The sequence below is a fragment of the Aquitalea aquatilis genome, from assembly GCF_005155025.1.
GTDB classification, from domain to species: Bacteria; Pseudomonadota; Gammaproteobacteria; order Burkholderiales; family Chromobacteriaceae; genus Aquitalea; species Aquitalea aquatilis.
Window position 1 is genome coordinate 4,053,790 of record NZ_CP039731.1, and the last position, 115,343, is coordinate 4,169,132.

At 61.0% G+C, this 115,343-nt stretch carries 98 protein-coding genes, 4 tRNA genes and 1 pseudogene (2 of these 103 only partly in view); 54 read left to right on the plus strand and 49 right to left on the minus strand.

Annotation, left to right across the window (positions count from 1 at the left end):
* Together FAZ30_RS18860 and FAZ30_RS18865 are read right to left on the minus strand one after the other, a co-directional pair.
* Nucleotides 1-472, minus strand: partial view of a class I SAM-dependent methyltransferase gene (locus FAZ30_RS18860; protein ID WP_124643662.1) — the 5' portion only. It extends 194 nt beyond the left edge of the window; the window shows 472 of its 666 coding nt (coding positions 1-472); it begins with the start codon at nt 470-472; its stop codon lies off the left edge, out of view.
* 224 nt (nt 473-696) lie between these two features.
* Nucleotides 697-1,494 (minus strand): alpha/beta fold hydrolase, encoded by a 798-nt coding sequence (locus tag FAZ30_RS18865; RefSeq protein WP_124643661.1) that lies wholly within the window; start codon nt 1,492-1,494, stop codon nt 697-699.
* A gap of 151 nt (nt 1,495-1,645) precedes the next feature.
* Here FAZ30_RS18865 and dsbD point away from each other — a divergent pair, with 151 nt between their 5' ends.
* A complete protein-coding gene (gene dsbD, locus FAZ30_RS18870) occupies nt 1,646-3,421 on the plus strand; it encodes a protein-disulfide reductase DsbD (protein ID WP_124643660.1) in 1,776 nt (591 codons plus the stop codon).
* Nucleotides 3,422-3,547: 126 nt separating this feature from the next.
* A complete protein-coding gene (locus tag FAZ30_RS18875) occupies nt 3,548-4,660 on the plus strand; it encodes an AI-2E family transporter (protein ID WP_124643659.1) in 1,113 nt (370 codons plus the stop codon).
* A gap of 74 nt (nt 4,661-4,734) precedes the next feature.
* Here the strand turns inward: FAZ30_RS18875 and FAZ30_RS18880 are convergent, their stop codons facing one another.
* Complete coding sequence (locus tag FAZ30_RS18880; protein WP_124643658.1) at nt 4,735-5,922, minus strand: acetyl-CoA C-acyltransferase; 1,188 nt, start codon at nt 5,920-5,922, stop codon at nt 4,735-4,737.
* Nucleotides 5,923-5,957: 35 nt separating this feature from the next.
* The gene (locus FAZ30_RS18885; RefSeq protein ID WP_124643657.1) at nt 5,958-6,350 is read right to left on the minus strand and encodes a MerR family transcriptional regulator; all 393 of its coding nucleotides are present in this window, start codon (nt 6,348-6,350) and stop codon (nt 5,958-5,960) included.
* 157 nt (nt 6,351-6,507) lie between these two features.
* Here FAZ30_RS18885 and FAZ30_RS18890 point away from each other — a divergent pair, with 157 nt between their 5' ends.
* The 7 genes from FAZ30_RS18890 (at nt 6,508) to FAZ30_RS18920 (ending at nt 14,750) form a co-directional block, all read left to right on the plus strand.
* Complete coding sequence (locus tag FAZ30_RS18890; RefSeq protein ID WP_124643656.1) at nt 6,508-7,359, plus strand: 3-hydroxybutyryl-CoA dehydrogenase; 852 nt, start codon at nt 6,508-6,510, stop codon at nt 7,357-7,359.
* A 45-nt stretch (nt 7,360-7,404) separates the two neighbouring features.
* A complete protein-coding gene (locus FAZ30_RS18895; RefSeq protein ID WP_137010024.1) occupies nt 7,405-8,907 on the plus strand; it encodes a CoA-acylating methylmalonate-semialdehyde dehydrogenase in 1,503 nt (500 codons plus the stop codon).
* A gap of 101 nt (nt 8,908-9,008) precedes the next feature.
* Complete coding sequence (locus FAZ30_RS18900) at nt 9,009-10,169, plus strand: acyl-CoA dehydrogenase family protein (protein WP_124643654.1); 1,161 nt, start codon at nt 9,009-9,011, stop codon at nt 10,167-10,169.
* A 486-nt stretch (nt 10,170-10,655) separates the two neighbouring features.
* The gene (locus FAZ30_RS18905) at nt 10,656-11,438 is read left to right on the plus strand and encodes an enoyl-CoA hydratase (RefSeq protein ID WP_124643653.1); all 783 of its coding nucleotides are present in this window, start codon (nt 10,656-10,658) and stop codon (nt 11,436-11,438) included.
* 11 nt (nt 11,439-11,449) lie between these two features.
* Entirely contained in the window at nt 11,450-12,568 is a 1,119-nt protein-coding gene (locus FAZ30_RS18910; RefSeq protein ID WP_124643652.1) for an enoyl-CoA hydratase/isomerase family protein, read from the plus strand.
* Between the two features lie 31 nt (nt 12,569-12,599).
* Nucleotides 12,600-13,490, plus strand: coding sequence for a 3-hydroxyisobutyrate dehydrogenase (gene mmsB, locus FAZ30_RS18915; RefSeq protein ID WP_124643651.1), 891 nt, complete (start codon nt 12,600-12,602; stop codon nt 13,488-13,490).
* Nucleotides 13,491-13,658: 168 nt separating this feature from the next.
* Complete coding sequence (locus tag FAZ30_RS18920; protein ID WP_124643650.1) at nt 13,659-14,750, plus strand: polyamine ABC transporter substrate-binding protein; 1,092 nt, start codon at nt 13,659-13,661, stop codon at nt 14,748-14,750.
* 65 nt (nt 14,751-14,815) lie between these two features.
* On the opposite strand, the gene FAZ30_RS18925 is transcribed toward FAZ30_RS18920, so the two are convergent.
* From FAZ30_RS18925 to rimP, 18 genes are all read right to left on the minus strand, one after another.
* Nucleotides 14,816-15,568, minus strand: coding sequence for a competence/damage-inducible protein A (locus FAZ30_RS18925; RefSeq protein WP_124643649.1), 753 nt, complete (start codon nt 15,566-15,568; stop codon nt 14,816-14,818).
* Between the two features lie 17 nt (nt 15,569-15,585).
* Entirely contained in the window at nt 15,586-16,386 is an 801-nt protein-coding gene (locus FAZ30_RS18930) for a YdcF family protein (protein WP_137010025.1), read from the minus strand.
* A gap of 15 nt (nt 16,387-16,401) precedes the next feature.
* Nucleotides 16,402-17,112: an ABC transporter ATP-binding protein gene (locus FAZ30_RS18935; protein WP_124643647.1), complete on the minus strand. Its 711-nt coding sequence runs from the start codon at nt 17,110-17,112 to the stop codon at nt 16,402-16,404.
* Nucleotides 17,109-17,879, minus strand: a complete 771-nt coding sequence (locus FAZ30_RS18940) for an ABC transporter ATP-binding protein (RefSeq protein ID WP_124643646.1) — start codon at nt 17,877-17,879, stop codon at nt 17,109-17,111. The genes FAZ30_RS18935 and FAZ30_RS18940 overlap by 4 nt, the downstream gene beginning before the upstream one ends.
* A gap of 3 nt (nt 17,880-17,882) precedes the next feature.
* A complete protein-coding gene (locus tag FAZ30_RS18945) occupies nt 17,883-18,965 on the minus strand; it encodes an ABC transporter permease subunit (RefSeq protein ID WP_124643645.1) in 1,083 nt (360 codons plus the stop codon).
* Between the two features lie 17 nt (nt 18,966-18,982).
* Nucleotides 18,983-19,912: a branched-chain amino acid ABC transporter permease gene (locus FAZ30_RS18950; RefSeq protein WP_124643644.1), complete on the minus strand. Its 930-nt coding sequence runs from the start codon at nt 19,910-19,912 to the stop codon at nt 18,983-18,985.
* 751 nt (nt 19,913-20,663) lie between these two features.
* On the minus strand, nt 20,664-22,010 hold the full coding sequence (gene astB, locus FAZ30_RS18955; RefSeq protein ID WP_124643643.1) for an N-succinylarginine dihydrolase: 1,347 nt from the start codon (nt 22,008-22,010) through the stop codon (nt 20,664-20,666).
* Nucleotides 22,007-23,467: a succinylglutamate-semialdehyde dehydrogenase gene (astD, locus tag FAZ30_RS18960; protein ID WP_124643642.1), complete on the minus strand. Its 1,461-nt coding sequence runs from the start codon at nt 23,465-23,467 to the stop codon at nt 22,007-22,009. The genes astB and astD overlap by 4 nt, the downstream gene beginning before the upstream one ends.
* Complete coding sequence (gene astA / locus FAZ30_RS18965; protein ID WP_124643641.1) at nt 23,464-24,498, minus strand: arginine N-succinyltransferase; 1,035 nt, start codon at nt 24,496-24,498, stop codon at nt 23,464-23,466. Before astA ends, astD begins: the two co-directional genes overlap by 4 nt.
* A gap of 11 nt (nt 24,499-24,509) precedes the next feature.
* On the minus strand, nt 24,510-25,529 hold the full coding sequence (gene aruF, locus FAZ30_RS18970; protein WP_124643640.1) for an arginine/ornithine succinyltransferase subunit alpha: 1,020 nt from the start codon (nt 25,527-25,529) through the stop codon (nt 24,510-24,512).
* Between the two features lie 107 nt (nt 25,530-25,636).
* Nucleotides 25,637-26,851 (minus strand): aspartate aminotransferase family protein, encoded by a 1,215-nt coding sequence (locus FAZ30_RS18975; protein ID WP_137010026.1) that lies wholly within the window; start codon nt 26,849-26,851, stop codon nt 25,637-25,639.
* A gap of 424 nt (nt 26,852-27,275) precedes the next feature.
* A complete protein-coding gene (pnp, locus tag FAZ30_RS18980) occupies nt 27,276-29,423 on the minus strand; it encodes a polyribonucleotide nucleotidyltransferase (RefSeq protein WP_124643638.1) in 2,148 nt (715 codons plus the stop codon).
* Nucleotides 29,424-29,606: 183 nt separating this feature from the next.
* Nucleotides 29,607-29,876 carry a 30S ribosomal protein S15 gene (gene rpsO, locus FAZ30_RS18985; RefSeq protein WP_103523461.1) on the minus strand — a complete coding sequence of 90 codons (270 nt, stop codon included), beginning with the start codon at nt 29,874-29,876 and terminating at the stop codon, nt 29,607-29,609.
* A gap of 80 nt (nt 29,877-29,956) precedes the next feature.
* Nucleotides 29,957-30,880 carry a tRNA pseudouridine(55) synthase TruB gene (gene truB, locus FAZ30_RS18990; protein WP_137010027.1) on the minus strand — a complete coding sequence of 308 codons (924 nt, stop codon included), beginning with the start codon at nt 30,878-30,880 and terminating at the stop codon, nt 29,957-29,959.
* Nucleotides 30,877-31,305, minus strand: coding sequence for a 30S ribosome-binding factor RbfA (rbfA, locus tag FAZ30_RS18995; RefSeq protein WP_137010028.1), 429 nt, complete (start codon nt 31,303-31,305; stop codon nt 30,877-30,879). Before rbfA ends, truB begins: the two co-directional genes overlap by 4 nt.
* A 135-nt stretch (nt 31,306-31,440) precedes the next feature.
* Nucleotides 31,441-34,383, minus strand: coding sequence for a translation initiation factor IF-2 (gene infB, locus FAZ30_RS19000; RefSeq protein WP_137010029.1), 2,943 nt, complete (start codon nt 34,381-34,383; stop codon nt 31,441-31,443).
* 39 nt (nt 34,384-34,422) lie between these two features.
* Nucleotides 34,423-35,901, minus strand: a complete 1,479-nt coding sequence (gene nusA / locus FAZ30_RS19005; RefSeq protein WP_103523458.1) for a transcription termination factor NusA — start codon at nt 35,899-35,901, stop codon at nt 34,423-34,425.
* A gap of 51 nt (nt 35,902-35,952) precedes the next feature.
* Nucleotides 35,953-36,381: a ribosome maturation factor RimP gene (gene rimP, locus FAZ30_RS19010; RefSeq protein ID WP_059286748.1), complete on the minus strand. Its 429-nt coding sequence runs from the start codon at nt 36,379-36,381 to the stop codon at nt 35,953-35,955.
* 308 nt (nt 36,382-36,689) lie between these two features.
* Here rimP and FAZ30_RS19015 point away from each other — a divergent pair, with 308 nt between their 5' ends.
* From FAZ30_RS19015 to FAZ30_RS19065, 11 genes are all read left to right on the plus strand, one after another.
* Nucleotides 36,690-38,369 (plus strand): long-chain-fatty-acid--CoA ligase, encoded by a 1,680-nt coding sequence (locus FAZ30_RS19015; RefSeq protein ID WP_137010030.1) that lies wholly within the window; start codon nt 36,690-36,692, stop codon nt 38,367-38,369.
* 131 nt (nt 38,370-38,500) lie between these two features.
* Nucleotides 38,501-39,658, plus strand: coding sequence for a PilT/PilU family type 4a pilus ATPase (locus FAZ30_RS19020; RefSeq protein ID WP_124643633.1), 1,158 nt, complete (start codon nt 38,501-38,503; stop codon nt 39,656-39,658).
* Between the two features lie 15 nt (nt 39,659-39,673).
* Nucleotides 39,674-40,024 carry an ArsC family reductase gene (locus FAZ30_RS19025; RefSeq protein WP_124643632.1) on the plus strand — a complete coding sequence of 117 codons (351 nt, stop codon included), beginning with the start codon at nt 39,674-39,676 and terminating at the stop codon, nt 40,022-40,024.
* Complete coding sequence (gene dapE / locus FAZ30_RS19030; protein WP_124643631.1) at nt 40,021-41,151, plus strand: succinyl-diaminopimelate desuccinylase; 1,131 nt, start codon at nt 40,021-40,023, stop codon at nt 41,149-41,151. Before FAZ30_RS19025 ends, dapE begins: the two co-directional genes overlap by 4 nt.
* Nucleotides 41,152-41,495: 344 nt before the next feature.
* Nucleotides 41,496-43,475, plus strand: a complete 1,980-nt coding sequence (locus FAZ30_RS19035) for an SPFH domain-containing protein (RefSeq protein WP_137010031.1) — start codon at nt 41,496-41,498, stop codon at nt 43,473-43,475.
* A 10-nt stretch (nt 43,476-43,485) separates the two neighbouring features.
* Nucleotides 43,486-44,466: an SPFH domain-containing protein gene (locus tag FAZ30_RS19040; RefSeq protein ID WP_205676623.1), complete on the plus strand. Its 981-nt coding sequence runs from the start codon at nt 43,486-43,488 to the stop codon at nt 44,464-44,466.
* Nucleotides 44,466-45,506, plus strand: coding sequence for an SPFH domain-containing protein (locus tag FAZ30_RS19045; protein WP_137010033.1), 1,041 nt, complete (start codon nt 44,466-44,468; stop codon nt 45,504-45,506). Before FAZ30_RS19040 ends, FAZ30_RS19045 begins: the two co-directional genes overlap by 1 nt.
* A complete protein-coding gene (locus FAZ30_RS19050; RefSeq protein WP_137010034.1) occupies nt 45,503-47,428 on the plus strand; it encodes a heavy metal translocating P-type ATPase in 1,926 nt (641 codons plus the stop codon). Before FAZ30_RS19045 ends, FAZ30_RS19050 begins: the two co-directional genes overlap by 4 nt.
* Nucleotides 47,429-47,527: 99 nt before the next feature.
* Entirely contained in the window at nt 47,528-48,157 is a 630-nt protein-coding gene (locus tag FAZ30_RS19055; RefSeq protein WP_124643626.1) for a MarC family protein, read from the plus strand.
* 338 nt (nt 48,158-48,495) lie between these two features.
* On the plus strand, nt 48,496-49,836 hold the full coding sequence (ccoG, locus tag FAZ30_RS19060; protein WP_124643625.1) for a cytochrome c oxidase accessory protein CcoG: 1,341 nt from the start codon (nt 48,496-48,498) through the stop codon (nt 49,834-49,836).
* 27 nt (nt 49,837-49,863) lie between these two features.
* The gene (locus FAZ30_RS19065) at nt 49,864-51,240 is read left to right on the plus strand and encodes an aminotransferase-like domain-containing protein (protein WP_137010035.1); all 1,377 of its coding nucleotides are present in this window, start codon (nt 49,864-49,866) and stop codon (nt 51,238-51,240) included.
* Between the two features lie 9 nt (nt 51,241-51,249).
* Here FAZ30_RS19065 and recR read toward each other — a convergent pair whose 3' ends face one another.
* The 6 genes from recR to hrcA all read right to left on the minus strand — a co-directional run bounded on the left by recR (nt 51,250) and on the right by hrcA (nt 56,849).
* The gene (gene recR, locus FAZ30_RS19070) at nt 51,250-51,852 is read right to left on the minus strand and encodes a recombination mediator RecR (RefSeq protein ID WP_137010036.1); all 603 of its coding nucleotides are present in this window, start codon (nt 51,850-51,852) and stop codon (nt 51,250-51,252) included.
* 41 nt (nt 51,853-51,893) lie between these two features.
* Nucleotides 51,894-52,295: a GFA family protein gene (locus tag FAZ30_RS19075; RefSeq protein WP_137010037.1), complete on the minus strand. Its 402-nt coding sequence runs from the start codon at nt 52,293-52,295 to the stop codon at nt 51,894-51,896.
* Nucleotides 52,296-52,379: 84 nt separating this feature from the next.
* The gene (locus tag FAZ30_RS19080; protein ID WP_103523444.1) at nt 52,380-52,718 is read right to left on the minus strand and encodes a YbaB/EbfC family nucleoid-associated protein; all 339 of its coding nucleotides are present in this window, start codon (nt 52,716-52,718) and stop codon (nt 52,380-52,382) included.
* Nucleotide 52,719: 1 nt separating this feature from the next.
* Nucleotides 52,720-54,675: a DNA polymerase III subunit gamma/tau gene (dnaX, locus tag FAZ30_RS19085; RefSeq protein ID WP_137010038.1), complete on the minus strand. Its 1,956-nt coding sequence runs from the start codon at nt 54,673-54,675 to the stop codon at nt 52,720-52,722.
* Nucleotides 54,676-54,750: 75 nt separating this feature from the next.
* On the minus strand, nt 54,751-55,800 hold the full coding sequence (mltB, locus tag FAZ30_RS19090) for a lytic murein transglycosylase B (protein WP_137010039.1): 1,050 nt from the start codon (nt 55,798-55,800) through the stop codon (nt 54,751-54,753).
* A gap of 32 nt (nt 55,801-55,832) precedes the next feature.
* Nucleotides 55,833-56,849: a heat-inducible transcriptional repressor HrcA gene (hrcA, locus tag FAZ30_RS19095; RefSeq protein ID WP_124643619.1), complete on the minus strand. Its 1,017-nt coding sequence runs from the start codon at nt 56,847-56,849 to the stop codon at nt 55,833-55,835.
* A gap of 160 nt (nt 56,850-57,009) precedes the next feature.
* Here hrcA and recA point away from each other — a divergent pair, with 160 nt between their 5' ends.
* The 18 genes from recA to FAZ30_RS19185 all read left to right on the plus strand — a co-directional run bounded on the left by recA (nt 57,010) and on the right by FAZ30_RS19185 (nt 75,378).
* Nucleotides 57,010-58,056, plus strand: coding sequence for a recombinase RecA (recA, locus tag FAZ30_RS19100; RefSeq protein ID WP_124643618.1), 1,047 nt, complete (start codon nt 57,010-57,012; stop codon nt 58,054-58,056).
* 17 nt (nt 58,057-58,073) lie between these two features.
* Complete coding sequence (recX, locus tag FAZ30_RS19105) at nt 58,074-58,535, plus strand: recombination regulator RecX (RefSeq protein WP_124643617.1); 462 nt, start codon at nt 58,074-58,076, stop codon at nt 58,533-58,535.
* A gap of 112 nt (nt 58,536-58,647) precedes the next feature.
* Entirely contained in the window at nt 58,648-61,281 is a 2,634-nt protein-coding gene (alaS, locus tag FAZ30_RS19110; RefSeq protein ID WP_137010260.1) for an alanine--tRNA ligase, read from the plus strand.
* A 188-nt stretch (nt 61,282-61,469) separates the two neighbouring features.
* Nucleotides 61,470-62,207 (plus strand): substrate-binding periplasmic protein, encoded by a 738-nt coding sequence (locus FAZ30_RS19115; RefSeq protein WP_137010040.1) that lies wholly within the window; start codon nt 61,470-61,472, stop codon nt 62,205-62,207.
* Nucleotides 62,208-62,542: 335 nt separating this feature from the next.
* Nucleotides 62,543-63,310, plus strand: a complete 768-nt coding sequence (locus tag FAZ30_RS19120; RefSeq protein WP_137010041.1) for an oxygen-binding di-iron domain-containing protein — start codon at nt 62,543-62,545, stop codon at nt 63,308-63,310.
* Between the two features lie 12 nt (nt 63,311-63,322).
* Nucleotides 63,323-64,798: a hypothetical protein gene (locus FAZ30_RS19125; protein ID WP_137010042.1), complete on the plus strand. Its 1,476-nt coding sequence runs from the start codon at nt 63,323-63,325 to the stop codon at nt 64,796-64,798.
* Nucleotides 64,799-64,809: 11 nt separating this feature from the next.
* On the plus strand, nt 64,810-66,246 hold the full coding sequence (locus tag FAZ30_RS19130) for a hypothetical protein (RefSeq protein ID WP_137010043.1): 1,437 nt from the start codon (nt 64,810-64,812) through the stop codon (nt 66,244-66,246).
* An 18-nt stretch (nt 66,247-66,264) separates the two neighbouring features.
* A complete protein-coding gene (locus FAZ30_RS19135; RefSeq protein WP_124643613.1) occupies nt 66,265-66,807 on the plus strand; it encodes a GTP-binding protein in 543 nt (180 codons plus the stop codon).
* 2 nt (nt 66,808-66,809) lie between these two features.
* Nucleotides 66,810-67,442 carry a roadblock/LC7 domain-containing protein gene (locus FAZ30_RS19140; RefSeq protein ID WP_124643612.1) on the plus strand — a complete coding sequence of 211 codons (633 nt, stop codon included), beginning with the start codon at nt 66,810-66,812 and terminating at the stop codon, nt 67,440-67,442.
* A 49-nt stretch (nt 67,443-67,491) separates the two neighbouring features.
* A complete protein-coding gene (locus FAZ30_RS19145) occupies nt 67,492-67,854 on the plus strand; it encodes a roadblock/LC7 domain-containing protein (protein ID WP_059284502.1) in 363 nt (120 codons plus the stop codon).
* A gap of 367 nt (nt 67,855-68,221) precedes the next feature.
* Complete coding sequence (locus FAZ30_RS19150) at nt 68,222-69,667, plus strand: circularly permuted type 2 ATP-grasp protein (protein WP_124643611.1); 1,446 nt, start codon at nt 68,222-68,224, stop codon at nt 69,665-69,667.
* The gene (locus tag FAZ30_RS19155) at nt 69,661-70,593 is read left to right on the plus strand and encodes an alpha-E domain-containing protein (RefSeq protein WP_124643610.1); all 933 of its coding nucleotides are present in this window, start codon (nt 69,661-69,663) and stop codon (nt 70,591-70,593) included. The genes FAZ30_RS19150 and FAZ30_RS19155 overlap by 7 nt, the downstream gene beginning before the upstream one ends.
* A 27-nt stretch (nt 70,594-70,620) precedes the next feature.
* Nucleotides 70,621-71,409 (plus strand): transglutaminase family protein, encoded by a 789-nt coding sequence (locus FAZ30_RS19160; RefSeq protein ID WP_137010044.1) that lies wholly within the window; start codon nt 70,621-70,623, stop codon nt 71,407-71,409.
* 47 nt (nt 71,410-71,456) lie between these two features.
* A complete protein-coding gene (locus tag FAZ30_RS19165; RefSeq protein WP_103523430.1) occupies nt 71,457-72,191 on the plus strand; it encodes a proteasome-type protease in 735 nt (244 codons plus the stop codon).
* A 77-nt stretch (nt 72,192-72,268) separates the two neighbouring features.
* Nucleotides 72,269-72,892: a YecA/YgfB family protein gene (locus FAZ30_RS19170; protein ID WP_137010045.1), complete on the plus strand. Its 624-nt coding sequence runs from the start codon at nt 72,269-72,271 to the stop codon at nt 72,890-72,892.
* Nucleotides 72,893-73,053: 161 nt separating this feature from the next.
* Nucleotides 73,054-74,109 (plus strand): alginate lyase family protein, encoded by a 1,056-nt coding sequence (locus tag FAZ30_RS19175; RefSeq protein WP_124643607.1) that lies wholly within the window; start codon nt 73,054-73,056, stop codon nt 74,107-74,109.
* Nucleotides 74,110-74,542: 433 nt separating this feature from the next.
* Nucleotides 74,543-75,016, plus strand: a complete 474-nt coding sequence (locus tag FAZ30_RS19180; protein ID WP_059284509.1) for an NUDIX hydrolase — start codon at nt 74,543-74,545, stop codon at nt 75,014-75,016.
* Nucleotides 75,017-75,024: 8 nt separating this feature from the next.
* Nucleotides 75,025-75,378: a thioredoxin family protein gene (locus tag FAZ30_RS19185; RefSeq protein WP_137010046.1), complete on the plus strand. Its 354-nt coding sequence runs from the start codon at nt 75,025-75,027 to the stop codon at nt 75,376-75,378.
* Nucleotides 75,379-75,394: 16 nt separating this feature from the next.
* Here the strand turns inward: FAZ30_RS19185 and FAZ30_RS19190 are convergent, their stop codons facing one another.
* Nucleotides 75,395-76,183 carry a helix-turn-helix transcriptional regulator gene (locus FAZ30_RS19190; protein ID WP_168190883.1) on the minus strand — a complete coding sequence of 263 codons (789 nt, stop codon included), beginning with the start codon at nt 76,181-76,183 and terminating at the stop codon, nt 75,395-75,397.
* Nucleotides 76,184-76,290: 107 nt separating this feature from the next.
* Between FAZ30_RS19190 and FAZ30_RS19195 the strand changes: the two genes are divergently transcribed.
* Genes FAZ30_RS19195 through FAZ30_RS19205 form a run of 3 tightly spaced genes read left to right on the plus strand, consistent with a single transcriptional unit; the run spans nt 76,291 to nt 80,262 of the window.
* A complete protein-coding gene (locus FAZ30_RS19195) occupies nt 76,291-77,385 on the plus strand; it encodes a polyamine ABC transporter substrate-binding protein (protein ID WP_137010048.1) in 1,095 nt (364 codons plus the stop codon).
* A gap of 22 nt (nt 77,386-77,407) precedes the next feature.
* The gene (locus tag FAZ30_RS19200) at nt 77,408-78,811 is read left to right on the plus strand and encodes a DUF3138 family protein (RefSeq protein ID WP_137010049.1); all 1,404 of its coding nucleotides are present in this window, start codon (nt 77,408-77,410) and stop codon (nt 78,809-78,811) included.
* A 17-nt stretch (nt 78,812-78,828) separates the two neighbouring features.
* Nucleotides 78,829-80,262: an amidase gene (locus FAZ30_RS19205; protein ID WP_137010050.1), complete on the plus strand. Its 1,434-nt coding sequence runs from the start codon at nt 78,829-78,831 to the stop codon at nt 80,260-80,262.
* A 69-nt stretch (nt 80,263-80,331) separates the two neighbouring features.
* Here FAZ30_RS19205 and FAZ30_RS19210 read toward each other — a convergent pair whose 3' ends face one another.
* The 3 genes from FAZ30_RS19210 to folD all read right to left on the minus strand — a co-directional run bounded on the left by FAZ30_RS19210 (nt 80,332) and on the right by folD (nt 82,811).
* Nucleotides 80,332-80,934, minus strand: a complete 603-nt coding sequence (locus tag FAZ30_RS19210) for a hypothetical protein (RefSeq protein ID WP_199731000.1) — start codon at nt 80,932-80,934, stop codon at nt 80,332-80,334.
* A 9-nt stretch (nt 80,935-80,943) separates the two neighbouring features.
* Complete coding sequence (gene purU, locus FAZ30_RS19215) at nt 80,944-81,807, minus strand: formyltetrahydrofolate deformylase (protein ID WP_124643601.1); 864 nt, start codon at nt 81,805-81,807, stop codon at nt 80,944-80,946.
* 152 nt (nt 81,808-81,959) lie between these two features.
* On the minus strand, nt 81,960-82,811 hold the full coding sequence (gene folD, locus FAZ30_RS19220) for a bifunctional methylenetetrahydrofolate dehydrogenase/methenyltetrahydrofolate cyclohydrolase FolD (protein ID WP_124643600.1): 852 nt from the start codon (nt 82,809-82,811) through the stop codon (nt 81,960-81,962).
* Nucleotides 82,812-83,072: 261 nt separating this feature from the next.
* On the opposite strand from folD, the gene FAZ30_RS19225 reads away from it, so the two are divergent.
* The 5 genes from FAZ30_RS19225 (at nt 83,073) to FAZ30_RS19245 (ending at nt 84,319) form a co-directional block, all read left to right on the plus strand.
* A tRNA-Pro gene (locus FAZ30_RS19225) sits at nt 83,073-83,149 on the plus strand.
* Nucleotides 83,150-83,168: 19 nt separating this feature from the next.
* A tRNA-Arg gene (locus tag FAZ30_RS19230) sits at nt 83,169-83,245 on the plus strand.
* A 35-nt stretch (nt 83,246-83,280) separates the two neighbouring features.
* Nucleotides 83,281-83,356, plus strand: a tRNA-His gene (locus tag FAZ30_RS19235).
* Between the two features lie 49 nt (nt 83,357-83,405).
* Nucleotides 83,406-83,481 (plus strand) — tRNA-His (locus FAZ30_RS19240).
* Nucleotides 83,482-83,647: 166 nt separating this feature from the next.
* On the plus strand, nt 83,648-84,319 hold the full coding sequence (locus FAZ30_RS19245; RefSeq protein WP_124643599.1) for a GntR family transcriptional regulator: 672 nt from the start codon (nt 83,648-83,650) through the stop codon (nt 84,317-84,319).
* Between the two features lie 45 nt (nt 84,320-84,364).
* Here the strand turns inward: FAZ30_RS19245 and FAZ30_RS19250 are convergent, their stop codons facing one another.
* Nucleotides 84,365-85,297 carry a LysR family transcriptional regulator gene (locus FAZ30_RS19250; RefSeq protein WP_124643598.1) on the minus strand — a complete coding sequence of 311 codons (933 nt, stop codon included), beginning with the start codon at nt 85,295-85,297 and terminating at the stop codon, nt 84,365-84,367.
* A 124-nt stretch (nt 85,298-85,421) separates the two neighbouring features.
* Between FAZ30_RS19250 and FAZ30_RS19255 the strand changes: the two genes are divergently transcribed.
* The 3 genes from FAZ30_RS19255 (at nt 85,422) to FAZ30_RS19265 (ending at nt 88,764) form a co-directional block, all read left to right on the plus strand.
* On the plus strand, nt 85,422-86,276 hold the full coding sequence (locus tag FAZ30_RS19255) for a pirin family protein (RefSeq protein ID WP_137010051.1): 855 nt from the start codon (nt 85,422-85,424) through the stop codon (nt 86,274-86,276).
* A gap of 64 nt (nt 86,277-86,340) precedes the next feature.
* Nucleotides 86,341-87,216 carry a pirin family protein gene (locus tag FAZ30_RS19260; protein WP_137010052.1) on the plus strand — a complete coding sequence of 292 codons (876 nt, stop codon included), beginning with the start codon at nt 86,341-86,343 and terminating at the stop codon, nt 87,214-87,216.
* 222 nt (nt 87,217-87,438) lie between these two features.
* Nucleotides 87,439-88,764, plus strand: a complete 1,326-nt coding sequence (locus FAZ30_RS19265) for a methyl-accepting chemotaxis protein (protein WP_124643595.1) — start codon at nt 87,439-87,441, stop codon at nt 88,762-88,764.
* Between the two features lie 70 nt (nt 88,765-88,834).
* Here the strand turns inward: FAZ30_RS19265 and FAZ30_RS19270 are convergent, their stop codons facing one another.
* Entirely contained in the window at nt 88,835-90,016 is a 1,182-nt protein-coding gene (locus FAZ30_RS19270; protein WP_137010053.1) for an ABC transporter substrate-binding protein, read from the minus strand.
* A gap of 209 nt (nt 90,017-90,225) precedes the next feature.
* Here FAZ30_RS19270 and FAZ30_RS19275 point away from each other — a divergent pair, with 209 nt between their 5' ends.
* Nucleotides 90,226-92,871 (plus strand): PAS domain S-box protein, encoded by a 2,646-nt coding sequence (locus tag FAZ30_RS19275; protein ID WP_124643593.1) that lies wholly within the window; start codon nt 90,226-90,228, stop codon nt 92,869-92,871.
* Complete coding sequence (locus FAZ30_RS19280) at nt 92,868-93,476, plus strand: response regulator transcription factor (RefSeq protein ID WP_124643592.1); 609 nt, start codon at nt 92,868-92,870, stop codon at nt 93,474-93,476. Before FAZ30_RS19275 ends, FAZ30_RS19280 begins: the two co-directional genes overlap by 4 nt.
* A gap of 347 nt (nt 93,477-93,823) precedes the next feature.
* On the opposite strand, the gene FAZ30_RS19285 is transcribed toward FAZ30_RS19280, so the two are convergent.
* From FAZ30_RS19285 to FAZ30_RS19335, 11 genes and pseudogenes are all read right to left on the minus strand, one after another.
* Nucleotides 93,824-95,146 carry a WD40/YVTN/BNR-like repeat-containing protein gene (locus FAZ30_RS19285; protein ID WP_124643591.1) on the minus strand — a complete coding sequence of 441 codons (1,323 nt, stop codon included), beginning with the start codon at nt 95,144-95,146 and terminating at the stop codon, nt 93,824-93,826.
* 106 nt (nt 95,147-95,252) lie between these two features.
* A pseudogene (locus FAZ30_RS19290) lies at nt 95,253-95,852 on the minus strand (hypothetical protein); the annotation flags it as partial.
* Nucleotides 95,853-95,956: 104 nt separating this feature from the next.
* Nucleotides 95,957-96,256 carry a hypothetical protein gene (locus FAZ30_RS19295; RefSeq protein WP_137010054.1) on the minus strand — a complete coding sequence of 100 codons (300 nt, stop codon included), beginning with the start codon at nt 96,254-96,256 and terminating at the stop codon, nt 95,957-95,959.
* A 14-nt stretch (nt 96,257-96,270) separates the two neighbouring features.
* Complete coding sequence (locus tag FAZ30_RS19300) at nt 96,271-96,471, minus strand: hypothetical protein (protein WP_137010055.1); 201 nt, start codon at nt 96,469-96,471, stop codon at nt 96,271-96,273.
* Nucleotides 96,472-96,474: 3 nt separating this feature from the next.
* Complete coding sequence (locus tag FAZ30_RS19305; protein ID WP_205676624.1) at nt 96,475-97,326, minus strand: RHS repeat domain-containing protein; 852 nt, start codon at nt 97,324-97,326, stop codon at nt 96,475-96,477.
* A 27-nt stretch (nt 97,327-97,353) separates the two neighbouring features.
* Complete coding sequence (locus tag FAZ30_RS19310; protein ID WP_137010057.1) at nt 97,354-98,037, minus strand: RHS repeat protein; 684 nt, start codon at nt 98,035-98,037, stop codon at nt 97,354-97,356.
* Between the two features lie 125 nt (nt 98,038-98,162).
* Complete coding sequence (locus FAZ30_RS19315) at nt 98,163-98,573, minus strand: hypothetical protein (RefSeq protein WP_124643589.1); 411 nt, start codon at nt 98,571-98,573, stop codon at nt 98,163-98,165.
* A 2-nt stretch (nt 98,574-98,575) separates the two neighbouring features.
* Nucleotides 98,576-103,108, minus strand: a complete 4,533-nt coding sequence (locus FAZ30_RS19320; protein WP_124643588.1) for an RHS repeat-associated core domain-containing protein — start codon at nt 103,106-103,108, stop codon at nt 98,576-98,578.
* Between the two features lie 34 nt (nt 103,109-103,142).
* Nucleotides 103,143-106,196, minus strand: coding sequence for a type VI secretion system Vgr family protein (locus FAZ30_RS19325; protein ID WP_137010058.1), 3,054 nt, complete (start codon nt 106,194-106,196; stop codon nt 103,143-103,145).
* Between the two features lie 262 nt (nt 106,197-106,458).
* Nucleotides 106,459-107,526 carry an alanine racemase gene (gene alr, locus FAZ30_RS19330; RefSeq protein WP_124642117.1) on the minus strand — a complete coding sequence of 356 codons (1,068 nt, stop codon included), beginning with the start codon at nt 107,524-107,526 and terminating at the stop codon, nt 106,459-106,461.
* Between the two features lie 4 nt (nt 107,527-107,530).
* On the minus strand, nt 107,531-108,841 hold the full coding sequence (locus FAZ30_RS19335; protein ID WP_158613550.1) for a D-amino acid dehydrogenase: 1,311 nt from the start codon (nt 108,839-108,841) through the stop codon (nt 107,531-107,533).
* Nucleotides 108,842-108,977: 136 nt separating this feature from the next.
* Between FAZ30_RS19335 and FAZ30_RS19340 the strand changes: the two genes are divergently transcribed.
* From FAZ30_RS19340 to FAZ30_RS19350, 3 genes are all read left to right on the plus strand, one after another.
* A complete protein-coding gene (locus tag FAZ30_RS19340) occupies nt 108,978-109,466 on the plus strand; it encodes an Lrp/AsnC ligand binding domain-containing protein (RefSeq protein ID WP_059284521.1) in 489 nt (162 codons plus the stop codon).
* 885 nt (nt 109,467-110,351) lie between these two features.
* Entirely contained in the window at nt 110,352-110,837 is a 486-nt protein-coding gene (locus FAZ30_RS21040) for a methyl-accepting chemotaxis protein (RefSeq protein ID WP_425456404.1), read from the plus strand.
* 90 nt (nt 110,838-110,927) lie between these two features.
* Complete coding sequence (locus FAZ30_RS19350; RefSeq protein ID WP_137010060.1) at nt 110,928-111,407, plus strand: YbaK/EbsC family protein; 480 nt, start codon at nt 110,928-110,930, stop codon at nt 111,405-111,407.
* 115 nt (nt 111,408-111,522) lie between these two features.
* On the opposite strand, the gene FAZ30_RS19355 is transcribed toward FAZ30_RS19350, so the two are convergent.
* The 4 genes in view from FAZ30_RS19355 to FAZ30_RS19370 are tightly spaced (at most 1 nt apart) and all read right to left on the minus strand, a layout consistent with a single transcriptional unit that may run on beyond the window.
* The gene (locus FAZ30_RS19355; protein WP_124642111.1) at nt 111,523-112,479 is read right to left on the minus strand and encodes an ABC transporter ATP-binding protein; all 957 of its coding nucleotides are present in this window, start codon (nt 112,477-112,479) and stop codon (nt 111,523-111,525) included.
* A gap of 1 nt (nt 112,480) precedes the next feature.
* A complete protein-coding gene (locus tag FAZ30_RS19360; protein ID WP_124642109.1) occupies nt 112,481-114,028 on the minus strand; it encodes an ABC transporter permease in 1,548 nt (515 codons plus the stop codon).
* Nucleotides 114,021-114,593 carry a GNAT family N-acetyltransferase gene (locus FAZ30_RS19365; RefSeq protein ID WP_124642107.1) on the minus strand — a complete coding sequence of 191 codons (573 nt, stop codon included), beginning with the start codon at nt 114,591-114,593 and terminating at the stop codon, nt 114,021-114,023. Before FAZ30_RS19365 ends, FAZ30_RS19360 begins: the two co-directional genes overlap by 8 nt.
* Nucleotides 114,593-115,343 carry the 3' portion of a thiamine ABC transporter substrate-binding protein gene (locus FAZ30_RS19370; RefSeq protein WP_124642105.1) on the minus strand. The gene runs 263 nt beyond the window's last position, so 751 of the gene's 1,014 nt are visible here — the last part of the coding sequence; its start codon lies beyond the right edge, outside the window; its stop codon occupies nt 114,593-114,595. The genes FAZ30_RS19365 and FAZ30_RS19370 overlap by 1 nt, the downstream gene beginning before the upstream one ends.

The window sequence follows — 115,343 nt, forward strand, 5'->3', positions numbered from 1 at the left end:
TGAAGTGTGCCAGCTGGCCCGGCTGCTGGCGTTCGTACAGCACATCGCTGCCAATGATCAGGTCAAAACGCCCCAGCTCCGGATTGCTGCCACTCCAGTCGCCCGCCTGGTATTCCAGCGGTGACAAATGGTTGAGCAACAGGTTTTCCCGCAGGAAGTCCGGGCTCCGCGGATGCCAGTCGGTAACGGTGACATCGCCGTCGCGGCGGTGTACCACCATGCTGGCCAGCGCCAGCCCGGCACCGATTTCCAGCACGCGCAAGCCGGCCAGCGGCTCGCTGCTCATCAGCAGGGCCAGTACGCGGGCCGACGGCCACAACAGGCCGAACAAGGACCAGCTGGCCGGCGAAATGCCGCGTTGTTCGGCCTCGCCCAGCGGGTCGGCATATTGCTGGGAGTCCAGCAGGGAACGAATGTGATAATCGGTGCCGCCAACGGACACCGTTTGCTGCTTGGTCTGATAGCCGGGCATGCCGGGTAGCCTTTACAGGAAGGAAACTGGATTGCACTGCAGGAAACGTTCTGATCGAACGGGCAGTCGCTTCCAGAATCACTCAGGCAAGGGGCATGCGGGGACGAAAAGGCAGTCGGACACCGCGAACCCGTCGTGGCTGCGCGGCTGAAACCGTGTTCAGGGTAACATCTGCCCTGCCCGCCTGCTCATTTTTGTGTGCTGCAACAATGCGGCAGCCAGGCTTAGCCCGCCGGCAACAGCTGCATCAGTGCGCGGCGGATGGTGGCGGCGGTTTGCAGTGGGTATTCCAGCGGAAACAGGTGGCTGCCTTGCTGCTGGTGCATCTGCATGGCGAAATGCTGCTGCATGAAGCGGATGTCCGCCGCCCGCACCACATCGGACTGTGTGCCGGCGATAAAGGCCGTCGGCACGGTGAGCTGACCACGATGGCGCGGAAAATCATGCGGCAGGCCGCAGTAGATCTGATGCTCGATCTGTGGGCGAAACTTCAGCTGGCGGCCACCCTGGCCATTGTCCACCGTGCCATGCCGGGCATAATCGGCCAGGCAGTCCGGGTCGAAACGGGCAAAAGCCGGCTTGCGGGCAAAGTAGTCCTGCACCATCTCCACGCTGGCCCAGTTATCGCGCCGGCGCAGGGTATTGCCACCTGGCGTGACGCGGTCGATGAAGCCCAGCTTCTTGGCCAGCCAGATACCCAGCGAACGGCGCGGCCCCATCAGCGGCGAATCCAGAATCACGATGGCCTTGAACAGTTCCGGCCGTCTGAGCGCCGCGTAAAACAGCAAAAAGCCGCCCAGCGAATGGCCGACACCGAGAATCGGCGTGGCATAATGCTGCCCGACATACTGGATGAGTTCCTCCACCAGCTGCGGCCAGCAGTCGCTTACCGGAAAGCGCGGATCATGGCCGATGGTATCCTGCCAGCCCAGTTCGTAGTCGGTGGCCAGCGCGCCCAGCAGCTTGCCGTATACCGTGGCCGGAAAACTGTTGGCATGTGCAAAATGAATGATGTCCCGCATGATGTGATGTTTCGCCCATATTGTGTTGTTGTGGGTCGATACTACCGTAAAATGGCGGCTGTCCCGCCCGCGTGCGCATCTTGCCGCAGGGCGGCAGGAACCCGGCAGCTGCCTGCTGGTCAACCCTTGCTCTACCAAACTGAACTACGCCATGCCCCAGCCTCTGCTCCGCCTGTTTTCTCCCCTGTTGCGCCTGCTGGCCCTGCTAAGCCTGCTTGGCACCAGCCTCCCGGCGCTGGCAGTCAACCAGGAAGACCTGCTGCCACCGGAAAAGGCCTTCGCCGTCAGTGTGGAGCGCCAGGCCGACCACTTGCTGCTGCAACTGACCGTGGCCGACAACTATTATGTCTACCGTGACCGGCTCTCCTTCAGCACGGAGCCCGCCGGCCTTACCGGCCAGCCGCAACTGCCGGCCGGCAAGGAAAAGCACGATCCCTTTTTTGGCAAGCAGGTGATCTACCTGGGCAAGCAGTTGATCAAGCTGCCGCTGACTGCCGGCGCCCCGGCGCGCTTTCAGCTGAATGTCAAACTGCAAGGCTGCTCCACCGCCGGCGTGTGCTACCCGCCCTATACCCATCACCTGAATATCGACAGCTATGGCAGCGCCCAGAACGGTGGCAACTGGCTGACGGATGCCACGCCGGGAAAGCCGGCGGGTAGTAGCGGCAATCTGGCAGCCAAAGGTTGGCTGGCCACGCTGGGCAGTTTTCTGCTGGCCGGGCTGGGCATGGCTTTCACCGCCTGCATGTATCCGCTGCTACCCATTGTGTCCTCGCTGATTGCCGGCGAAGGCCAGCACATCACCCGCCGGCGCGGCTTCTGGCTATCGCTGACCTATGTGCAGGGCCTGGCGCTCAGCTATACCGTCATCGGCGTGATTGCCGGGCTCACCGGCTCGCTGCTCACCGTCTGGCTGCAACAGCCGGCGGTCATCCTGTCGGCCAGCGTGCTGATGGTGGTGTTTGCGCTATCGATGTTTGATCTCTACACCATCCAGTTGCCGTCGGCACTGCAGTCGCGGCTGGCGGATGCCTCCAACCGTCTGTCCGGTGGCAAGCTGGCCACGGTCTTCGGCATGGGTGTGCTGTCCGCGCTGATCATCGGCCCCTGTGTCGCCCCGCCGCTGGCGCTGGCGCTGGGCTATATCGGCAGCACCGGCGACGCCGTGCTGGGCGGCGCGGCGCTGTACGCCATGGCACTGGGGCTGGGCCTGCCCTTGCTGCTGATCGGCACCTTCGGCGGCCATGTGCTGCCGCGCGCCGGCGGCTGGATGAAGGCGGTCAAGGCCAGTTTCGGCGTGCTGATGCTGGGCCTCGCCATCTGGATGGCCACCCCCTTCCTGCCGGCCAGCCTGGCACTGCTGCTGTGGGCCGCGCTGTGCGTGGGCTGCGCGGTATTTCTCAAGGCCTTCGAAACCCTGCCCGGCAATGCCCATATCAGCCACAAGCTGGGCAAGGGGCTGGGGCTGCTGCTGTTTCTGGTGGGAGCCGCCCAGCTGGCCGGTGCGCTGGCAGGTGAATCCGACCCGCGCTATCCGCTGAAATGGCTGGCCGGCAACAAGGCCCAGGCCGGCGTCAGCCAGTCCATGCATTTTGGCCCGGTCAACGACAACGCCGGGCTGGATGCCGCCCTGGCCGAGGCCCGCGCCCAGGGCAAGCCGCTCTTGCTGGACTTCTACGCCGACTGGTGTGTGTCGTGCAAGGAAATGGAAAGCGACACCTTCCCGGCCCCTGCCGTGGTAGCCAAACTGCAAGGCTATGTGCTGTTGCGCGCCGACGTCACCGCCAACCTGCCGGCGCATCAGGCCCTGCTCAAACGCTTTGGCCTGTATGGCCCGCCCGGCATCATCCTGTTTGACAGCAAGGGCCAGGAGCGCAGCCGGGTAATCGGCTTTACCCCGGCCGCGGACTTCGCCGCCCGCCTGTAATCCCTGTCACCGCGGCTGCCTGCTGACTGACAGCGGGCGGCCTGTCATACCGGCTGCATGATTTTCCCGCTACAATCTGGCTCGCGCAGCCAAAGACGCTGCACTCATTGTCAAACGGACACTTCCATGACCCAAAAGCCCTTCCCCAGCATCAGTGTGATGGCAGTATTGCGCATCGCCGTGATGGGCCTGCTCATCCTGTCCTGCATCAAGGTGATCCAGCCTTTTCTGGGTGCGCTGACCTGGGCCGCCATCATCGCCATCTCGGCCTGGCCGCTGTTTACCCGCCTGCGTCTGCGCCTGAATGGTCGTGCCAAACTGGCCGCCATGTTGATTGTCGGCGGACTGTCACTGACCCTGGCCATTCCCATCGGGCTGATGGCACTGACGCTGGCCGATACCATACCGCAGCTCACCAATATGTCGCGCGACCTCACCAGCTTTCATCTGCCGGATGCACCGAACTGGGTAAGCACCCTGCCGCTGGCCGGGGATTCACTGCACAAGTTCTGGGTAAGTGTGCAGCTTGACCTGCCCGGTTTCATCGAAAAAATCCGCCCGGCCATCAACAAGGCTGCATTATGGGCGCTGGAAAGTGGAGCTTCGGCCAGCCTCAGCATGCTGGAAATCGTGCTGGCCATCGTCATCGCCGGCCTGCTGCTGATCAATGGCGACAAGCTGTGGGACGGGGCCGAGCTGGCTATCAGCAAACTGGGAGGAGCCACCGCCGACGAACTGCCGGAAGTCATCGCCCGCACCATCCGCAGCGTCACCACCGGCGTGGTGGGCACGGCCCTGGCGCAGACCGTGCTGTGTGTGATCGGCCTGTTGATTGCCGGGGTGCCCGGCGCGCTGGTACTGGGCTTTCTCTGCTTCATCGTGGCCGTGGCCCAGCTGCCCACGCTGCTGATCTGGCTGCCGGCGGCGCTGTGGGTGTTCTACACCGGCCAGACCGGGCTGGGTATTTTCCTGCTGGTATGGGGCTTTTTGCTGGTCAACACCATCGACAACGTGCTCAAGCCGTTGCTGATCAGCCAGGGTGCGCAAATGCCGCTGTCCATCATTTTCATGGGGGTGATCGGCGGTTTGCTGGCCTGGGGTTTGCTGGGCTTGTTCATCGGCCCCACCCTGCTGGCGGTGGGCTTTACCCTGTTCCAGCACTGGCTGAAGCCGGAAAACTATCCGGTGGACGATGAAACCGATAGCCAGCCTTGCGTTGAGCCAGAACGGCAGGCCTGATCTACCCGGCCCACTCTGCCTGCAATGAAAAAGCGCCTTGACGGCGCTTTTTCATTTTCTCCAGCACCGATGGTTTACAGCAACTCCAGCGCCACCGCCGTGGCCTCGCCACCACCTATGCACAGACTGGCCACACCGCGCTTGCCACCATGCTGGCGCAGGGCCGATAGCAGCGTCACCATCACCCGTGCGCCGGAAGCGCCGATGGGGTGACCCAGCGCACAGGCACCACCATGCACATTCACCTTGTCGTGCGGCAAGGCCAGATCATGCATGGCCGCCATGGTGACCACGGCAAAGGCTTCGTTGATTTCGAACAGGTCGACATCACCCACCGTCCAGCCGGTCTTGGCCAGCAGTTTGCGAATGGCCCCCACCGGCGCGGTAGTAAACAGCCCCGGCTCCTGCGCATGGGTGGCGTGGGCCAGCAGCCGTGCCAGCGGTTTGAGCCCACGGCGCGCCGCTTCGCTGGCCGTCATCAACACCAGCGCGGCTGCACCATCGGAAATGGAGCTGGAATTGGCAGCGGTCACCGTGCCATCCTCGCGAAACGCCGGCTTGAGGCTGGCAATCTTGTCCAGCCTGGCCTTGAGCGGCTGCTCGTCGATATCCAGTGCCTGTTCGCCATTCTTGCCCGCTACCAGCACCGGGGTGATTTCCTCGCGGAAGCGCCCGGCGGCAATGGCCTCCTGTGCGCGGGTGAGCGAGGCGATGGCAAACGCATCCTGCGCCTCGCGGCTGAAACCGTACTCACCGGCACAGTTTTCGGCGAAGACCCCCATCAGCTTGCCCTTGTCGTAGGCATCTTCCAGCCCGTCCAGAAACATGTGGTCCTTGATCTCGCCATGCCCCAGCCGCAGGCCGCCACGCGCCTTGGGAATCAGATAGGGCGAATTGCTCATGCTTTCCATGCCACCGGCCACCATCACGCTGGCCGAACCCGCCAGCAGCAGGTCGTGTGCCAGCATGGCTGCCTTCATGCCGGAGCCGCACATCTTGTTGATGGTGGTGCAGCCAGCCGCCAGCGGCAGCCCGGCGCCCAGCGCTGCCTGGCGGGCCGGAGCCTGCCCCTGGCCAGCGGGCAGCACGCAGCCCATGATCACCTCATCGACCTCGGTGGCAGGAACGCCTGAGCGCTCCACTGCCGCGCGGATGGCAGCAGCGCCCAACTGGCTGGCGCTCTGACCGGCAAACATGCCCTGAAAGCCGCCCATGGCGGTACGGGCCATGCCCACGATGACAATCGATTCTTGCTGTTGCATCTGTCTGTTCCTTCCTGAATGGCTTGCTTGCCCTGCTATGGTGTTGATGTTGTCTGTTTGCCCAGTGCCTTCTCGCACTGGCTGCGGATCTGGCTGATCTCGCCCATCACCACGCGGATATCGTCCATTTGCTCCTGCAATTGCTGTTCCTTGCGGCTGAGAATGCGGATGAACTCGCGCAATTGCGGTTCGTCGTTGCTGGCGGCGTCGTACAGCTCGAACAGTTCGCGGATCTCCAGCAGGGACAAGCCGATGCGCTTGCCTCGCAGGATCAGCATCAGCCTTACCCGGTCGCGCCGGCTGTAGATGCGGCGCTGCCCCGCCCGCTGCGGCTCCAGCAAACCCTGGTCTTCGTAAAAGCGGATGGTGCGCGTGGTGACATCGAATTCGCGCGCCAGCTCGCTGATGGTAAAAGTCTGTTCGGCCATCGGCCGGCTCCCTGTTGTTGTTTTGGCCCTGCATAAAGCCGCTGGCAAGGGCGGATTGCACCCCTGCCCTGCTTTCTCTTCCCTGATGACTGATTGTTGATTGACGTTGACGTAAACGTCAAGTTATTGTGATAAAAACAACGCAGGAGAACAGCAGATGAGCCTTCGCAACATCGCAGTCGTCGGCGCCGGCACCATGGGCAACGGCATTGCCCAGGTTTTCGCCATGCACGGCTTTGACGTGAAACTGGCGGATGTCAGTGAACCTGCCCTGCACAAGGGGCTGGCCGCCATTCGCAACAGCCTGGCGCGCATGGCGAAGAAAGGCAGCATTGCCGAAGCCGACATCGCCACGGTGCTGTCACACATTCACCCCACTACCCTGCTTGCCGATCTGGCCGACCGCGACCTGGTGGTAGAAGCCGCGACGGAAAATCCGGCCATCAAGGAATCCATCTTCCGCGAGCTGGGCAATATCGTGCGCGCGGATGCCATCCTGGCCTCCAACACCTCCTCCATCTCGCTGACCCGCATTGCCGCCTGGGTGCCACAACCGGAGCGAGTGGTGGGCATGCATTTCATGAACCCGGTGCCGCTGATGCAGCTGGTGGAGATCATCCGCGCCATCCAGACAAGCGACCACACCTACCAGAAGGTATTCGAACTGGCGGTAGACCTGGGCAAGACGCCGGTCACGGTCAAGGATGGCCCGGGCTTTGTCTCCAACCGCATCCTGATGCCGATGATCAACGAAGCCGCCTTTGCCCTGTTCGAAAACCTGGCCACGGCGGAAGACATCGACACCGTGATGAAGCTGGGCATGAACCACCCCATCGGCCCCTTGGCGCTGGCCGACCTCATCGGCCTGGATACCTGCCTGTCCATCATGGACATCCTCCACAGCGAATTCCGTGACAGCAAATACCGCGCCTGCCCGCTGCTGGTACAGCTGGTCGCCGCCGGCCAGCTGGGCCGCAAGAGCGGCAAGGGCTTTTATCACTACGACTGACATACCAAGACGGCAAGCACGCCGCCAAGCACAGGAGACTTGCAGATGAACCAGGCTGTCCCCACCGTCAAGCTGTTGATCAACGGTGAATTTGTCGAATCGCACAGCCAGCAATGGCGCGACATCATCAACCCGGCCACCCAGCAAGTGCTGGCGCGGGTACCCATGGCCACGCCAGACGAGGTGAATGCCGCCGTTGCCAGCGCCAAAGCAGCCTTCAAGAGCTGGAGAAAAACCCCGATTGGTGCGCGAGCCCGGATTTTCCTCAAGTATCAGCAGCTGATCCGCGAACACATGCAAGAGCTGGCCGCCCTGCTCACCGCCGAACAGGGCAAGACCCTGGCCGATGCCGAGGGCGACATCTTCCGTGGTCTGGAAGTAGTGGAACACGCCGCCAGCATCGGCAATCTGCAATTGGGCGAATACGCCGAAAACGTGGCCGGTGGCGTGGATACCTACACTGTGCAGCAGGCACTGGGCGTGTGTGCTGGCATCACGCCTTTCAATTTCCCGGCGATGATTCCGCTGTGGATGTTTCCCATGGCGATTGCCACCGGTAATACCTTTGTGCTGAAGCCGTCCGAGCAAGACCCGCTGGTGACCATGCGGCTGGTGGAGCTGGCGCTGGCAGCCGGCATCCCGGCTGGCGTGCTGAACGTGGTACATGGCGGCGAAGAGGTGGTCAACGCCATCTGCGACCACCCGGACATCAAGGCCATTTCCTTTGTCGGCTCCAGCCGCGTCGGCACCCATGTTTACAACCGTGCCAGCCTGGCTGGCAAACGGGTGCAATGCATGATGGGGGCGAAGAACCACGCCATCGTGCTGCCGGATGCCAACAAGGAACAGGCGCTGAACCAGCTGACCGGCGCGGCGTTTGGCGCAGCCGGCCAGCGCTGCATGGCGCTGAGTGTGGCAGTGCTGGTGGGTGAAGCGCGCAACTGGATTCCCGATCTGGTGGCCAAGGCCAAGTCCCTGCGTGTGGGCGCAGGCAAGGACAACCCCGACCTGGGTCCGCTGATTTCCTGCGCCGCCCGCGAACGGGTGACTAGCCTGATCAATCAAGGCGTGGCCGAAGGTGCGGTGCTGGAGCTGGATGGCCGGGCAGTACAAGTGGATGGCTACCCGGATGGCAACTTTGTCGGCCCCACCATTTTCTCCGGCGTCACCAGCGACATGGCCATCTACCAGCAGGAAATCTTCGGCCCGGTACTGTGCCTGCAGGCGGTGGACACGTTGGACGAGGCCATTGCCATCATCAATGCCAACCCCAATGGCAACGGCACCGCCATTTTCACTCAGAGTGGCGCGGCCGCACGACGCTTCCAGGAAGACATCGACGTCGGCCAGGTAGGCATCAATGTGCCGATTCCGGTGCCGGTGCCGCTGTTCAGCTTTACCGGCTCGCGCGGCTCCAAGCTGGGTGATCTGGGGCCTTACGGCAAGCAGGTCATCCTGTTTTATACCCAGACCAAGACCGTCACCAGCCGCTGGTTCGACGACGAGGCCAGCAGTGGCAAGGTGCAGACCACCATTACGCTACGTTGAGCAGCTCTCAGCTGAGGCGGTAAGCAAGACAAAAAAGATAAAACACCAGCAGCAGACCGCCATCCCCCACCGGCCCGGCTGCTGCAAGAGGAGAAACCGACATGGACTTTGCACTCAACGAACAGCAACTGGCGTTTCAGGACAGCGCGCGTGACTTTGCCAGCAGCCGCCTGGCCCCGTTTGCTGCCGAATGGGATCTGGAAGAAACCTTTCCGCTCACCACCATCCGCGAAGCCGGCGACATGGGTTTTCTCGGCCTGTACACGCCGGAAAGCTACGGCGGGCTGGGGCTGTCGCGGCTGGATGCCGCCATCGTGTTTGAAGAACTGGCTGCCGGCTGCACCTCTACCGCCGCCTATCTCACCATCCACAATATGGTGAGCTGGATGATTGCCAGCTTCGGCAGCCCCGCACTGGCCGGGGAATGGGTGCCGCGCATGGTCAGCGGCGAATTGCTGGGCAGTTACTGTCTGACCGAGCCGGGTGCCGGCTCCGATGCCGCCTCGCTCAAGACCCGTGCCGACAAACAGGGTGATGGCTATGTGCTGAACGGCAGCAAGATGTTCATCTCCGGCGCAGGCAGCACCGATGTGCTGGTGGTGATGGCCCGTACCGGCGGCCCCGGCCCCAAAGGCGTGTCGGCCTTTGTGGTGCCGGCCAATGCGCCCGGTGTGCAATATGGCAAGAAAGAAAAAAAGATGGGCTGGAACAGCCAGCCCACCCGCGCCATCACTTTCGACAATGTGCACATCCCGGCCGGCAACCTGCTGGGCGAGGAAGGCATGGGCTTTGCCTATGCCATGAAGGGGCTGGATGGCGGGCGCATCAATATTGCCACTTGTGCCGTTGGCACCGCCCAGGCCGCACTGAATGCGGCCCAATGCTATGTGCAGGAACGGCAGCAGTTTGGCCAGCCGCTGGCCGAATTCCAGACCGTGCAGTTTCGCCTGGCCGACATGCTGACCGAGCTGGTGGCCGCCCGGCAGATGGTGCGTCTGGCCGCCTTCAAGCTGGATAGCGGCAGCCCGGATGCCAGCACCTATTGCGCCATGGCCAAACGCTTTGCCACCGATCTGTCCTTCAATGTCGCCAATAATGCCTTGCAGCTGTTTGGCGGCTATGGCTATCTGAAGGACTTCCCGCTGGAGCGCCATGTCCGCGATGCCCGCGTGCACCAGATTCTGGAAGGCACCAACGAGGTGATGCGCATGATCGTCGCCCGGCAGTTGCTGAAAGACGGCGCACTGGAAAACCTCCGTTGAGAACCCCTATGCACCCTGTTTGTGTGGTGCATGTTGAAATACAGGGTTGATGTTGTCGACGCAGCCACGACCCCATCAAGCCTGCCGCCGGATGGCAGACCCGAGGTATTAAGAGCTGCTAACAAAACCTCGTAGAGAACCCGGGCCAAGGCGCGCCGCCGCAGACAGTACATGGCGTACGGCAAGGCGGCGCAACGCTGGAGCGGGGGTTTTGTTAGCGGGTCTAAGCGGCTGCATGTTTGAGCCCTGCGACGCTAGCGCAGGGCGAGTTCAGCCGTGCCTCGGGACTGACAGGCCCTGGCAGGCAGCCGCAGGCCAGGCTTACCGGGGTGGCCTTTAGGGGTGGAGGGGATATTTGGCCACGCAAATATCCCCTCCCTGCCGCCGGGCAGCCCCGGCAATCAAAACCGCACCCGCGCAGCGGATTCAAGACAACAAAGATCGTATACAGACTGTAGGCTCTACTTACCAAGTATCGGGAACGCCATGACACATTACGCTCATCTGCAAGTGGAAATACGCAGCCACACCGCCCAGGTCACCATCGACAACCCGCCAGCCAATACCTGGAACCGCGCCAGCCTGAACGCGCTCAAGCAGCTGGTGGCAGACCTGAACGCGGACGACAACATCTACGCGCTGGTGATCACCGGCAGTGGCAGCAAGTTCTTTTCCGCCGGGGCCGACCTCAACCTGTTTGCCGACGGCAACAAGCTGGTGGCCACCGAAATGACCATGCTGTTTGGCGAGGCTTTCGAGGCGCTGGCGGCTTTCCGTGGCGTCAGCATTGCCGCCATCAATGGCTACGCCATGGGCGGCGGACTGGAATGCGCATTGGCCTGCGATATCCGCATTGCCGAGGTACAGGCACAAATGGCGCTGCCGGAAGCCGCTGTCGGCCTGTTGCCCTGCGCCGGGGGCACCCAGCAACTGCCATGGCTGGTGGGCGAAGGCTGGGCCAAACGCATGATTCTGTGTGGCGAGCGGGTGGACGCCGATACCGCCGAGCGCATCGGCCTGGTTGAAGAGGTGGTTGGCCAGGGCCAGGCGCTGGAAGCCGCGCTCAAGCTGGCGGAAAAAGTGGCCCGGCAGTCGCCCTCCTCGGTCAAGGTGTGCAAGCAGCTGGTACAGCGCGCGCGCATCGAGCCGCCCGGCTATAACCTGATTCACGAACGCGAGCAGTTCATAAAGCTGTTCGACACTGCCGACCAGCAGGAAGGCGTGCAGGCCTTCCTCGCCAAACGTACGCCACAATGGCACAACCGCTGACAGGAGCCGCCATGGACACCGTACTGTTTGAACAACTGCCTTGTGCCGACGGCAAGCGCCTGGGCATTGCCACCCTCAACAGCGAAAAATCGCTGAACGCGCTGACGCTGGAAATGATTCGTCTGCTGCAGCCACAGTTGGCCGCCTGGGAGGCCGACCCAAACATCGCCGCCGTGCTGCTGCGCGGTGCCGGCGAAAAAGCCTTCTGTGCCGGTGGCGATGTGCGCGCCTTGCGCGAGGCCTTGCTGGCCGACGACAGCCACCCACAGCCGCAGGTGCTGGCCTTCTTCCACGAAGAATACATGCTGGACTACCACATCCACTGCTATGCCAAGCCGCTCATCGTCTGGGGCCACGGCATCGTGATGGGTGGCGGGCTGGGACTGATGGCCGGGGCCAGCCACCGCGTGGCCACCAGCGCCACCCGCATTGCCATGCCGGAAATCACCATCGGCCTGTATCCGGACGTGGCCGGCAGCTGGTTTCTGCAACGCATGCCGGCCCGCGTAGGGCTGTTCCTCGGCCTGACTGGCGCACCGCTGAATGCGCACGACGCGCTGATCTGCAATCTGGCCGACCACGTACTGGACACTGACGCCTGGCCGCTGCTGCTGGAGCAGCTGCAGCAGCAATACTGGGATGCCGACACCGCCACCCGCAGCGCCCAGGTTTCCGCCCTGCTCAGCCAGCTGGAACAGGCCGCACGCAGCAGCCTGCCGGCGTCCAATGTCGCCCCCAACCTATTGGCCATCCATCAGCTGATGACCCAGGGCGATCTGGCCACAGTGGCCGATGCCCTCGGCAATCAGGACTTCGACAACGACTGGCTGGCGAGCGCAGCCAAAAACTTCCGCCACGGCTGCCCGGTGTCGGCTGCCGTCACCTGGGAAATCTTCCAACGTGCACGACACCTGTCGCTGGCCGAAGCACTGCGCATGGAGCTGATCCTGTCGCTCAATTTCTGCCACAAGCCGGACTTCCGCGAGGGTGTGCGCGCCCTGCTGGTAGACAAGGACAGACAGCCGCAATGGCATTACCGCCAGCTAGCCGACATCCCGCAGGACTGGGTGGACAGCCACTTTGTGGCACCGTGGCCGGCAGCGGAACATCCGCTGGCCAGCTTGCAGTAAGCAGGGATTGCACAACTAGAGGAGAGACCGCATGTCACACATCGCCTTCATCGGCCTGGGCAATATGGGTGGGCCGATGGCGCTCAATCTGGTGGCCAAGGGTTTTAGCGTCGCCGCTTTTGATTTGTCCGCCGACGCGCTGGCCAGGCTGCAAGCAGCCGGTGCCCGTGCCGCCAGCAGCGCCCTGGACGCAGTGCAAGGGGCCAGCGTGGTGATTTCCATGCTGCCGGCCGGCAAGCATGTGCAGGCGCTGTATCTGGGCGAGCAAGGACTGTTTGCCAAGCTGCCCGCCGCTACGCTGGTGATCGACTGCAGCACCATTTCCGCCAGCGATGCGCGCAAAGTAGCCGATGCTGCCAGCGCGGCCGGCCTGCGCATGCTGGATGCGCCGGTATCCGGCGGCACGGCAGGTGCTGCGGCCGGCACCCTTACCTTCATCGTCGGTGGTGCCGAGGCCGATCTGACAGAAGCCCGACCACTGCTGGAGGCCATGGGCAAGAACATCTTCCACGCCGGTGGCAACGGTGCCGGCCAAACCGCCAAGATCTGCAACAACATGCTGCTGGGCATCCTGATGGCGGGCACCGCCGAAGCGCTGGCGCTGGGGGTGAAAAACGGGCTGGACCCGGCCGTGCTGTCCGACATCATGCGCAACAGCTCTGGCCGCAACTGGGCGCTGGAACTGTACAACCCCTGGCCGGGGGTGATGGAAAGCGCACCGGCCAGCCGTGGCTATAGCGGCGGCTTCATGACCGCGCTGATGCTCAAGGACCTGGGCCTAGCCGAAGCGACCGCGCTGGACAGCCACGCCGCCACGCCCATGGGCGCTCTGGCGCGCAATCTGTATGAAAGCCATGCGGCTGAGGGCAAGGGTCAGCTGGATTTTTCCAGCATCCTGCAGCACTTCTACCATCAGGATTGAAACACCCCACGCTGACATCAGCCCGGCCCATGCGCCGGGCTTTTTCATGCCTGCGCTACACGCATCAGGGCCATTCGGCCTGTTGCAGCAAAATGGTGGAAACCTCGCAAACGGCAGGCAGTCCAACGGCCTTCATGACGACGTATTCAACCGCTCAGGAAACCAGCCATGAACACCAGAAAACTACTTACCACCGCCCTGCTGCTGGCCGCTGCCAGCCAGGCATCCAGCGCCGCCGGCGTGCTGAATGTCTACAACTGGTCCGACTACATTGCCAAGGACACCATTCCCGGTTTTGAAAAGCAGACCGGCATCAAGGTGCGCTACGACAACTACGACAGCAACGAAACCCTGCAATCCAAGCTGCTGACCGGCAGCTCGGGCTACGACATCGTCACCCCCACTTCGGACTTCATGGCCAAGCAGATTCAGGCTGGTGCCTTCCAGAAACTGGACAAGAGCAAGCTGCCCAATCTGCGCAATCTGGACCCGGCGCTGATGGCCAAGATAGCCGGGGCCGACCCCGGCAACCTGTACGGCATCCCCTGGGCCTATGGCACCGATGGCCTGGGTTACAACCTGACCAAGGTGCAGCCGCTACTGGGCAAGGACACCCCGCTGGACGAGTGGGATGTGCTGTTCAACCCGCAAAAAGCCGCCAAACTGAAAGGCTGCGGCATCTCGGTGCTGGACGATGCCAAGGCAGTATTCGCCACCACCCTGCACTACCTGGGCAAGGCCCCCAACAGCCGCAACCCGGCCGACTATCAGGCCGCCTTCCAGACCCTGCAAAAAATACGCCCCTATATCAAGCGCTTCAGCTCGTCCGGCTATATCAACGAACTGGCCAATGGCGACATCTGCATGGTGCTGGGCTATTCCGGTGACGTGGTGATTGCCAAGGCGCGGGCGGCGGAAGCCAAACGCCCTTATCAACTGGCCTACACCATTCCCAAAACCGGTGCACCGCTGTGGTTTGACGTAATGGTGATTCCCAAGGGCGCAAAGAATGTGGACTCGGCACTGCAGTGGATCAACTACATGCAAACCCCACAAGTGAATGCCGGCATCACCAACACCGTGTTCTACCCCACCGCCAATGCGGCAGCGCGCAAGTTCGTAAAACCGGAGATTGCCAACGACCCGGCCATCTACCCGCCGCCAGCCATGATCAACAAACTATTCCTGCTGGAACCGCTGCCGGCTGACATCATGCGCCTGCAAAACCGCTTGTGGACACAGCTGAAGACCGGACGCTGATCACCTCGGTCTAGTCAAGAAAAAAGGGGCCCAAAGCCCCTTTTTCTGTTGTGCCAGACACCGGATCAAACGCGTTCGCGCAACTCATACCCTGCCGCCGTCAGTGCCTTGCGCCATTCCGTGACGGCAATGTCCACCAGCTGGCGCTGGCCGGTAAAGCCGAAGTCGATATGCATCTGCGGGATGGTGTCGTTGCCAAAGCTGGGCAGGCTGGACAGTTTGAGCGCCGGATAGCGCTGGCTGAAGTCCTGCATCAGGGTAATCAGGTCACCCTCGCGCGCGTTGAGCGCGATCACCCCGGCCTCGACATCCGGGCTATCATTGAACAGCTCGCGGTACTGGCTATCCAGCACCCATTCGATCATCGGCCAGGCCATGGCCGGGAAGCCCGGCACGAAATGCACATGGCCGTGCGAGAAACCGGCAATCTGGTTGACCGGATTAGGGATGATGCGGCTGCCTTGCGGGAACTTCGCCATATTGATGCGGTGCGGATAGGCATCCGCGCCAAATCTCGCCTCGATCAGCGCACCGGCTACCGGATGGACTTCCAGCGCCAGGCCCAAGGCCTGGGCTGCGCAGGCGCGCGTGTGGTCGTCCGGCGTCGCGCCGATGCCACCAAAGCTGAACACCAGTTCACCGCTGGTAAAAGCGCGTTGCAGCGTGGCGGTGATGCGGGCTGGATCATCGCCCACATAGTCAGCCCACGCCAGGCTCAGGCCGCGTGCAGCCAACATGTGGATCAAGGCCTGCAGATGCTTGTCCTGACGCTTGCCGGACAGCAGTTCGTCACCAATGATGATGGCACCGATTTTCACGCACTCACCTCGTCAAATCAGGGCTGCGCAGTAGGCTGAGCCGGTTTGTCATGCAGCCAGCCGCGCGCCGTATAGAAAAGAATCCCCAGCCACTCGCGCAAGGCGGAGTGGCACTCCTGCATGGCCCGGCCAGTAGGCAGATACCAGGCCAGCCCCCCGCCATCATAGCGGACAAAACCGGTAGGTGCGGGCTGCACTTGCAAGCCTTCTGCCGTAAAAAACGGCAAGGCCCGGCGCAGATGCCAGCCCTGGCTGACCAGTGCAATACGTGTGACTCCGGCCTTTTTCAGCAGGCCGGCACTATAGCGTGCATTCTCGAGTGTGGTATTGGACTGTATTTCCACCCAGCGTACCGGCAGGCCGTAGTCCTGCTGCAAGGTGCGCGCCATGACTTCGCCCTCCGCCTCGCCCCCCAGCGGTGAGCCGCCGGTGACCAGCAGCGGCAGCTGACTGCGCCGGGCCAGCCAGGCGGCATAGCGCAGGCGGCTGAGGGTATCCGCGGCGGGTTCGTTACGGCCGTACTCCGGGGCCGGCTTCTTGCCGCCACCCAGTACCACGATGGCCTGGGCCTGCTGCAATTGGCTCGCAGTGATGGGTGGATATTGTTCCAGCCCGGCACTCAGCCACATGGCGGTACGGGGAATGGACAGGCCATAGGCCAGAAACAGGCCGCCCAGCAGCAGCACCCAGCCAGCAAGCGGGCGCGAACGCAATAACAGCGTGCCAGCCAGTATCGGCAGGATGAATAGTAGCGGGGGTAATAAAAAGGCCCCGAAGAGCTGGTGAACCAGTACTTCGGGGCTAATCGTTGCTGTCATTGAAGACTCGTTTGCTTACTCGCCGAGGTAGGCGTTACGTACGCGTTCGTCGTCGAGCAATTCGCGCGCCGGGCCACCCATGGTGATACGGCCGCTTTCCATCACATAGCCACGCTGCGACACTTCCAGCGCCAGCTTGGCGTTCTGCTCTACCAGCAGCATGGTCACGCCTTCCTTGGCAATCATCTGGATGATTTCGAAAATCTTTTCCACGATGATCGGCGCCAGGCCCATGGACGGCTCGTCCAGCAGCAAGAGCTTGGGCTTGGACAGCATGGCACGGCCCATGGCCACCATTTGCTGTTCGCCGCCGGACAAGGTGCCGGCCAGCTGCTTGAAACGCTCTTTCAGCCGCGGGAACAGCTCGTATACGCGCTCGATTTCGCCCTGGATGGCAGCGGTATCATTGCGGTAGTAGGCACCCATTTGCAGGTTCTCTTCCACCGTCAGCTTGCTGAAGATGCCGCGACCTTCCGGCACCATCACCAGGCCATGACGCACATAGTCATAGGACGGAATGGTTCCGTTCAGCTTGCCATCGTAGCTGATGCTGCCACCGGACGGCTTGACCATGCCGATCAGGGTTTTCAGGGTGGTGGTCTTGCCGGCGCCGTTGGCACCGATCAGCGTCACCAGTTCGCCCTGGTCAATATGGAAATCGATCCCTTTGACAGCCTGAATGCCGCCGTAGGCCACTTGCAGGTTTTTAACTTCTAAGAGACTCATGCGTGTGCCGCTCCCAAATAAGCCTCAATCACTTTCGGGTTTCTGCGTACTTCTTCCGGGATGCCTTCGGCAATTTTCTTGCCGTAGTCCAGCACCGCGATACGGTCACACAGGCCCATCATGAGCTTGACGTCGTGTTCAATCAGCAAAACCGTGGTGCCGCTCTTGGCAATCTTGCTCATCAGATCCTTGAGCGACTCGGTTTCACGCGGGTTCATACCGGCAGCCGGTTCGTCCAGTGCCAGCAGCTTGGGCTCGGTAGCCAGCGCACGGGCAATTTCCAGACGGCGCTGGTGGCCGTAGGACAGGTTGCGGGCACGCTCGTTGGCCACATCGGCAATGCCGACGTATTCCAGCAGTTCCCAGGCCTTGTCGGTAATCGACTGTTCTTCGGCACGGGTACGGCGGTCACGCAATACCGCACCCAGCGCACCGGCCTTGGAACGGATGTGGCGACCCACCATCACGTTTTCCAGCGCGGTCATTTCGGCAAACAGGCGAATGTTCTGGAAGGTACGGGCAATCCCGGCTTCCACCACGATGTGCGGCTTGGCCTGGAACAGGTTCTTGCCGTCGAAGGTGAAGGAGCCTTCGTCAGGCACGTACAGCCCGGTCAGCACGTTGAACAGCGTAGTCTTGCCGGCGCCGTTAGGACCGATCAGACCGTAGATCTCACCCTTGTTGATGGTGAGGCCGACGCCGCTCAGCGCGTGCAAGCCACCAAAACGCTTGTTGATGCCTTCGATTTTCAGCAGTACTTCAGCCATGACTTAACCTTTCTGCGCCGCCGCGTCTTTGGCGTCCTTGAACTCAGCCTTGCGGCGTTTGGACGGCAGCATGCCTTCCGGACGAACCAGCATCATCACTACCATGGCAATGCCGAACAGCAGCATGCGGGCATTTTCCGGGTCGATCAGCATGCGACCCATGGTCTTCATCTGCAGCGGGCCAATCACGTCACGCAGGATTTCCGGCGCAATGGTCAGCACCACGGCACCCAGGATCACACCGGCGATATTGCCCATGCCGCCCAGTACGATCATGGCCAGGATCATGATGGACTCCAGCAAGCTGAAGGATTCCGGCGAGACAAAGCCCTGGAAGGCAGAGAACAGGCCACCAGCCACACCACCGGACAGCGCGCCCAGTGCAAAAGCCAGCAGCTTGATGTTGCGGATGTTGATACCCATGGCGGAAGCCGCCACCTGGTCTTCACGCAGTGCCACCCAGGCACGACCGATACGGGAGTGCTGCAGGCGGGAAGCCATGATCACCACCAGCACAGTCAGCGCCAGGAACAGATAGTAGTACAGATAAACCGGCGGCAGGTTCAGGCCGAACAGGCTGATCGGGGTACCCAGATCTACACCCGCCACGTGGATGGGATCGATCAGGTTGATACCTTGCGGGCCGTTGGTGATATTGATCGGCGCATTCAGGTTGTTCATGAAAATACGCACGATTTCACCAAAACCCAGCGTCACGATGGCCAGATAGTCACCCTTCAGGCGCAATACCGGCGTACCGAGCAGAACACCGAAGAAGGCGGCAAACAGCGCCCCCAGCGGGATGGTGACATAGAAGGGCCAGTGAATGCCGAAGTGCGGCGAACTCAGCAGGGCATACGTGTAAGCACCCACTGCGTAGAAGGCGATGAAGCCCAGGTCGAGCAGGCCGGCAAAGCCCACCACGATGTTCAGGCCCAGCGCCAGCATCACGTACAGCAGCGCAAAGTCGACGATACGTACCCAGGAATTACCCAGCGCACCACCCACCACAAACGGCAGGACACACAGAGCAATACCGCAGGCAATAAACAGCCCGAGTTTTTTGGAATCGAGTGCCTTGGTCATATTATTTCTCCCCCAGATCAGGCACGGTCAGCCATCTTTTCGCCCAGCAGGCCGGACGGACGGAAAATCAGCACCAGGATCAGCACCATGAAGGCAAAGATGTCCTGGTAGTTGGAACCCAGGAAACCACCGGTCAGCTGGCCGATATAGCCGGCACCCAGGCTTTCGATGATGCCCAGTAGAATGCCACCCGCTACCGCACCACCCAGGTTGCCGATACCACCCAGCACTGCAGCGGTAAACGCCTTCAGGCCGATCATGAAGCCCATATAGTAGTGAGCTTGCGAGTAGTTGGTCGCGACCATCACACCGGCAATCGCACCCAGGCCGGAACCCAGCATGAACGTGGCGGAGATGATGGTGTTGACATTGACACCCATCAGGCCGGCCACAGTCGGGTTCTGGCTGGTTGCACGCATGGCACGGCCCAGCTTGGTTTTTTCAACCATCACCAGCAAGCCAGTCATCAGCACCACGCACAGCACCACGATCATGACCTGCAGCTTGGTAATGCTGGCACCCATGATGCTGACAGTATCGGAGTTGAGCAGGTCAGGGAAAGGAATGTAGTTGCGGCCCCAGATCAGGATAGCCACCTGCTGCAGCGTGATGGACAGGCCGATCGCGGTAATCAGCGGGGCCAGTCGTTGTGCGCCACGCAGCGGACGGTAGGCCACCCGCTCAATGACGAAGCCCAGCAGGGCACATGCCGGAATGGCCACCAGCGTACCGATCAGTACGATGGCCCAGCCCGGCAGGTCTACACCGGAATGCGTCAGCGTAGAGACAACGGTAATACATACCATGGCACCGAACATCACGACTTCGCCATGGGCGAAGTTGATGAGCCCCATGATCCCGTACACCATGGTGTAACCCAGCGCGATCAGCGCATAGATACTACCAAGTACCAGACCATTGAGGATCTGTTGGATAAAAATGTCCACGTGGGAGATCTCCTTTGATTAAACGACCCAGCAGCTTGTAGGGCTTACCCTCTTCTTATGCCACCTGTAGTTGTATAGCCTGTCGTATTGAACCATTTTTCTGGTTTCTGTCTGACAGCCGCACGGATTATGCGTGTGGATTCAATCGACTGTCAATCTTAAAAACCGGCAAAAAACGGCTAAAAAGCAAATCATTTAAAAACTTTGCATGTTATTGATTTTATTTAGTTTTTTCAGGCAATAACGCTGCGCCGCAACAAGATAAAATTGGATATCTTCGCTACGCCGTGCCACACCTGCCCAAGCATGCATTTTCACATTTTTGACATGTTTCCCCTTGATATTCTTCGTTTTCGAAAAGATATGTTCATTCACATTCCAAAGTGAACATAGAATTTTCGCAGTCATTCGAATGTATACAATCTTCGGGATACAATCCAAAGCATTACACTAAGGCATAGCTGGCGAGAAAATTCTCATGGCTGCGCACGTATCCTGATGAATCAAACCCGATAAAACTCACTCTACGTCCCCCTAGAGCAAAAGTCGGGCCAGATTTTTACGCTGAAAAAGCCCCGCCCTGCCCCATAATGCGGCAGAAATCTCCCAAACGCCCCAAAAAGAATCCTGCTGGCACCGCCACTGCCAGCTGGCCGCTACCCAGCACAGCTGCCTCTGCCACCATGAATAAAACCACCCGCAGGTGGCTTTATTCATCAATCAGCTGGCGACAAGTCGGCCACCCTGCCTGCTAAACCAGCTGGAAGGGATAGACCGAACCCAGACGCAAAATCTGCGTCAGCTCGTCCAGCGCAGCGCGGCACTCGTTCAGCAAGGATGGATCAGCCAGGTCATCCCCGCTCAGGCGGTCACGATAATGCCGTTCTACCCAGTCATTCAAGGTCAGGAACAGCGGCTCGCTCATCATCACACCCTGGTTGACGGCCGCAATTTCGCTGCTGGACAAGGCCACACGCAAGCGCAGGCAGGCCGGTCCGCCGCCATTCTGCATGGACTGCTTCAGATCGAAGACGCGGATTTCATTGATCGGGCCGCCGCTCGCTATCATCTTTTGCAGATAGCTCCATACGCGCTCGACATTGCGGCACTCTTCCGGCACCACGATGATCATGCTGCCATCGGCCTTGGACAGCAGCTGACTGTTGAACAGATAGCTCTTCACCGCCTCGGTCACGCTCACTTCGGCATCCGGCACTTCCACCGAGACAAACTTCCCCCCCACGGCAGCCAGCTTGCGCGACAGCTCTTCCAGCACGCGCGGCTGGTCGAGGAAGGACTTCTCGTGGTGGAACAGCACATTGCGGTTACCCACCGAGATCACATCGTTATGGAAGACGCCGGCATCGATGGTGGCCGGGTCTTGCTGGGCATATACCACGCCGGATTCGGACAGGCCATGCAGCCGGGCCACCGCCTGGCAGGCTTCCAGCGTCTGCCGCGCCGGGAAGCGCTGCGGTGCCGGATAGCGGCCATCAAAGGCTGCCGCGCCGAACACGAAGAACTCCACCCCGGCAGCATCATATTCCGCACAGAAGCGGGTATGGTTGGCTGCGCCTTCGTCGCCAAAGTGCATTTGCGCGGGTAGCGCTTCGTGCACCATGAAGTGCTGCTCATCGGCAAACATGGCCGACAGCAGACGACGGGTGGTGGGATGCTCGATGGAACGATGGAACTTGTTGTTCAGATTGGCCGGGGTAAAGTGCACGCGCCGGTCGGCGGTATCACCGGACGGGCTGACCGTGGCAGCATTGGCCGTCCACATGCAGGAGGCCGACGAGGCTGCCGCCAGAATGGCCGGTGCTTCCTTGGCCGCCCGTGCCACGACTTCACCATCGCTACCGGAGAAACCCAGCCGGCGCAGGCTGGCCACATCCGGCCGCTCATGCGGGGCGAGCACACCCTGCTTGAAGCCCAGATCATGCAGCGCCTTCATCTTGGCCAGGCCCTGCTTGGCCGCCAGCCGGGGGTTGGACTGCGCCTTGGTATTACTGGTGGAGGCTACATTGCCGAAGGACAGGCCGCTGTAGTTGTGGGTCGGGCCAACCAGGCCGTCAAAATTCACTTCATAGGCGTTCACAGTGTAATCCCCGGAGAAAGTTGAGCAGGCACGGTCAGGCTGTCGCACTCCAGCGAAGCAACCGGGTAGGCACAATAATCGGCGGCGTAATAGGCGCTGGGACGATGATTACCGGAAGCACCGATACCACCGAACGGCGCGGCACTGGAAGCACCGGTCAAGGGCTTGTTCCAGTTGACTACACCGGCACGGCTTTCCAGCAGATAGCGCTCGTACAGCGCACGGCTGTCAGACAGCACACCGCCGGCCAGACCAAAACGGGTGTCATTGGCGATGGCGATGGCCTGGTCAAAATCCGCGTAACGGATAACTTGCAGCAGCGGGCCGAAGAATTCCTCATCCGGCCGTGCCACGGCCGTGGTATCGATGATGCCGGGCGACAGGATGGCGGCATCCGGCGTCAGGAGACGCATTTCCAGCAGGCTGATGCCACCGCTGGCCAGCATGGTGGCCTGGGCCTTGAGCAGGGCTTCGGCAGCGGCATTGGAAATCACCGCCCCCATGAAGGGAGCCGGTTGCTCGTCATACTTGCCCACCTTGAGCTTGGCCGTCACTTCTACCAGCCGTGCCAGCAGTGCATCGCCCCAGGCACCTTGCGGCACCAGCAGGCGGCGTGCACAAGTACAGCGCTGTCCGGCGGAGACAAAAGCTGACTGGACAATGTGGTGCACGGCGGCATCGACATCGGCCACGTCTTCCACGATCAGCGGATTGTTGCCGCCCATTTCCAGCGCAACGATCTTGTCCGGCTGACCCCCAAAATTACGGTGCAACAACTCGCCAGTTGCCGAGCTGCCGGTAAAGAACAGGCCATCAATGCCCGGATGGCCAGCCAGTGCGATGCCGGTTTCGCGTGCGCCCTGCAGCAGCGCAACCACGCCGGCCGGCAACCCTGCCTCAGCCCACAGGCGTACGGTTTCCTGCGCCGTCCACGGCGTCAGTTCCGATGGTTTGAACAGCACACAGTTGCCTGCCAGCAAGGCCGGAACAATGTGACCATTCGGCAGATGGCCGGGGAAATTATACGGGCCAAACACGGCGACCACGCCATGCGGCTTGTGGCGCAGCACCGCCTGGGCATCGCCCATGGCGGCGGCGCGCTCGCCGGTGCGCTCTTGGTAAGACTTCACCGAGATTTCCACCTTGTTGACCATGGTGGTGACTTCGGTCAGCGCTTCCCACAGCGGCTTGCCGGTTTCCTTGGCAATAATGGTGGCCAGCGCATCCTTGTTGGCCGTCAGCAGTTCGCCAAAACGACGGGCGATGGCGATACGTTCATCCAGTGCAGTACGTGCCCAGCCCTTGAATGCCTGACGCGCCGCACTGACTGCAGATTCCACCTGTGCCGCACTGGCACCCTGCCCTTGCCAGATCACTTCGGCGGTGGCCGGATTGGTCTTGCTCAGGGTTTCGCCGGCACCGGCCAGCCATTGTCCATTGATAAACAGGGTGCTCATACAGTCTCCTTGGGCGACAGCGCCACTACGCGCACATGCTCGCCTTCCTGCACGTTCAGGGCCTGCGCCTGTTCCGGTGTCAGGAAGAATTCATGGGTGGGTGCCGGAGCTTCGGCCAGAATGACCCGGAAGCCGGTCAGCGATGCATTCGACACCAGATAATGACAACGCTCGCCCGCCGGCAGCGGGTCAGCCAGCTTCACCGCCAGGGTGCGGCTTTCCTTCACCGCGCGGATTTCACTGGTATAGGCCTGCACGGTAGGACCGGCATCAAAAATGTCGACATAGCCTTCGTAGCGGAAACCTTCCGACTCCAGCATGGCGACCGCCGGACGGGTGTTGTCGTGGGTCTTGCCGATGACGGCCTGGGCATCTGCCGGCAGAAAATCCACATACACCGGATGCTTGGGCATCAGTTCGGCGACAAAGGCTTTCTGGCCAACACCGGTCAGGTAATCCGCTTCGGCAAAATCGATGGAGAAGAAGTGCCGCCCCAACCCTTCCCAGAAGGGCGAACGGCCTTCGGCGTCGGATACGCCGCGCATCTCCGCCACCACGGTTTTGCCGAACAGCTGCGGGAATTGCGCCAGAAACAGAAAGCGGCTCTTGGACAGCAGGCCGCCGTTGCGGTTGGCGCGGAAGTCCGGATGCAGGAACAAGGTGCACAGCTCGGAGTAACCGGTGTGGTCGTTGGACAGGAACAGGGTTTCGTGGCGCGAATACACCCCCAGCTCGTCCGAGGCATGCACAATGGTGCCCACGCGGTAGTTGTACCAGGGCTCTTTCAGGCCGACGGCAGCCTCCAGTGCGCAGATGCCGCCAACCTGGCCGGTCTCGCTGTCTTCCAGTACGAACACATAGCCCTGATCGGCACGATCCAGCTCGCCAGCAAAGGACAACACCGAACGGCTGATGCGGCGCGACAGCCGCTCTTCATTCACCGGCAGCGAAGTCAGACCCACACCGGCGCTGCGCGCCAGATTCATCAGACCAGCCAGATCGCCATGGGCGATGGGACGGATAATCATCATGCTGCTTCTCCTCAGCCTTGCTGCAAACCGACGACGCGCACAGTGTCACCACTGCCCACACCCAGGGCCTGGGCCGCGTCGGGGTTGATGAAGGCCACGCCATCGACCACCGCCACCCGTATGGCTGCGGCGGCAAAGTCGCCTACCTGTTGATTGCATACCAGATGCACGCTGGCCTGGGCCGGCAGGCTGGCCGCCACCTCGACCGGATAGCAGCGATTGCGCTCCAGTGTCTGCAGGCGATCCAGCTCGGCAGTCAGCACGGCACCCCCATCGAAGATGTCGATGTAGTTGTCGGCCTCGAAACCCTCCGTGGTCAGCAACTGACAGGGCCGCTCGAAATTGGCATGAATCTGGCCGATGGCGTTTTGCGCATCATCCGGCAACAAGGGTACATAGATGGGGTAGCTGGGCATCAGCTCGGCAATGAAGGTCTTGCTGTGGCCGACAAAAGCCTGCTCCACCTGCAGGAAATCCATATTGAAGAAGCGACGGCCAATGGCGTTCCAGAATGGCGACTGACCGGCATCGTCGTGAATGCCCTGCATCTCGGCAATGATGCGCCGGCCAAAGCGCGCCCGTGCCGTGGCAACAAACAGCAGGCGGGCCCGCGACAGCAATTCGGCCGCAATGGGCTCCAGTGCAGCATCGGCATAAAAGCCACATAGCTGCACCATGCCGGTGAGGTCGTGGCAGATGTTCAGCACATGCACGCGGTTGTTCACCTTCAAGGTGCGCGAGGCATGGACGAAGGTTTCGCTGCGGTAGCTGTAAAAGGGCTCGTCAAAGCCGGCACAGGCGCTGATGGAGGCGGTGCCGACCACTTCGCCGGCCGACTCCAGCACGAACATATAATATTCGCTGCCGGTTTCGGCGGTGGCTTCAAACTCGAAGGACGACGCAGACTTCTGGATGCGTTCGAACAGCTTGTCGCGGTTATTGGGCAAGCTGGTCACACCGATACCACTGGCAACGGCCAGGCGTTCGATGGCCGGCAGATCGGCAGTGCGGACGGGGCGCACGATAAACATGGGAACCTCCCTCTGGGGGAAAGCCGCTACGCCGTAGCACAGGCGCAGCCGTACCCGCAGCCCCGGAAAAACCCGGGCTGCGGTATCTCTTGCTGGGGAAAACGGGCTTACTTGGCGGCGACGAGTTCAGCCACAGCAGCATCAAAGCGCTGCAGGGCTTCATCGATATCGCGCTCTTCCACCACCAACGACGGTGCCAGACGCACAACATTCAAACCAGCAACCAGCAGCAGCAGTTGATGCTTGCTGGCGGCGTTGACAAAGTCCTTGGCGCGGCCAGCATATTCATCAGTCAGCACGCAGCCAAGCAGCAGGCCCATGCCACGTACTTCCTTGAACACCTGATACTTGGCATTGATGGCATTCAGGCCATCACGCAGACGCTGGCTCTTGGCGCGTACGCCGTCCAGCACTTGCGGGGTGTTGACGATTTCGATGACCTTGAGCGCAACGGCAGCGGCCAGCGGGTTGCCGCCATAAGTCGTACCGTGGGTGCCCACGGAGAAGCTCTTGGCAATTTTATCGGTAGTCAGCATCGCACCCACCGGGAAACCGCCGCCTAGCGACTTGGCGCTGGACAGGATGTCCGGGGTCACACCGTATTCCTGATAGGCATACAGCGAGCCACTGCGGCCGACGCCGGTTTGCACTTCATCAAAAATCAGCAGGGCATTGTGCTGGTCGCACAGTTCGCGCGCAGCTTGCAGGAAAGCCTTGTCGGCCGGCAATACACCGCCCTCGCCCTGCACCGGTTCAATGACCACGGCGCAGGTCTTGTCGTTGATGGCTGCCTTGAGCGAATCGATATTATTGAATTCGAAGTGGCTGATGCCGGCCGGCACCGGGGCAAAGCCCTCGGTGTACTTGGGCTGGCCACCCACGCTTACCGTGAACAGGGTACGGCCGTGGAAGGAGTTCTTGCAGGAAATGATTTCATTCTTTTCCGGGCCGAAATGGTCGGCGGCGTACTTGCGCGCCAGCTTGAAGCAGGCTTCGTTGGCTTCGGCACCAGAGTTACAGAAGAAGGCACGGTCGGCAAAGGTGGCGGCAGTCAGTGCCTGTGCCAGTTTCAGCACCGGCTCGTTGGTGAACACATTGGACACATGCCACAGCTTGCCGGCCTGTTCGGTCAGCGCAGCCACCAACTCAGGGTGGCAATGGCCCAGCGAATTCACGGCGATACCACCGGCCAGATCAATGAATTCGCGACCATCCTGATCCCAGACGCGGGAGCCCAGGCCCTTGACCGGAATAAAAGCCGCCGGGCCGTAGTTGGGTACCATGACCTGGTCGAAATCAGCGCGGGTGATCGAATTGCTCATCTTTATAGTTCCCTTCCTGCAGAGTCCTCCGCTCCTGCCTGTGGTCCTGGGCAGAAAACGGCATTGTTATGATTTAATACGCTTGAAATGATTCTAATCGAATCACCAAGCCAACCCATATCCGGTTTGCGACATCAGCTTATAAAATTACTTGACCTATCTCAAAGCAGCCAAATCAGCACAATCCACATTTTTTTCAATCACTTGCAGCACATTCCACCGCTAGCGACCCGGCATTCCGGTCCGATAAGTCAATTTATCTGACCAACACTGCCGCAATGGCGACATGCAACAACAGCTTGCCGGCCAGCACTCCCCCGCCATGACCACCGCTACACAAGCAGCAAAAACCATCATGCCGGTACGCTACAGGCGTAAGAAAGCCCGCATTGCTGCGGGCTTTCTTGTTTCCGGCAAAGCGGAATTACTGCTGGGTTTTCAGACCAAAGGAGTCGGCGGTTTCGCGCGCTACCTTGGATTCATCTTCCAGCAGGGCCTTGATGGACAGGCGGATACGGCCACGATCATCCATTTCGATGGCCTTGACCTTAACGATCTGACCTTCCTTCAGATAGTCGGACACATTCTTGATGCGCTCGTTGGCGATCTGCGAAATGTGAACCAGACCATCTTTGCCCGGCAGGATGGAAACGATGGCGCCAACGTTGTTGTCGAGAATCTTCACCACGGTGCCTTCGTAGATCTTGCCTACTTCGACTTCAACGGTGATTTCCTCGATGCGCTTCTTGGCAGCTTCGGCACCTTCGCCGGAGATGGAAGCGATGGTGATGGTGCCATCTTCATCGATGTTGATCTCGGTACCGGTGTCCTTGGTGATGGAGCGGATGGTTTCACCACCCTTGCCGATCACTTCACGGATTTTCTCCGGGTTGATCTTCATCACGTACAGACGCGGAGCGTGGGCGGACAGCTCTTGCGGGCCATCCACGGCTTCCTTCATCAGACCCAGGATATGCTCACGGCCTTCCTTGGCCTGAGCCAGGGCAACCTGCATGATTTCCTTGGTGATGCCCTGGATCTTGATGTCCATCTGCAGCGCGGTGATGCCTTCGGCAGTACCGGCCACCTTGAAGTCCATGTCGCCCAGGTGATCTTCATCACCCAGGATATCGGTCAGCACGGCAAAGCGGTTGCCTTCCAGGATCAGACCCATGGCGATACCAGCCACATGCGCCTTCAGCGGCACACCGGCGGACAGCAGCGACAGGCAGCCACCGCAAACCGAAGCCATGGAGGACGAACCGTTGGACTCGGTGATTTCCGATACCACGCGCATGGAGTAACCGAATTCGGTTTCCGGCGGCAGTACGGCGATCAGCGCGCGCTTGGCCAGACGACCGTGGCCGATTTCACGACGCTTCGGCGGGCCCATGCGGCCGGCTTCACCGGTGGAGTACGGCGGGAAGTTGTAATGCAGCATGAAGCGTTCGGTATACTCACCGGCCAGCGCGTCGATGATTTGCTCATCTTGCTTGGTGCCCAGCGTGGTCACCACCAGACCCTGGGTTTCGCCACGGGTAAACAGGGCGGAACCATGGGTACGCGGCAGGACATTGCTGCGAATGCTGATCGGACGCACGGTGCGGGTGTCGCGACCGTCGATGCGCGGTTCGCCGGCCAGAATCTGGCCACGCACGATTTCCGCTTCCAGACCCTTGAAGATACCCTTGATCTCGTTAGCCTTCAGGGTGTCGGTTTCTTCATTGATCAGCGCAGCCTTGACGTCGCCCCAGGCTTCGTTGATGGCCACGGTACGGGCTTGCTTCTGACGCAGGCGGAAGGCTTCGGCCAGTTTGGCACCGGCAATGCCGCGCACCTGGGCGATCAGCTCTTCGTTCTGTACCGGAGCGGCCCAGTCAAACATCACCGGGTTCACTTCGTCAGCCAGTTCGTTGATGGCCTTGATGGCGGACTGCATTTGTTCGTGACCGAACACTACAGCACCCAGCATCACGGCTTCGGACAGTTCCTTGGCTTCGGATTCCACCATCAGCACGGCACGTTCGGTACCGGCAACCACCAGATCCATGGCGGAAGTCGCCAGTTCGGTCTTGGTCGGGTTGAGGATGTACTCACCGTTGGCGTAACCCACGCGGGCGGCACCGATCGGGCCAGCAAACGGCAGGCCGGAGATGGCCAGCGCGGCGGAAGCACCAATCATGGCCGGGATGTCGGAATCCACTTCCGGGTTCAGCGACAGCACGGTGGCCACGATCTGCACGTCGTGATAGAAGCCTTCCGGGAACAGCGGGCGGATCGGACGGTCGATCAGGCGGCTGGTCAGCACTTCCTTCTCGGACTGCTTGCCTTCGCGCTTGAAGAAGCCACCCGGGATCTTGCCGGCAGCGTAGGTACGCTCCAGGTAGTCAACGGTCAGCGGGAAGAAGTCCTGGCCCGGCTTGATATTTTTGCCGCCAACAACGGCTACCAGCACCACGGTTTCATCAACGGATACAATAACGGAGCCGGAAGCCTGACGCGCTACTTCGCCGGTTTCCAGGGTAACGGTCTGGTTACCATACTGAAACGATTTGGTAATTTTATTGAACACAGGGCATCCCTTAGTCAAAATATGTTTTTTCAAGCTGAAAACACAACGGGAACCCCTAAAAATTCAGACCGACCGCGATCAAAATTTCTAGAGGCTCCCCCCGTTGTCACAGTAATACAGCGTGCTTGAAGGCCAGCGTGAAAAAGTCGCAGACTTGCTGCGACTTTTTCAAACCTGAACCAATTACTTGCGCAGACCCAGACGGGCAATCACGGCGCGGTAGCTGTCAGCATCGGTGCGCTTGAGGTAGTCAAGCAGACGACGACGACGGCTAACCATTTTCAACAGACCACGACGGCTGTGGTGATCCTTGGTGTTGGCCTTGAAGTGCGGGGTCAGATCGTTGATACGAGCGGTCAGCAGTGCGATTTGCACTTCGGACGAACCGGTATCGCCTTCCTTGTGTTGGAAGTTTTTAACGATTTCTGCTTTTTGGGTGGCGGTCATTGCCATTTTGGGTAACTCCAAATCAGGTAAGGATCTTGCGATCCGACAAGTGCAGCGAGCCGGTTGCCCAACCCATCCGCACTTCGCTAGCAGGCTGCCTGTTTGACAGCCAGCAGTCTGATCGGGTGCAGCATGTCATCATCACGCACCTCGGCCAGACCAAGAAATTCCGCATTTACATCGCTGTAAACCCGGAAGCGCGTCATTTTCTCACAGTTGCTGGCAAAACGCACGGCCTGTCCATGAATAAAACGCCCGACCATGGCTTCATCCAGCGTGGTGGCAGGAAAATGTTGCACCAACACATCGGCAGGCAGCAGCAAAGCCTCGCGCCCGGCCATGTCCAGCGCTTCGACTGCCACCAGGGTGTGCGCCTCGGACAGCTGAAAGCCACCGGTGGTGGTGCGGCGCAAACCGGTCAGGTGGGCAGCACAACCCAGTGCCAGCGCAATGTCTTCTGCCAGGGTACGTATATAAGTGCCCTTGCTGCACAAAACATCGATCACCGCCTCGACACCGTCAAAGCTGATCAGCTTGAGCGAGTGGATGGTGATGCGGCGCGGCTCGCGATGGATTTCAATGCCTTCGCGGGCATATTCATACAGCGGTTTGCCCTGGTGCTTGAGCGCCGAATACATCGGCGGCACCTGGCTGATCTCGCCGACAAACTGCTGCATCACCTGCAGCAGGCCTGCCTCATCAAAGGCAATCGGACATTCACGAATGACATCGCCTTCGATGTCACCGGTCGTGGTGGCCGCACCAAAGCGCACCGTGGCGCGGTAACCCTTGTCCGCATCCAGCAGATAGGAGGAAAACTTGGTCGCCTCCCCCAGGCACATCGGCAACAGGCCAGTGGCCAGCGGGTCCAGCACGCCGGTATGACCGGCCTTGGCCGCATTGAGCAACCAGCGCGCCTTTTGCAGCGCATTATTGCTGGAGATATCGTAAGGCTTGTCGATCAGCAGCACGCCATCAATCTGGCGGCGGTTGCTGCGCGGCTTGCTCATTCCTCGCTACCTTCCTGCTCTTGTGTAGCCGTTGCGCTCTCGCCTTCACCTGCACTAAATTTCTCGGCATCTTCACGCGCCACCTGATTGATCAGGCTGGTCATGTGCATGCCGCGCGATACCGACTCGTCGTAGACAAAGTGCAGTTGCGGCGTGGTGAACATCTTGATGCTGCGACCCAGCTCGGAGCGCAGGAAACCGGCGGAGTGATCCAGCGCTTCCTGGCTGACTTCGCGGGTTTTTTCATCCATCACGGTGTAGAACACCTTGGCGTGCGAGTAGTCACGCGTCACCTGCACGGCGGTAATGGTGATCCAGCCCACGCGCGGGTCTTTCAGACCGGTGCGGACCAGTTCGGCCAACTCGCGCTGAATCTGCTCAGCAATACGGTCGGAGCGGGAGAAACCTTTTCTGGCTTTGGCCATGATTTCCATCCTGTCGGTATAAAAGCGGCCAACAGCCAGCCGGGCAGATACCCGGCCTTGTGTCAGCCGCCTTGAATGCAAAAGGCGAGCGCCTTCGAGCCTGAGCCCGAAGCGCGCCCGCCGGGGAGCTGCCGCTTACAGCGAGCGAGCCACTTCCACGATTTCGAAAGCTTCCAGTTGGTCGCCTTCCTGGATGTCGTTGAAGTTCTTCAGCATCAGGCCACATTCGTAACCCTGCTTCACTTCCTTCACGTCGTCCTTGAAGCGCTTCAGCGAGTCCAGTTCGCCGGTATGCACCACCACGTGGTTGCGGATCAGACGGATCGAAGCGCTGCGCTTGATCAGGCCGTCGGTCACCATACAACCCGCGATATTGCCTACCTTCGACACCGGGATCACCTGACGGATCTCGACGGTACCCAGGATTTGTTCCTTCTTCTCCGGAGCCAGCATGCCGGACAGGGCTGCTTTCACCTCGTCTACTGCATCGTAGATGATGCTGTAGTAACGGATGTCCACGCCTTCGTTTTCGGCCAGCTTGCGCGCAGCGGCGTCAGAGCGGGTGTTGAAGCCGATCACGATGGCCTTGGAGGCAATCGCCAGGTTGATGTCCGATTCCGAGATACCACCCACGCCGGAGTGCAGGATGCTGACACGCACTTCGTCGGTGGACAGTTTCTGCAGGCTGCCGGCCAGGGCTTCGTAGGAACCCTGCACATCGGCCTTGATGATGATGGACAAGGTTTGCACCTCGCCACCGCCATCGGCCATCTGGGCAAACATGTTTTCCAGCTTGGCGGCCTGCTGCTTGGCCAGACGTACGTCACGGAACTTGCCCGCACGGAACAGGGCGATTTCACGCGCCTTGCGTTCGTCGGTCAGCACCATGGCATCTTCACCGGCTTGCGGCACGTCGGACAGACCCAGAATTTCTACCGGGATGGCCGGGCCAGCGGTGTCGATGGCCTTGCCGTTTTCGTCCATCATGGCGCGAACGCGACCAAATGCCGTACCAGCCAGGACCACATCGCCCTTCTTCAGGGTGCCGGACTGAACCAGCAGCGTGGCAACCGGGCCACGACCCTTGTCCAGACGGGCTTCCACGATGATGCCCTTGGCCGGGGCTTCGATCGGTGCATTCAGCTCCAGCACTTCAGCCTGCAGCAGGATGGCTTCCAGCAGCGCATCGATGTTGGTGCCCTGCTTGGCAGAGACTTCGATGAACTGGGTATCGCCACCCCAGTCTTCCGGCACCACTTCGTGCGAAACCAGTTCCTGACGGATGCGTTCTACATTGGCACCCATCTTGTCGATCTTGTTGACCGCCACCACCATCGGCACCTTGGCAGCCTTGGCATGGTGAATGGCTTCAATGGTCTGCGGCATCACGCCGTCGTCGGCAGCCACGACCAGCACCACGATGTCAGTCGCCTTGGCACCACGGGCACGCATGGCGGTAAACGCTTCGTGACCCGGGGTATCCAGGAAGGTGATCATGCCGCGCGGGGTTTCCACGTGGTAAGCACCGATGTGCTGGGTAATGCCACCGGCTTCGCCCGCAGCCACTTTGGCGCGACGAATGTAGTCCAGCAGCGAGGTTTTGCCGTGGTCGACGTGACCCATGACGGTTACTACCGGCGGACGCGGCAATACAGCCACTTCCACTTCTTCGCCTTCCGGCTTTTCCAGGTAGGCTTCCGGATCATCCGCCTGTGCCGCACGCGGCTTGTGGCCCATTTCCTCCACCACGATCATGGCGGTTTCCTGGTCCAGCACTTGGTTGATGGTCACCATCATGCCCATCTTCATCAGGACCTTGATCACCTCGACGGCCTTGACGGCCATGCGGTGAGCCAGATCGGCGACGGAGATGGTTTCCGGCACCAGCACTTCATGAATGATGGGTTCAGTCGGGGCCTGGAAAGCATGCTGATTGTTCTGCTTGTGCTTGCCCTTGCCACCGCGGGATTTCCAGTCGCTGCCGGCATCGCCGCCCTTGGTCTTCAGACCACGGCCCTTCTTGCCTTCTTCCCAGCGCTCGTTACCCTTCTTGGCGCCGCCCTTCTTGGCATCCGGACGACCGGCTACCGTAGCAGGAACGACCGGAGCTCCCGGCGCTGCAGCCGGACGCGGGCCACGGTTGTCAGCACCAGCCGGACGCGGACCACGATTGTCGGCACCAGCCGGGCGCGGGCCACGGTTGTCACCAGCCGGACGCGGACCACGGTTGTCGCCAGCCGGGCGCGGGCCACGGTTGTCGCCAGCCGGACGCGGACCACGGTTGTCGGCACCAGCCGGACGCGGGCCACGCTCATCACGGCGCTCGTCGCTGCGCGCTTCAACCGGCTTCGGTGCTTCAACCGGCTTGGGAGCCGGTGCCGGTGCCGGTTGCTGGGCAGCCAGACGAGCAGCCTGACGGCGCTCTTCACGTTCGATCTTTTCGCGCATCAGCTCTTGCTGACGGGCACGGAAAGCAGCCTGACGCTTTTCTTCCGCTTCACGGGAGGCTACTTCTTCCGGCGACAGAATGGAGGCCACGGTGCGTACCGGAGCCGGAGCCGGCTTGGCAGCAGGTGCAGCTTCCTTGGCCGGGGCTTCCGCAACCGGAGCTACCGGTGCGGCGGGCTTGGATTCCACCTTGGGTTCAACCTTTACTTGCGGTTCCGGCTTTGCTTCCGGCTTGACTTCAGCCGGCTTGGTCTCTGCCGCCGGAGCGGGGGCAGAAACAGGTTCGGCGGCCTTGGCTACCGCAGCGGCAACCGGCGCAACTTCCGCCGGAGCAACTGCCGGACCATCTTCCGGGCGAACCACGACACGCTTCTTGCGCGTCTCCACTTTTACCGTACTACCGTCTGCGGTCTTGATTTCACTGGTGGACTTGCGGGTCAGCGTAATACGCGACTCATCACGGGCGCCATGCGAACGCTTCAGGTAGTCAAGAAGCTGGGATTTATCCTGCTCAGAGAGCGTATCATCCGGCGCGCGCTTGGCCACACCCGCTGCACGAAGCTGTTCCAGCAATCGTTCAGGCGTGAGGTTCAGCTCACCGGCAAACTGTTTTACATTCGTCAATACCATGCGTCTTCCCAAATTCCGTAAATACTTCCCGAAGAAGCCTTACTGGTTGAACCAGTGTTCGCGCGCTTTCATGATGATTGCACGTGCAGCTTCAGCTTCAATGCCGGTCATGTCCACCAGATCGTCGACGGCCAGATCGGCCAGATCATCTCGCGTGGACACGCCGTTTTCGGCCAACTTGCGAACCAGTTCGGCATCCAGACCCTCGATATCCTTCAGGTCTTCGGACACACCTTCGACTTTCTCTTCGGACGCAATGGCCTGGGTGAGGATGGCGTCACGTGCACGGCTACGCAGCTCATTCACCAACTCCTCGTCAAAACCGTCGATCTCCAGCATCTCGGCGATCGGCACATATGCCACCTCTTCCAGGGTGGCGAAACCCTCTTGCACCAGAACAGTGGCAGTTGCTTCATCCACGCTCAGGCACTTGACGAACAGATCACGCAATTGCGCGTCTTCCGCCTGGTGTTTCTCTTCCGCTTCGGTAACCGTCATGATGTTCAGGTACCAGCCGGTCAGCTCGGCAGCGAGCTTCACGTTCTGGCCACTGCGACCGATGGCCAGCGCCAGTTGGTCTTCCTCGACCACCACATCCATGCTGTGGTTGTCTTCGTCGATCATGATGCGGTTGACTTCGGCCGGGGACAGCGCGTTGATCACGAACTGTGCCGGCTCCGGTGCCCACAACACGATATCGATACGCTCGCCAGCCAGTTCCTGGGTCACGGCCTGAACGCGGGAGCCGCGCATGCCGATGCAGGTACCTTGCGGATCGATGCGGGCATCGTTGGCCTTGACGGCGATCTTGGCACGCAAACCGGCATCGCGGACGGCTTCCTTGATCTCCAGCAGGCCTTCTTCGATTTCCGGCACTTCCAGTTCGAACAGCTTGATGATGAACTGGCTGGAAGTACGCGACAACACCAGCTGCGGACCACGACCCATGCGGTCGATGCGCAGCAGGAAGGCCTTGACGCGGTCACCCACGCGCAGGTTTTCCTTCGGAATCATCTGATCGCGAGGCAGTACGGCTTCCAGCTTGCCGCATTCGATGATGGCATTGCCACGTTCGATACGCTTGATGGTGCCACTGACCAGATGTTCGCGACGCTGCAGGAACTCATTCAGCAGCTGTTCGCGCTCGGCATCGCGGATGCGTTGCAGGATGACCTGCTTGGCAGTCTGCGCACCGATGCGGCCGAATTCGACCGCTTCCATCGGCTGTTCGATCACGGCACCCACTTCGATGCGCGGATCATCATCACGCGCGTCGGTGATGGTGAGTTCACGGCTTTCGTTTTCGATCAGCTCGTTCTGCACCACCGTCCAGCGGCGGAAAGTCTGGTACTGCCCGGTATGGCGGTCGATTTCGACACGCACATCCATTTCGTCATCGGTAAACTTCTTTTTGGTTGCCGAAGCAAGCGCCATTTCAAGGGCGGAAAAGACCACGTCCTTGCTGACGTTCTTCTCGCTTGCCAGGGCATCAACCAGCAACAAAATCTCGCGACTCATGCATTCCTCCGAATTTTTGTCCTTATGCGTGGCGTCAGAGCCCGCCTCCGCTCAAAACTCAGGCTCTAGCCTGGCTTTGTCGATATTGGTCAGGGCAATTGCCACGATGCGGCCGCCGTCCACTTCCAGTTTGACGGCGCCATCTTCAACCCCAGCAAGACGACCGGCAAACTTCTTTTGCTGCTCGACCGGCATGCGCGTCTTGATCTTGGCAAGCTGTCCGGCAAAGCGCACGAAGTCGGCCTCTTTCTTGAGAGGACGATCCAGCCCCGGGGAGGAAACCTCGAGCCGTTCGTAATTAACGTTTTCAACCGTAAACAGACGGGTAAGGTGGTTGCTTACCAGCACACAGTCTTCCACCGTGATACCACCGGGCTTGTCCATAAACACGCGATAACCGCCACCCTGGGTCATTTCGAAATCGACCAGCTCATAGCCTAGACCTGGCAGGGTGTTTTCCAGCAGCAAACGAACATCCATTGCTTCTTTCCACAAATAAAAAATGGGCGAAACGCCCATCCCTAAACATCGCGATTGTAACCCATTCCCGCGAAAAAGAAAACCGAAGCCTGTCAAGCCCCTACCCGCCGCCACAGCGCGCAGGTCCTGCGCTTTGCGCGAGTTTTTTACATACTGTAAATTAGCCGCAACCCGACGAAGTGCGGGTATATAAGAACGGGCGCAATGCCCGGTCGAAAATTCAGAAACAAATATATAGAAGACGCTCGCCTGCACGACAACTGCCGGCGCGGCACTCTCGAATCAGCACGATGGAGAAACCCTAAGATATGGAAAAGGTTTGGCTAAAGAATTACCAGCCGGGGGTACCACACGAGATCGACATCAACCAGTTCCAGTCGATTGTTGAGGTGTTTGATCGCAGCGTAACGAAGTTCCGCGACCGGCCAGCCATGGCCAATATGGACAAGGTGCTGAGCTATGGCGAGCTGCAAACGCTGACCGTGCAGTTTGCGTCCTTCCTGCAAAACACGCTGAAGCTGCAAAAAGGCGACCGCGTGGCCGTGATGATGCCCAATCTGCTGCAGTATCCGGTGGCCGTGTTCGGCACGCTGCGTGCCGGCGGCACCGTGGTCAACGTCAATCCGCTGTACACCCCGCGCGAACTGGAACACCAGCTCAACGACTCCGGTGCCGAAACCATCGTCATCCTGGAGAACTTCGCCAATGTGCTGCAAGACGTGATCGGCCGCACCAAGGTCAAGAACGTCATCATTGCGTCGATTGGCGACATGCTGGGCTTCCCCAAGCGGCTGCTGGTGAACTTCGTGGTGCGCAAGATCAAGAAGATGGTGCCGGCATGGCAACTGCCCGGCCACATCGGCTTCAACGACGCCCTGGCAGCGGGTGCATCGCATAGCTTCAAGCCGGTACAGATCGGCCATGAAGACATCGCCTTCCTGCAATACACCGGAGGCACCACCGGCATCTCCAAGGGTGCCATGCTGGTCCACCGCAACATCATTGCCAATATGCTGCAGGCCGGCAGCTGGGTGAAGCCGGCGGCGCGCGAGGGGCAGGAAGTCATCATCACCGCCCTGCCGCTGTACCATATCTTTTCGCTGACGGCCAACCTGATGGTGTTCACCGAATTGGGCGCGCTGAATATCCTGATCACCAATCCGCGCGACATCCCCGGCTTTATCAAGGAGATCAAGAAATACCGCGTCACCGCCATGACCGGGGTGAATACCCTGTTCAACGCGCTGCTGAATAATCCGGATTTCCTGACTGTCGATTTCTCCAGCTGGCGCTTGGCACTGGGTGGGGGCATGGCGGTGCAAAAGGCCGTGGCCGACAAATGGAAACAGGTCACCGGCGTCACTCTGGCCGAAGCCTATGGCCTGACCGAAACCAGCCCCGCTGCCTGCATCAACCCGCTGGACATCAAGGCCTACAACGGCACCATCGGCCTGCCCGTTCCCTCCACCGATATTGAAATCCGTGGTGCGGATGGCCAGGCGCTGCCGCAAGGTGAGCAGGGTGAGCTGTGCATCCATGGCCCGCAAGTGATGAAGGGCTACTGGAACCGACCGGACGAAACGGCCAAGATCATCGACGAGCGCGGCTTCCTGGCCACCGGCGACATGGCCATGGTGACACCGGAAGGCTTCGTCAAGCTGGTGGACCGCAAGAAGGACATGATTCTGGTATCCGGCTTCAATGTTTACCCCAATGAAGTGGAAGACATCATCGCCAGCCACCCCGGCGTGCTGGAAGTGGCCTGCATTGGCATACCGGACGACAAGTCCGGCGAGGTGGTCAAGGTATTCGTGGTGAAAAAAGACCCGACCCTGACGGAAAAAGATGTCATCCACCATTGCCGGGAAAACCTGACCGGCTACAAGGTACCCAAGATGGTGGAGTTCCGCAGCGAACTACCCAAGACCAATGTCGGCAAGATCCTGCGCCGCGCACTGCGCGACCAGGAGGTCGGCAAACAGGCCTGAGCCAGCCAAGCCCGCCCCGGCGGGCTTTTTTCTTGCTGTCGCTCGTCGCCGACTGCAGGCACAATACGGCTATAACAAGGACAGTGTGCCGTCCGCCACAACACATCTCTTGTCTATCGGGAATACCAACCATGCTGATGCTGCCGTTCTTCAAGCTGATGGCCGACAAACAGGCCAGCGACATCTTTTTCACCGCTGATGCACCGCCACAGATCAAGATCGACGGCGTGACCCTGCCCATCAACGACAAGCCGCTGTCCGCCGACATCGTGCGCCAGCTGGCCTACAGCCTGATGAACGAGGTGGAAATCGCCACCTTCGAGCGCGAACTGGAAATGAACTTCGGCCGTCTGGTCGACACCCTGGGCAACTATCGCGTCAACATCTTCAAGCAACGCGGCACGGTGGCCATGGTGGTGCGCTTCATCCGCCCCAGGATTCCGTCGCTGGCCGAGCTGAACCTGCCAGACAAGCTGCAGGAACTGGTCCTGCAAAAGCGTGGCCTGATCATCGTGGTGGGTGCCACCGGCAGCGGTAAAAGCTCGACCGTGGCCTCCTTGCTGGAGCATCGCAACCAGACGCAGTCCGGCCACATCCTGACCGTGGAAGACCCGATCGAATTCGTTTACCGCCATCAAAAATCCATCGTCAACCAGCGTGAAATTGGCGTGGACACCTTCTCCTATCAGAACGCCCTGAAGAACGCCATGCGCGAAGCGCCGGACGTACTGATGATCGGCGAGGTCCGCGATGCGGAAACCATGACCCACGCCATCAATTACGCGCAGTCCGGTCACCTGTGCCTGAGCACCCTGCACGCCAACAACAGCTATCACATGCTGAACCGTGTCATCAGCATGTTCCCGACGGAAAGTCGCAATGCCTTGCTGATGGACCTGTCGGTCTCCTTGCGCGCGGTGATTTCGCAGCGCTTGATTCCCACCAAGGACGGCAAGCAGATCCCGGCGCTGGAAATCCTGATCAATACCCCGCACATCGCCGAGCTGATCCGCAACGGCGACGTGGACCAGATCAAGGAAGCCATCGAAAACAGCATGAGCGAAGGCGCGCAGACTTTCGAGCAGTCCTTGTTCCGGCTTTATCAGCAAGACCGCATCCTGCTGGACGACGCCTTGAAAAATGCCGACTCGCCCACCAATCTGTACTGGCTGATCAACCATGCGCAGAACAAGCAGACCGAAGCGCAAACCGCCAGCAAGCAACAGCAGGAGCGGCAGGACAGCGACAACACGGCCACCAGCTTTGACGGATTCACCCTGGATTTATAAAACAAGCACACACACATGATCACCCTCTACGGCATCCCCAATTGCAATACGGTCAAGAAAGCCCGCCAGTGGCTGACCGAACACCAGATCGACTACGTGTTTCACGACTTCAAGAAACAGGGCGTCAGCGCCGCGCAGCTGCAAGGCTGGATAGACGCCATCGGCCTGGACAAGCTGATCAACCGCCAGGGCACTACCTGGCGCGGCCTGAGCGAAGAACTGAAAGCACAGGCGGCCAGCGCAGCCGGTGCCATCGCCATCCTGCAAGCACAGCCCTCCATCATCAAGCGTCCGGTACTGGAGCGCGCCGGCACCGTCAGCGTGGGCTTTAACGAAGCGCAATGGGCCGCGGAGTTCGGCGCATGAGCAAAACACTAGACCTCACCTGCGAACTGATCCGCCGCGACTCGGTGACCCCGCGTGATGCCGGCTGCCAGCCGCTGCTGGCCGAGCGTCTGCAGGCGCTGGGTTTTGTCATTGAAAACATGCGCTTTGGCGATGTGGACAATCTGTGGGCGCGCCGTGGCAATAGCGGCCCGCTGCTGTGCTTTGCCGGCCATACCGACGTAGTGCCGAGCGGCCCGACCGAACAGTGGGACAGCCCGCCGTTCGAGCCGCGCCAGCGCAATGGCCTGTTGTACGGCCGGGGTGCGGCCGACATGAAAGCCTCGCTGGCTGCCTTCATCACCGCCATCGAAGCCTTTGTCGCCGATCACCCGCAGCACAGCGGCAGCATCGCGCTGCTGCTGACCTCGGATGAAGAAGGCGTGGCCACCGATGGTTCGGTCAAGGTAGTGGATACGCTGGAAGCACGCGGCGAGCTGATTGATTACTGCATCGTCGGCGAACCCACGTCGGACCAGCTGCTGGGCGACACCATCAAGAATGGCCGCCGTGGCTCGCTGTCCGGCCGGCTGGTGATCCACGGCATCCAGGGCCACATTGCCTATCCGCACCTGGCCAAGAACCCGGTACACCTGATGGCCCCGGCACTGGCCGAGCTGGCCAGCACCGAGTGGGACCAGGGCAATGATTTCTTCCCACCCACCAGCTGGCAGGTATCCAACATCCACGCCGGCACTGGCGCGGTGAACATCATTCCCGGCCTGTGTGAAATCCGCTTCAATTTCCGTTTCAGCCCGGAAAGCACGGTGGAGTCGCTGAAAGACCGCGTGCACGCCATTCTGGATCGCCACGGCCTGGGCTATGAACTGCACTGGTCGCTGTCCGGCATGCCTTTCATCACCGCCCCTGGCGCACTGACCGATGCCCTGAGCAGCGCCATCCGGCAGGTCACCGGGCAGACTGCAACGCTCTCCACCACCGGCGGCACATCAGATGGCCGCTTCATCAAGCGCATCGCGCGCGAGCTGGTGGAATTCGGTCCGGTCAATGCCACCATCCACAAACTGAACGAGTGTGTGGAAGTGGCCCACCTGGAACCATTGGCGGAAATCTACCAGCGTACGCTGGAACAGCTGCTGCCAGACTGAAACCTCCCCCGGCCAGCACCGGCCTATGGCTGCGACCTGGCCGGATAGCACAGCGGGCAAGCCGGATTAGCGCATTTCAGCGCGTACTTGTTAAGCAGGCTATGCAACTGGCCGGAGGCATCGAGACATTGGTATTGCCCGGCGGCGGCCGGCTGCACCACCGCAGCGGGCTCTGTCTGCTGTGGCGGCCAGGCTGGCCGCTTGCGTGCCAGCAAGCAGCAGGAATGACACGCCGTAGTCATTCGCTTGTGTCATGATTTGCTCACCTTGTTTCGGCCCATCATCCCGGCCAGTGTAGCATTGCCGACACAGCCAGCCGCCCTGATCGCCCCTGACCCCGGAATATGAAAACGCCAGCCACTCTCCCACCTGTTTCTGCCGACCGCCGTCACGAGCGGCAAAGTCGTGCAGGCAGCCTGCTGGCCATGCTGGCGGCTCTGGGCAGCCTGCTGTGCAGCCTGTTGCTGGCCGAGTGGCCGGCACGCCTGTTGTGGCTGAGCCATGCCGCCACACTCGGCCTGCTGGCCGGTCTGCTCAATGCGGCTGCCAGCCGGGCGGGCTGGCGCCGTCGCCGTCAGGGTGCTGCCGCGCTACCGCTACTGGCTTTCACCCGGCCCACCTGGCTTGGCATGCGTCCGCTCCGCAAGGCTGCCGCCAGACAGCAAAACCAGCCACTGCGCCGCTTGTTGCTGTGGCCGCGACTGCGGCGATTGATCGGCCGTCACACTGGCTGGCCGGTGATCTGGCAGGCGCTGGGCAGCCTGCTGGCTGTATTGCTGTCTGTGCTGCTGGTGCAGGCCGAGCTGAGTGCTGGACTCATTACCGGCATCAGCCGTCAGTCCTTGTTAATGCCGGGGCTGTGCGGACTGCTGGCTGCCTTCGTCTGCCTGCTGCTGGAGCGGAGGCTGGCACAGGAAAACACTGCCGACTGGCCGGAAGCCCCGCTGCTGCTCAAGCTGTCACGCGCCATCATTCTCGCCCTGCTGCTGCCTGCGCTATGCGGATTCGGCCTGATGCTGGGCCTGGACTGGCTATTGCCCGGCCTGCAGCTAGCCGGCTACTGGACCTTGCTGCTCAGCGCCGAACTGCTGCTGCGCGCCCTGCTGAGCGGATTTCGCCCCTATCACCGGCAGCAGGCAGCGCCGCCCGCCTTCAATAGCCTGCTGGCCTCGCTCATGCAGCGCAGCAACCCGGCCCAGCGGCTGCGTCAGCAGCTGCAACAGGGGCTGGGGCTGGAATTGCGCCATAGCTGGGCACTGCGTTTTCTCGGCAGCGCCCTGCGCCCGCTGGCTGCCGGCTTGCTGTTATGCGGCTGGCTGCTGAGCAGCCTCAGCATCATCGGCACCGACCAGCGCGGCATCTATCAGCGCTTTGGTGCCGCCGTGGCCGTATGGCAGCCCGGCCTGCACCTGGGCCTGCTGTGGCCGCTGGGCCGCGTCAGCTATATCGAGAATGGTCAGGTCCATCAGCAGGCCAGCACCCTGCTGCAGAACGAAGACGATGGCGGACAAAACAGCCCCGCCAGCAATAACCGCCTGTGGGATGACCAACACCGCGCCGAGAGCATGCAGCTGATTGCCAGTGGCCGTGGCAGCAGCCAGTCCATCCAGCTGATGGGGCTGGATGTGCGGCTGGTCTACCGCCAGGGGCTGCGCGATGAGGACGCGCTGGCGCTGTACCGGCTGGCCGATGCGCCGGCCCTGCTGCACAGCCTGGCCGAGCAGACCATGCTGCATTACTTTGCCGGCCAGCAACTGGATCAGCTGCTGGGTGAAGGGCTGTCGGCCACCGCCGTGCAACTGCGAAACCGGATACAGCAGCAGCTGGACCGCTCCGCCGCCGGCATCGAGCTGCTGGCCGTGGTGATTCAGGCCATTCACCCACCGGCCGCCGCCGCCAATGCCTATCATGGCGTGCAGGCCGCGCAGATTCTGGCCCAGGCCAATGTGGCGGCCGAGCGTGCCCAGGCGGTGCGCAGCCATAGTGCCGCCGTGCAGGCCGCCCTGCAACAGAGCGCCGCTGCCAGTGCCGCCGCTGCCGAGCAACTGGCCACCAGCCGCGTCGATGCCATTGCCTTTCAGGCCGACCGGCAGGCTTACCAACTGGCCGGCCAAACCTTTTTGCTGGAACGCTATCTGCATGCACTGGCGCATGGGCTGAGCCACACCCGACCGCTGATCATCGACCACCGCATTCAGGCCGCCGAGCTGCCCACCATCGACCTGCGACCGCCCGGCAGCACGCTGGCCCTGCCCGATGCCGCACTCAAGCCGCCGCCCATTGCTACCGAGCCTGCCGCCCGTGCGGCGGTGCCGCGCCCCTGAGGAGTCCGAGTTGGACCATTCCGCTCACCATCATCACCCCACCACGCCGCCCCTGCCACGCCGCAGCCTGCTGTGGCGGCAACTGGCCGGCCTGGCCGTGCTGCTGCTGGCCGCCCTGTCCTGCTGCCTGCTGCAAGTGCACTCCGGCGAAGCCGTGGTCATCACCCGTTTTGGCGACCCGGTACGCGTGCTGCTGCAACCGGGCCTGGCATGGCGGCTGCCGCCGCCGCTGGAAAGCGCCATCACTGTCGACCTGCGCCTGCGCACCACATCCAGCGGTCTGCAGGATGTCGGCACCCGTGATGGCCTGCGCGTCATCATGCAAAGCTATGTGGCCTGGCAAGTGCCGGCCGATGCCACCCACATCACCCGCTTCTTGCGTGCGGTACAAAACCAGCCGGAAGAAGCCTCGCGCCAGATTGCCACCTTTGCTGGCTCAGCCATGGAAACCGGCAGCAGCGGTTTTGCCCTGTCCAGCCTGGTCAATACCGATGCCAGCCAGTTGCGCATCAGCCAGTTAGAACAGCTGCTGCGCCAGCAACTGGCCCCGCAACTGCTGGCCAGTTATGGCTTGCGGGTGGTGGATGTCGGGCTGGAACGGCTGACGCTGCCAGCCGTCACGCTGGACGCCACCGTGGCGCGCATGCGCGCCGAGCGCGACACCATCGCAGCGGAACGCACGGCCAGCGGCAATGAAGAAGCCGCCGCCATCCGCGCCAATGCCGCACGCGATGCACGCATCCGCCAGGCCGATGCCAGCGTGGCCGCCGCCCAGATCGAAGCTGGCTCACGGGTGGAGGCCGCCCGCATCTACGCCGATGCCTACCAGCGCGCACCGGATCTGTACAAGACACTGCGCTCACTGGATACCCTTAACAACGTGGTCAACAGCTCGACCCAGCTGGTATTGCGCACCGATGCCGCCCCCTTCCGCGCGCTGGTGGACGGCCCGCCGGGGCTGGCTGCCAGCAAGAGTGCAAAGGGGCGCTGATGCCGACCGCCGAGCACACCGCCAGCCCGCTGGAACAATCACTGCGCCTGAGCTACCGCCTGCTGCTGGCCATCACCCTGCTGGCCGGCCTGGCCTGGCTGTTTGGCCATGTACGGCCGATAGCGGCCGATAGCCAGGCCGTTGTCCTGCGCTTTGGCGCGGTCGAGCGGGTGCAGCGCGCCGGGCTGTTGCTGGCCTGGCCCAGCCCGATCGAGGAAATCCTGCTGCTGCCCGCCGGCGAACGGCTGCAACAGCGCCAGATCACCGGACTGGCCCGCAACGCGCATGCGCTGGCACTGGATGGTGCCGGCACCTCGCTGCGCCAGATGGGCGACGCGCTGGCTGGCTCGGGTTATCTGCTGAGCGGCGATCTGGGTGTGGTGCAACTGAATGCCACGGTCTACTACCAGATTGACGATGCCATGGCCTATGCCGTGCAGGGCGAACAGGCGCTGCCGGCGCTGGACCGGCTGGTCAGTGCCGCCGCGCTGCAACTGAGTGCCGGACGTGACCTGGACAGCATTCTGGTCAGCCGTGGCAGTACCGCATCCGGCCAACTGGCCATGCAACGGGAACGGCTGCGCGCCGAACTGGTGGCTGCCGCCAATCAGCGCCTGCAGTCGCTGCGCCAGCGTGGCGTGGCGCTGGGTATCCGCATCGTGCGCATCGACCTGCTATCCGTTCTGCCACACCAGGCCCAAGCCGCTTTTGATGCGGTACTGACCGCCGACCAGACCGTGGAGCGGCAACTGGCCCTGGCGCGCACCGCTGCCGCCCAGCAACAGCAACAGGCCAGTGCCGCCGTCAGCAGCATTCTCAACAACGCCCACGCCCACGCCAATGAACGGCTGGCACTGGCACGCAGCGAAACCAGCGAGATCAGCGCACTGGCCAGCCACATGCAACAACCCGACGGCCCGGAGCTGCTGCGCCAGCTCTACCGCAACCGGATTCAGGGCGTACTGACCAAGGCCGGCCAGCTCACCACCATCGCCCCGGACAGCAGCGGCCGGCTGATCCTGCCCGGAGTACGGCCATGAGCTTGTGCTGCACACCCGGCGGCAAAGACCTGCTCAGCCCGGCCGAACAACAGGGGCTGCGCCGGCAACTGCTGCTGGCCATGAGCGCCGTCGGCCTGTTGCTGCTGGCCGCCTGCTGGCAGTTCGGCGTGGACAATGGCAGCGCCCTAGCGCAATGGCTGACCGCCGCCGCCGCCCTGCTGATGGCCGGGCCAGCCTTGCGTGCAGCCTGGCGCAGCCTGCAACACCCCGACCTGCACGGCATGACCGACCTGCTGGTGGCCCTGGCCATCATCGGTGCCTGGGCCTGCGGCGATCTGCTCAGCGCCGCCCTGCTTCCCATCCTGATGGTGCTGGGCCATGTACTGGAAGAACGCAGCCTGCTGGGTTCACAAGAGGCCATCCAGGCGCTGTCCACGCTGACCCGCAGTCGTAGCCGCCGCCTGCTGGCCGATGGCAGCTACGAGGACATCGACAACAGCCAGCTGCGTAGCGGCGACTGCGTGGAAGTCCGCGCCGGCGACCGCATTCCGGCCGACGGCATGGTGCGTCAGGGACACTCCAGCCTGGACACCTCGGCCATCACCGGCGAATCCTTGCCGCAGGATGTGACTGTCGGCAGCCAGGTGTATGCCGGGGCGGTGAATCTGCAAGGCCTGCTACTGGTGGAAATCAGCCAGGTGGGCGAGCAGTCGGCACTGGGCCGCATCACTGCCTTGATGCGCGAGGCCGAAATGGCCAAGCCGCCGATTACCCGGCTGGTGGAAGGCCATGCCGGCGCTTATCTGGGCCTGGTACTGGCGCTGGCAGCGCTCAGCTGGTTTATCAGCCGCGATACCCAGGCCATGCTGGCCGTGCTGGTGGCCGCCTGCCCCTGCGCGCTGGTGCTGGCGACACCGGCAGCAGCCGTCGCTGGCGTGGCCGTGGCGGCACGCCATGGCATCCTGATTCGCGGCACGGCTTTTCTGGAAGAACTGGCCGATGTCTCCTCGCTGGTCATCGACAAAACCGGCACCCTCACCAGCGGCCAGCTCAGCCTGCAGCGGGTGGAGCTGCTTGACGTCACTCCGGGGCCGGACATCCACCTGCTGGCCGCCAGCCTGGGGGCCAGCAGCAGCCATCCGGTCAGCCGGGCGCTAGCCGCGCTGGCCGACACCCAGCCGCTGCTGCCGCTGACTGCCGTGCAGGAGATGGCCGGCATGGGCTTACAGGCCGATACCGCATGGGGGCAGGCCGTGCTGGGCCGGCCTGCCCTGTTGCAGCAGATGGGCATCAGCCATCTGCCACCGGCGCGTGGGGCGGCTTCGCTGGTCGGGTTGGCGCTCGATGGCCGCTTGCTGGCCTGGTTTCATCTGGCAGACACCCCACGCCCGGAAGCAGCAGAAGCCATGCGCCAGCTGCGGCAGCTGGGCCTGCAGCGCCAGCTTCTGCTGACCGGCGACCACGCCGCAGCGGCCGAGCCGCTGGCACAGGCGCTGGGTATAGAACGCGTAGTCGCCCAGGTTTTGCCGGCAGGCAAGCTGGCCGCGGTACAGGCGGAAATCAGCGCTGCTTACCGCCCGCTGGTGGTGGGCGATGGCATCAATGACTCGCTGGCGCTCAAGGCCGGTGCCGTCGGCATTGCCATGGGGGCCAATGCTGCCGATATCGCGGTGGCCGCCGCCGACGTGGTGTTGATCAGCAAGGATCTGCGCCGGCTGGCCACCGCCATCCGCCTGAGCCGGCAGTGTCGCCGCACCCTGACGTTCAATGTGGCACTCGGCCTGGGCTGGACCGGCCTGCTCACCCTGCTGGCGGCGCTGGGCCTGCTCGGTTCGGCCGGGGTATTGCTGGCGGCACTGCTGCATAACCTGAGCAGCCTGCTGGTGATGGCCAATGCCGGACGGCTGCTGCGTTTTCAGGACAGCCTGCCAACACTGGCCGCCCCGCCCGGCACAATATGAAGACAGACCGCACATCATGCCGCTGCTGGCGCAAGCCTGCAGCTTTGCGTCCCCGGCATGAATGCCAAGCGGCTCCCGCTGACTTACCATAAGGCCACCATGGAACTCGAAATCGCCAAAATCTTTATCGCCCTGCTGGTGCTGGTTAATCCGCTGGGCGCCATTCCCATCTTCATCAGCCTGACGCCCAACGCCAGCCAGCTGGAGCGCAAGCGCATTGCCAAAACCACCACGCTGGCCGTGGCGGTGGTGCTCTGCCTGTTTGCCGTGGTGGGCGAAACCCTGCTGCACTTTCTGGGTATCAGCATTGGTTCTTTCCAGGTAGGTGGCGGCTTGCTGGTGATGCTGATTGCCATCGCCCTGATGAACGCCCAGCCTGCACCAACCAAAACCACCCAGGAAGAACGATCGGAAGCCGAAGCCAAGACCAATATCGCGGTCGTGCCACTGGCCATTCCGCTGCTCACCGGCCCCGGCACCATTTCCACCGTCATCATTTATGCCTCCACCGCCCACTCCTGGGTGCAGGTGGTGTATCTGCTGATCAGCAGCCTGCTGGTGGCGGTGACCTGTTATGGCGCACTGGTACTGGCCTCGCCCATCAGCCGTCTGCTGGGCCAGACCGGCATCAATATCGTCAACCGGGTGATGGGCATGCTGCTGGCGGCGGTGTCGGTGGAGATCATTGTCGACGGGCTGTACCGGCTGTTTCCGCAGCTGTCGCGCTAAGAGCGGCTAACAAAATAGCGTAGCGTCCCTGGGGCAAGGCGCGCCGACGCAGGCAGTACACAAAGTACGGCAAGGAGGCGCAACGCAGCAGCAGGTTTTTTGTTAGCAGCTCTAAACCACCCGCCAGATCACCGCCCCTGGCCGGCTTGATCTGGCGCAAACCATCTGTATCGAATCTGTCATCACCCGGCCATGACAAGCCTTTGACATGACAGATCAAATCATTGATATACAAAGAATATCCGGCATCTGTACATACAAACAGACAGACAACTGTGCATTGTCTGTCATGGTAACAGCGCCTACAAAGTGCGGGTTAACTTCTCGGTGCCTGCGCCATGACTCCGTCCATTCCCGTCAAGATTTACCCCCGTCTCACCAGTGGCCGCTTCAACAACCTGCGGGTGTTGCTGGTCATCCTTACCCAGCTGGTTTTCCTCGGCCTGCCCTGGCTGCGCTGGAATGAGCGCCAGGCGGTGCTGTTTGATCTGGATCGCCACCAGTTTTTCATCTTTGGTGCCAGTTTCTGGCCGCAAGACTTTGTTTATCTGGCAGCCTTGCTGGTGCTGTGCGCGCTGGGCTTGTTCTGGTGGACCACGCTAGCCGGGCGACTGTGGTGCGGCTATTCCTGTCCGCAAACCGTCTACACCCAGATCATGCTGTGGATAGAGCGGCTGGTATTGGGCGACCACAAGGCCAGGCGCAAGCTGGATGCCGCGCCCAACAGTGCGGGCAAACTGCTGAAAAAGGGCCTGGCCCACGGCCTGATGCTGCTGTTTTCGCTGTGGACCGGTTTTACCCTGGTTGCCTACTTCACCCCGGCCACCGAGCTGGCCAGTAGCCTGTGGCAGGGGCAACTGGGGCCGTGGGAAAGCTTCTGGCTGCTGTTTTATGCTGTCTTCACCTACACCCTGGCCGGGCTGCTGCGGGAAAAAGTGTGCACGCATATGTGCCCTTATGCCCGCTTCCAGGGTGCCATGTTCGACCGCGACACGCTGATCATTTCCTACGATGGCCAGCGCGGCGAACCGCGTGGCAAGCAGGCTGACAAATCCGGCGGCGGCTGCATCGACTGCGGCATCTGCGTGCAGGTTTGCCCCACCGGCATCGACATTCGCAACGGCCTGCAATACGAGTGCATCGGCTGCGCCGCCTGCATCGATGCCTGCGATCAGGTGATGGACCAGCTGCATGCCCCACGCGGGCTGATCCGCTACACCAGCGCCGCGGCACTGGAAGGCCAGCCGGACATCAAACCGGCCTGGCGTCGCCCGCGTGTGCTGTTTTACAGCAGCCTGCTGCTGGGCATCAGCGTGCTGTCCGTGGTGAGCTTTCTCAACCGCATTCCGTTCAAGGCAGACATCCTGCGCGACCGCGCCACCCTGGTGCGGGAAACCGACGATGGCTGGCTGGAAAACAGTTACAGTGTGCGGCTGATCAACAGCAGCGAGCTGCCACAGCGCTTCGTCATCAGCGTGGAAGGCCTGCCGGGCATCCGGCTGGCGACGGCCAACCGGCCGGTGGCACTGGCGGCTACCGCCACCGAAACCATAGGCTTGCGGGTGCAGGTGGAGCCGCAGTACGCTGCCAAGGGCGCGCATGACATCCGTTTTGTCATCCGCTCGCTCGACCAGCCCGGCCATGTGCTGCAGGAAAAAAGCAGCTTTATCGGCGACTGAGCCCCACACCATGCGAGTCATTCATTCATGAGCAAAACCCTGCAGCTGGCACAATTGTTCCGCCATGCCATCGAACAGGGCCAGCTGCGCGCCGGCGACCGCCTGCCCTCGCTGCGCCGGCTGTGCCAGGACCACGGCGTCAGCCTCACCACGGCCCAGCGCGCCTATGCCGAACTGGAAAGGCAAGGCTTGCTGCAAGCACTGCCGCGCTCCGGTTTTCGCGTCTGCACACCGGCAGCCTCCTTGCGCCCGGCCGAACCGGCAACCGACGGCGTGCTGCGCATGGAGCACCTGACCACCGCCCTGCCCATGCCCTGGGGCTGCCCCTTCATCAACCCGGCACTGATCAACACCACCCAGATGAACCGTGCCCTCAGCCGGGCGCTGCAAGACTACCGCGCCGCGCTGTCCAGCACGCCGATAGAAGGCTTCGAGGGTTTGCGCCGCGAACTGGGCCTGCATTATCTGAGCCAGGGCATTACCCTGGCCGGCGACGAACTGCTGATTACCTGCGGCGGCATGGAAGCGCTGACGCTGGCCATGCGCGCGGCGGTCAGCGCCTCTGGCAGCCACAGCATGGTGGTGGTGACGCCGGCCTTTCCGGCGGCGCTGGACCAGTTGCGCCATCTGGGCATCAGCATGCTGCCACTGGCGCTGTCCGAGCAGGGCAGCCTGGATCTGGACGCACTGGAGGCCCTGCTGCAAGAAGAACGCCCAGCCGGCATCGTGCTGATGGCCAATTTCCAGCACCCGACTGGTCTGTTGCTGCCGGAAGCACAAAAGCGCGCACTGGTGGCACTGGCCGAGCGCCACCGCGTCTGCATCATCGAGGACGACACCTACCGCGAGCTGTATTTCGGCGCGCAGGGCGTACCGCCGTTAAAGGCTTACGACCGCCACGGCACGGTGCTGCACTGCTCGTCCTTCAGCAAATCGCTGGCTCCCGGCTACCGGGTAGGCTGGATCGCTGCCGGGCGGCTGAGCAATACCGTGCGCGGGCTGAAACTGTGCAGCTCGCTCGGCACGCCGCTGCCCAGCCAGATGGCACTGGCGCGGCTGCTGGCTTCCGGCCAGCACGGCGACATGCTGACACGGCTGCGGGCCAGCTTGCGCAGCCGGCGCGATGCCATGCAGGAACAGATCAGGGAGAGTTTTCCGCCAGGCAGCCGGCTATTGCAGCCGGAAGGCGGTTATTTTCAGTGGGTGATCCTGCCCGAGGGGCTGGATTGTGCGGCGCTCTTGCCCATGGCCATCGAGCAAGGCATTCACTACGCGCCATCGACGCTGTTCTATCCGCAACACGGGCCGGCCAATGCATTGCGGCTGAACTTCAGCTTTTTCGATCCGCTGCACCAGCGCGAGGGCATCGCGCTGCTGGGCGAGCTGCTGCGTCAGGCCAGTTGAACCGGTCGGCTACTCGGCCACCGGTTTGCGTTCGTACACCGCCTGCGCCAGCGTGCTCAGGTCGACATATTCCAGCTCGCCGCCCACCGGCATGCCACGGGCGATGCGTGACACCTTGGGGCCGCGCTCTTTCAGCAGCTCGGCAATCATGTGGGCGGTGACTTCGCCCTCGGCAGTAAAGTTGGTGGCAATCACCACCTCCTCCACTACGTCATCCAGCGCCCGCACCATCAACTTGTCCAGATTGACATCCTTGGGGCCGATATTGTCCAGCGGCGATATACGGCCCATCAGCACGAAATACAGGCCCTGATAGCATTTGGCCTGCTCCAGCGTCATCAGATCAGCCGGCATTTCCACCACGCATAGTTGATCCGGCCGGCGTTCCGGGTCGGCGCAAATACTGCACAGCGGGGTTTCACTGAAGGTATTGCAGCGTTCGCAATGGGTCAGCTTGGTCAAGGCCCGGTCCAGCGCCCGCGCCAGCTTGTCGGCACCGGTCTTGTCCCGTTGCAGCAAATGGAAGGCCATGCGCTGGGCGGTTTTGGGGCCGACACCGGGTAATACCTTGAAGGCGGCAATCAACTGGTCAAGCGCGGGTGGGTTTTTCATCGGCAAACAGGCAGGAAAAGATAAGGGAAGGTAAACCGGCTTCAGTCCGGCCCGCCCTGCGCATAACGCGGCAAGGCATCGTCGAGGTGAAACCAGGGAATGGCGCTGTCCGTCCACTCATGGCAATCGGGTGGCCGCTGCTCCGGCTGCTCCAGCGTGGCGACGGTAATTTCCAGCCGCTGGCTGCCATCGGTACATTCATAAAACAGGGTGCTGCCACAGACCGGGCAGAAATGCCGCAACCCCAGTGGTGACGAGCGATAGGCCGTGGTCGCACCTTGCCAGCTGACGGCGTGGCGGGCAAACAGCGCCCCCAGATAAACCGGTGCACCGGCGGCCAGCTGACAGGTCTTGCAATAGCAGTAAGACACACCAAGAGGCCGGCCCTGGCACTGATACCGTACCGCGCCACACAGGCAATGACCGTGCGATACCTGCTCCATAGCGGCTCTCTGGTGTCTGCGGGGCCATCAAGCCCCACCATGCGTCACGACCGGGCCGCAACGCAGCTGGCCGTGCAGGCAGGATTAGAAGGGCAGTTTCATACCGGCCGGCAGATTCAGGCCATTGGTGAAACCGGACATCTTTTCCTGGGAAGTGGCTTCTACCTTGCGCACGGCGTCGTTCACGGCGGCGGCGATCAGGTCTTCCAGCATTTCCTTGTCTTCCTTGGCATCGTCCAGCAGGCTGTCGTCGATGGACACGCGCTTTACATCGTGGCCGCAGGTCATGACGATTTTCACCAGGCCGGCACCGGATTGGCCTTCCACTTCCACCGTGGCCAGCTCTTCCTGGGCCTTCTTCATGTTTTCCTGCATTTGCTGGGCTTGCTTCATCAGACCAGCGATACCGTTTTTACCGAACATTTCACAACTCCTGAACAGGTTGAATCGTTTCAGCGATCAGCGTAGCGCCCATATCGCGCACCAGTTGCTGAATCACCGGATCGTTTTCCAGGCAAATCCGGGCCTGGGCCAATTGTTCCTGGCGGTGGCGAGCGCCCTGCATGGCCGGTGTTTCCAGCCCCAGTTCCTCTATCGTCACCACCAGCTCTACCGGCTGACCGAACTGCTCGGCCAGCGCAGCCTTGAGTTTTTCCTGATAATCGCGGGTGGCCATGTGGCGGAAGCTGTCCGGCACCGCCAGCTCCAGCCGCGACTGGCTCCAGCCCTTGAGCACGGCGTTGTGCGCCAGCATGCGCGAAGCGCCCAGGCGGGTGCCCAGCAGGGTGACCAGCGCGCCCCAGTCGCCATCAAACTGATAAGGCGCTGTATCCACCGTGACCGCCTCTTCGGCCATGGCGTAGGCCGGCATGGCCTCTTCCGCCTCGGCCTCGTCCCACGGTGCGGTGTTGTCAGGCTCGACCTCATCCTCGTCGTCGCGCTCGTCGTCTTCTGCGACGGCAAGCTGGGCGGGCTGTGCAATGGCTGCCGGGGCTGGCGCAGTCACAACTGGCTCGGCGGGCACAACTGGCGCAACAGGAACGACAGACGGCAGTGGCGCCGGCGCGGCTAGCGGTGCGGGGGCAGGTTCGGGTTCGGCGTCAGCCGCCGCGGCAGGCTCTTGCGCAGCCGGTCGGCTGGCTGGCTTGCGATTACCCAGACCAGCCAGCAAGGCGCGGGCAGCAGCCGAACCGTCAGCCCCGGCATCGGACTGGGCCGGCATCGCTGCCGGTGCCGGCCGGGTGACAGCCGCTGCAGCGTTACTGCGCGGCGCGGCCACGCTGTCGGGCTGGGCATGGGCCGGATGGAAGGCCAGCATGCGCAGCAGGGTCATATTGAAGCCCGCGTGCTCATCTGGTGCCAGTGCCAGATCCTTGCGGCCATGAATGGCGATCTGATAGTAAAGCTGCACATCTTGCGGTGCGATCAGGCTGGCCAGTGCAAACAGCGCTTCGCGCTCTGGCTCGTCATCGGCAATGGCGGTGGGCACGGTCTGCGCCATGGCCAGTTGCTGCAGCAAGACGGCCATTTCGGCCAATACGCTGTCAAAACCGATACCGCGCTGTGCCAGCTGTTCGGCCTCGGCCATCAGACGCGGGCCATCACCTGCCGCCAGCGCATCCAGCAAGACAAACAGGTAGCGGCGATCCACCGCGCCCAGCATGGCGCGCACGCCCTCTTCCTTCACCTCGCCCATGCCATAGGCAATGGCCTGGTCCAGCAGCGACAGTGCATCGCGCATCGAGCCGGCGGCGGCACGGCCGAGCAAGGCCAGCGCGGCTGGTTCGAAGCTTTGCTGCTCCACTTCCAGCACATGCGCCAGATGGCCTGCCACCTGCTGTGGCGTCATATTGCGCAGCGAGAACTGCAGGCAACGCGACAATACCGTGACCGGCACTTTTTGCGGATCGGTGGTAGCCAGGATGAACTTGACGTGGGCCGGCGGCTCTTCCAGCGTCTTCAGCATGGCGTTGAAGGCACTCTTCGACAGCATGTGCACTTCGTCGATGATGTAGACCTTGAAGCGGCCAGAAGTGGGCGCGTACTGGGCGTTTTCCAGCACTTCGCGGATATTGTCGATGCCGGTATTGGAGGCGGCATCGATTTCCAGCAAGTCGACAAAGCGGCCGGCGTCGATCTGGCGGCAGGCGGAACACTCGCCGCAAGGCTCGGCGGTGGTGCCGGTTTCGCAGTTGAGGCTCTTGGCCAGAATGCGTGCGATGGTGGTCTTGCCCACCCCGCGCGTGCCGGTCAGCAGATAGGCGTGGTGCAGCCGCTCTTCATTCAGGGCATTGGAGAGGGCGCGCACCACATGCTCCTGACCGACCAGATCGGCAAAGCGTTTGGGGCGCCACTTGCGGGCAAGGACTTGATAGCTCATGGGGGCGGATTTTAATGGCAATTGGCCGGCAAGGCGACTCCTTTTGGCTGGAGCCGCCTGCCGGCTGGCCCGGCCTTACTGGGCCGGGGTCGGCTCGGCTGCCGTGGCGGCCGGCTGGGCCGCCTGCAGCGCCTGGGCATTCAGATAACGCAGGCGCAGTTCGGCGGCCAGTTCCTGTGCCACCTTGGCATACAAGGTGCTCTTGTTATAGCGGGTGATGACGTAGAAATTGTTCAGCCCCAGCCAGTACTCGGTAACACCCGGCGCGGTTTCCAGCGGCACCAGCACGGCGGGCACCTGGTCGGCCACCTGGGCCTGCGGCAACACGCCACGTGCCTTGAGTTCGCCCACCGTCAGGTGCAGATTGAATTTGTCGGCCACCAGCACACTGACATCCACGCCGGGTTGCACGGCTGCCGGCACGATCACGTCGTCGCCATGACGCCAGCCTTGCAGCTGGAAGTAATGCGCCACGCTGCCAATGGCATCGTCGACGTTGTTCCAGATATCGCGATGGCCGCTGCCATCAAAATCCACCGCCCATTTGCGGAAGCTGGACGGCATGAATTGCGGCAGGCCCATGGCCCCGGCGTAAGAGCCTTTCAGCGACAGCGGGTCGATGCGCTCTTCCTTGGCCAGCTTGAGGAATTCGGTCAGCTCGCCACGGAAATACTCGGCGCGGCGCGGGTAGTTGAAGGCGATGGTGGACAACGCATCCGCCAGACGGAAGCTACCGGTATTGCGACCATAATTGGTTTCGATGCCCAGAATGGCCACCACCATTTCCGGCGGCACGCCGTATACCTGCTCGGCACGCTGCAAGGCGGCGGCATGCTGCTGCCAGAAGGCCACGCCGCTCTTCAGCAGGCGCTCGTTATAAAAGCTGGAGCGGAACTGATACCACGGCCGCGAAGTGGAAGGCTTGTCGAGAATGGCGATGATATTGGGCTTGATTTCCACATTGGCAAACACCGCCTCCAGCTCCGGGCGATTGAACACGCCACTGGCGACCTGCTCGTCGATATAGCGCTGTACATCGGGGCGGGCCAGAAAAGCTGCATCGGCTTGCGCCAGGGAAGACATCACGCCGCCGGCAAGGGCGGCAGCCATCAACAATCGTTTCATCAGGGGGTTCCGTTTGGTGCCGTCGTGGCGGCTTAGTAGGAGAGCGCGCTGGAGACCAGTCTGGCGGTGATGTCCACGATGGGAATCACCCGCTCATAGGCCATGCGGGTGGGGCCGACCACACCCAGTGTACCGACCACCAGGCCGTTGATGCGATAAGGCGCAGTCACCACCGAACACTCGTCCAGCGTCATCACACCAGACTCTTCGCCGATGAAAATGTTCACACCCTGGGCTTCCTGGCCCTGGTTGAGCAGTTTCAACAGTTCGGTCTTGCGCTCGAAAGTGGCAAACAGCTCACGCAAGCGCGACAGGTCTTCCGACAGGTCGCGCACATTCAGCAGATTCATGCCGCCGGCAATCACCACCGCATCACTGGGGCTGCCCAGCGAACTCTGGCCAAAACGTACTGCGGCCGACATCAGCTCGGTGATATTGCCCTGCAGTTCGCGCAGTTCGGTAGCCACCAGGCTGGCAATGGCGCTCAGGCCCTGGCCGGCGTAATGCTGGCTGATGAAATTGCCGGCTTCGATCAGCTCGCTGGGGCTGTAATCGCGCTCGGTGGACAGCAAGTGGTTCTGCACATCGCCATCCAGCGTCACCAGAATCATCAGGATGCGCCGCTCGGACAGCCGCAGGAATTCGATCTGGCGGAAGGCCACGTCGGAACGCTGCGGCGTCACCACCACCCCGGCAAAATGAGTGAGGTCGGACAGCAGGGTGGACGCCGCCTGGGCAATGCGCTGCGGACTGTCCGGCTGCAGGCTGCTTTGCAGCTCGCGCATCGCCAGTTCTTCCAGCGGCTGGATGGTGAGCAGGTGATCGACAAACAGGCGATAGCCCTTGGCCGTGGGAATGCGTCCGGCCGAAGTGTGCGGCGAGGCAATCAGCCCCATGCCTTCCAGATCGGCCAGAATGTTGCGGATGGACGCGGACGACAGCTCCATGCCAGACAGCATGGACAGGGTTTTCGATCCCACCGGCTGACCATCGGCGATATAGCGTTCGATCAGCGTTTTCAGCAGACGTTGTGCGCGCTCGTTCATCATGCTCTCATTTTACCTGACCGGGCGATTCCGGCCAGCCTCTCCATCAATACCATGTTGCGCGTGTTGGCGTCATTTCAAGCTGCCATTCGCATTTGTCGGCTCTTGGCTTTGTGCGATAATCCCCCATCTATTGGTCCCACTACACGCAATTGGAGACAGCATGGCGTCAGAAGACAAGAGCCGCGCATTGGCGGCTGCCCTTGCCCAGATCGAAAAGCAGTTCGGCAAGGGGTCGATCATGCGGATGAGCGACAACCAGATCAATGAAAACCTGCAGGTGGTTTCCACCGGCTCGCTGGGCCTGGACCTGGCGCTGGGTATCGGCGGTCTGCCGCGTGGCCGTGTCGTGGAAATCTACGGCCCGGAATCTTCCGGTAAAACCACGCTGTGTCTGCAGGCCGTGGCCGAAGCACAGAAGCTGGGCGGCACCTGCGCCTATATCGATGCCGAAAACGCACTGGACCCGATCTACGCCCAGAAGCTGGGGGTAAAGGTGGAAGACCTGCTGATTTCCCAGCCGGATACCGGCGAGCAGGCACTGGAAATCTGCGACATGCTGGTCCGTTCCAGCGGCGTGGACGTGATCGTGATCGACTCGGTGGCTGCCCTGGTCCCCAAGGCGGAAATCGAAGGCGAAATGGGCGACAGCCACGTTGGCCTGCAAGCCCGCCTGATGAGCCAGGCCCTGCGCAAGCTGACCGCCAACATCAAGCGCACCAACACCCTGGTGATCTTCATCAACCAGATCCGCATGAAGATCGGCGTGATGTTCGGCAACCCGGAAACCACCACCGGTGGTAACGCGCTGAAGTTCTACGCCTCGGTGCGCCTGGACATCCGTCGCGTTGGCGGCATCAAGAAGGGTGACGAAGTCATCGGTAACGAGACCCGCGTCAAGGTCGTGAAAAACAAGGTATCGCCGCCGTTCCGCCAGGCTGATTTCGACATCCTGTACGGCGAAGGCATCAGCCGCGAAGGCGAAATCATCGAGCTGGGCGTCAAGCATGGCTTTGTTGACAAGTCCGGTGCCTGGTATGCCTATAACGGCCAGAAAATCGGCCAGGGCAAGGACAATACCCGCGAATGGCTGAAATCCAATCCGGCCATTGCCCAGGAAATCGAAGCCAAGATCCGTGACGCCGTCGGCATCAAGGTAGAAATTACCGAGAACGACGAAGAGCTGGCCGACGATACGCTGGACGTGTGAAACGCACCGGCTTGTCGATGGAAAAAAGCCTGAAGGCGCGAGCCGTCGATCTCCTGTCCCGCCGGGAATACACCCGGCGGGAACTGGAGCGGCGGCTCGCGCCGTTTGCCGAAAGCCCAGAGCAACTGGCCACCCTGCTGGACGAACTGGCCGAGCGTAACTGGCAGTCCGATAGCCGTTTTGCCCAGCAGTTTGCCGATATCAAGGGCCAGAAATACGGTAGCCGCCGCCTGCAACAGGAAATGCGCCAACGTGGTGTGGGCAAGGAAGACATCGCCCAGGTACTGGAAGATCGCGACGACCTGAGCCTGGCCCGCAGCCAGTGGGAAAGAAAATTCGGCAGCGTAGCCGACACCCCGCAGGAAAGAGCCCGCCAGATGCGCTTTCTGGCCGCGCGCGGCTTTGGCATGGACATCATCCGCAAGGTGATGGCAGGCAGCCCCATGGATGAAGATTTCCCGCCGGACAGCGCAGACTGAGCGCGGCCGGAGCCGAAGCCCTTGCCAGCCTTGTTGTGGCTTGACACAATCCAGCATGCTCAGCATCAGCCCCCACGCCGATGCCAACGAATTCAATCTCGACGAAAACGACATGAAAACCTCAGAAATTCGCCAGAAATTCCTGGATTTCTTCGCCTCCAAAGGCCACCAGGTAGTAGCTTCCAGTTCGCTGGTACCGTGGGAAGATCCCACCCTGCTGTTTACCAATGCCGGCATGAACCAGTTCAAGGACGTGTTCCTCGGCTTTGACAAGCGCCCTTACAGCCGCGCCACCACCAGCCAGAAATGCGTACGCGCCGGCGGCAAGCACAACGACCTGGAAAACGTCGGCTACACCGCGCGCCACCATACTTTCTTCGAAATGCTGGGCAACTTCAGCTTCGGCGACTACTTCAAGCGTGATGCCATCCACTTCGCCTGGGAATTCCTCACCGGCGAGCAATGGCTGGCGCTGCCCAAGGACAAGCTGATGGTGACGGTATACGCCACCGACGACGAAGCCTTTGATATCTGGAACAAGGAAATCGGCGTACCGGCCGACAAGATTGTCCGCATCGGCGACAACAAGGGCGCGCCCTACGCCTCGGACAACTTCTGGCAGATGGGCGACACCGGCCCCTGCGGCCCGTGTACCGAAATTTTCTACGATCACGGCGAGCACATCTGGGGCGGCCCTCCGGGAAGCCCGGAAGAAGACGGCGACCGCTTCATCGAAATCTGGAACAACGTGTTCATGCAGTTCAACCGCGACGAAACCGGCGCGATGAACCCGCTGCCCAAGCCGTCGGTGGATACCGGCATGGGCCTGGAGCGTATCTCGGCCGTACTGCAACACGTACATGCCAACTACGAGATCGACCTGTTCCAGAACCTGCTGAAAGCCGCTGCCCGTGAAACCGGCGTGCCCTTCAGCATGGACATCCCCTCGCTCAAGGTGATTGCCGACCACATCCGCGCCTGTTCCTTCCTGATTGCCGATGGCGTGATTCCGTCCAACGACGGCCGTGGCTATGTGCTACGTCGCATTATCCGCCGCGCCATCCGCCACGGTTACAAGCTGGGCCAGAAGGGTCTGTTCTTCCATAAGCTGGTGGCTGATCTGGCCGCTGAAATGGGCGATGCCTATCCGGAACTGCGTCAGAAACAGGCCGAGATCGAAGACAGCCTGCGCCAGGAAGAACTGCGCTTTGCCGAAACCCTGGACAAGGGCATGGCACTGCTGGAAACCGCACTGGCCGCCAACAGCAAGGTACTGGACGGCGAAACCGCCTTCAAACTGTACGACACCTTCGGCTTCCCGCTGGACCTGACCGCCGACATCTGCCGCGAACGCGAAGTGGAAGTGGATCAGGCCGGTTTTGACAAGGCGATGGAAGCCCAGCGCGAACGCGCCCGTGCTGCCTCGTCCTTCAAGATGGCCGGCAATGTCGACTATAGCGGTGCCGATACCGTGTTCAACGGCTACGAATCCACCAGCGTGGATGCCAAAGTGCTGGCGCTGTACAAGGGCAATGAAGCCGTACAGCAGCTGGAGGCCGGCGACGAAGGCATCGTGGTACTGGACAACACCGCCTTCTACGCCGAAGGCGGCGGTCAGGTGGGCGATGTCGGTGAAATCTCCGCTCAGGGCGGCGTCGCTGCACTGTTCGACGTGGCCGACACCCAGAAGGTGCAAGCCGCAGTATTCGGCCACAAGGGCCGTCTGGCACGCGGCAGCCTGAAGGTGGGCGACAGCGTGAGCGCCACCATCGACCTGCACCAGCGCGCGGCCACCGCACGCAACCACTCGGCTACCCACCTGCTGCATGCCGCGCTGCGCCATGTACTGGGTGAACACGTGGCCCAGAAGGGTTCACTGGTGAACCCGGAACGTGCCCGCTTCGACTTCGCCCACAACGAGCCGGTATCGGCTGAACAACTGGCGGAAGTGGAGCGCATCGTCAACCGCGTGGTCATCCATAACGTGGAAGTCAGCGTCGGCCACATGTCCTACGACGACGCCATCAAGGCCGGGGCGATTGCCCTGTTCGGCGAAAAGTACGGCGACACCGTGCGCGTACTGAAAATGGGCGACTTCTCCACCGAACTGTGCGGCGGTACTCACGTCAAGCGCACCGGTGACATCGGCCTGTTCAAGATCATTGCCGAAACCGGCGTGGCTGCTGGCGTGCGCCGTATCGAAGCCGTCACCGGCGAAGGTGCCGTGGCACTGGTACAGGCACAGGATGGCGAACTGAAAGCTGCCGCCGCCATCGCTCAGGCCCAGCCGGGCGAACTGCTGTCCAAGCTGGAAAAACTGCAGGCCGAACTGAAAGCCGCGCAGAAACAGGCGCAACAGCTGAAGGGCCAACTGGCACTGGGTCAGCTCGACCAGTTGCTGGCCAGCCAGCAGCAAAGCATCAAGGGCGTGGCTTGCCTGATCTGCAAGATCGAGGACATCGACGCCGCCACCCTGCGCGACATGAGCGACAAGGTGATGGACAAGCTGGAAAGCGGCCTGGCGCTGCTGTCCTGCGTGGCCGACGGCAAGGTCAGCCTGATTGCCCGCGTCTCGAAGGACCTGACCGGCAAGGTCAAGGCCGGCGAGCTGGTCAACCAGGTCGCCCTGCAAGTGGGTGGCAAGGGCGGTGGTCGTCCGGACATGGCACAAGCAGGCGGCACCCAGCCGGAAAACCTAGCAGCGGCGCTCGCCAGCCTGCCGGCCTGGCTGGACGGCAAGCTGTAAACAGCTGACTGTTAGCAAGGATAAAGCCGCGGGGGCATACCCTGCGGCTTTTGTCATTTGCAGCGTTTATACTTTGTTACAGACCGAACGCGGCGAACAATATAGCGCAGCGCCCCTGGGGCAAGCAGGCGCAACGCCGCGCCAGGTTTTTGTTAGCTCAAAATGAGCCATCACCGGAGAGCCTGATCATGACCAGCTGCCGCTCTACCCTTGCCCGGCTAGGCCACACGCTGCTGCTGGCGCTGTGCTTCTGTCTGCCTGGCGCTGCCGTGGCCGACGGCAAGCTGCTGGTGGTGACAGAAAACTCGTCCTGGCTCAGCACCATCGATGCCCAGGGCAATGTCGCCGGGCGCAATACCCAGCTGGTCAAAGACATTCTGGCGCACGCCGGGCTGAAGGCCGATATCCAGGTACTGCCCTGGGCCAGGGCCTATCGCATCGCCGCCACCCGTCCCAATACCCTGATCTACTCCATTGCCCGCACCAGCACACGCGAAAAGCAGTTTGTCTGGCTGGGGCCGCTTGGCCACATGCAGCGGGTTTTCTATCGGCTGAGCAGCGACACCACGGCGGAGCCCCAGTCGCTGGAGCAAGTGAAAAGCTGTTGCAAGGTCTGTGTTGGCAACCACGACGTGCAGGAAGAATTCCTGATCAAAGCCGGTTTCGTGCAAAACAGCCAGTTCCTCACCACCAATAGCCCACAGGAATGCCCGCGACTCTTGCTGAGCGGTGCCGCACAGCTGCTGATTGCCGATCCCGAGCAGCTACGCAGCCAGCTGGCACGTTTGAAAATGCCGGATGAGCAGTTCCAGCCCGTGCTGAACATGCCGCAAGGCGAGGAACTCTACCTGGCGGCCAACCCGCAAACCGACCCGGCCATCGTCCGGGCCATCACCGAGGCCATGCGCCAACTGAAAGCCCATTAGCCAGCTGCCGCAGCCCCTGCGGCAAGCTGCCAGCGCCCTGCATGCCAGCGGCAAAGCCACCCTGCGGGGCGCGGTGGGCCGCCGTGTCAGAAGTCCCTGATATTCAATGCACATTCCCTTTGGCCTGCAAAACTTATATTCCGATTGAATATTCAGCCTGCATTTCCGCCATCCTTGACTCATATCAAAACGATTTATATCGAAATGAAAATAATAAACACCTTCTCACAAGTATTGATGACGGCGGACAGCAGACTCTAGCCGGGTCGGGCCGCGTCAGCAGAATTGTCTGCCGGATTTCCCCTCTGACGGCAATTTTCACGCAAGGAACAGCCATGGCTCTGGTGCTTTACGATGATGGCAATCACAAATGCGTCGCCTTTACCGAACTGGTACAGGGTGAAGGCATCCAGTCCAACCAGTTTGCCATCATCGACAAGGGTGACGGCATGCTGCTGGACCCCGGTGGCAACCTCACCTACAAGCACCTGATCGCCGAACTGGCCGATTACTTCCTGCCCTCGCACACCCGCTATATTTTTGCCTCGCACCAGGACCCGGACATCATCGCCTCGGCCAATGGCTGGCTGCTGATCACCGATGCCCAGATCATCATCGCCCAGGAATGGGTGCGCTTTCTGCCGCACTTCTGTATTCGCGGCGTGACCGAAGGCCGGCTGATTCCCATTCCGCCGCGCGGCATGAATGTCACACTGGGCGAATCCACCCTCAAGGTGGTACCGGCGCACTATCTGCATACCGTCGGCTTCTTCCAGGTGTACGACCCCATCAGCAAAATCCTGTTCTCCGGCGACATCGGCGCTTCGCTGATGGATGGCCACGAAGCCGGCAAACCGGTAAGCGACTTCGACGCCCATCTGATCGACAGCCACATGCTGGGCTTTCACAAGCGCTACATGACCAATAACAAGGCCTGCCGGCTGTGGGTGCAAATGGTGCGCCAGCTGGACGTGGAGTGGATCGTGCCGCAGCACGGCGGCTCGTTCAAAGGCAAGGACATGGTCAAGCGCTTCCTCGACTGGTTTGAAACCCTGGAGTGTGGCACGGACCTGATCACCACCGCCGACTTCACCCTGGATTGAGCGGCACCGCGCATGAACAGTTTCGCCCCTCTGCTTGATCAACTGAGCACCTCGCCCGAGGCGCTGGCCGCCGTGGCCGTATTGCTGCTGCTCATCGGCATGACGCTGCGCACTCTGCTGCGTCGCCAGCCCAGCAGCAACAGCATGCCACGCCGCCCGGATCTGCTGCCCGAAGCCGTCATCCGCCAGCCGGCACGCCCGGCCAAAGAGCCGGAACAGCCGCCGGCAACTGACACCCCACCCGAAGACAGCGAAGACCAGACCCTGTCCTACGAGGTGGACGATCTGGATGCCCTGGCGGAAATCGAGGTTTTTCTTGAGTTCGGCTACCTGGAACAAGCCGCCCTCGCCCTGCGCACCTATGTCGACGGCCCGTCCAGCAATGCACCGGCACATGTCCGCCGCCTGGCCGAACTCTATCTGCAACTGGACTGGATAGACGACTACAGCGACATGCTGGAGCGCCTGCACGAACGCAGCTTGCTGGACCGCCAGCAACTGACCGAGGCGGTATTCGCCGGCCTGCAGCAAGACCCGCAAAACCTGGCCTTGCGCGTACTGGCCGAAAGCCGGCTGGGCTTGGGCATCGAAGAAGTGAACCGGCAACTGGGCGATCAGCTGCCGGCGACGAACAATGAAGACCTGCTGCTGCGCACCGTGATGCAAACCCCGGGCCAGCCGGCCGTGAGTGCGGATGAAGCCGTGCAATTGGCCAGCCAGATGCAGCGGGTACCGCTGCTGGTCGGCCAGGCCGAACTGGCACCGCTCAGCCAGCGCGAAATCGACCTGTTGACCAGCTTGCTGCCAGCGGAGCGGCAAGCGCGCATCCTGCTGGCCTGCCACCAGCCCGCCGCGGCCCTGCCGGCCCTGCAACAGCTGGCCAGCGCACCGGACGCGGCACTGACACGGCTGATCGACACCCTGCGCGCCTGTTATATGACGCGCAACCTGCCGCTGTTCTGCCGCTACCTGTGGCAGTTTCATGTCAGCGTGGGCAATTTCGGTCATCAACTGAAGCAGCAGCTACTGCAGCTGGGCTGCCAGTTGGGTCAGCACCCGCTGCTGCTCGCGCTGGAATCCCAGCCCGACCGGCTGGCACTGGAAGAACTGGGCCGCCGCTTCGCCTACATCCAGCCGGTGAGCACGCCGCCGCAGTGGCGGCAACTGGTGACGGCGGATCACTCGCCGGCTACTGCCAGCCCGCTCGACAACGCCCTGAGCGAGGCCGAACAGTTCATCGAATTCGGCCAGATCGACATGGCCATCCAGACCCTGGAAACCGCCATTCTTGCCAGTCCGGCCGAGGCCCAACTTTATCCGCCACTGCTCAACCTGTACGAACACCTGGGCGACCTGGCCCGCTTCACCTGGCTGGCCAAACAGATAAGGGACCGACTCGCCACACCGCCGGAAGAAATCACCGGCATGCTCGGCCGCTTCGTCCAGACCATGCAACAACGCCTCAACCAGCACCGGCTTGCGGCCTGAGAACCCGGATCATGATGCTCAGCAACGCACCCCAACCCCAGCTCATCACCGTCATGCCGGTGGGCATGGACCCGCGCAAGCTATCGGTCTTCCGCATGGCCTTTCGCATGCACCATTCGCACCAGCTATACCAGTTGCTGGACGAAGCCCCCGGCCATGCGCCCGACCTGGCGATTGTCGATGTCGACAGCGTGGACGGCTGGAATGCCTGGCATGATTTCCGCGCCAGCCACCCGCATCTGCCGGCGCTGATTGTCACCACTACCCCGCCCCGTGCCGGCGAAGCACCGGCTGCCGTGTTGCGCAAGCCGGTGCGCATCGAAACCCTGTTCCCGCAAATGCGCGAACTGCTGGCCAATGACCGCACACCAGCCATCCGGCTCAGCACCGCCGTGTCACAGGCAGCGCAAGCAGCTGCCGTCACGCCGGCCGCCGTGGTGGTGCCGGCCAGTTCTGCCAGTTCCCCAAGTCCCGTCAGTTCCGCCAGCGACCACAGCGCGGCTGCCGCCTATGTGGCCAGCGTGGCACCAACGCTGGACGAGGTCATTACCCTGTCGCAGCAGGCCCACCGTGCCGCCGCGGCCGCCCAGCAACAACAGCAAAGCCCGGCCCCGTCCGACCTGCCGCAACTGATGGATCTGCCCGACCCTGTCCCCGAGGCCGAGCACAGTGCAGACACCGCCACCGCGGAAGTGGTGCGCAGCATGCTGCCGGAGGGCCAGAGCAGCCCGGCCAGCGCTGGCGGCAAGATCAGCTTCGAACGTTTCGACCCCAGCGCCGGCCTGTTCGGCCTGGTGGCACGCCTGCTGCGCCAGCGCACTGCCGCGGTGATCCGGGTGCGCGAAGTCCCGGTGCTGGTATTGCTGCCGGCACAGGACAAGGCGCTGCTGCTGCAGCCACTGGAAACCCTGCAGCCGCTGTGCAGCGCCCCCAGCCATGAGGTCGACCAGCAGCCTTATGCCAACAGTGCGGTCACCCCGTCGCAGCTGGAAATCCGCCCGCAAACCCTGGCCTGGCAGCTGGCCATCTGGACTTGCCGAGGCCGGCTGATGCGCGGCATCGCCACCGACACCCCGATCCGGCTGCGCTACTGGCCCAATCTGACGCGGCTGCCTCCCATTCCGGAGGCCATGCGCATCACGGCTTTTCTGACCCGCACACCGGTCAATCTGAAACTGATTACCCGCCTGCTCAAAGTACCGCCGGAAGATCTGTTCAACTATCTGGCGGCTGCCTACGGCATCGGCATTCTGGATCTGCCCAGCCGCAGCCCCCAGCTGTCGGTCATTTCCACCGAGCCGGTCCGCCCCGGCGGCAAGGTGGAAACGGTGGCAGCCCCCAGCAGCCCGCAGAACAGCAGCCCGGCACCGGCCCCCAGTCCGGCCAAGCCGGCACAGAGTAGCGGCAGATTGCTGTCGCGCCTGCTGAAAAAGGTCATTGGCCTGTAACCAGGAATACGGAATCCCATGCGCGCTTACGATAACAAGATCATCTTCGCCGGCCCGGTTGGTGCCGGCAAAACCACCGCCATCGGTGCCATCAGCGATATCGCACCGGTCACCACCGATGCCCGCGCCTCCGACATGACGCTGAACCGCAAGGACACCACCACGGTAGCGCTGGACTACGGCGTACTGATGCTGGACGAGAGCACCAAGGTGCACCTGTACGGCACGCCGGGGCAAGAGCGCTTCGACTTCATGTGGGACATCCTCAGCCAGGGCGGCATCGGCCTGATCCTGCTGCTGGACAATACCCGCGCCAATCCGGTGAAGGATTTGCAGTTTTTCCTCAATGCCTTCCGCGACATGCTCAAGGCGGCACCGCTGGTGATCGGCGTCACCAAGACCGATCTGCGCGCCACCCCCAGCATTGAAACCTATGCCGCCCTGCTGGAAAAATTCGACATGCGGCCACCCATTTTCGAAATCGATGCCCGCTCGCGCGAGGACGTGAAAAAGCTGGTACTGGCATTGCTGTTCTCCATCGACCCCGGGCTGGAAAGCTGATCATGTCAGACCACCTTTCGCTCAAGGATACGCTCTACCCCATCGCCAGCCCCGCCGGTGCCTACTATGCCGTGTCCAGTCCGGAGCAGGATGCCGCGCGCATTCTGCTGACCCAGATCCTGCGGCTGGGCCATTCCGTACCGCTGACCGAGGCCCTGCTGGAAGAATGGAGTGGCAACGACCTGGGCAAAGGGCTGGAAACCCTGTACCGGCTACAGCGGCTGGAGTTCGTGCACGGCACCGAACAGCCGCGCCCGCCGCTGGCCATCAACCTGGAAAACCAGCTGCCCTCGCTGCTGGCGGCGCTGTCCGGCAACGGGCGCGCCCTGCTGGCCGACGACAACGGCCTGTATTACGCCACCGCCGGCTTTCATCATGAGTCGGCCGAGGAAATCGCCGCCCTGGCCGGCGACATCATTTCGCTGAACCGCCGCCACGCCCTGCTGCTGAAAAACAACCTCAACATCAGCAACCTGGCCTGGGCCATCAGCAATCCGGCCGGCCACAGCGAGCTGGGGTTTTACCCGCTGCATGTCGGGCAGCAATCCTTCGTGCTGGTGATTGGTGGCACACCACGCCTGCAGGACGAACATTTCGTGACGCTGATCGAGCTACTCAGTCGTCGTTACGCTTGAACAAGAAGCAGCCCGCGGCGCGGGCCAAGAATACCCACTGGAGAAAACCATGCGTGAACAGATGCTCAAGTCCATCCTGAGTGACCTTAACGGTGCATCCGCCGATATCGAAGCGTCGGCCATCATCTCATCCGACGGCCTGACCATGGCCGCCCTGCTGCCGCAGGATGTGGACGAAGACCGTGTCGGTGCCATGGCCGCAGCCATGCTGTCGCTGGGCGAACGCACCGCCAAGGAACTGGCACGCGGCGAACTGGAACAGGTGATGGTGAAGGGCGACAACGGCTACATCCTGATGAGCTATGCCGGCCGCGATGCCGTACTCACCGTGATTGCCCGCCGCGAAGCCAAGCTGGGGCTGATTTTCCTCGATGCCAAGCGCGCCGCGCGCAATATCGCCGAAATCCTGTAAGCCCCGCCATCACGGCAGCAGCACCACGGCAGGCGGTTCTCACGCGCCGCCTGCCCGGCCCCCCTGCTAGCGGCCAATCGGCCTGCACCATTCTCAAGCCCGCCACGCACCAGCAGAGACCGGCCCGGTTCAATCCGGTGCATACGCGGCAGTTTATGTAGTGCGTCAACCCTGTCTTAAGCAATCCCTATAAAATAAGCGGCCGAGCCCGCGTGCTGCACACTGCTGCGCACAGCCCCACCTCGCCTCCTTCCTGCCCGTCCCCGCTTGCACCGCCGTGCGCCACCGTCCGCCGCCAGCCTGTTGCCACGGGCTGGGCATGCTTATTGCGTAGTGTTCAGCACAAGCCACCAAGGGGGAATGCGCGATGCACCAGATCACACCGCTAGATCACACCCACTACGACGAGATGCTGGCTGCCGGACAGGATGTCCGTCCGTCCTACCAGCATTTTGCCAGCTGGCTGAACCAGGCAGCACCCGACTGGCTGCGCAACAAGCAGGCCGAGGCCGACACCCTGTTTCGCCGCGTCGGCATCACTTTTGCCGTCTACGGCGACGAAAGCGGAGCCGAACGGCTGATCCCTTTCGACACCATCCCACGCATCATTTCCGCCGCCGAATGGAAAACCCTGGAAGCCGGCTGCATCCAGCGCGTCACCGCACTCAACCGCTTTTTGCATGACATCTACCACGAGCAGGACATCCTCAAGGCCGGCATCATTCCGCCAGAGCAGATCCTCACCAATGCCGGCTACCAGCTGGCCATGCAGGGCATAGACCTGCCGCGCCAGGTGTACGCGCACATCGCCGGGGTGGACATCATCCGCCACAGCGATGGCGGCTTTTACGTGCTGGAAGACAATCTGCGCACCCCGTCCGGCGTCAGCTACATGCTGGAAAACCGCAAGATGATGATGCGGCTGTTCCCCGAGCTGTTCGCCAGCCACGACATCACCCCGGTCGAGCACTACCCCAATATGCTGCTGGACACCCTGCGTGCCGTGGCACCGCCCGAGGTGGACAACCCCACCGTGGTGGTGCTCACCCCCGGCCAGTACAACAGCGCCTATTTCGAACACGCCTTCCTCGCCAGCCAGATGGGGGTGGAACTGGTGGAAGGGCAGGATCTGTTCGTCAAGAACGGCCATGTCTACATGCGCACCACCTCCGGCCCGCAGCGGGTGGATGTGATCTACCGCCGGCTGGACGATGCCTATCTGGACCCGCTGGCCTTCAACGCCGGTTCCATGCTGGGCGTGCCGGGGCTGATGTCGGTCTATCGTGAAGGCCGGGTCAGCGTGTGCAATGCCGTGGGGACCGGCGTGGCGGACGACAAGTCCATCTACCCCTATGTGCCGGACATGATCCGCTTTTATCTGGGCGAAGAACCCATCCTGCACAATGTGCCCACCTGGCAGCTGCGCAAGCCGGAAGATCTGGCCTACGTGCTGGACCACCTGCCCGAGCTGGTGGTGAAGGAAGTCCACGGTGCCGGCGGCTACGGCATGCTGGTCGGCCCGGCAGCTACGCAGGAGGAAATCGCCGCCTACCGGCTGCGCATTCTGCAAGACCCGGCCAACTTCATCGCCCAGCCCACGCTGTCGCTGTCGACCTGCCCCACTTTTGTCGAGGCCGGCATTGCCCCGCGCCACATCGACCTGCGCCCCTTCGTACTGTCCGGCAAGAAAGTGCAGCTGGTGGCCGGCGGCCTCACCCGCGTCGCCCTGCGTGAAGGCTCGCTGGTGGTCAATTCATCCCAAGGCGGCGGTACCAAGGACACCTGGATTCTGAAGGAGGACATCACATGCTGAGCCGAATGGCAGGGTGCCTGTACTGGATGGCACGTGATATGGAACGCGCCGAGAACACCGCGCGCTTGCTGGATGTCAGCCTGCAGATGTCGCTGCTGCATGCCTCATCGCAGGACGACTTGCTGGTGCCGCTGGATGTCACCGGCAGCACCGCCAATTTTCTGCAGCGCCACCGCACCCCCACCCCGCAGACCGTATTGCACTATCTGGCGCTGGATGGCGACAACCCCGGCAGCATCTACAACTGCATGCGCAGCGCCCGCGAAAACGCCCACGTTGTGCGGGTAAAGATCACCTCGGAAATGTGGGAACAGGTCAACGGCACCTGGCTGGAAATGCGCGAGTGGCAACGGCGCGGGCTGGACACCCGCAGCGCATCAACCTTTCTGGAATGGGTACGCGAACGCTCGCACCTGTTTCGCGGTGCCGGCTACGGCACCATGCTGCGCAACGACACCTTCCATTTCTCCCGGCTGGGGACGTTTCTGGAGCGTGCCGACAACACCGCGCGCATTCTCAACGTGAAAACCAAGCAGATCAGCGACAACGAGCCGGAAGCGGAAAACATCCTCGACTACTACCAGTGGGCCGCGCTGCTGCGCTCGGTGTCCGGCTTTGAAGCCTACCGCGACATCTATCGCGACAGCATCACCCCGCAGCGGGTCGCCGAGCTGCTGATCCTGCGCAACGACATGCCGCGCAGCCTGCGCGCCTGCTTTGGTGAAATCAACAAGGTACTGGCACGCATCGAAGGCCAGGCCGGCCGCGCCGCGCGCCGCCGCGCCAGCGAAATCCAGGCCCGGCTCACCTACAGCAGCATCGAGGACATCTTTGCCGACGGGCTGGAACAGACACTGGACAGCCTGATCGACGACATCAATCTGCTGGGCAGCGCAATTCACCACAGCTATCTGGAAACCGCCTGATACCAGGCAACGCCAAAGGATATGGTCATGAGACTCGCTATCAGCCACGAAACGCTGTACCGCTACGACAGCCCGGTGCGCCACAGCACCCAGTATCTGCGCCTGACTCCGCAGGGCGGCAATGGCCTGCGTATTCTGGACTGGCAACTGGAATTGCCCGAGTCGGCCCATCGCAGTACCGACAGCTACGGCAATATCCTGCACGTGCTGACACTGGACTACCCGCACCAGGAAATCCGCATCAAGGTCAGCGGCACGGTGGAAACCGAGGATACCGCACCGGTGTGCGACACCCTGCCGCCACTGTTTTTCCTGCGCCAAACCGAGCTGACCACCCCGGACGAAGCACTGCGCAAGTTTGCTGCCGGCTATCGCCAGCCCACCCCCAGCCTGAGCCAGTTGCAAAGCCTGGTAGAAGGCATACGCGAACACATGCCCTTCCTGCCCGGCGAAACCCAGAGCCACACACCGGCGGCCGATGCCTTTGCCAAGGGTGCCGGCGTCTGCCAGGACCACACCCACGTCTTTCTCAGCTGCGCCCGCCAGCTGGGCATCCCGGCGCGCTATGTCAGTGGCTATGTCTACTCGCCGGCCCACGCCGCCGACCACGTCTCCAGCCATGCCTGGGCCGAAGCCTGGGTAGACGGTGCCTGGCACAGCTTTGACGTGGCCAATGCGGTGGCCGCCAACGAGCATCACCTCAAGCTGGCCATCGGCATGGACTATCTGGATGCCTGCCCGGTACGCGGCGTACGCTTTGGCGGCGGCACCGAAAGCATGAGCGCCCAGGCGCGCGTCTGGCTGGACGGCCAGTAACAAGCCGGCTAGATTGCCTTTAACTCCACCACACAAGTAGCCGCATCATGACTTACTGCGTCGCCATGAATCTGGCATCCGGCATGCTGTTTGCCTCGGACTCCCGCACCAATGCCGGGGTGGACCATGTGTCCACCTTCCGCAAAATGCAGTTTTTCCAGCAGCCGGACGAGCGGCTCTTGGTGCTGCTGTCCGCCGGCAACCTGGCCACCACCCAGAGCGTGGTCAGCCTGCTGCGTCAGCGCGCCAGTGCCGGACGGGACGAGCAGAACATCCTCAACGTCCCCTCCATGTACGATGCCGCCTGTCTGGTGGGCGATACCCTGCGCGAAATCGCCGAGCGCGACGGCCCGGCGCTGAGCCAGTCCAAGATCGAAGTGGGCTGTTCCTTCCTCTTGGGCGGGCAGATCCGCGGCGAGGCACCCCGGCTGTTCAATATCTACCCGCAGGGCAATTTCATCGAAGCCACCCAGGACACACCCTACTTCCAGATCGGCGAAGCCAAATACGGCAAGCCCATCATCGACCGCGTGGTCAACTACCACACCCCGGTGGAAGACGCCGCCAAATGCGCGCTGATCAGCTTTGACTCCACCATGAAGAGCAATCTGTCGGTGGGCCTGCCCATCGACATGCTGGTGTATGACAAGGACGACTTCGGCCCCGGCATCCACCAGCGCATCACCGAGCAAGATCCCTATTTCCAGCAACTGCATACCGGCTGGGGCCAGGCCTTGCGCGAAGCCTTCGCCGCCTTGCCGCCGATGCGCTGGAAGGAATGAGCCGGCAAGAATTGAGATTGGTCAGCCGCATGGCCTATCGGCGATAATGCGCCATTGCCACTGAAAGATGCCCGCCGATGAAACACGCACCGCTGACGGATAACGACTACCAACGCCTGTCCGATACCCTGCAACGCTTCCAGCGCCTGCAGTGCATGAACCTGGAAAAACTGGATGGCTTCTTCACCGCCCTGCTGTGCGGGCCGGAGGCCATCAAGCCCACTGAATGCCTGCCGCTGATTCTGGGCGAGGCCTTCGATGACGAACAGGCCTTCCGCAGCGAAAAGGATCTGGAAAAATTCGTGGCGCTGCTGATGGGCCACTGGCTGGACATCGCCCACACCCTGCAGCAAGGCAGCGAGTTCCAACCCTGGCTGGATGCCGACGCCAGTGGCGTGGTACACGGCAACGACTGGGCCGAAGGCTTTGTCGAAGGCATGCAGCTGCAACAGGACGACTGGAACCTGCTGTTTGACGATGCCGAGCATGCCAGTGCCCTGACGGCCATCATGGCGCTGGCTTTCGAACGCCACCCCGACCCGGAAATGCGCCCCTACATCGACAACAGCGACAGCAGCCAGCGCGAACAATGGCTGGCCGCCATTTCTCCTGCCGTGCAGGAAATCCACCAGTTCTTTGCCGCCATCCGTGCGCAAATGGAAGCCGAGCTGGAACAGGACGAAGCCGACGGCCAGCACTAGGCCGCACAAGGTCCGGCATTATCAAGCAAATGGCAAGACGGCAAACGGGTTTGATTTGAAGTAGACTCAATGGATAGGCTGCTTCATTTCGTTCACCCCGCCACGGCTCACCCTACCACGCCGACCAGCCTGCTCTTGTTGGCGTGCCGGACATCTGCACCATGTTGACCACGCTGCTGCACCTGCCAGTCAGGTTGCTACTCATGCTTGTGCTGGGCCTGAGCTGGAGCGCCACCCTACCAGCCCGCGACATGGGCAACTGGTGCCGCCCCCAGCCCGGACTCCCCGCTGTCGACTCACTGCAACAGCGCGCCATCCGGCAACTGGGCGTGCCGCCAGCACCACTCGCCCACATCCATACCGAAGGCAGCCTGCCGCATCAGGGCATATTCGACCGGAGCGTCAAGGCCAAACGTGACTGGCCGCGCATGCGTGACTTTGCCCTCGCCTGGTATGCCAGCGCCGACCCGCGCTTGCTGGCCGCCCTGGCCCGCTATCTGGATGCCTGGACCGAAAGCTATCAGATCTCGTTCAACCCCATCGACGAAACCGACCTCGACGCGCTGATCGACAGCTATGCCATTACTGCGCGCAGCCTGCCCGCCACCACCCAGCAGCAGACTGCCACTTTTCTGCGCAACATGGCCAAGGGCTACATCCTGCGCATCCGCCAGGCCAAGACACCGCTCAGCGGCACCTTCATCAATAACTGGAACAGCCACCGCATCAAGCTGATCACCCTCAGCGCCGTGGCCCTGCAGGATGAGGCCATGCTGAAAACCGCCGGCGAGCTTTATCTGCAGCACATCGCCAACAATATCAGCGCCCAGGGCGAAACCTGGGACTTCCAGGAAAGGGACGCCCTGCACTACGTCACCTACGATCTGGAAGCGCTGGTACGCGCCGCCATTGCCGCCCGCCAGGCCGGAGAACAATGGCTGGAGCGCAAAGGCCGTCAAGGTGGCAGCCTGCAGCAGGCCCTGGACTGGCTGCGACCGTATGCCGAGGGCCAACTGCAACATCAGGAGTTTGGCCACTCACGCGTCCGCTTCGACTATGTCCGCCGCGAAGCCGGCCTGCCCGGTTTCGCCGGTAGCTGGCAGCCGGCCACCAGCCGTCATCTCTACGCACTGGCAGCCCGCCTGTCACCCGCCTACCGCAGCCCGGTGCTGACCGGCGACACCACCCCGGACTGGATCACCCAATGCTGGCCATGAAGGCAGGGGCAATGCCAGCTCATTAAATTGCATTCGGTCGTGATCAAGCGCTGCTGTTATTCTTTATCAGCCACCCGTCCACACCCATGAAACCAATTGGTGCCGGTTTATTTGCCTTCATCCAAGACAGCAGCAGACGGTCTGCCATTAACAGCCAGGGACTTTAATAATCCGGCACTTTTGCATATGTCATGCTGCTAATTACTATACCCATGCCAACTACTGGGAATTGGCTGTCTACGAATAATTTTTTTGATTTAAACTATTACCGTAATAAATTAAAGAAAAAACATGTTTTGGTATGAAGATCGACTATTTGACTGCCATCTGACATAAAGAAGCATTGACTGTTTGTTCCTGCCAGTTCCTTCAATTAGAATAGATTGTAGAAAAGGGCCGCCATTTTGCGGCCCGTATCTGTTAATAGAGACGAATGAGAACTTTGGACGACAAAAAACCGGATCAACGGCTGCCGGCTGATCTGGCAAGACGCGCTACCGCCATCATTGAGCTGCCGGATGGCGTTCTGGTCACGGCGGCACGCGGCGGTCGCTACAATCTGCCCGGTGGCAAGGCCAGTCGGGGCGAACTGCGCTCCCAGGCCCTGATTCGCGAAATCCGCGAAGAAACCGGCCTGCGCATCAACTCCATGCTTTACCTGTTTGACCACATCACCCCGCATAACGCCCACAAGGTTTACCTGTGCATTGCACAGGGCCAGCCCAAGCCGCAAGGGGAAATCGAACGGATCGCCCTGGTGTCCTCTCCGGATACCGATGTCGACCTGTTTGTCGAAGGCCGCGCCATCCTGCGGCGCTACGCACGCCTGCGCGGCGAGGAAACCGCCAAGGGTCAGGCACTGCGTGCCATCCTGGGGCTGGCGCGCTACATCGCCAAGGTAGACTGAACACGGCCATGCCAGCCAGCACACCCGTCTGGCTGACGCTGGACGAATTCGACTTTCATCACCGCCTGCCGGCACTGCCCGGCAATACGCTGGTCCTGTTCGGCCAGCCGGGCTGCTCTGCCTGTCGCAGCTGGCGGCAGGCATTGAGCCAATGGCAGCCGGCTGCGCTGCAGCAACTGGCCTATGTCGATGTGCAGCAATGCATGGCGCTGGCACACCAGTACGACATCTTCCACCTGCCCACCTTGCTGCTGTTTGTGGATGGCCACTACCACGGCCAGCTGCACAGCCCGCTGCAAGCACAAGCCATCAACCTCGCGCTGGACACGCTGCTGGCCGCCCCGGCCGCAGAAGAGCCCTGAACCCAAGAGCCCTAACCTAGACACAAGCCAGACACCAGCCATACAGCTGTGCCTTGCTTTTGACCCCCAGCTTGAGAAAAGCACGATCAATATAGGTTTTGCAGCTGGACTCCTTGACGCCCAGTTGTACTGCTGCGCCCTGCGCCGACATGCCCTGCAGCAGGCAATGACACATTGCCTGTTCGCGCGGCGACAGGCGAATGCCGGCAGTGGCCAGCCGCTTGTCAAACAGGTGAGGCAAGGATGGCAGCTGGGAGCGACGCAACGATACCGTCAGGCGCGCATGCTGCACCAAGAGCGGCAACAGCAAGACCACCAGCCGTCGTAGCAAGGCCAGCTCATCCAGGGCAAACGGCGCCTGATCGCGCTGCCGGTATAGCGCCAGGGCATACACGCCATCAGCCGCCCGCCCCAGCAGATTGCACTCGGCACTGATCTGATGCCGGCGAAACACATCATCGACATAATCCTGGGCCGCGATATCCTCATGCCGGATCAACACCAGCTGCGGATCCTGCAAGGGCGTTATGTGGGATAGCAGCGGGTCCTGCCGCCAGTGCTTTTCCAGATAGCTTAGCAGTGCCGGTTCGCTGTCCTGTGCGCCATCCTCGCTACGGGAAAACAGCCAGTCCACCGACTGCACCACCGCATCCGCCCCGTGCTGATTGAAGCGGGCCGCACTCAGATGGCACAGGGGTATCCGCGCATGCAACCATTGCCATAGCCGGTGCGGAAAATCCGCCCCGCCCAAGCTGGCCACCAGCTCTGCGGCGGTCTCCAGCGGTATGTGCATCCCCTCGGTCATGCTGCCTCCCCCTGTGCTGTTGTTGTTCTTGTCCCCCCAAGCGAGGACAGCCAGCCCCCGCCCGCTCTGCGACAGTAAGCCCGTCATCAAGCTGTCATGGAGCAAACATGTCGCACGCCATACTGCCACGCGCACTACTCATCGCCGCCTGCACCCTGGGTGCCGCCAGCGCCTCGGCAAGCGAAACACTCAATTTCTTCAACTGGGCAGATTATGCCGGCAAAAACACCGTCAGCGGTTTTGAACGGGAAACCGGCATCAAGGTACGCTACGACCCGTTCGACAGCGAGGAAACCCTGCAAGCAAAAATGCTGGTGGGGCATTCCGCCTACGATGTCGTCGTGCCGTCCTCCGGCTTTCTGCGCAATCAGCTGCAGGCCGGGCTGTACCAGAAGCTGGACAAGAGCCGTCTTCCCAACTGGAAAAACCTTGACCCGCAGTTGATGCAGAAACTGGAAAGCGTGGACCCGGGCAACCAGTATGCCATTCCCTGGACCTGGGGCACGACCGGCCTGGCCATCAACAGCAAGGCACGTCAGTTGCTGGGCCCGGGCGCACCACTGGACAGCTGGGCCATGCTGCTGAATCCGCAATACCTGTCACGGCTGCAAAGCTGTGGCGTGGGCATGCTGGACTCCCCGGCCGACATCGCCGCCATCGCCCTGCGCTATCTGCACAAGGACATCAACAAGGCCAGCAGCAAAGACCTGCAAGAGGCTTTCGAGCTGCTCAAGGGCATTCGCCCCTACATCACCCAGTTCAACAGCAACAGCTATGTCAGCGATCTGGCACTGGGCGACCTGTGCCTCGCGGTCGGCTGGTCCGGCGATGTGCAGCAAGCCAGGCTGCAAGCCCGCAGCAGCAAAAAGCCCTTCCAGATCGACTACATCATCCCCAAAGAAGGCTCGGCGATCTGGTTCGATGTCATGGCCATCCCCAAGGACGCACCCAACCTGAACGCCGCCTACAAGTGGCTCAATTACATCGAAAAGCCCGACGTACACGCCGACATCAGTAACAGCACCTTTTATCTGAGCGCCAACAAGCCGGCCAACGCCCTGGTCAAGAGCGAGATTCGTGACGACCCCGTGGTCAATCCGGATAGCGCCACACTGCAGCGGCTGACGGCAGTACAAGGCCTGCCGCCAGAACTGATGCGCCAGCTCAATCGCCTGTGGGCCAACTTCAAGACCGGCCGTTAAACAGCATATCGGGGACCACACCATGCGCACCATCACCACCTGCTGGCTGGGAGCCAGCCTGCTGGGCGGCCTGCCCTTGCTGGCACAAGCCGACGAGCTGGACACGCTGAAAGCCAGCATCGAAACCATGCAGCAGCAATTGCAGCAACTACAACAGCAACTGCGGCAGGCCCCAACAGCCCAGCCTGCAGCGGTAGCCGACGACTCCACCACCGAGACACGCCAGCAACTGAGCAAGATGGAAATGAAGCTGGACAAGCTGAGCGATGCCGCCGAAAACGGCCCACTGGCCAATCTGTCCATCAGCGGTTATCTGGACCCACTCTATGTATTCAATCGCCAGCAGCACCGTAGCGGCTTCAGCTTCGTCAACCACGACGCGCACTACGCCTATGACAACGCCAACCTGGGAGATGTCTATCTGGACATCAAGAAAAGCTTTGGCAGCGGCCCGATGGCCGCCTACGCCGAAGTCACCATCCAGCCCAATCGGGGCAGCGGCGTCACCACCTCATGGAATGCCAGCAGCGCCAACGACAGCATCATCAACAGCGCCCAGCTAGTTGTTCCGCTAGACCAGCACTGGCAGGTATTTGCCGGGCAGATTCCCTCCTTTGCCGGCTATGAATACGCCACCAGCCCGCAGACGCTGACCATCAGCCACAACCTGCTGTACGACTTCAGCGAACCAGCCTTCTTTGTCGGTGGCGGTGCGCAGTGGATTTCCGGCGCGTGGCTGTGGAAGGGCATGCTGGGCAATGAAGCCGGCCGCACCGAGGCCGCACAGGTCGGGCAGCGCCGCAACAACATCCCATCGTTCAGCTGGCGCATGGATTACCAGTACACCAATAACATCGACATCGGCTGGTCCGGCCTGATCGGCCGTGGCACCGCCGCCAATTACAGCAGCAATGCCGCAGCCTTCCAGCCGGTGTTCTACACCGAGCTGGATATCAGCAGCAGCAATCTCAACGACACCGTCAATGCCCAGCTCGATTACGGCAGTGCCGGCGGCAGCGCGCTCAATGGCGACCGTGCCCAATGGTGGGGCCTGTCCTTGCTGCGGCATCACCGCTTCAACTCTGCCTGGCTGGGCAAGATGGGCTGGACACTGCGCTACGACTATCTGGACAACAGCAAGAACGGTGGCGGCACCCCCAATCTGGCCTTGGGCAGTAGCGGCAATGATGGTGCCAACGGCTTCGGCAGCGACCCGGCCTGTGTCGCGGCCAACGGTGCGGCCAGCTGTAGCGGAGCGAAACGGCAGGACATTACCGCCGCCTTGCTGTTCTACCCCAGCGAGCAACTGCAACTGAAGCTGGAATACCGCCACGACATTGCCAGCCAGCCCACTTTTGATAACAGCAACGGCGGCACCAGCAAGCACAACGATGTGCTGAGCGCCCAGGCTGTCTACAGTTTCTAACGCCGAAAGCCATCCACATGAAACAAGATCTCTACTATCTGTCGGCCAGCGATGCCCTGCGCCAGTTCCGCAACGGCAGCCTGTCACCGGTCACCCTGATGCATGCCCTGCTGGAACGGGCAAGCCGGCAACAGCACACCATCAACGCCACCACCCGCATCCTGCACGACAGCGCCATGCACCAGGCCGAGCAAGCGGCCGAGCGTTACCGCCTGGGTACTGCGCGTCCGCTGGAGGGCATCCCGGTGGCGGTAAAAGAAGAAACCGATGTCGCCGGCTGGCAGAACACCGTAGGCTCGCTGGCCATCGACGACTATATTCCCGAGCACAACCACCCCATCATCGACAAGCTGCTACAAGCCGGAGCCATTCTGCATCTGCAGACCACCAATCCGGAATTCTGCTGCCTGGGCCAAACCTGGAGCCGGCGCTGGGGGGTAACGCGCAATCCGTGGAATCCACGCTACACCTGCTCCGGCTCCAGTGGTGGCAGCGCCGCCGCACTGGCCGCCGGCCTGGCCCCGCTGGCCACCGGCAGCGATATGGCTGGCTCCACCCGACTGCCCGCCGCCTTTCAGGGACTATATGGCTACAAACCGCCGTTTGGCCGGCTGCCCAGTGCCGCTGGCGAGGAGCTGTTTGCCTTTGCCGCAGAGGGGCCGCTGGCACGCCACTTCGATGATCTGGTGCTGATGCAGAACATTCTGGCCGGTCCGCACCCGGACAGCTATGCCACCCTGCCCTACCAGCCGCTACCCAGCCAGTATGCCGACCTGACGGGCTGGAAAATCGCCTGGCACCCCACGCTGGGCAGCCCGGCACTCTGCCCGCAGGTACGGCACAATCTGGAACAGGCCGTGGCCGGGCTACGCCGGCGTGGCGCGGTGGTGGAACAAGTCGACATCTGCTGGGACATGCTGGAAATTTCTCAAGTGCTGCTGGAAGGCATCTTCGGGCTGTTTTTCAGCGAATACCTGCAGGCGCTGCCAGACACCGCCTATCCGCAACTGAGCAGCTATATACAACAGCTGTGGCGCGATTTCCGTGGCAAGCCCGCCTCGGTATCCCGTGCGGCGGAACTGGCAGGCCGGCTGCATCAGGACATGCAGCAAAAGGTATGGGGCCAGGGCTATCAGGCCTTCCTCTGCCCAACCAGCTTCACCACCGAACTGGAGGCCGATCTGGACCCCACGCTGCAAAACAGCATCCTGGTAGACGGCGTGGCACTGGATAGCTATCTGGGCTGGGCGGCCACGCCACCATTCAATCTGCTCAGCCGCTACCCGGCGCTGTCCGTGCCGACCGGCCTGGCGGCAAACGGCGTGCCCACCGGCATGCAGATCATTGCGCCGCCATTCCAGGATGAGGTTGCCTTTCAGGTGGCATATAACCACGAACAGGCGGCCCGGCACGGCCTGTATCGCCAGCACTTCCCGCCGCTGATCGACTAGCCTTGCCACGCAACAAGGGCAGCCCGCAGGCTGCCCTTGTTGTTGATACTCACCCGACCAGCGCGGGCGTTACAGATCGCTCTTGCCGCCGGCAGCCGGCGCGTCCGTCACCGGTGCCGTCGCCTCGCTGACCGGGTTCAGCATGTCTTGCGGAATACTCACCCAGCCCAGCGAACTGGACAGCTGCAAACACATGGCCAGCGTCAGCATGGCCACCGGTGCAAACAGCATCACGCCCAGCAGCACGCGTATCCGCCTTACCCCCGACACCACCGCCAGACTGTTGACCAGCAAGGCAATGGTCAGCAGCGACAGCGCCAGATCAGCCCCCAGCGCGGCATCATCCGGCAGCCAGCTGGTGAGCGGTTCGAAAAACTGCAGGCTGTTGCACAGCACGATCAATCCGAACAGCGGGGCCGTAGGCTGCCATTTGGCCAGCCGCAGCCAGATGGTCATGAACTGGGTGAACAGCAGCGTTTCCAGCCAGGTAAACAGCAGCATGAAACCCATGCGCCCGGCAATATTATTGCCCAGCTCGCCGGTGCCACCGCTGGCCACCAGCCCCAGCACGGTCAGCAGCAATGCCGGCAGCCAGCGTGGATACTGGTATTGCTCCAGCGGGCCGACACGGAAGCGCAGCAGGCTGATGAAATCATCAATCAGACGATGCATGATGCCGGCTCAGTCGAAAACGACGGTTTTGTTGGAGTAGGACAGGATGCGGTCGTCCACATGCCAGCGCACGGCGCGTGACAACACCACTTTTTCCAGATCGCGGCCTTTCTGGATCAGGTCTTCCACATCGTCGCGATGCGAAATGCGCGTGACTTCCTGCTCGATGATCGGACCTTCGTCCAGATCCTCGGTGACATAGTGACTGGTGGCACCAATCAGCTTCACGCCACGGGCAAAGGCGCGGTGATAAGGCTTGGCACCATCGAATGCCGGCAAAAAGCTGTGGTGGATATTGATGACACGGTCCGGATAGCGTTTGACGAATTCGCCGGACAGCACCTGCATATAACGCGCCAGCACGATGAAATCGACACCGGCCTCTTCCAGCAGGCGGAATTGCTCGGCCTCGGCCTCGGCCTTGTTGTCGCGCGTCACCGGAACGACATGGAAGGGAATGCCGTTGAATTCCACCAGGCGGCGGCAGTCTTCATGATTGGCAATCACCAGCGGGATATCGCAGTTCAGCTCGCCAATGCGCCAGCGGTGCAGCAGATCCACCAGGCAGTGCTCGTACTTGGACACAAAAATGGCCATGCGCGGCTTGCGGCTGGACAGCGACACCTTCCAGGTCATGTTGTGCTCGGCGGCAATCGGCTGAAACGCTGCAGCAAAAGCCTCCATCGGCAGCGTGAAGCCATCCAGCTCCCACTGGATGCGCATCAGGAACAGGTTTTCGCTCGCATCCTGATGCTGGTCGGCATGCATGATGTTGGCGTTATAGGTCATCAGGAAATTGGCCAGGGCCGCTACCAGGCCCTTCTTGTCCGGTGCGCTGATCAGCAGCGTGGCCGATTGTCGGGTATTGCTCATTGTCCAGTCTCTTTTCTTTACATAATCAACGGCGGCCAACTGGCCGCCACTTGCCAATACGGCTTGTGCGCGCCACCCGCAAAATGACAAACGCCACACGCCGCAGGAAAACTACCCCTGCCGCCTGTGGCGCTGCTTGCCGGTAATCGGGATCAGGCGTTCAGATTGGCCGAATCCAGCGTATTCTGCAACAGCGTTGCCACGGTCATCGGACCCACGCCACCCGGCACCGGGGTGATGAAGCTGGCGCGTTCGGCTGCAGCAGCAAATTCCACATCGCCTACCAGCTTACCGGTGTCCAGACGATTGATGCCCACATCGATCACCACCGCACCCGGCTTGATCCATTCACCCTTGATAAAGCCGGGCATGCCCACGGCAGCCACCACGATGTCCGCCTCGCCCACTTCGCGCGCCAGATCCTGGGTGGCACTGTGGCACACCGTCACCGTCGCGCGAGCCAGCAGCATTTCCAGCGCCTGCGGGCGGCCTACGATATTGGATGCGCCGACAATCACCGCCTTCTTGCCCTTGGGGTCGATGCCATATTCTTCCAGCAGCGTCATCACGCCACGCGGCGTGCAGGGACGCAGCAGCGGCATCTTGATGGCCAGACGGCCCATATTATAGGGATGGAAGCCGTCGACATCCTTTTTCGGATCGATACGCTCGATCACCGCTTGCGGGTCGATCTGCTTGGGCAGCGGCAGCTGCACCAAGATGCCGTCTACCGTGGCATCGGCATTCAGGGTATCGATAATGTCCAGCAGCGCCTGCTGGCTGGTTTCAGCCGGCAGATCATAAGCCACCGAACGGATGCCGGCCTTTTCGCAGGAGCGCTTCTTGCTGCCTACATAAACGCTGGAAGCAGGATCGCTGCCCACCAGAATCACCGCCAGGGCCGGTGCCCGCTTGCCTGCTGCCACACGGGCCTGCACTCCTTCGCCAACCTTGGCGATGAGTTGTTCTGCTACTGCCTTACCATCAATGAGTTGCGCTGCCATGCCTGATTCCGTATGGAACTTGAAAAGAGGCGGCAATTTTCTCATTTTTTGGGTTTTTACGAAACCACAAAAATACATTAGGAATAATTTCACGTAAAGCAAAATTCACAAAATAAGCATCTATATATCATGTAGTTACTAGCCAGCCCGTGACAGCCGGCTAGCGCACCCGGCCAAGGCCAGCCAGCCGCCCTGCAAAAAAAATTGCAACACGGTGTTGACAGCTTTCAGTCCAATCCGTATATTTGCGTTCTCTGTCGTCGGGGCGTAGCGCAGCCTGGTAGCGCACCTGATTTGGGATCAGGGGGTCGCGAGTTCGAATCCCGCCGCCCCGACCAGACAAAGCCCGATATGTGAGTGCCCGTAGCTCAACCGGATAGAGCACCGGCCTTCTAAGCCGGGGGTTACAGGTTCGATTCCTGTCGGGCGCACCAGTAGCCGAAGTTGCTGTAGAATGTTGTACCCTGTGGTGGATGTAGCTCAGTTGGTAGAGTCCAGGATTGTGATTCCTGTTGTCGTGGGTTCGAGCCCCATCATCCACCCCACCCTATTCAGACAGTCAGCCTTGCGCTGATGTGTCGCACCGCTTCAGCGGTGGATGTAGCTCAGTTGGTAGAGTCCAGGATTGTGATTCCTGTTGTCGTGGGTTCGAGCCCCATCATCCACCCCAGTCTGAAAAGAAAAACCCGGCCTCGGCCGGGTTTTTCTTTTGTCTTTGGCAAATTCTTTCACATTTGCGACAAAAACCACCGCAATGTCCTCTTGTCTGGCAGTACAAGCCCCGTATAATCGAATACATTTGCATTTATCCGATTGACTGACAGACCCTAAAAACCATGACTACCCTGCAGCCGATCAAGCGCCAGACGCTGACCAGTGCCGTAACCGAATCGCTTCGCCAGCGCCTTCTCTCGGGAGAATTCGTCGACGGCCAGCAATTGCGCCAGGAAGCGCTATCCAATGAATACGGCGTCAGCCGGGTGCCGGTGCGTGAAGCACTGCGCCAGCTGGAGGCCGAAGGGCTAATCCAGATCATCGACCACAAGGGTGCCATCGTCTCCAAGCTATCGCTGGATGATGTGCTGGAACTGCTGGAAATCCGCGCCATGCTGGAAAGCTCGGTGCTGAAGGCTTCCATTCCCTGTCAGACCTCGGCCGACATCACGCTGGCCGAACAGACCCTGCACGAATTCGAAGTGGCGCTGCAAAAAAACGATGTCCGCCACTGGGGCGAACTCAACTCGCGCTTTCACCTGGCGCTGTATCGTGCGGCCAAACGGCCCAACACCCTGGCCCTGATCGAACAGCTGCACAACAAGACCGATCGCTACACCCGCATGCAAATCCTGTTTACCCGCACCATGGAACGCGCCCACGAGGAGCACACCCGGCTGCTGGAATTGTGCAAGCAGGGCGCTGCCGAAGAGGCCGCCGAATTTATCCGCTTCCACATCCTGTCCGCAGGACATGCGCTGGAGCATTATCTGCAAGGCCAGCAAGGCCATTGAGCCGACTGCGCCGCACTCAATAGACGACCAGCCACGCTGGTCGTCTTACTTTGGGCCATCCGCGCCGGGATAAGCCTGATACTGCGCGCGCCAGCGCTCGGCTTCGGCACGCAGACAGGCCGCCAGCTGCAAGGTGGCCGGCCCGGCTGCCGGTGGATCGGCCAACACCAGATACAAACCAGCCTTGCGCAAGGCACCATGCGCCAGCGGCAAGGGCTTGAGCCGGCCCGCTGCCACGCTATCGGCAATGCGGTGCCAGGCCAGCCAGCCAAAGGCAAAGCCCTGCTCCACTGCTGCAATGGCCGTTTCCGGCTGCGATACCGTCCAGCGCTGCCAGGCCCCGAGCCAGCCCTCGTCACGCGGTTGGCGCTGGCCGGAATCGCGCAACACCACTTGCACCTGCTGTTGCAGATCGTCCATCTCCAGTGGCCGGCCAAGCGCATGCAGCGGATGATGTGGCGCGGCACAGGCAACAAATTCGGCGTCCAGCAGCCAGTCGCCCAGAAATCCCTGCGGCACCCGCCCCGCCACGGCCAGCTCGACCTGCCTGCCATGCAGGGCATCATCGGCACCGGACATCACCACCTCATGCATTTGCAAGCGGGTATTGGCGCAATGCGCGGCAAACTGCCCCAGCGCCGGTAACAGTGCCGGCGTGGGAAACAGGCTGTCCACCGCCAGCCGTACTTCGGCTTCCCACCCCTGCTGCAAGGAGCGCGCCTTGTCCTCCAGCCGCAGGGCAGCCGCCAGCACATTTTGCGCATCGCGCAGCAGCACCTCGCCAGCTGGCGTCAACTGCATGCGCCGCCCCTGCGGGCTGAGCAGCTCCACGCCCAGTTGCTCCTGCAGCCGTGCCACCATATAGCTGACCGAAGACTGGCTGCGGTGCAGCTGCGCGGCCGCCTGGGCGAAGCCGCCTTCACTGACAATGCTCTGCAATACCTGCCACTGCTCCCAGGTGGTTTTTGCCTGCTTCATTGATTTGATTTTCCGATATATTTATGCTGATTTTTGCGCTTTTTTATCATAATTTTCGCTGCAATAATACCAGACATCAAGCAGGGCCTGACATCCTGTCCGCCCACGAGCAAGGAGAATCGCAATGAGCAAGCAAGCCATCAGCCGTGAAGTGGAACGCCTGGTAAACGGCATGGAAGTGTCAGACGGTGCCGGTGTACGCCTGCTGCGGGTGCTGACCCACGATCTGCAACGCCGGCTGGACCCCTTCCTGATGCTGGACGAATTCCGCTCGGACAATCCGGACGACTATATCGCCGGCTTCCCGGACCACCCGCATCGTGGCTTTGAAACCGTCACCTATATGCTGGATGGCCGCATGCGCCACCGCGACAGCACCGGCCAGGAAGGTCTGCTGGGGCCGGGCGGGGTGCAGTGGATGACCGCCGGTCGCGGCCTGGTGCACTCGGAAATCCCCGAGCAGCAAGACGGCCTGATGCACGGTTTCCAACTGTGGGTGAACCTGCCGGCAAAAAACAAGATGATAGACCCCTGGTATCGCGACATCCCCAGCGCCGAGATTCCGGAGCGCGACACCGCTGCCGGCAGCCATCTGCGGCTGATTGCCGGTGAAGTAGATGGCCAGGCTGCCGCCATCCAGCGCCTGGATACCGAACCGCTGTACCTGGACGTGCATCTGGCAGGTGGGCAAAGTGAATTTTTCGCCATCCCGGCCGGACACAATGCCTTCCTCTATGTGTATCAGGGCGAAGTGCAGGCTGGCAGTCATGAACAAGTGGTCGGCCAGCGCCAGATGGCGATTCTGGCCAATGACGGCGCAGCCAGCGGCATCCGGGTTAACAGCACACAGCCCTCCCGCTTCCTGCTACTGGCTGGCAAACCGCTGAACGAGCCGATTGCCCAGTGGGGGCCATTCGTGATGAATACCCGCGCAGAACTGGAAGCCGCTGCCGACGACTTCCGCAACGGTCGCTTTTAACGCGGCATAACAGGGCCAGCCCACCGGCTGGCCCGCTTTTTGATGAAGAACGGAGGGTAGACAGATGACTACATGGAGCGCGCGCATCAGCGCCAAAACCAGTGATATCGGCTTTCCGGTACGCCGCCTGCTACCCAGCGGGCAGGCCCGCCACATCGGCCCCTTCATTTTTCTGGATCACATGGGGCCAGCCCACTTCAACCTGAGCGAGCGCAGCAATGACGTGCGGCCGCACCCACATATTGGCCTGGCCACCCTCACCTATCTGTTCAGCGGAGCCATGCAGCACCGTGACAGCCTGGGCAGCATGCAGCGCATCGAGCCGGGCGCAGCCAACCTGATGGTGGCTGGCCGTGGCATCGTGCATTCAGAGCGCATTCCGGACGACATCCGCAGCAGCGGCCAGGCGGTGGAAGGCCTGCAATTATGGCTGGCGTTGCCACTGGATCTGGAAGAGTGCGAACCGGCCTTCATGCACTATGCCAGCACAGAACTGCCAGCATGGCAGCAGGATGGCAGCCAGGTGCAGCTGGTATTGGGCCAGGCCTGGGGATACCGCTCGCCGGTCGCCTTTCCTGGTGAAGCGCTGTATGCCGTGATCGAGATGGCTGCCGGTGCCGAGCTGGCCATTCCCGAAGGCTTTGCCGAGCGCGGTATTTATCTTGCCAGTGGCAGCATCAGCCTGGGCGGCGAGTCGCTAGCCGCCGGCGAACTGGGACTGCTGGCAGCAGAGTCGCGCGAAGTCAGCATCCGCGCCGAACAAGCCAGCCGGCTGGCCTTGCTGGCCGGTCCCACACCGGATGCCCACCGCATTCTAGACTGGAACTTTGTCTCCAGCCGCATGGAGCGCATCCGCCAGGCAAGGGACGACTGGCAGCAGGGCCGCTTTGCCGCCGTTCCCGGAGAAACCGAGTTCATCCCCTTGCCGCCACGGCGCTGATGCCGTCATCCGGCCAGCTAAAGCCTGGCCACTGTGGTTGGGACACCGCAGTGCACAGCACTGACCGGCAACTCCAAACCGCTATTAGTTGAATAATCTTGATATATGGAAGATATTTCCTCAGCACATTTAAGTATTTTCCATAACGCCCAACCATAGTGTCAGCAGACGCCATTACCGGCGTCCACCGGCTGCCAGCAGGATTATCCGACGGAGAAGACGATGTTCAACCGCAAGTTGCATGCACAGCTGGAAGCTCAGGCCACAATCAATCAGGAGCTGCAGGGCTTGCTGGATGCCGTCAGCGCCTCCACCGCCATCATCCGTTTCGATCTGGACTGCAAGGTGGTGCATGCCAACGAAAATTTTGCCCGCACCATGGGTTATGCCAGTGCGGCAGAACTGCTTGGCCTGAATCACCGCAGCTTCTGCGATGTCGCCTACGCCAACTCCCGCGACTACAGCAGCTTCTGGGAAAGCCTGCAGCGCGGCCAGCCCTTCACCGGCCAGATCAAGCGCCTGAAGAAGGATGGCACGCCGGTCTGGCTGGAAGCCAGTTACAACCCGGTGCGCGATGGCGCCGGCAAGCTGATCGGCTTCATCAAGTTCGCCTGCGACGTGACCGACAAGGTGTTGGCCGCGCAGAAAAACCAGGCGGCACTCAATGCCATCGACCGCTCGATGGCCGTCATCGAATTCCAGCCCGACGGCACCATTATCAGCGCCAACGCCAATTTCCTCAGCACCATGGGCTATGGCAAGGAAGAGCTGATCGGGCGCAATCACCGTCAGCTGTGCGCAAGCGAACTGGTGCAAAGCGAAAGCTACCAGCGCCTGTGGAACAATCTGCGTGGCGGACAGTTCTTTGCCGGCCGCATCGTCCGTATCACCCGCGATGGCAGCGAACGCTGGCTGGAAGCCACTTACAATCCGGTGTTCGACGCCGAAGGCAAGGTCATCTCCATCATCAAGTTCGCCACCGATGTCACCGAGGCAGTGAAACGGCAGCAGCAAGAGCAAGATAGCGCCGTGTTCGCCTTCAATACTTCACAGCAGACCCGCCACTGGGCTGACGAGGGTGTCAGCAGCGTGCAGCAGGCGGTGCACCAAATCGAGGACATGGCGGTGGATATCGGCAAGGCGGGCGACAATGTGCAGCTGCTGGGGACCAACTCCGAGCGCATCGGCAGCATTGTGCAGACCATCAAGGACATCGCGGATCAGACCAATCTGCTGGCACTGAACGCCGCCATCGAAGCCGCACGCGCCGGTGAAATGGGACGCGGCTTTGCCGTGGTGGCCGATGAAGTGCGCAAGCTGGCGGAGCGCACCAGCGCCTCCACCGCGGAAATCTCGCACATGGTGTCATCCATCCAGACCAGCACCGGCGCAGCAGTGGACAGCATGAGCGTGATTGGCGTCAAGGCACGCTCCAGCGTCGGCAATGTCGGCAAGGTGGGTGAAATCATCACCCAGATCCGTAGCGGTGCCGATTCGGTGGTAACCGCCATCCAGCAAATCGCCAGCGAACGCGGCGTCAACACCTGAGCAAGCAGCGCCACGTTTAAGCGCCTGCTCACGCTCTAGCCAACGCAATATCGCAGAGCGTAAGCAGGTGCTAACGTCGCGGCTTGTCCGCCGGGTAGGCATACACCACCCGGCCACGCTCCACCTTGCCGATCACCGGCACGCTCAGCTCCAGTGCCTCGTGATCCGTCTGGCTGAAAGGCTGCTTGTAAGTGGTGATCACCCCGGACACCGGCTGTTTAAGGTTTTCCAGCGCCCGTACGATGGCCACGCCATCCAGCGAACCGGCCTGGCGGATGGCTTCGGCCAGCAGTTTCATGCCGTCATAACCTTGCGCGGCCGAAGGCGGCGACGGAATGCGCCGGGTGTGAAACAGCCACTGGTAGCCATCGAGAAAATCGCGGCGGCGCGGGGTGTCGTCCTCGTCCGGAATATAGCTTTGCACCATGCGCGCGCCCTCGCCATTGGGGCCGGCGTTGTCGATGAAGTTGGACATCGATAGCGTCCAGCTGCCGATGATGGGCACTTTCCAGTCCATGCGCGCCATGGTATTGGCCAGTTCGGCCAGTTCCGGGCCGATGGCATAAGTCAGAATGGCCTGGCTGCCGGCATTGCGTGCCTGTAGCAGTGCATTGGCCATGTCCCGCTCCTGCAGATTGAAGCGCGCCACATAGCTGGGCTTGAGGCCGTTCTGCCCCAGTGCGCGCTCCAGCTCCATCAGCCCCTGGTAACCGTAGTTGGTGTTGTCGGCAAAAATGGCCAGCTTGCGATAGCCGGAACGCTGTACTGCCTCGCGTACGATCAGCGGTGCCTGCAAGTCATCGGCGGCAGCCACCCGGAAAATGAAATTATCGCTATTGCCATGCAAGGGAAACTGGCGGGTCAGAATGGCCGCCGTCGCCACCGCCAGCATCACCGGCACCCGCGCATCCTGATAATTCTTGCTGGCCGCCAGTGCCACCCCGGTATTGACGAAGCCCACCACGGCCACCACCCGGTCCTGAGTCAGCAGTTGCTGCGCCACCTTCAGGCCGCGCGCCGGCAGGCCAGCATCGTCGCGCTCCACCAGTTCGATCGGCCGGCCCAGCAGCCCGCCGCTGCGGTTGATTTCCGCTGCCGCCAGCCGGATGCCATTACGCATGCTCAGGCCCATCGGCGCAGAGCCTCCGGTAAAGGCCCCGGGCACGCCAATGCGGATGGGCTGCACCGCAGCCACTGCCAGGCTGCACGCCAGGCACAATAAAGCCCCACCCACTAAGCTGATCCCGCGCATGCTGCCCGTCTTCCCGCCTGATTGAAACCAGCCGCGAGATTACCCCCGGCACGGGCATGGACTCAAGTGCCATGCGCATTGACTTGCCGGCAGGCCACAACCGGGGGCCAACCCTTACTGCCAGCTGCCGCTGCTTGTCGTAAACTGGAGCAAATCATTCCGGCTCGCCTGCGACCCGGTCCTTCGCCACCCACCCGCTCCCGCCCTCTATGCGCACACCCCGCTTTTACGAGTTTCGCAAACGCAGCGGCTGGTACCAGCTGTTTCCCAACACCACCATCGTGCTGTTCTTCCTCACCATGGGGGTGATGCTGTGGACGCTGGACGCCCGCGAGGCAGAACAGCAAAAAAGCAATCTGGCCCGTGATGCTCTGTGGGCCGAACAAACCCTGCAACTGAAGCTGGAAGACAATCTGGCCCAGCTGACCGACCTGGCTCGCAGCCTGGGCAGCGGCGAAACCGACGAAGCCGGCTTCCAGACCCAGGCCTCGCAATTACTGGCCAACACGCCCGAGATGCTGGCGGTGGCGCGCAGCGACAGCCATGGCCTGCTGCGCTGGACCGCACCCTATGAAGAAGGGCCGCTCTCGCCCGGCGGCAGCATCCAGTCGCGCCCGGCCTTCACCCAGGCACAGCAGAATGGCCGCTTTTCCTATAGCCCGCCGTTTCAGCACGGCAAGGGCAGCTGGCGCTATGAGCTGCACATCCCGCTGTATCAGGCAGGCCAGTTCAATGGCACGCTGGTGGCCATTTTCGATGCCGACAATGTCATTCGCCGCCTGCCACCGGCCTGGTTCAGCGAAAAATACCAGTTGGAACTGCAAACCCGCGACGGCAACACCATCGCCCGCAACGCACAGAACCGCCTGCGCAGCGGCCCGGCGGAAAAACTGGAACTGCCCGGCACCGGCCTGAGCATCAGCGCCCGCCCGGTGCGCGGTGCCATGACCCAGGCCCGCCTGCTGCAACTGGGGCTGATCGGCGGCATGGCCCTGCTGACCCTGCTCAGCCTGCTCAGCCTCAACCGCCATATTCGCGGCCGAGTTGAGGCCGAGCGCGAACGCGACCGCGTCTACAAGCTGTCGCAGGAAATGCTGGGCGTGGTGCGGCGCGACACCACCATCCTGCAGCTCAACCCCGCCTTCGAGCAGGGGCTGGGCTATAGCGCCGACGAATTGCTGGGCACCTCCTTCCTCAACTACCTGCTGCCCGAGGAAAGGGAAGGCACCCGCGACAGCTTCGAGCGCCTGTTCGACACCGGCGGCACCGACCGCTTCGTGCAGACACGCATCCTCACCAAGCAAGGCGAAGTGCGCTGGATTGTCTGGGCACTCAGCCCGCTGGCCGACAGCGGCGTAGCCTATGTGTCCGGCCGCGACATCACCGCCGAAAAGCAGGCCGAACAGGCACTGCGTCAGGAATCGGCCTTCCGCAAGGCCATGGAAGACTCGCTGGTGGTGGGCATCCGCGCCATCGACCTGCAAGGCCGCATCAGCTACGTCAACCCTTCCTTCTGCGCCCTCACCGGCTATAGCGAGCAAGAACTGATCGGCCAGGGGGCGCCCTACCCCTACTGGCGGCAAGGCCCGCTCAGCGAGGGCAATCGGCGCGATCTGGATGACACCCTGGCCGGCAATGCTCCGCCCGAAGGTTTCCAGTCCATCTTGCAGCGCAAGAACGGCGAAGAATTCGACGCCCACATCCTGGCTTCGCCCCTGATCGACGCCCGTGGCCGGCACACCGGCTGGATGGCCGTGCTGACCGACATCACCGAGCGGCTGGAAGCCCAGCGCCGGCTGGAAGCCTCGCACGACCGCTTTGTCACCGTCATCGAAGGGCTGGATGCCGCGGTGGCGGTGGTCGACCCGGCCACGCTGGAGCTGCTGTTCTGCAATCAGCGCTACCAGCAATGGTTTACCCCGGACCAGCCGGCCAACAGCCAGCTGGGCTATTGCGACCTGCGCCTGGTCGAGCTGATGCGCAGCGCCCGCGATGTCGACATGGAAGTATGGATGGACCCGCCAGCCCGCTGGATCTCCATGCGCCGGCGCAGCATACGCTGGGTGAACGGCCGCATCGTGTCCATGACCATTCTCACCGACACCACCCAGCAGCACGATGCCGAAGAGCGCTACCAGCAGCAGATGCAGCAGCTGCAATCCACCTCGCGCCTGGTCACCATGGGCGAAATGGCCTCCACCCTGGCACACGAGCTGAACCAGCCACTATCGGCCATTGCCAACTACCAGGCTGGCTGCATCGAACGCATCCGCCAGGGCAAGGCCACGCCGGAAACGCTGCTGCCCGTCATGGAAAAGATTACCGCCCAGGCCGAGCGCGCCGGCACCGTGGTGCGGCGCATTCGCGAATTCGTCAAACAGAGCGAGCCAGACCGCAAAACCTGCCTGCTCACCGACATCATCGAAGCTTCGCTGGCCATTGCCGACATCGAAGCGCGCCGCCAGGCCGCCACCATCGACGTGAAACTGGCCCCGGCACTGCCTGCCCTGTATGTCGATCCCATCCTGGTGGAGCAAGTACTGCTCAACCTGATCAAGAACGGCATCGAAGCCATGCAGGACTGCCCGGCCAGCGAGCGGGTACTGCATGTCGAAGCCCGCCAGCTCAACCCGCGCCGTATCGAAATCGCCATCAGCGACCACGGCCACGGCGTGCCGCTAGACCTGAAAGAACGCCTGTTCGATGCCTTCTTCACCACCAAGGCCGAAGGCATGGGCATGGGCCTGAACATCTGCCGCACCATCATCGAATTCCACGAAGGCCAATTGTGGGTGGAAGACAATCCCAGTGGTGGTAGTATTTTCCGATTCACGCTACCGGTGTCCGAAACATGAGTGCCAGCTCTCCTCACGTTCACATCGTCGACGACGACGAAGCCTTTCGCGATTCGCTGGTTTTCCTGCTGGAAAGCCACGACTACGCCATCTCCTGCCATGCCAGTGCCGAAGCCCTGCTGGAAAACTTCCAACCACAGGGTGCCGGCTGCCTGATTGTCGATATCCGCATGCCCGGCATGAGCGGGCTGGAACTGTTCGACGAACTCAGCGCCCGCCACAACCCCTGGCCGGTCATCTTCATCACCGGCCACGGCGATGTACCCATGGCGGTGCAGGCCGTCAAACGCGGCGCGCACGACTTCCTGGAAAAACCGTTCAACCAGCAAGCCCTGCTCACGGCCGTCGACAGCGCACTATCGCTCAGCCAGCAGCAGCAAGCCAGCAGCGCCGCCCGCGACCGCCTGGCCGAATGCCTGGCCTCGCTCACCAGCCGCGAACGCGAAGTACTGGACAAGGTAGTGGAAGGCAAGATGAACAAGGTGATTGCCGACGAGCTGGGCATCAGCATCAAGACAGTGGAAGCCCACCGCGGCAAGATGATGGACAAAATGAAAGTGCGCTCCATCGCCGACCTGGTACAGGCCGTGATGGCGCATCGCTGAACGCTGCCATCGGCCATCCCATCGGCCATCTCAGTAGCCTGGCCGCACACGGCAGGCCGCCGCGACCAGGTGCAATCCGACACTGTCCGCAACCGCAGCTTAGCGATGGATCAGGACTATCCCTAATAGAAACAGATAGTTCTGATCAGTATGATGTGTGTTCACCCTGCTGCTGGTCGTTTTCTTGACCCCGACCAACAGCAATTCGCGCACGGCGATGACATGGGGTGAAAGTTAACCCTCCGTCGGAGCCTGGCTCTGACATTGCAGACCCCGACCAGCCCCGCTGGCGGGGTGTTTTTTGCCCATGCTCAGGACGCCAGCCAAGCTAATTCAATTACTATTTTTTAATTAAATTTTCTCCAATATAAAGAGCGGTACTGATACTTCCAGATACGATTTTTATCCGCTTCGTAGTACCACGCATAGGCCATGCCATCGTTAGTTTCTTTCCAGGTTAGGCCTCTGTCGGTACTGACCAGGGTGATGGAGTCAGAAGTGGTTTGCTCGGCATTTAAACTTTCCCCGGCAAGTACCAATTGATCTTGTGGCCCAACAAATAGCGCACCAGGGACAACGTGTTCGTCAAACTGATGGCGGAAGTTTTCCTTTCCATCTTTCCATCGAATATAAGCCGCAGGACGCTGTTGGGTTTCAGCGATTTTTTCAGATTTTAATTGTCCCAATAGCGTAATCAGATTCAAGCTGCCATCGTGTGATGTCTTGATATCTATTACTGATTGTTGTTGAAGAACGATCTCTGGCTGCATCCACTTACGAGCCAATTCATCTAGTGATGTAGATAAGGGAATACGATACAATAATGTACTTTCAGCCACATCACCGATACCAGCAGCCAGTTTTGCCTTGCGTACATAAAATGCCACCCGTAATGTCCCATCATCAGCCAGATCGAAAGCGCTAAAAGTGGCTCGACTGTCTTTAATCATAGGTAACAAACCATTTCCACTCGGATGGCCGGTAAGCTGCTGATTCGCCCATGAAGGCAGAGTAATTTCCTGCCAACTCTGCCCCCCATCAAAGGTACGCCATATGCGCATGCCATCGGCAACCAAGTAACCGCGCTTGCCGTCTGGCATGAACAAGGGCTGGCCTGGTTGAACATGTTCTGGCCATTGCAACTGCTGCCAGCTCTGCCCACCATCTATTGATTTCCATAGTGTATGCCAGCGCTGCCCATAACCATCAGGGCCATTGGGTAGCTTGTAATTTGTCCAGTCAGTACTCACATAAATAGTTTTCCAATCAGGTGAAAGCCACCAGGTACCATTTTGACCGGGCTTTTCAAATATGCGATGAACTCCTTTATCCATATCGCCCCGTAACAAGCGGACAGAAGCCCTATTCCCTATTTCATCGACATGATTCATCCACTCTTCTGTAAACTCTGCCACTTCAGGATTTTTTAATTCAGCAGTGGGCTTTAATTTAAATTCTGGCCCAATAGGCTTGAAGACAACAACTTGCCTGTCGCGAATGCGAATATCACCACCACCATAAGGCTTGTCATGCTCCATCAGATCAGTTTCGTATGTCCACATGCTTAACATCCTATAAACCCCATAAGCTCCCACCACCAGCAAGACAAGGCCAATAATTATGATCACCAACCATTTAAGCACAATACGAAAAAATACAAATAGCATCATCAACAATCCATTGACAAGAATTTAAATAAACCAACTTATTCGCTATAATTTATAAATATATAAAACATCATTATTATAAACTTTATATTTATCTACTACAGAAAACTTAACCGATCCCATTCTTTCCGCACTGATTCCATGCCGGCACTTTCACGCCTTGAATGGCGTCGGTGTCCACCTGCGCCAGCGGGATGAAGCTACCGGGTTCGAACAGGTAATGCACTGCGTCGTCTTGGGTTGCAAACGCCAGCACGTCGCCATCCCAGCCGTGCAGGGTTGTCTTGCCCTGACTGAGCTTGGCGATGCGGCGGCCCAGCGGGTCATAGTAGTATTCGGTGCTGTCGCCACCCGGCGCTGTCAGCCGGCTCAGGCGGTTATAACCGTCCCACTCCAGCTGGGTGAGACTGCCGTTGACGCGCTTTTCGATGAGATTGCCACGGCTGTCGTAGCGGTAGTGACGGCCAGCGTAGTGGCTCAGCAGATTGCCCAGCAGGCTGTTTTCCTGATGGCCATCGGCTGTCGGGGTGTTGTCCAGCAGGTTGCCGGCCGGATCGAAGCGGAAGCTTTCCACACCTTTGGGGGTGGCGGCCTCCAGCAGGCGGCCTACCGGATCGTAACGGTAGTTGATCTGGCCGCTGCGATTGTCGGCAATGCCGGTGAGCTGGCCGGCGGCATCGTACTGGTACTGGCAGCTCCACTGGGCGGTACCACTTACCCAGTATGCGTTGGATTTCGCGGTTCCGCTTGCTGCGCTCTAGGCTGGTTTTGTTTCACTAAACGTGTCAGGGATCGACCAAATTGAAGGTCGAATCACCATTTGTAAACTTCATACTCAACCCCATCGTACATGCCATTTTCTTTAGTTGGTAGTGCGGCACAACAAGTGACAATTATACCTGATGATGCATCCGGATTACTGAAGGCGAAGAATGGCAGCGCACACTCAACCACTTCATACAGTTCATTGTTGAATGTACTTTTAATATTATTCACAATGGGCAGATCAGACACCAAACAAGTTGTCCCATCATCAGATTTGTGCTTCTGATAGTTCGAAAAAGACACTATCGAACCTTCTTGAAAATATTTTTCTTTTTTTATTTCATCCAATATTTCTAGCTTAACTAAATTCCACTTAGTAAAAAAAACGGCTTAATCACCTTTTTATTAACAAGGATGCGACTTAACCAGTCAGCCCCCTCTCTCACATTTAATTTTTCTACACTCTCCAATGCATCACCAATGCCACCACCCACTGATAATGCAAATTTTTTTATATTTATTTTCCAGAAATTTTTAATTTTTAACTCTTCGATTTTATTCATAACCTATCCTTTATGCTGCACAACTGGGCCACCTGCCTCATACTTCCACAAACCATTCTGTCTAGATATAACTTCACCATTATCATCAAGTTTTGCTGGAGCCGCATGCCAGTGTGGACATTCATGATCTTTATCCGCAGGATGATGAGAGACTACGATCGTAGTCGTACGCCCACCATTCGATGGCACTTTTACTTCATATAAATATTGCTCCCAGTTTAAAACATTTCTGGAGGCTTTCGGCTGAGAGGCAACAGGGACACCTGTTTGCCTCATAGCTTTTCGCCGCGCTGCTTTTGCAGAGCCAAGGTTGCCACATGGATTATCATCGCATTGTTTACATGCCGCCGATTTCGTTGCACTACTTTTCTTTGTTAGACCAAACGGATCCATCCGCTCAACAGGATTCGGCGCATAGTTATGAATATTAATCCCACCCAGCAACCCAATCGGATCTCGCGAGATAAACCGCCCTATCTCCGGATCATAGTAGCGATAGCGGTTGTAGTGCAGCCCTGATTCGTCGTCATGATACTGCCCCTGGAAGCGGAAGGGGTTGTGGATGCCGGCGGAGGCCGCCGCCTCGGCAATCACTTCCCGTGCTTCGCCCCAGGCCTTGTAATCCATCTCCAGCGCCAGCTGGCCTTGCGCATCGGTAAGGGCCTGCGGGGTGCCGAGGTGGTCGGCGTGGTAGTAGTACACCGCGCGCGGGGCGGATGGTTCCGGGCCTGCCTGCAGCAGCGGGTCGCGGTCTGGGTCGTAGGGGTCGTAGGGGTCGTAGGGGTCGTAGGGGTCGTAGGGGTTGTACTGGTTCCATGCCGGCACTTTCACGCCCTGGATGGCGTCGGTGTGCACCTGGGCCAGCGGGATGAAGCTGCCGGGTTAGAACAGGTAATGCACGGCGGCGGCGTCGTGGGTTTCAAATGCCAGTACGTCACCATCCCAGCCGTACAGGGTTGTCTTGCCCTGACTGAGCTTGGCGATGCGGCGGCCCAGCGGGTCATAGCGGTATTCGGTGCTGTCGCCACCCGGTGCTGTCAGCCGCCTCAGGCGGTTGTAACCGTCCCATTCCAGCTGGGTGAGGCTGCCGTTGACGCGCTTTTCGATGAGGTTGCCGCGGCTGTCGTAGCGATAGTGACGGCCAGCGTAGTGGCTCAGCAGATTGCCCAGCAGGCTGTGGTCCTGATGACCGTCTGCCGTCGGTGTGTTGTCCAGCAGGTTGCCCGCCGGGTCGAAGCGGAAGCTTTCCACGCCTTTGGGGGTGGCGGCTTGCAGCAGGCGGCCTACCGGGTCGTAACGGTAGTTGATCTGGCCACTGCGATTGTCGGCAATGCCGGTGAGCTGGCCGGCGGCATCGTACTGGTACTGGCGGCTCCACTGGGTGGCACCACTCAGGCGCTGGCTGCTGAGGCGGCCGGCTTTGTCGTAGGCCAAGCTTTGCTGCAAGCTATTGCCCAATATGCGCTGGGTTTCACGGTGCAGCTTGTCGCGCTCCAGATTCAGGATGTCGTGCTGGCCGAACAGCAGGCCATGCACATGGCCGCTGCCGTAATTGAGCACGTCCACCCTATGCCCGTCCGGCCGCTGGGTGGCGATGCGATTGCCCAGCTTGTTGTATTTGTACTGCTTGCAGTATCTTTCGTTGACTTCAGCTACAAAAAAATGTGGTCTACTTTTATTTTCTCTTCTCCTTATTCCTTGGTATTTTTTATCTCTAATTCATCTGTGTAGGTGGTACATTCTTGAAAAATTATATTTGATACCTCGAGTTTTAAACTAAATGAGTTGCTTTTCTGCCTTATCGTTATGCATTTTTCATTTTCTTCTACTATTAGAATGTCATAGTGCAAGTTGCGCCATTCTTTTATCTCTATGCTCTCTCCTGATTTGGCAAATAACTTGATTACAATTGTGTTGTAATCTTTCCCCCACACTCCCCATTTGGCAACTTCTATTTCAGGTTTTTGTCTTGTATGTAGGCTGAAATAAACTCGCCCCCCTATGTCGAGATTGATTTGCCCGATATGTATTGGTTGAAACAGGCCTGTTGGAAATAGTTGCAGCAAAAATTGATTGCGCGCGATTTTGTCTAATAAATTCATTGCTACCTCGGAAAATTGTAATGGCCATGAGTTTTGGGGAAGCTGCCAGTTCTTGGGTTGCTAATTGGTCTTACATTAAAGTGAGGCTCTGCTCCATGGCAGGGGGTTGCCTTTTCATGTCCCATGCTATGTTCTTGGATTATCACTGGTTTGCCATCGATGTTGGTGTAGTGATAATTTCTTGTGGTCACTGGTTCATAATTGGGGCCAAGCACAGTATTTCCACTTCCATCCTCAAGATCTTCTCTCATGATTTTTGGCTGTTGATTCATTGGAATTCTAGCATCCCTTTTCGCCTGCCTTAGTGCTTCCCGACGACTTTTTGCATTAAACCATGTTTTTTTATTCGGGCACTCTGAGAGACCTAAAGGATCAATCCATGTTATTGGATTCAGTGTATAGCTATGGATATTAATATCACCCAGCAACCCAATCGGATCTCGCGAGATAAACCGCCCTATCTCCGGATCATAGTAGCGATAGCGGTTGTAGTGCAGCCCTGATTCGTCGTCATGATACTGCCCCTGGAAGCGGAAGGGGTTGTGGATGCCGGCGGAGGCCGCCGCCTCGGCAATCACTTCCCGTGCTTCGCCCCAGGCCTTGTAATCCATCTCCAGCGCCAGCTGGCCTTGCGCATCGGTAAGGGCTTGCGGGGTGCCGAGGTGGTCGGCGTGGTAGTAGTACACCGCGTGCGGGGCGGATGGCTCCGGGCCTGCCTGCAGCAGCGGGTCGCGGTCTGGGTCGTAGGGGTTGTACTGGTTCCATGCCGGCACTTTCACGCCCTGGATGGCGTCGGTGTGCACCTGCGCCAAAGGGATGAAGCTGCCGGGTTCGAACAGGTAATGCACTGCGGCGGCGTCTTGGGTTTCAAACGCCAGCACATCGCCATCCCAGCCGTACAGGGTTGTCTTGCCCTGACTGAGCTTGGCGATGCGGCGGCCCAGCGGGTCATAGCGGTATTCGGTGCTGTCGCCACCCGGCGCTGTCAGCCGGCTCAGGCGGTTGTAGCCGTCCCATTCCAGCTGGGTGAGGCTGCCGTTGACGCGCTTTTCGATGAGGTTGCCGCGGCTGTCGTAGCGGTAGTGACGGCCGGCGTAGTGGCTCAGCAGATTGCCCAGCAGGCTGTTGTCCTGATCGCCATCGACCATCGGTGTGTTGTCCAGCAGGTTGCCAGCCGGGTCGAAGCGGAAGCTTTCCACGCCTTTGGGGGTGGCGGCTTGCAGCAGGCGGCCTACCGGGTCGTAACGGTAGTTGATCTGGCCGCTGCGATTATCGGTAATACCGGTGAGTTGGCCGGCGGCATCGTACTGGTACTGGCGGCTCCACTGGGTGGCACCACTCAGGCGCTGGCTGCTGAGGCGGCCGGCTTTGTCGTAGGTCAGGCTTTGCTGCAAGCTATTGCCCAATATGCGCTGGGTTTCACGGTGCAGCTTGTCGCGCTCCAGATTCAGGATGTCGTGCTGGCCGAACAGCAGGCCATGCACATGGCCGCTGCCGTAATTGAGCACGTCCACCCTATGCCCGTCCGGCCGCTGGGTGGCGATGCGATTGCCCAGTTCGTCATACTCGTGCCGCCAGCGGAAGGTTTGGCGCAAACCGGCAAGCTGGTAGCCGTGGTGTTCTTCGCTGATATTGCCGACCGGGTCGTAAATCCAGCGCAGGCTGGCATAGCGGTTCTTGGCTTTGAACAGGCGGCCGGCAGGGTCGTAGCCGAAGTTTTCCTTGCTGCCCGGTGCACTGCGTTCGATCAGGCGACCTGCACGGTCGTAGCGGTAGTGGGTGGCGACATCGCCTTCTTGCTGTTCCACCAGTCGGCCGGCGGCGTCGTAACGGTAACGGGTAGCGGCACCGTCAAAGCCGGTTTCCGCAATCACCCGTCCGCCATCATCGTATTCAAACAGATAGTGACGGTGGTTTTCGTTGCGCAGGGAAATCAGCCGGCCCAGTTTGTCGTAGCGGTAGGCCAGCGCGTGGCCGTTGGCATCGGTACGGCTTTGCAGCCGCCCGGCCTTGTCGTAGTCGTAGTGCGTGCTGCGGCCCAGCGGGTCGGTGATCTTGAGCAGGCGGGATTCTGCATCGTGCTCCAACTGGGTGGCCTGGCCATCCGGCAACACGACAGCACGCAGGCCACCATTGTCGTCGTACTGGTAGCGGGTGGCGCTGCCCATGGCATCGATGATGAGGACCGAGCGGCCACGCTCATCGTATTGCCATTGGGTAACGCTGCCGGAACAGTCGGTATAGCTTTCCAGCAGGCCATCCGGGCGGTAGCTAATCTTTTTGGCGCCGCCTTTGGCGTCGGTCACGGCAACCGGCAGGCCCTGTTCGTTGTAGGCGTACTCGGTTTTGTGACCTAGCGGGTCGGTTTCTTCAATCAGCTGCCCCTTGTCGTCGTAGGCACGTAGCCATTTCTCGCCCAATGGGTCGGTGATTTCAATCAGGTTGTCCTGCTCGTCGTAGGCAAATGCCACTTCGCTGCCATCAGCGCGCTCATGCAGAACGAGATTGCCTTTGGCGTCGTAGCTGTAGTTGTCCTGGCTGGCATCCGGATGAATGTGAATAATCAGGCGTTTATTGGCGTCATAGTTCAACCACTCTTCGCTTCTGTCCGGAAAGATGGTGCGGTAGTGGTAGCCCTTTTCGTCAAAGTAATACTCGGTGGTGCGACCATAAGCGTCGGTGACATAGGTGAGATCGATGCGCTCATCCCACGCCAGACGGATATCCAGGCTGCCATCATCCGCGTATTCGTGAATGGCGCGTGCGCCGGCATGGTGGCCATCCCACTCCAATGTGGTGCCGCGGTCGGTGCGGTCGGTGTAGCGGGTGATCAGGTGGTGCTGATACTGGTAGCTCCAGCTTTGCCCATTCTCATCTGTCGCGGACAGCAAGTCGCCGGCATCCCTGCTTAAGGGCTGCTGCTCTGTGTAGTGATACTCGGCCAATTTGCGTAATGGCCGGAGGGTTTCTGGGTCTTGCTGATTGATCTGGACAATGCGGCCATGCGCATCGTAGGACAAGGCAACGAGATAGCCGGCACTGCTGACCAGCTGACTGATGCGGCCATCACGGAAATTTACCGCCAGCGTGTTACCCGCACGGTCCTTGAGCAGCGCCAACAGATAACGAGACCCCTGCTTCTCGTACAACTGGACCAATTCATGCCCAAAACTCAATGAAATCAGTTTGTCGTCCAGGCGAGTAAGCGTGTGCCCTTCCAGTTCGTCTTTCAGCGACTCCCCCAGTGGCAACAGGGGGTAGTCCAGCTTGCGTCCGGCATCATCGTAGTAAACCAGGGCTTCGCCGTTTTCCTCGAAGCGAGAGGAAAACGGTGCCATCCAGCGCGCACCCAGCGGACCGTCAACATCGTTGGCATCAAAGTCAGAACGGTAAACCCGCTGCCAGACGATAGGCATCACACCCGGCAAGGTAAAATCTGTATGGATGAGGGTTTCCACCCCGTTCAGGTAGTCAATCGATCTTGGCGACGCTGGCTTGCCTGCAGGACAACCGCATTTGGGGCCAAGCCCGCCGCCCTTGAACAGGCTGACCACCTCTTTATGGATCTGCTTCACCTGCTTGGCGACTTTACCCATACCGCTTTTGACCGCGCCGCCTTTTTTATCCATATAGGCTTTGAAAGCGGCTTTCAGCTTGACTAGCAACGGCTTGAGTTTATCCGCTAGGACCTGCATCAATTTTTTCGGCAGCTCCGCCGCCCACACCGCCAGCACAGAGGCCATCTCTCGTAAGGTGGCCCGTAGCGCGGGTGATTTGGCAGTCATGTCATCAACCGCCTCTGCAGCAGTGACCACCATGCCGGCAGCAACTTGTTTCTTCTTCTCCCCGACGGCCTTGTTGATGGCGTCCATATGCGCGCCGATGGTGGCCCAGAAACCACCATTGGTTTTTTCCAGGTTGTAGGCCACCGGTTTGACGGGAATGTTCTTGGCCGCAAATTTCCCCAGCGTGCCGCTACCAGCACTGCGCAACAACTCCGCCAGATCAAGCAGATACTTGCTGCCGTCCTTGATGCATTGATTCAGGCAGCCATCTATCTTGCTCTCGACATAGTCCACCCACTGCTCTGGCCTGCCGCGAAAATCGCCGGGCAGCATATTGATCAACTGACCAACCAGCTGCGGTGCGATGACGTACTCGGCAACATCCTTACCTGCCCGGCGCATGGCATTGGCACACACTTTCAATGTCGGGCGAGTGCTCACCTTGAACAGGCTACCCGCAGCGGGGACCACGCCAATCAGGTCCACCCCAAGAAACATCCAGTCAAAAATATCGACTTCCAGCTTTTTACGGTTCTTCTCGCTCATGTCCATGATGTCGACTACCACATCGCCCACGGAAATGAGGTTGCCGACAACCGGAATCGCGCCGCCAATAGTGGAGAGGGTCTCTACGCTCAAATAGCCGTCGCTGATGTCCTGCAGCCATTTGTCAAAGGATTGTCCAGTTTGGGCCAGAGCCTTCGAGGCATTGGCCGGGGTACCGTCAAGTACAGCAACAGGAGTGGTCATGAAGGTTCAACTTTGAGGATCTGGATTGACGATTTCAAAACTTGGGCATGGTGGGCAGTGCATCCTGGGCCTTGCCCATCAATGCGTCCTTCGCCTGCCCTTTTAGCGCAGGTATGGCGCTTTGCGGATTGCGCGCCAGAGCAAGGGCTTGCTGGGCCTGGCTGGCCATTGCGCTTACCTGCCCCACGGCATTGGTAAGTTGTGGGCTGACGCTACCCAGGGTGCTGCCCAGCTCTTGCATGGCTTTGCCTTTTACTGCCTCGCCCATTTGTTGCAAGGCGGCTTCCGGCTGCTCCACAAAGGGGAAGATGTCGGCTTTGTCCTGATGCGGCCGCCCCAGAAACTCGACCTGTGCCGCACCAAGAGGCAAACCATGCACAATCGCCTTGCCGGCCTCGTCCAACACCCCCTTGTGTTTGATGCCTAGCGCATCAGTTACCACAAACTTGCCCTGATTCATTGAGTAGCCATTGGCAAATTCGTGTAGCACCTGCAGGTTGCCAGTGCCGGGCTTGGCAAAGGTTGGCGTCGGCGTACTGAGACTGGCCGGCCCGGACAGGCTATGGCTGGCGCCTTTCACGCTCACCACGCTGGGGCAATGCACTTCGATGTTGCCGCCTTTCAGCCGGATATAGCCGCCGCCGCTGGTCAGCAGGATTTCCTGGCTGGCGGCAATGGTGACCTTGCCCTTGGCCGAGGTAATGGTCAGGTCCTTGTCCGCCGTCAGTTCCATCGCATCACTCTGCGCCTGCACCTGCACCTTGCCCTTTGCCGCAATCAGTTTCAGCGCGATCTGGTCTTTCACCCCCGCCACAAACAGGCTGATGTGCTGGCCGACGTTGTGCAGCCAGCGGCGACCGGTGGTTTCGTTGCTGTCGCGCTGGGCGATGAAGTTGAGGTTGCTGCCGGCAGAGAGGGTCTGGCTTTGTTCGGTGAGGCTGGCGATGCCGGCCGGGGCGGACAGGATGAGCAAGGGTTGCTGGCCGGCCTGGTCTTTTGCCGTCTTGCCGTCCTTGTCGGTGTTGCTACCGGCTTCCCATGCTTTGACGGCGGCGGCGTGGTGTTGCAGGTGGCCGCTGTCTTTCTTGCTGTCTTTGCTGTTGTCCGGCTGGATGCCGTCCGGCCCGGTTTCCATGGTATCGGCCAGTTGGCCGGTGGCCACTTCCGCCAGGCTTTGGCTGAGGCTGAGCGCGGCGTCGAGCTGGCTTTGTGCATGGTCGCGCGCCAGTTGTTTGCCGCCAGCGCCGTTTTGCGCTTCGGTGCTGAGCAGTAGGCCGTGTGCAGCGCGGATGGCACCGTGCTGGTCGGTGCGCAGCTCGAAGCCGTCGCCACGCGGCTGGGCTTTGCCATTGCTGCGCGGATGGGTGAGGAAGCCCTGGTTGAGCTGGGTTTTGCCCGGTTCGCTGGACAGCTTGGCGCGCACTTCGCCGGGGGTGTCGTCGAACAGCAGCTCGTTGTACTGGCCGCCCTGGTGCTCCTTGGATTTGATGCCGGACAGCGTCTTGTTGGCCGGCAAGGCTCCCGCGCCGCTAAAGGCCGGGGTGGCGTGGCTGCCGTTGTACAGCACACCGACGATGACCGGGCGGTCGATATCGCCTTCGATAAAGTCGACCAGCACTTCCTGACCGATGCGCGGGATGAACTGGTGACCCCAGCCCGCGCCGGCGCTGGGCATGGCCACGCGCAGCCAGCAGGAGGAGGTGTCGTCGAGCTTGGCACCGATGCTCGGGTGTTCGTCTGCGCGCTGCCAATGGAACTGCACCTTGATACGGCCCAGTTCGTCGGTATGCACTTCTTCGCCCGCCGGGCCGACCACGGTAGCGGTTTGCACCCCTTTGGAGGTCGGCTTGGCCTGCGTGCTGTGGGCATAGGCCGGGGTAAGCGGGATGCCGCGACGCTGGGCGGTGATGGTGGTCTGGAAAGGGCTGCTGTTCTGCGAATCGGCAGCGTTGTCATTGCCCAGCAAGCCACGCAGGCTGCTGGCCAGATCACCCGGCAGATTGTTGTTGGCACGGAAGGTTTGGCCGGTGACGACGAATTCGCGCTGCTCGCTGCTGTCGGCTTCGTGTGCTGGGTGCTCGTCCAGGCGGAACCATTGGCCAGCGAGCAGGCTGCGTACCGAACCACTGCCGCTAAATTGTTTGGCCTGCACATCGTGCGCCTGCTGGCGCAGCTGGGCATACTGGCTGAGCTGCTCGGCATCGCTGGCGTAGTACAGCGACTGCGGGTCGTAATCCTGCAAGGTGGATTGCAAGGCATCACCACTGCGGCCTTGCTGAATGCGGGTCTGGTCGCCGGTATGCTGGGTGCTCACCGGCTGGTAATCGAAACTGGCCAGTGCCACATTGCCCGATACCACCTGGCGGGCGGTGCTCCAATCGGTGAGGCCGTCTTCTTCTTCTGTTGCATCGCTGCGGTGAAAGCGCACCCGCTCGCTGGCCGCCGGCGGCAGGCTGTAAGCGTCGTCGAACACCACCAGCTTGACCTGCGGATGCTCGCCATCGACATGCTCGAAACGCCAGGCATAACCTTCTTCGTGCAACAGCCGCACGATGAAGTCGAAATCGCTCTCGCGATATTGCAGACAGTAACTGCGCGGGCTGGCCGTGGCGGTGTGGAATTCCAGCGTCTGCACCTGGGCAAACACCGGATTATTGGCCTGATGTTCAGCCAGGATTTGTTTGACGATGTCGGGGACGGACAGGTCCTGAAACACCCGCGAGGTGCGACGCAGGCGCAGCAGGGCAAACGGTGGCTCGATGGTGAGGCCATACTTGGCAAAACCGCCATCAGAGCCTAATAGCTCGGCGCGCGACACCACGCCACAACGCACCACCTCGCTGCCAGCGGCATCCAGCACGCCGAGACGGGCGGCGACGCCCAACAACGACTTGAGTTCGATATTGCCGTCGGGTGACAGACAGGTGAGCTGATAGCGATAGGCTTCCGACACGCCCTCGCTGCCATCCAGCGTGTGCGGCAACAGCTGCTCGGCGGCGATCTGCCCGCCATCCAGCTGCAAGGTAAGCAGACGCTGGTGCTGGGAAAAGGCGGCGGCGAAGCTGGCGAGCAGAGCGGAAAAGTCCATGGCGTCTCATCACGTCTGCTGACGTGAATCTTCACATTCTGTTGAAAGTTCAACAGTTTATGCGCCTAACATGCGCTGGACAAGGTGGAATGGCATGAATGCGTAGTTCTACTGAGCTTTTGCCTGGCCTGCCCCGCCAGAAAAAGCATGAGCCATCACCTGCTCACATCAGCAGCGCTACGCGGTACACCACAGCAGCAGACAAAAAAATGCCCGGCATCACCGGGCGAGAGACAAAGCACTACACAAAGCACGAGGAAATTCAGCAGTACTGGAAATGGGCACGCTTCACATTGCACAGCACTTCATAGGAGATGGTGCCGGCCTGGGCCGCCACTTCGTTGATATGTACGGTGTCGCCCCATAGCTCGACTTCGCTGCCGATGCCGGCTTGCGGCAGGTCGGTCAGGTCCACCGTCATCATGTCCATCGACACCCGGCCAATCACGCGCGAACGCAGGCCATCGATGGCCACCGGGCTGCCGGTAGACGCCAGGCGCGGGTAGCCATCGGCATAACCGCAGGCGATCAGCCCCACACGGGTAGGACGCTCGGCCACAAAACTGGCACCGTAGCCTACCGGCTCGCCAGCCGCCAGCTCACGCACACCAAATACCTGTGAGGTAAGCCGCATCACCGGCTTCAGCGCTGCGCCCTGCTCGAAACCGGCAGGCAGCGGCGAAGCGCCATACAGCATGATGCCGGCGCGATTCCATTGGCGATGGGCGCGCTCATGGCAGAGGATGCCGGCGGAGTTGGCAATGCTTTCCTCACCCGGCAGATAGCGGCAAACACTATCAAAGGCTTCCAGCTGGGCCTGGGTGGCAGACAGCTGCGGCTCGTCGGCACGGGCGAAGTGGCTCATCTTGACGATTTTGCCCACCTTGCCGCTGGCCATCAGCTTGCAGTGCGCGGCGGCGTAATCCTGCGGGAAGAATCCGGCGCGATGCATGCCGGAATCCATCTTCAGCCACACGGTGTAAGGCTTGGCCGGATTGGCCTGCAGCACCACGTCCAGCTGCTGCGGGCTTTGCACCACGCACCACAGGTCATGCGCTTCGACATCAGCCAGCTCGGCCGCTTCGAACACACCCTCCAGCAGCACGATGGGCAGGGTCACTCCACCTTCGCGCAGCTGGATGGCTTCTTCCAGACAGGCCACGGCAAAACCGTCGGCCACATCGGCCAGTGCCTGGGCACAGCGCAGCGCACCGTGGCCATAGGCATTGGCCTTGATCACGGCCAGGGTCGGACCACCGGCCAGTTGCCTGGCCAGCAGATAGTTATGACGCAGGTTTTCCAGACGGATGCTGGCAATCAGCGGGCGCATGCGCTCAGGCTCCGGCTACGGCGGTGCTGCTGTGCATTGGTACCACCAGCTTTTCGCCGCGTTTGGCATAACGTTGGATGGACAGGCCATCCACGCTGATGTCCGGCTGTACGCCGACGATCTGGTCGGCCAGCACCTTGCCGGAGCCTGCACTCATCGTCCAGCCCAGCGTACCGTGACCGGTATTGAGCGACAGGTTGGCAAAGCGGGTGCCGCCGATGATGGGCGTGCCATCCGGGGTCATCGGGCGTAGGCCGGTCCAGAAGGTGGCTGCGGGAATATCGCCACCATCCGGGTAGAGGTCGCCCACCACCATTTCCAGGGTTTCGCGACGGCGTGGATTGAGGTCCAGATTGTAGCCAGCCAGCTCGGCCATGCCGCCCACGCGGATGCGGTCGTTGAAGCGGGTAATGGCCACCTTGTAGGTCTCGTCCAGAATGGTGGATACCGGTGCCATGGCGGCATTGGTGATCGGCACGGTCAGCGAATAGCCCTTGACCGGGTACACCGGAATGTCGATGCCCAGGTTTTGCAGCAGATCGCGCGAGTAGCTGCCCAGCGCCACCACGTAGTGGTCGGCAGTCAGCATTTCGTCGCCGATGCGCACACCGCTAATGCGGCCGTTATGGGTTTCGATAGCGGAAATATTCACGCCAAAGCGGAATTTCACGCCCTTGGCCGCAGCAAGATCCGCCAGACGGCTGGTAAACAGATTGCAATCGCCGGTTTCGTCGTTCGGCAGTTGCAGGCCGCCGGTCAGCTTGTGCTTGACCTTGGCCAGCGCCGGCTCGACACGGGCACAGCCGTCCGGGTCCAGCACATTGAAGTCCACACCGCACTCTTTTAGCACGGCGATGTCCTTGGCCATGCCTTCCACCTGGGCTTGCGAACGGAACAGCTGCAGGGTACCGCCTTGGCGACCTTCGTAATCCAGGCCGGTTTCGGCACGCAGCTCCTTGATCATGTCGCGGCTGTATTCAGCCAGGCGCATCATGCGGCTTTTGTTGAGGGCATAGGATTGTTCGTTGCAGTTGGCCAGCATCTTGGCAATCCACTGCAACTGGTAAACGCTGCCATCCGGCTGGATGGCAAGAGGGGCGTGACGCTGGAACATCCACTTGACCGCCTTGGCCGGGATGCCAGGCGCAGCCCAGGGGGCGGAATAGCCAGGGGAAATCTGGCCGGCATTGCCAAAGCTGGTTTCCAGCGCAACACCTTCCTGGCGCTCCAGCACCGTGACTTCAACGCCGGCCTTGGCCAGATACCATGCAGTAGACACACCTACTACGCCGCCACCCAGTACGATTACCTTCATTTCCTCTTTCTCCGTGCTACGCATCATGTGCTTAGTGATTTTGTGTAGTATATTTATTTCAATGCAGTTTTTTTCACCAAAATAAAACAATTTGCTAATTAATAACTCTTTCAAATTAAAGATTGGCAGTGAAATAATGAAAGTAAAACACACCCACGAGCGCGAGCTGGACAAGATCGATCTTAAGATATTGAAATGGCTGCAAAAAAACGGCCGCATTGCCATGACCGAGCTGGCGGAAAAGGTGGGCCTGTCCACCACGCCCTGTACGGAAAGAGTGCGCCGGCTGGAACGCGACGGGGTGATCGAGGGCTATTACGCCCGCCTCAATCCCCATGCCATGGGCGCATCGCTGCTGGTATTCGTGGAGATCAAGCTGTCGGCCAAGTCTGGCAATATCTTCGACGCCTTCCGCCGCGAAATCCAGAACATCCCGGAAATCCTCGAATGCCACCTGGTATCCGGCGAATACGACTACCTGATCAAGGCACGCATCCCCGACATGTCGATGTACCGCAAGCTGCTGGGGGAAATCCTGCTGCAACTGCCCAATGCCAATGAATCGCGCAGCTATGTGGTGATGGAAGAAGTGAAGGAAACCCATATGCTGGCGCTGCCGGAATGACGCCCTCCCCATCTTGCCAAGCGGCAAGGCGGCGCTGTCAACCTGTACCGGCAGAGAGGCCACAACGATTCAACCTTGATTTTCAATTAAGCAGTGCCTTATACCTGATTAATTTAGTACGCTTTTATCGCAGCACTTTAATTAAAGCTGTTTACATCTAAATCAGCCAGCTGCTTGAGCTGCCCATGGCCAGCACTGTGTGGCAGGCATGATCGCTCAGCGGCAAGTCACTGACAGGAGTGCATCATGTTCGGATTTGGCACCACCAAGCAGGACCAGCAGGAGAGCAAGCAACAGCTACACCAGTTCACGGCAATGCTGGACTATGTCGACAATCTGATCATGCTGGCAGACACCACGCCGGATAACACTATCTTCTACATGAACCGCACCGCGCGCGATGTGCTGGCCAGTCACCGCAGCATGATGAACAAGAAATTCCGCGCTGGCGTGGATGTCAACAATGCCTTCAAGCACAGCATCCACCAGTTTCATCGCGACCCCGACCGCATCCGCCAAATCCTGCAAGACATTGCCGCACGTCGTATTACTCACCATGAAGCACTGATTCCGGTAGGCAGCGTCACCTTCAAGACCAAGGTCTTTCCCATCTGGGATGATCAGGACAGCAGCAAGCTGCTCTGTTTCATGGCCAGTTTTCAGGACATTTCATCCGAGATAGAAGCCCAGAACTTGCGTGATGCCAATGACCAGCGGCGCACTTTTCTGGAAGAACGTGTAGGAGAACTATCAGGCAATATGCAGGCCATGAGTGCCACCATTGAAATGGTGGCCGTGCGCACGGCCTCGGCCTCAGACTCATCGGAAGAAATGCTGAGAAGATCGCAGGATGGCAAGAGCATGATCCAGAACAACGCTACCGCCATGAAATCGGTGAGCGAACTGGTAAGCCACACCGCTGACAATCTGACATCGCTGGGCAAACAATCGGAAACCATTGGCCAGATTGTCAGCGTGATCAAGGATATTGCCGATCAGACCAATCTGCTGGCGCTAAACGCCGCCATCGAAGCGGCACGCGCCGGCGAAATGGGCCGTGGCTTTGCCGTGGTGGCCGATGAAGTACGCAAACTGGCCGAGCGCACTACCAAGGCCACCCAGGAAATCGGCAGCATGATTCGCGACATCCAGCAGGAGGTCAACACCAGCATCCACTCGATGGACAGCGGCCGCCTGCAGGTAAAATCCACCGAACAGGACTTCAGCAATGCCGAAAACGCCATCGTGGCCATTGTCGATGAGATCCACCAGATGAGGAATTTCGTGGTCGAAATCGCCAATGCAGCAGAAGAGCAGGCTGCCACCGCGCAGGACATCAGCGACAAGCTGAGTGAAATCGCCAGGCACTGAAGCCCGTCCGGCTGGCTGCGCGTCTTGCCAGCCTGCCGGTCAGCGTTTAGTGTGGAGTGCCGTCAATACCATGCTATTTAGCCTTTGATCATGAGCCTGCAATCCGTTCGCGATTTCTTCGCCGCCCGCAATCTGGATATCCCCATCATCGAACTGGAAGTCAGCACCGCCACCGTGGCGCTGGCCGCCGAAGCCCACGGCGTGGAGCCGGGGCGCATCGCCAAGACCCTGTCCTTCCGCCTGAACAGCGGCGAGGTCATCATTCTGGTCACCCGTGGCGATGCCCGCATCGACAACCGCAAATTCAAGGAAGCCTTTGGCAAGGGCAAGATGCTGGCACTGGAAGAGGTCGTCGCGCTGACCGGCCACCCGGTGGGCGGGGTCTGCCCCTTTGGTTTGGCGCAGCCGCTGCCGGTATATCTGGATCGTTCTTTGCAGGATTTCGACGAAGTACTTCCCGCCGCCGGTGCCATTCACAGCGCGGTGCGCATCAGCCCGGCACTGATGGCCGACATCACCGCTGGCAGCTGGGTAGATGTATGCCAGCCGGTCGCCGAGCTGGCCAGTTAGAGCCGCTAACAAAAACCCTGCTGCTGCGTTGCGCCTCCTTGCCGTACTCTTTGTACTGTCTGCGTCGGCGCGCCTTGCCCCAGGGACGCTACGCTATTTTGTTCGCCGCTCTTAATCAGCAGGCTGCGGAATAAGGCAGCATGGCGGCACGGTCGATACCGACATGCAACAGGCTGCCGATATTCAGCCCGGCCGCATACTGCTGCACTTCGCGCGCAGACAGGGTCAGCGTCAGCTCGCCATCCGCACTGGCCACCGTCACCCGCACGCCGTCCGCCAGCTGGATGATGCGCCGCACCGCCGTCGCCGGCTGCTCCGGCCCCAGCCGCAAGGCCTGCTCTGGCACCACGCCCTCCGCCAGCACGTTTTCGTAACCGATAAAGCGCGCCAGCCAGGGCGTGGCCGGTGCCGCCAGCAGTTGAGCCGGGGTGGCGCACTGGACAATGCGCCCCTCCCGCAGCACCGCTACCCGGTCGGCCAGGGCGAATGCTTCTTCCCTATCGTGGGTGACCAACAGCGCCGGAATGGCCGCCTGCTGTAACTGCTGGCGGAATTCCTGCTGCAACTGCCGGCGTAAATCCGCATCCAGACTGGAAAACGGCTCATCCAGCAGCAACAGCCGTGGCCGGGTGACCAAGGCCCGCGCCAGCGCCACCCGCTGCTGTTCGCCGCCGGAGAGCGTCCACACCTTGCGCGCCTCCATGCCGGCCAGCCCCAGTTGCTGCAGGCAGGCCAGCGCCTGCTGCCGGGCCACCGCTCGCGCTACCCCATGCTCGATCAGGCCGAAGCAGACATTGCCCAGCACATCCAGATGCGGAAACAGGGCAAAGTCCTGAAACATCAGCGCAAAACGCCTTGCCTCGGCCGCCACGCCGGCCAGGTCTTCACCAGCAAACGACAGGCGGCCGCCATCAGGCTGCTCCAGCCCGGCAATCATTTTCAGCAAACTGCTTTTGCCGCAGCCCGATGGCCCCAGCAAGGCCAGCACTTCGCCGGCCTCCAGGGTCAGGCTGAGCTGGTCGGCCACCAGCTTGTGGCCAAAACGCTTGCATACGCCATCCAGTTGCAACATGTCAGGACTCCTTGCGCAACTGCCGTTCGGCGGCAGACGGCCATTCGATCATCAGAAAAGCCAGCAGCGCCAGCAACATCAACAGACAGGCCAGCAGCATGGCGCTGGCGGCATTGTCGGCCCCTGGCCGGCCCAGCCGCTGGTAGATCAGCGTGGTCAGGGTCAGCCATTCCGGCCGCGACAAAAACAGCGTCACGGCAAATTCACCCAATGCGGTAGCCGCAGCAAAGGCCAAGCCACGGCGGAAGGCCGGCCGCAGCAAAGGCCATTCGATACGGGCAAACACCCGCAAGGGGCTGGCCCCCAGACTGCGTGCGGCCTGCGGCCAGTGACGTGGCAGGCTGTCCAGCGCACCAGCCAGGCTGCGCGCCACAAAGGGATAGGCCAGCAAGGCATAGCTGGCCAGCAGCAGGGGCAGACTGGCGCTCCACTGCGGGTAGAGCAGCAACAGGCCAAACGCCACGCACACTGGCGACACCACGAAAGGAAGAAAGGCCAGTGCCCGCAAGCACAAGCTACCGCGCGCCGCCAGGGCATGCAGCCAGCCCAGCACCGCAGCCAGCAGCACGGCCATGGCACTGAAACGGGCCGAGTTGCCCAGTGCCAGCAGCACTTCCTCGTCGTGCAGCAGGCTGAAACCGGAAGCAGCCAGCGCCTGCATGGCGCGCCACAGCACCGCCAGCAGAGGCAGGCCGGCAAACAGCAGCAACAAGGCCAGCGCCGCCGCCAGTTGCAGCCACTCCAGACCCTGCGGACGGCGCGGCAGCACCGGGTCCACCTTTAGCGGCGCAGCCAGACGGCGCTCCAGCCAGGCATACAGCATGGCCACCGCCCCGGTCACCAGCAGCATCAACAGCGCCAGTGCGCCGGCATCGGCCAGGTTCAGTTCGTAGGACACCAGCTGATAGATCTCTACCTCCACCGTGGCATAGCGCTGCCCACCCAGCAGCAGCGCCAATCCGAAGCCAGAGAAGCAATACAGGAATACCAGGCACAAGGCGGACAACAACCAGGGCCGCACCGCCGGCCATTCCACCCGCCAGAACACCCGCCATGGCGTGGCACCCAGCGTGCGGGCGGCAGCCAGCCGGCTGGCCGGTATCTGCGCCAGCCCTTCGCAGGCGGCGCGGATCACCAACGGCAGATTGAAAAACAGATTGCCATACAGCAATAGCCAGGGCGTGTCCTGCAGATTCACCCCCAGCAAGCCCTGCGGCCCGAACAGCGCCAGCACGCCCATGGCCGCCACCAGGGTGGGCATGACAAAGGGCAGCATCAGCAGGCGCAGGCTGAGGCTGCGGCCAGGAAAACGATAGCGCGCCAGACACCAGGCAATCGGCAGGCCGATCAGTAAGGCGGCCACACAGCTGGCAGCGGCCTGCAGCAAGGACCACAGCACGCGCCATTGCAGATAGCGGTCGGCAAACAGGTCGGCGGACACCGCGCCCTGCCCTTCCTGCAACAAACGCAGCAAGGGCAGGATGGACATCAGCAGCAAAAAGGCCAGCGGCAATAACGCCAGCCCTGCACGACGGCCGCGCTCAGACATGGCGCTGCCGGGTAAAAGGCCAGTCGGCAACCAGCACGTCTTCCGGACCGTCTTCCGGGTCGTCCACCCGTTCCAGCCATTGGAAACCCAGGCTGGCGGCCAGCGCCTGCGAGGGCAGATTATCCGGGCTGATGGACAGCACAAAGCGCTTCACCCCGGCGGTTTCCACCGCCCAGCCGGCGCAGGCCAGCAGCGCCTCGGTGGCATAACCCTGGCGCCGGAAAGCCGGCAGCACGGTATAGCCCAGCTCGACATCACCACGCCCCCGCAGATAGGCATGACCGGGACAGGTATGGAAATTGATATGGCCCACTAGTTGGCCATCCTCCCGCCGCAGCATGGCGCGCATCGACCACGGCGCATACTCCGGCTCGTTTTCCATTTGTTCCAGCCGCAGCGACATCACCGCCGCTTCTTCCAGCCAGCTGATGGGCAAGGGGGCACCCAGCCAGCGCGCCGCCTCGGCCAGCCGCGCTTCCATGCTGGCCTGCAGCATGGCAGGCGTCAGGTGACGCAGGATCAGCCGCGGGCTGAGGATGTCAGGAACCGTGCTCGCGGTGGGCATTACTGGCCGGACTTCAGCACGATGCGTGTCCACTTGCCGACCCAGCCGGCGCTCTTGGCCGCAATCTGTTGCTGGTCAGGCGTAGTGTGGGTTGCCGGCTTTTCGGCATGCTGGAATACCGGATCCAGCGCGATGCCAGGCTGCACCGGATACATCCACATCGTGGTGGGGATATCCTTCTGCACGGCGTCCGAGCGCAGGAAGGCAACAAATTTGCGCGCCAGCGCGGCTTGCTGGCCGCCCTTCACCAGCACAGCGCCTTCCACTTGCTGGAATACCGCGCCAGGCAGCAGCAGGTTGGCGGTGGGCGAGGTGCTGAGTTTTTCCTTGCTATAGAACACTTCTGCCGCCGGGCTGGTGGCATAGCTCACCACGATGGGACGCGCGCCGCCGTTGCGCGAGAAGTCGGTGTAATAGGCCTCGGTCCAGCCCTTGCTCACCTTGACGCCGTTGTCGCGCAATTTGGCCCAGAAAGCCATGGCCTTGGTCTCACCCATGGCGGAGATGGTCGACAGCAGGAAAGCCAGACCGGGGCTGGAAGTTGCCGGATTTTCCACCACCAGCAGGTCCTTGTAGGCCGGACGGGTCAGGTCGTCCAGGGTCTTGGGCAGCGGCAGCTGCTTCTTGGCAAACCAGGCCTTGTCGTAGTTCAGCGTGACATAGCCATAGTCGATGCTGGTGGCACCCGGCAGCAGCGGCTGGCCGGACTTGCGCTCTGCAGCTTCCGGCAACAACACACCAGCAGCAGCG

Bases quoted from the DNA above. Each gene is read 5' to 3' on its own strand.
- FAZ30_RS18865 (WP_124643661.1), bottom strand. From the start codon at position 1,494: ATGCGGGACATCATTCATTTTGCACATGCCAACAGTTTTCCGGCCACG.
- dsbD (WP_124643660.1), top strand. From the start codon at position 1,646: ATGCCCCAGCCTCTGCTCCGCCTGTTTTCTCCCCTGTTGCGCCTGCTG.
- FAZ30_RS18875 (WP_124643659.1), top strand. From the start codon at position 3,548: ATGACCCAAAAGCCCTTCCCCAGCATCAGTGTGATGGCAGTATTGCGC.
- FAZ30_RS18880 (WP_124643658.1), bottom strand. From the start codon at position 5,922: ATGCAACAGCAAGAATCGATTGTCATCGTGGGCATGGCCCGTACCGCC.
- FAZ30_RS18885 (WP_124643657.1), bottom strand. From the start codon at position 6,350: ATGGCCGAACAGACTTTTACCATCAGCGAGCTGGCGCGCGAATTCGAT.
- FAZ30_RS18890 (WP_124643656.1), top strand. From the start codon at position 6,508: ATGAGCCTTCGCAACATCGCAGTCGTCGGCGCCGGCACCATGGGCAAC.
- FAZ30_RS18895 (WP_137010024.1), top strand. From the start codon at position 7,405: ATGAACCAGGCTGTCCCCACCGTCAAGCTGTTGATCAACGGTGAATTT.
- FAZ30_RS18900 (WP_124643654.1), top strand. From the start codon at position 9,009: ATGGACTTTGCACTCAACGAACAGCAACTGGCGTTTCAGGACAGCGCG.
- FAZ30_RS18905 (WP_124643653.1), top strand. From the start codon at position 10,656: ATGACACATTACGCTCATCTGCAAGTGGAAATACGCAGCCACACCGCC.
- FAZ30_RS18910 (WP_124643652.1), top strand. From the start codon at position 11,450: ATGGACACCGTACTGTTTGAACAACTGCCTTGTGCCGACGGCAAGCGC.
- mmsB (WP_124643651.1), top strand. From the start codon at position 12,600: ATGTCACACATCGCCTTCATCGGCCTGGGCAATATGGGTGGGCCGATG.
- FAZ30_RS18920 (WP_124643650.1), top strand. From the start codon at position 13,659: ATGAACACCAGAAAACTACTTACCACCGCCCTGCTGCTGGCCGCTGCC.
- FAZ30_RS18930 (WP_137010025.1), bottom strand. From the start codon at position 16,386: ATGACAGCAACGATTAGCCCCGAAGTACTGGTTCACCAGCTCTTCGGG.
- FAZ30_RS18935 (WP_124643647.1), bottom strand. From the start codon at position 17,112: ATGAGTCTCTTAGAAGTTAAAAACCTGCAAGTGGCCTACGGCGGCATT.
- FAZ30_RS18940 (WP_124643646.1), bottom strand. From the start codon at position 17,879: ATGGCTGAAGTACTGCTGAAAATCGAAGGCATCAACAAGCGTTTTGGT.
- FAZ30_RS18945 (WP_124643645.1), bottom strand. From the start codon at position 18,965: ATGACCAAGGCACTCGATTCCAAAAAACTCGGGCTGTTTATTGCCTGC.
- astD (WP_124643642.1), bottom strand. From the start codon at position 23,467: ATGAGCACCCTGTTTATCAATGGACAATGGCTGGCCGGTGCCGGCGAA.
- astA (WP_124643641.1), bottom strand. From the start codon at position 24,498: ATGATGATTATCCGTCCCATCGCCCATGGCGATCTGGCTGGTCTGATG.
- aruF (WP_124643640.1), bottom strand. From the start codon at position 25,529: ATGTTTATCGTGCGCCCCGTCCGCACTGCCGATCTGCCGGCCATCGAA.
- FAZ30_RS18975 (WP_137010026.1), bottom strand. From the start codon at position 26,851: ATGAGCAATTCGATCACCCGCGCTGATTTCGACCAGGTCATGGTACCC.
- rpsO (WP_103523461.1), bottom strand. From the start codon at position 29,876: ATGGCAATGACCGCCACCCAAAAAGCAGAAATCGTTAAAAACTTCCAA.
- truB (WP_137010027.1), bottom strand. From the start codon at position 30,880: ATGAGCAAGCCGCGCAGCAACCGCCGCCAGATTGATGGCGTGCTGCTG.
- rbfA (WP_137010028.1), bottom strand. From the start codon at position 31,305: ATGGCCAAAGCCAGAAAAGGTTTCTCCCGCTCCGACCGTATTGCTGAG.
- infB (WP_137010029.1), bottom strand. From the start codon at position 34,383: ATGGTATTGACGAATGTAAAACAGTTTGCCGGTGAGCTGAACCTCACG.
- nusA (WP_103523458.1), bottom strand. From the start codon at position 35,901: ATGAGTCGCGAGATTTTGTTGCTGGTTGATGCCCTGGCAAGCGAGAAG.
- rimP (WP_059286748.1), bottom strand. From the start codon at position 36,381: ATGGATGTTCGTTTGCTGCTGGAAAACACCCTGCCAGGTCTAGGCTAT.
- FAZ30_RS19015 (WP_137010030.1), top strand. From the start codon at position 36,690: ATGGAAAAGGTTTGGCTAAAGAATTACCAGCCGGGGGTACCACACGAG.
- FAZ30_RS19020 (WP_124643633.1), top strand. From the start codon at position 38,501: ATGCTGATGCTGCCGTTCTTCAAGCTGATGGCCGACAAACAGGCCAGC.
- FAZ30_RS19025 (WP_124643632.1), top strand. From the start codon at position 39,674: ATGATCACCCTCTACGGCATCCCCAATTGCAATACGGTCAAGAAAGCC.
- dapE (WP_124643631.1), top strand. From the start codon at position 40,021: ATGAGCAAAACACTAGACCTCACCTGCGAACTGATCCGCCGCGACTCG.
- FAZ30_RS19035 (WP_137010031.1), top strand. From the start codon at position 41,496: ATGAAAACGCCAGCCACTCTCCCACCTGTTTCTGCCGACCGCCGTCAC.
- FAZ30_RS19045 (WP_137010033.1), top strand. From the start codon at position 44,466: ATGCCGACCGCCGAGCACACCGCCAGCCCGCTGGAACAATCACTGCGC.
- FAZ30_RS19050 (WP_137010034.1), top strand. From the start codon at position 45,503: ATGAGCTTGTGCTGCACACCCGGCGGCAAAGACCTGCTCAGCCCGGCC.
- FAZ30_RS19055 (WP_124643626.1), top strand. From the start codon at position 47,528: ATGGAACTCGAAATCGCCAAAATCTTTATCGCCCTGCTGGTGCTGGTT.
- ccoG (WP_124643625.1), top strand. From the start codon at position 48,496: ATGACTCCGTCCATTCCCGTCAAGATTTACCCCCGTCTCACCAGTGGC.
- FAZ30_RS19065 (WP_137010035.1), top strand. From the start codon at position 49,864: ATGAGCAAAACCCTGCAGCTGGCACAATTGTTCCGCCATGCCATCGAA.
- recR (WP_137010036.1), bottom strand. From the start codon at position 51,852: ATGAAAAACCCACCCGCGCTTGACCAGTTGATTGCCGCCTTCAAGGTA.
- FAZ30_RS19075 (WP_137010037.1), bottom strand. From the start codon at position 52,295: ATGGAGCAGGTATCGCACGGTCATTGCCTGTGTGGCGCGGTACGGTAT.
- FAZ30_RS19080 (WP_103523444.1), bottom strand. From the start codon at position 52,718: ATGTTCGGTAAAAACGGTATCGCTGGTCTGATGAAGCAAGCCCAGCAA.
- dnaX (WP_137010038.1), bottom strand. From the start codon at position 54,675: ATGAGCTATCAAGTCCTTGCCCGCAAGTGGCGCCCCAAACGCTTTGCC.
- mltB (WP_137010039.1), bottom strand. From the start codon at position 55,800: ATGAAACGATTGTTGATGGCTGCCGCCCTTGCCGGCGGCGTGATGTCT.
- hrcA (WP_124643619.1), bottom strand. From the start codon at position 56,849: ATGATGAACGAGCGCGCACAACGTCTGCTGAAAACGCTGATCGAACGC.
- recA (WP_124643618.1), top strand. From the start codon at position 57,010: ATGGCGTCAGAAGACAAGAGCCGCGCATTGGCGGCTGCCCTTGCCCAG.
- recX (WP_124643617.1), top strand. From the start codon at position 58,074: ATGGAAAAAAGCCTGAAGGCGCGAGCCGTCGATCTCCTGTCCCGCCGG.
- alaS (WP_137010260.1), top strand. From the start codon at position 58,648: ATGAAAACCTCAGAAATTCGCCAGAAATTCCTGGATTTCTTCGCCTCC.
- FAZ30_RS19115 (WP_137010040.1), top strand. From the start codon at position 61,470: ATGACCAGCTGCCGCTCTACCCTTGCCCGGCTAGGCCACACGCTGCTG.
- FAZ30_RS19120 (WP_137010041.1), top strand. From the start codon at position 62,543: ATGGCTCTGGTGCTTTACGATGATGGCAATCACAAATGCGTCGCCTTT.
- FAZ30_RS19125 (WP_137010042.1), top strand. From the start codon at position 63,323: ATGAACAGTTTCGCCCCTCTGCTTGATCAACTGAGCACCTCGCCCGAG.
- FAZ30_RS19130 (WP_137010043.1), top strand. From the start codon at position 64,810: ATGATGCTCAGCAACGCACCCCAACCCCAGCTCATCACCGTCATGCCG.
- FAZ30_RS19135 (WP_124643613.1), top strand. From the start codon at position 66,265: ATGCGCGCTTACGATAACAAGATCATCTTCGCCGGCCCGGTTGGTGCC.
- FAZ30_RS19140 (WP_124643612.1), top strand. From the start codon at position 66,810: ATGTCAGACCACCTTTCGCTCAAGGATACGCTCTACCCCATCGCCAGC.
- FAZ30_RS19145 (WP_059284502.1), top strand. From the start codon at position 67,492: ATGCGTGAACAGATGCTCAAGTCCATCCTGAGTGACCTTAACGGTGCA.
- FAZ30_RS19150 (WP_124643611.1), top strand. From the start codon at position 68,222: ATGCACCAGATCACACCGCTAGATCACACCCACTACGACGAGATGCTG.
- FAZ30_RS19155 (WP_124643610.1), top strand. From the start codon at position 69,661: ATGCTGAGCCGAATGGCAGGGTGCCTGTACTGGATGGCACGTGATATG.
- FAZ30_RS19160 (WP_137010044.1), top strand. From the start codon at position 70,621: ATGAGACTCGCTATCAGCCACGAAACGCTGTACCGCTACGACAGCCCG.
- FAZ30_RS19165 (WP_103523430.1), top strand. From the start codon at position 71,457: ATGACTTACTGCGTCGCCATGAATCTGGCATCCGGCATGCTGTTTGCC.
- FAZ30_RS19170 (WP_137010045.1), top strand. From the start codon at position 72,269: ATGAAACACGCACCGCTGACGGATAACGACTACCAACGCCTGTCCGAT.
- FAZ30_RS19175 (WP_124643607.1), top strand. From the start codon at position 73,054: ATGTTGACCACGCTGCTGCACCTGCCAGTCAGGTTGCTACTCATGCTT.
- FAZ30_RS19180 (WP_059284509.1), top strand. From the start codon at position 74,543: ATGAGAACTTTGGACGACAAAAAACCGGATCAACGGCTGCCGGCTGAT.
- FAZ30_RS19185 (WP_137010046.1), top strand. From the start codon at position 75,025: ATGCCAGCCAGCACACCCGTCTGGCTGACGCTGGACGAATTCGACTTT.
- FAZ30_RS19190 (WP_168190883.1), bottom strand. From the start codon at position 76,183: ATGACCGAGGGGATGCACATACCGCTGGAGACCGCCGCAGAGCTGGTG.
- FAZ30_RS19195 (WP_137010048.1), top strand. From the start codon at position 76,291: ATGTCGCACGCCATACTGCCACGCGCACTACTCATCGCCGCCTGCACC.
- FAZ30_RS19200 (WP_137010049.1), top strand. From the start codon at position 77,408: ATGCGCACCATCACCACCTGCTGGCTGGGAGCCAGCCTGCTGGGCGGC.
- FAZ30_RS19205 (WP_137010050.1), top strand. From the start codon at position 78,829: ATGAAACAAGATCTCTACTATCTGTCGGCCAGCGATGCCCTGCGCCAG.
- FAZ30_RS19210 (WP_199731000.1), bottom strand. From the start codon at position 80,934: ATGCATCGTCTGATTGATGATTTCATCAGCCTGCTGCGCTTCCGTGTC.
- purU (WP_124643601.1), bottom strand. From the start codon at position 81,807: ATGAGCAATACCCGACAATCGGCCACGCTGCTGATCAGCGCACCGGAC.
- folD (WP_124643600.1), bottom strand. From the start codon at position 82,811: ATGGCAGCGCAACTCATTGATGGTAAGGCAGTAGCAGAACAACTCATC.
- FAZ30_RS19245 (WP_124643599.1), top strand. From the start codon at position 83,648: ATGACTACCCTGCAGCCGATCAAGCGCCAGACGCTGACCAGTGCCGTA.
- FAZ30_RS19250 (WP_124643598.1), bottom strand. From the start codon at position 85,297: ATGAAGCAGGCAAAAACCACCTGGGAGCAGTGGCAGGTATTGCAGAGC.
- FAZ30_RS19255 (WP_137010051.1), top strand. From the start codon at position 85,422: ATGAGCAAGCAAGCCATCAGCCGTGAAGTGGAACGCCTGGTAAACGGC.
- FAZ30_RS19260 (WP_137010052.1), top strand. From the start codon at position 86,341: ATGACTACATGGAGCGCGCGCATCAGCGCCAAAACCAGTGATATCGGC.
- FAZ30_RS19265 (WP_124643595.1), top strand. From the start codon at position 87,439: ATGTTCAACCGCAAGTTGCATGCACAGCTGGAAGCTCAGGCCACAATC.
- FAZ30_RS19270 (WP_137010053.1), bottom strand. From the start codon at position 90,016: ATGCGCGGGATCAGCTTAGTGGGTGGGGCTTTATTGTGCCTGGCGTGC.
- FAZ30_RS19275 (WP_124643593.1), top strand. From the start codon at position 90,226: ATGCGCACACCCCGCTTTTACGAGTTTCGCAAACGCAGCGGCTGGTAC.
- FAZ30_RS19280 (WP_124643592.1), top strand. From the start codon at position 92,868: ATGAGTGCCAGCTCTCCTCACGTTCACATCGTCGACGACGACGAAGCC.
- FAZ30_RS19285 (WP_124643591.1), bottom strand. From the start codon at position 95,146: ATGATGCTATTTGTATTTTTTCGTATTGTGCTTAAATGGTTGGTGATC.
- FAZ30_RS19300 (WP_137010055.1), bottom strand. From the start codon at position 96,471: ATGAATAAAATCGAAGAGTTAAAAATTAAAAATTTCTGGAAAATAAAT.
- FAZ30_RS19315 (WP_124643589.1), bottom strand. From the start codon at position 98,573: ATGAATTTATTAGACAAAATCGCGCGCAATCAATTTTTGCTGCAACTA.
- FAZ30_RS19320 (WP_124643588.1), bottom strand. From the start codon at position 103,108: ATGACCACTCCTGTTGCTGTACTTGACGGTACCCCGGCCAATGCCTCG.
- FAZ30_RS19325 (WP_137010058.1), bottom strand. From the start codon at position 106,196: ATGGACTTTTCCGCTCTGCTCGCCAGCTTCGCCGCCGCCTTTTCCCAG.
- alr (WP_124642117.1), bottom strand. From the start codon at position 107,526: ATGCGCCCGCTGATTGCCAGCATCCGTCTGGAAAACCTGCGTCATAAC.
- FAZ30_RS19335 (WP_158613550.1), bottom strand. From the start codon at position 108,841: ATGAAGGTAATCGTACTGGGTGGCGGCGTAGTAGGTGTGTCTACTGCA.
- FAZ30_RS19340 (WP_059284521.1), top strand. From the start codon at position 108,978: ATGAAAGTAAAACACACCCACGAGCGCGAGCTGGACAAGATCGATCTT.
- FAZ30_RS21040 (WP_425456404.1), top strand. From the start codon at position 110,352: ATGAAATCGGTGAGCGAACTGGTAAGCCACACCGCTGACAATCTGACA.
- FAZ30_RS19350 (WP_137010060.1), top strand. From the start codon at position 110,928: ATGAGCCTGCAATCCGTTCGCGATTTCTTCGCCGCCCGCAATCTGGAT.
- FAZ30_RS19355 (WP_124642111.1), bottom strand. From the start codon at position 112,479: ATGTTGCAACTGGATGGCGTATGCAAGCGTTTTGGCCACAAGCTGGTG.
- FAZ30_RS19360 (WP_124642109.1), bottom strand. From the start codon at position 114,028: ATGTCTGAGCGCGGCCGTCGTGCAGGGCTGGCGTTATTGCCGCTGGCC.
- FAZ30_RS19365 (WP_124642107.1), bottom strand. From the start codon at position 114,593: ATGCCCACCGCGAGCACGGTTCCTGACATCCTCAGCCCGCGGCTGATC.